Raw genomic sequence first — 109,204 nt, forward strand, 5'->3', positions numbered from 1 at the left:
ACCTCGAGGCTGTCGCCGCGAAGGCCTGCGCCCATGTCGAGCTTCGAGCTGGGCGATGGCGCGGCCTGCTCGGTCTTGTCGCCGCTCGCCGTGTAGAGGCCGAGCCCCAGCACGCCGATCGCACCGGCAACGCCAAGCTGCCTCAACCGCAGCTGCTGACGAGCCGTCAGCGTCTGCCACCGCGTCTTGAGATCGAGCAGCGCGGGGCCACGCGGAGTCTCGCCGGGACGAGGGCGGTCCGCCTGATAGCCGTCGAGGTCGAGTTCCTCCGCGCGATCGTCAGGACCGCGCCCGCGGGGACCGCGACTACCGCGAGAGTCTCCGCCGCTCATTGCCCGGCTCCCCGGCGAACGACGATCAGCCGCGCGGCTTCCCCGGCCTCGATATTGCCCCGGTCGAGCGTGATCGCGAAGATGTTGGCGCCGAGCGCGCCGTCGAGAAAGCCGCGTTCGTCGAGCTGCGCGCCGCCGGCGGCCGAGACCAGATATTCCGATGCCGAGAGCCCGGACCCGTCGATCTCGATGCGCCGCCGTTCCTCCAGCGTGGCGCCCGGCAGTGCCCGGAGCCGGATCGGCCCGGATCGGGGCGCGACGCTGGTGAAGCTCGCCGGGATCCGGTCCTGGAGCATCGAGAGCGTGATCGAGACCGCCCGTTCTTCTTCGACCAGAGGCCCCAGCAATTCCTCATTGGCGCGGGCGCGCTGGGGAGCGCCGGGCTGAAGCATTACCGTCTGCGCCGGAATATCCGACGGCTCGGCATAGAGCGCATAGACCGCGCCGTTGCAGGTGATGAAGAACTCGGACGGCACGGTGACGAAGCTGCGCGTAACCATCCCTGCATCGTCGATTTCGCGAACGAGGAACTTGATCCACGCGTCGGAACCGGCGCGCTCGACGGCGATCGCCTTTTCGGCCGAGAACCTGACGTCCTCGATCTCGCCGCCGGCACAGACGACATGGTTGATGTCGCGATTGGACAGGCGGATCGTGCTGGTCTGATCGGGCAGCGCGGTGACGGTCTGCGCGATTGAGGGCAATGGCGCGGCCAGGAGGGCGAGCGCCAACGCCCGCTTAACGGGGGTTCGCATCGAAATTTTCCTCGGTGAGGGCGGTCAGCCAGAAACGGCCATTGTCGATCACGTAGCGAATCCGCAGATTGCCCCGGAATTTGCGGATCACGCCGCCGATCACGCGGACCTTCTCGACCGGCACGAGTATCTCGGTCCGGGTCCAGGTCACGGGCTGATCGGGACGGATATAGGTCGCGATCGAGAGCGTGGGGTTGTTGGCCAACTCGTCGAGCAGCCGGTTGAGGCTGTCGCGCAGGCTGTTGTAGGTCGAGGGGTGCGTGATGCTGAGCAGTTCCTGGAACTGCCGGTCGGCAGAATAGGCCGAGTAGGTGCCCGAGAGCGACACGACATTGCGGGTCATCGAGCGCAGATAGGCCTCGGACGGCTCGCCGCCCGTGACATAGAGGTCGCCGCCCGCGCCGAAGGGGACGATGACCGTCCGGGTGTTCTGGTTGGAGGTGTAGATCACCATGCCCAGCACCGCCGTGATCCCGAACAGGCCGATGACGGCGAGCTTCAGCAGCCGGTTCTCCTCGAACAGGTTGCTCGCCCCCTGCAGGTAGCGGTGGATGCCATAGCTGCCGGGCCTGCCGATCAGCGGATCGCGTGGGGGTGTGCCGGGGGATTTGCGTCCGAACATGGCCCGCCTCATTCGTAGAACCGGGTCTGGGTCGGACCCGGATAGTTGGACCAGCGGACGAGGCCCCAGCGCCAGGCCATGTGCGGGATGAAGCCGCGCGGCTTGGTGCGGAGCCAGGGTACGAAAAGGAGAAGACCCGCGACGAGCGCCCAACCGAGCATCCCGCCCACGATCACGGCGACGAAGATCACCGTGATCACGAGCACGAACTCGTCCGATCCGAACCACAGGATCTGGACGGGTTTGTGCAGATATTGGGGTAGCCGCTCGTCCACGAGCCTTCTCCTCCTTGCGTCGTGACCTCCCTGCGAAGCTGGTTGAACTTCGGGGGGTGTCCCGCCAGCGCGCCTCATGCGCCCTGGCCCGTTGAGGTCCGCCGGCCGCGCCCAGGCGCGGCGGCGGACCAATCCGTCAGATGACCATTCCGAATGTCTGGAGGATCGAGTCCGCCTTGATCAGGCAGACGGCCGCCACGATGGTCGGGATGCCGATCATGATGTTCGAGAAGAGCCTGCTCACGCCGAACAGGAAGGCCGCGACGCCGCCGACGAAGCCGAGCGGGCCTTTGACCCCTTGATTGACCACGATATCGTAGATGTCGTAGCCGAGGTCGCCGGCAGCCGGCGCCGAGAAGGCGTGAGCCCCGCCGGCTCCGAGCAGCGCGAGGAGGGTAACGGGAATACCGACATTGGCGATGTCGGCGGTTTGTCTGCGAAGAGTCTTCAACATGCACTTGCTCCAGTGAAGATGGGCCGCTCCGGGGACTGCTTGCCGGCATCGATTGGGATCGCTGTCGGCCGACGGCGAGGCTGGACGGCCCGGTTCGGGTCCCGCCGCCGGCATTGGGATTTGCGCGGCGGCGCCGACCTGCCGGACGGCAGAAGCGATGCGCCGCGCGTTCGCGATGGTGGGGGTCAGGAGGCGATCAGCGGCCGGCATTCGCGAGCGCCTTCTTGCCGTCGAGGAACGCCTCGATCTCGGCCTGCCGGAACCCGGAAATCATCTGTCCGTCCGCGATCAGGGTCGGCGTGCCGGTGATGCCGGTCTTGCCGACGATTCCGGCATGCGCCTCGACCCTGGCCTTGCCCTCCGCGCATGTGCGCAGAGGTGTCGGCGCGGCTCCGGCGTAGATCGCCTTGAACGCCGCTTCCTTGTCCGGCGAGCAAAGGACATGCTCCGCCTTGGCGGCGGCCTCGGCGTGGATGCCGGAGACGAAGAAGATCAGGCGCCGTACCGGCTTGCCTTCAGCGGCCTTCGCGGCCCAGAAACGGTCGAGCGCGCGGCAGTAGGGGCAGTCGGGATCGGTGAATTCGACAACCGTGGGCGCGCCCGCCGGACCGATCGCTAGCGCCTTGTCAATGTCGATCCCGGCGAGTTTCTTCGCTGAAGCGGCGTTCTGCGCCAGCGCGGTAAGGTTCTGGCCGTTGCGGTCGTAGATCTCCGCGAACAGCAGATGCTCGCTGTCAGGCGCATAATAGATGATGCGGCCGCCTGCCGTCGCCTGGTAGATCGGGCCCTTGACGGGCGCCGGCCCGAAATCCTCGAATTGCAGATTGACGAAGGTCTGCCGCAATTCGTTTTCGGCATCGCGCGCCGTGGCCGTAAGCGGGTCGGCGGCTTGCGCGAACGCTGCGCCCTGGGCGGCCAGCAGCAGGGGCAGGGCGGGGACGCTCGCCCCGAGCGAGGCGGCGAACTTACGGATGCGCATGCGAAGTCTCCTGAAGAGTGCTGGCAGGGCGGGAGAGCAGGCGCGCATCGATATGCGTGCCCGAGCCCACCGGGATGTGATTGGCAGTGAAGGATGCGGGCGCCGGCTCCGTCCGGTTCGTCGCGGCGACGCGCAGAACGAACCCATCGACCGTCGCCACCACGATGCGCGGCCGTTCGGCGGTCGGCGTGATACTGGCCTGTCGGCCATGTCCGCCGGGTCCGGCACAGGCTGTCGTCGTGGCGATCAGTGTGCCCAGGGCAGCCGTCATCGCTTTGGCAATCGGCATCATGCACGACTCCATGTTGGCGCCCCGCGCCATGGTTGATGAATATTTACCAGTCCGAAGTATCAGGTCCGATTCGACTTGAATCCTCGGAACCCGATCTGAGTGATTTGAAACGAAGGGGATTGCAACAGGCCCCGGCAGCAGGGTGCCTGAAATGGCGATATTAGCCGTAAATATACGAACTTAGCCTTATAAGTTCGCTTTCGGGATCACATGGCCTGATCCGGTGCCGGTTCGGCAATAAAGTTCCTGAATGATCCGATATGGAGGAAAAGGAAAATTATCTGCCCATTACGCGCGTCAGAAAATAAATATGCACGCGCATCCGTTGCAAATGAGCAGAAATATTCCTCTAAAATCATCGGCATCTATTCTTGATGCCGACCGCTTCGCGATTCTACCTTCGCCGGATAACCCACAGAGCCCGACGGGCCGAACCGGGGAGGAAGGACATATGGCATCCGATGGAAAATTCGCCGACGTCGACCTGTCGATCTTCAAGGAACTCAAGAAGCTCTCCGGCGAAAAGATCAGGCAGGCGCGAAAGGCGCTCGGTTTCACGCAACTGGAGGTCGCCACCGAAATGGGCGGAAGCCTGCGCTGGTATCGCGCGATCGAGTCCGGCGATCCGGGGATAAGGCTGGAGGATCATCTGATCGCAATGCTCCGGCTCGGTGCATCGACCGCGCATATCGCGCTGCCCGTCCTCTATGCGGGCCAACGCATGCGGTTCCCGCGGCAACTGATCCACGGCGACCTCGCCTACATCGAGCGCAAGTGCATCGAGGCGATCTCGGACGCGGTGATCACCGGATTGAAACAGGACCTCTCGCCCGAATGGTCGCGGGACGACGGGAAGGACCAGTCATGAAAATTGACGGTCCGGTTCGGGCGTGACGCCGGGACAGGAGGAAAAGATGGCGATCTTTCATTTCCATGTGGATATCATCAGCCGCGGCGCCGGGCGCAGCATCGTCGCGGCCGCGGCATGGCAAAACAGCTGCCGCCTGTACGATGAGCGCTACGGCCGGTTTTCCAATTTCGCGAACAAGCGGGCGGTTGCCTGGTCGGCGCTGATACTGCCGTCCGGGGCCCCCGCGCAGTGGGAGGATCGCGAGTGTTTCTGGAACGCATTGGAAGCAGCCGAAATCCGCAAGGATGCGCAACTCGCCAAGCAGTTCGATGTCGCGCTGCCCGATGAACTGGACCTGCCGGCGTCGATCGAGGTTCTGCGGCGTTTCGCCAGCGAGATATTTTGCGTCGCGGACTTTGCCGCCGATCTGACGCTGATCGAGATGGGCGATACGCCCAGGGGCAAGCGCCATCATGGCTATCTGCTGATACCGACCCGTCCGATCGTCGACGGGCTGTTCGGCCAGAAACCGCGCGAATGGAACAGCCGCGGGAAGCTGCTCGAAATCCGTGCCGCCTGGGCGAGGGTCCTGAACGACACGTTTGCGGCGCCGGGATATGATGTCCGCGTCGATCATCGATCCAACGAAGAGCGCGGCATCGAAGCTGCGCCGGTCAAGCATATCGGCATGGCCCGCAAGCGTATCGCGGCGCGCGCCCGGCAAGCACCCTGACAACGCCTCTCGCTGATGAACATCGACCGCACCACCATGGCTTGGCCGATCGCCACTTCCAGGGCAGCACTCAATTCGTTTCAGTTGCCGTTTGCCGATGCGTTACCGACCGCCTTGTTGAGCGCGGCATAGCGGGTTCCGAGGCGCCCATTGCTGTCCGCCAGATCGCGCGACGCCTGCAGCATCGTGCGCTGGCTGTCGATCACATCAAGCCAGGTAATGACCCCGCCCCGATAGCGCGCCGAGGCGAGGTCGAACGCGGCCCGCGCGCACCACGCCATCGACCGGCGCGCGCAGCACGCCCTGGTCGATCCGGTGCTGGAGCAGCGCTACTTGCGCCTGCGCGGCCTTCACCTGCGCTTCGCCGCCCGCGACATCTTCGGCCCGCGGGCCACGCCGGGCGAGACGGAGCGCTTCGGCCTGCTCGCGCGCCCTGGCGCGCGCCGCCAGGGCCGTCTTGCTGGCATGATCGACATCCTGTGCGCTGACGCCGCGCCCCTGGGTCGAGGCGGCGATCCCGCGCAGACGCGTCAGGTCACCCTCGGCACGCGCTGCCTCGGCTTCCGCCGACGTCAGGCGCGCCTGGGCCTGGGCAATTTCCTCGGGCCGCGAGCCATTGCGCAGGCGCAACAGATTCTGCCGCTGCACCTCGCCCTGTGCTCTGGCTTCCTCTGCCTGCAGGTTGAGCGACACGGTATCGAGCGTGGCTAGGATGCTTCCCGCCTTCACGCTGTCCCCTTCCTCCGCCCGCACTTGCGCGACGCGGCCGCTGTCCTCGAACGCGAGCGAGACCTGCCGCACATCGACATTGCCCTGAAGGACAAGCTCGGTCTTGCCGGCATCTTTCCCGCCACACCCACTCAGCGCCAGTGCGGCCATGCCGAGGATACCAAGGGTGCGATTGTGCATGTGACGACTCCGGACGGTGAGGACTGCGGCGAAAAGAATCTTAGTCTAAATCAGATTTAATGTTCGACTTGTCCTACAATCCGATCCGGTTCAAGAGCAAATCATGAATGGCAAACCCCTCCGAGGCCCCCGGTCGGACGGTGCGGCGACCCGCGCGCGTATATTGGAAAGCGCTGGCACATTGTTCGCATCGCAAGGGCTGGCCTCGACCACGAGCAAGGCAATCGCCGCGAAGGCGGAAGTCGATCTTGCCTCGATCAACTATCATTTCGGCAACCGCGATGGCCTCTACCGGACCGTGCTGGTCGAGGCGCATCGACGGTTTGTACGGCTTGAGGAACTCGAGCAGATATCTGCAAGCCAGGCGATGCCCGAAGAAAAGCTTGGCACGCTGCTCGATGCCATCGTCGGCCGCCTCGCCGGGTCCTCGCATTGGAGTACTGCCGTGCTGGTTCGGGAACTTGCGGCGCCGTCCGCGCATTTTTCGGTCCTGCGCGACGAGGAAGCGCCGCCCAAGCTTCGGGTCGCGCTGCGGATATTGAGCGACGTGAGCGGGATACCCATCGGCGCGCCGGAACTGCTCTGCTGCCTGATCAGCGTGGCCGCACCATGCGCCATGCTGCTTGTCGCCGGGAACAATCTACCCGCGCCCGGCAGGGACATATTGCGGATCAATCGCCGGACGCTGGCGGACCATCTGCATCGCTTCGCGCTCGCTGGCCTGCACGCCGCCGGGCAGGACTATCGCGCACGCCATGAGGAAGATCATGCCCAATTGCCAGTCTGACGCGCGACAGCGCCAATCCGAGCGGACAATCACATCCCTGCGTAGCACTGTTGTCCTCTCCCTTGCGCCGCTGCTCCTCGCAGTGCCCGGCACGGCCATGGCTGCCGGCATGGAGGTCCTGCTGCGCGGAACCACGAGTAAGGAGGGGCAAGCTGACACCCTGGTGGAACTGCGCCTCCTAAATCCCGACGATACCGAGGACAGCATCACGCTTCCCGACCGAACCGAGGCACGAATCGATGGCTCCGAGGGCGAGAGAACGATCATCCTGATGCGATCCGCCGATACACCCGCGAACATCACAGTCGCCGCCCACGGATTTGCGGAGGCGCGCTATCGCATGCCGCCCGGCGAAGTCCGGGAAGACGCCTTGCTCTCTGTTCCGGCATGGTCGACGCAGGCCGTGCGTCTGACGCGGTCGGACACGGTTCGATTGGCCGACCAGGAAGCAACAGGCGTTCCATCCCCCGAAAGCCCGCCTGCAGCGCCGCCCACGGACAAGGCGGCCGGCAACGCCTTCCTCGCCAACCTGGCAGCCTACGAGCCCATCTATGCGGTGTATGGCCCCGGCACCAACAGCGACGCGCGCATCCAGATCAGCTTCAAATACAAGCTGTTCGGTTCCCGCGCAGCCGGCAGGGAGCCCGAGGGCCTGCACTTCGCCTATACCCAGAGAATGTTCTGGGATCTCGGTGGACGTTCCTCGCCGTTCCGCAATATCGATTTTCAGCCAGAAATCATCTACATCACGCCATCCACCAGGCTCGACAACGGGATCACGCTGGCAGCGCAGGTGGGCATTCGTCACGAGTCCAACGGGCGAGACGGCCTGGAATCGCGCAGCATCAATAGCCTCTATGTGGCGCCGATGGCGGCGGTGTCGCTTGGTGGCGGGTATCGGCTGAGCGTGGCGCCACGGCTCTCTGTCTATATCGGCGACAAGTCCGATAATCCTGATATCGTGCGCTATCGTGGACATACCGGGCTGTTCGTCGAACTCGGGAAGGATGACGGACTTCGGCTGTCCACGGCCACGCGGTTCAATCCCCGGTCGGGCAAGGCCGCGCTCAACGCTGATCTGTCCTATCCATTGCCGCGCCTGTGGAACGGCGGCCCGGATTTCTACCTCTTTGCGCAGTCCTTCGTCGGCTATGGCGAGAATCTGCTCGACTATGACCGCCATGCGACGCGTCTCAGGATCGGCGTGGCTTTAGTGCGGTAGTGTGCCGGTATTGGGCGCAACATCTCAGGAAAATTACTGCTGAAGGCATCAGGAAGACAGAAATTTGAATATCCGGCAAATCGATGCCTGAAAGTGCGATTTTGGCTCCTTTGGGTGCCGCCCCGGAAATGCTAGACTGACGTCGCGTCATGGCCTGCTTGCGCTGCCCAACGGGTCAGCGATCCATGCGCCATTTCTGTGAGAACTATCCAGACCCGCGTTCGCGAGCGCCTGCCGAGCTTGGTCGGCCGACTATGCGGTCATCGCAGATCGGCCGGAAGGGAAGGGAGGGGGAGGAGAGAGGAAGCAGCGGACGGTTAGCTGTCCGTGGCTTCCTCTCCTCAACCGCAGCACTGTCATGACGGGCACGCGCTATGTGCGCATCAAGCGCTTCGCCGAACTGACCGGCTACACCGAGAAGGCGGTCTATCGAAAGATCGCCGACGGCGTGTGGATACAGGGCCGCGAATATCGCCGCGCTCCCGATGGCAGCATCTGCATCGACCTCGAAGGCTTCCAAAAATGGGTAGAAAACGGCCAGGGACTGGCGTCGAGCCGCTGAAAAGCTGTATTCGCGTCCGCTTCCGCTGGAATGGGCGGCTCTATCGCGAAACGCTTCAGCTCCAGCCCACATCCGCAAATATCAAGGCGACCGAGCGCTTGATGGCCCGTGTCCATCAGGAAATCGATCTCGGCGTCTTCGATTATGAAAGCACGTTCCCCAAGGGTAATGCCAAACCTGACCGGAACAAATATGCGGGATTCAAGACTTACGCGAAAGAGTGGCTCGGAACGCTCGTAGTCGAGAAATCGACGATGTCCGACTATGTGTCGGCGATCAACAATGTCTGGTCCCCGGCCTTCGGTGATCGACAACTCAAGAGCATCAAGCCGAGCGAGATCAAGAAGATCATCGCCGATCGCGCGAAACATGTCAGCGGCAAGACGATCAACAACAACGTCATCCCGCTGCGCGGTATCTTCGAGATGGCGCTGGATGACGAATTGATCGACCGTTCGCCGCTGGAGCGGATCAAGAGCCAGAAGCATCAGAAACGCGAGCCGGACCCGTTCGACCGGGAAGAAACCGAACACATCCTCACCTATATGCACGAGCGTTACGACGAGCAGGTCTGGAACTGGTATGAGTTCGCTTTCGGGACCGGCATGCGCCCCAGCGAGCAGATTGTCGTCCAGTGGCGCGATGTCGACTGGAAACGCCAGTCTATCCGGGTCGAGCGCGCCCGCGTCCGGGCTGTGGAGAAATCGACCAAGACAAGGACCGTGCGCGACGTCGATCTCACTCCGCGAATGATGGCCGTGCTGCGACGCCAGAAGGCACACAGCTTCATGCGGGGCCTCGATTCGCCGATCTTCATCAACCCCGTCACAAACGCGCCGTGGCCGGATGTGCAGGATCAGCGAAAACTCTATTTCCATCCCGCGCTGCGTGCGCTTGGCATCCGCAGCCGCGATGCCTATCAAACGCGCCACACTTACGCGACGACAGCGCTGATGGGCGGGGTGAACCCGGCCTATATCGCCCGCCAGCTTGGCCACAAGAGTGCGGCGATGCTGTTCCGATACTACTCGAAATGGATCGATCACGCGGACTATGGCCGCGAAGCAGCCAAGCTCAATCAGATATACGGTTCCTGATGCGGACGTCTGGTTGGGCTGTGGGAAGGGTCTGCCTGTCGGTGGCGGCTGCCGCGACCGAATCCCTAGTCTGCTAGGCAGTTTTTAAGGTGATCGGAAAAGGGCCGGAAACGGGGGCTGGGCTGGCCCCGAAAAACGCCAAATGTGCCACAAAAGTGCCACGGGAACCGCATTCTCGCGATTCCGCCTAACAATTTCAACCACTTAGGTGGTGACCCCTACGGGAATCGAACCCGTGTTTCAGCCGTGAGAGGGCCGCGTCCTGACCGCTAGACGAAGGGGCCATGGCATGGCCGGGCGGGTCTCTACCCTGCTTCCGCGGCGCAGGCAAGAGCCGGTCGCTTTTCCGCCCGCTACGCAGACAGCCTTGTCGTTGCGGCGATCAGCGGCGCGGTGCGGGCGAGGTCGCCGCGGGGATTTCGATTTCCATTCCGGCCTTGACCCGGTCGAGCGCGATCAGGCTGCGGAAGCTCTTCACCGATTCGTTCTGAGCGAACAGCCGGCGCGTCGAGGCTTCGTAGGCGGCCATGTCGGGCACGACGATCACCAGCACCAGACTGATCCCGCCGGTCACATAATAGCATTGCTGCACTTCGGGCGCGGCGCGGAACAGTGCCTTGGCCCTGTCGACGGACGGCAGTTTCTCGTCGATCAGATGCACTTCGACGATCGCGGTGATCGCCATACGGACCGCGGCGGGATCGACGATCGCCACGTTCCGATCGATGATACCCGCATCCTCCATGGCGGCAATGCGGCGCTGCACCGCCGCCGTCGACAGGCCGACCGCCTCGGCGATCAATCGCTGCGGCTTCTTCGCGTCGCGCTGCACGATGCGCAGGATGGCGCGATCGAAATCGTCGAGTTCGCTGCGTCTGGTGGAGCGGGCCGGCATCACGAAGCGAGTTTTTGTTGCATTTCGCCCTCGAATCAAGAGCGCAATTCTCGTTTTGACGGTGATATTTTCCGGCAATTGTTACCGAGGACAGCGTCATGATCCCAGATACTGCCGGACTGCATGCGTCGCGCCGCACAATGCTGGGGATCGCGTGCGGAATGGGGGCGGGGGCGCTGTGGGGGCTGGTGTTCCTCGCGCCGGCACTCGCGCATGATTTCAGCCCGCTCCAGCTCACGATCGGCCGCTATGTCTTCTACGGCCTTTTTTCCGCGGCGATCATGGCGCCGCGCTGGCGCCGCACCATCGCGCAGGCGACGCGCAGCGACTGGCTGGCGCTCGGCTGGCTGGGGCTTTGCGGCAACATTTTCTATTATATCCTGCTGTCCGGCGCGGTGCAGCTTGGCGGGATCGCGATGACGTCGCTCGTCATCGGCTTCCTTCCGGTAGCAGTCACCCTAGTCGGAAGCCGCGATCATGGCGCGGTTCCGCTCGTCCGGCTATGGCCGTCGCTGTTGCTGTCGGTCGCCGGCGTGCTGTGCATCGGCTGGCAGGCGGTCGCGGCGCCCGCGGCGGGATCGGCCGGCCGACAGCTCATCGGGCTTGCATGCGCTGGCGGCGCGCTGCTCAGCTGGGTCGTGTTTGCGGTGGGGAACAGCCGCGCGCTGAACCGCCTGGACCATATCGGCGTGCACGACTGGAACCTGCTGATGGGGATCGTCACCGGTTCGCTGTCGCTGCTGCTGGTCCCTTGGTCGCTGGCATTCGATGGCGAACCGCATGCGATGCTCGACTGGGCGCGGCTCGCCGGCGTGTCGATGGGCGTCGCGCTGCTCGCGTCGATCCTCGGCAACCTGCTGTGGAACCGGATGAGCCGGCTGCTGCCGCTGACCCTCGTCGGGCAGATGATCCTCTTCGAGACGCTGTTCGCTCTCCTATACGGTTTCCTGTGGGAAGCACGCCTGCCGACCGGGCTTGAAGCGGCCGCTTTCGTGCTGGTCGTCGCCAGCGTGCTGTCGTGCATCGCCGCGCACAGGGGCCCGGCGGCGCCCGAAGCGATCCAGCCGGCCTGAGCGGAGCGGGCGGGGGTCTGCCCGCGCGCGCTGCGCCGCACCCTTGTCGAACGGACCGGGCGATTCTAACCTTGCCGTCGAGCCGCCGATTCAACGGCGCGCAGGATGATGGAGAGATGTCTCGTGGCGAATGATCCGACCGGCGAACCCGTGGTACCCCTCGACCCCAGCTGGCCGAAGATGTCGCTGGCCGATGCAACCGCGGCGCTGACCGCGCCGGGGGCGCCCTTCGAGATGGAAGTGGTGCCGGTCCGCGGCATTCCGACGCGGGTATGGAAGAATGCGCCGCACGATCTGGGCGAACTGCTCGACCTGTCGCGCACGCACGACGGGCGGCTGTTCACTATCCTCGACGACGAACGAATCAGCTATGCGGCGAACTGGCGTGCGACCGCGGCCTTCGCGCGGGCGCTGCAGGCAATGGGCGTCGGACCGGGCGACCGGGTCGCCTTCGCGATGCGCAACCTGCCCGAATGGCCGATGGTCTTTTTCGCCATCACCACGATCGGCGCGATCGCGGTGCCGCTCAACGCCTGGTGGACCGGCGCCGAACTGGCCTATGGCATTCGCGATTCGGGATCGAAGATCGTGATCGTCGATGGCGAGCGCTATGAGCGGCTGCGCGAGCATCGCGCGATGCTGCCCGACGTCGAACGATGGATCGTCGCGCGCGGCGCGGGGGCGGTCGCGGATACGACGGCGCTGGAGGAGATCGTCGGCGCGCCGGCAAGCTGGGCCGCGCTGCCCGGCGACGATCGCCCGCGCATCGCGATCGACAGCGACGATGCGGCGGCGATCTTCTATACCAGCGGCACGACGGGGCAGCCCAAAGGGGCGCTCGGCACGCATCGCAACATGATGACCAACATCCTCTCGGGCGGTTTTTCGGGAGCGCGCAGCTTCCTGCGCCGCGGAGAGCCGGTGCCGGAGCCCCAGCCGCGCACGATATTGACGGTGATCCCGATGTTCCACGTCACCGCCTGTTCGGCGATGCTGATGGGCGCGATGGCGGGGGGCAACACGACCATCTTCATGCGCAAATGGGACGCGGTGCGCGCGATGGAGATCATCGAGCGCGAGCAGGTCAACGTCACCGGCGGCGTCCCGACGATCGCCTGGCAGCTCATCGAGCATCCCGACCGCGCGAATTACGATCTCTCGTCGCTCGAGGCGATCGCCTATGGCGGCGCGCCGTCGGCGCCCGAGCTGGTGCGGCGCATCTATGAGGAGTTCGGCGCGCTGCCCGGCAACGGCTGGGGAATGACCGAGACGATGGCGACGGTGACCTCGCATTCGTCGGAGGATTATCTGAACCGCCCGACGAGTGCGGGGCCGCCGGTCGCGGTCGCCGACCTCGAAATCCGCGCCGAAGACGGCGTTACGGTGCTGCCGGTCGGCACGGTCGGCGAGCTGTGGGCGCGCGGGCCGATGATCGTGATGGGGTATTGGAACAAGCCCGAGGCAACCGCCGAGACCTTCGTCGACGGCTGGGTGCGCACCGGCGACCTCGCGCGGCTCGACGGGGAGGGCTTCCTCTATATCGTCGACCGCGCGAAGGACATGGTGCTGCGCGGCGGCGAGAATATCTATTCGTCGGAGGTCGAAAATGTGCTGTACGACCATCCGGCGGTGACCGACTGCGCGGTGATCGGCATTCCGCACCGTACGCTGGGCGAGGAGCCCGCAGCGATCGTGCATCTCGCGCCCGGCACGACGGCGACCGAGGTCGAACTGCAGGATTGGGTGCGTGCCCGGCTCGCGGCGTTCAAGGTGCCGGTCGCGATCCGCTTCGCCGCCGACACGCTGCCGCGCAACGCCAACGGCAAGATATTGAAGAAGGATCTGAAAGCGCTGTTCGCCGACCGCGAGAGCGCTGCTGCCTGAGCGGCCGTCGGTCCGGCGCTTCAGAACAATCCGGGCAGTTCGCGCTGCGCCGTGGTCGGCCGGGCTGGGGCGAGCATCCCGGTCGGTTCGCGCACCGCGGCAATGCTGCGCGTCGTCGATGCGCTGAGCCCGGCGATCGGCGCGCCGCAGCTTCGCCCGGCCAGGAAATCGATCGCTGCGCGGATCGACGCCTCGCGCGGGTCGCCGAGCGGCAGGTCGAGATCGTCCGTGGCCGCGCAGCTGTTCGCGATCCGGGGCGCCAGCCCGCCGAAATAATCGCCGGCCCCCGCCGCATTACCGGTCGCGAAGGCGATCACGCGCAAGCGGTCGTCGCACTCGGGGCGGTCGAGCGCGATCTGCCCGACCGGCTTGCCATAGGTGTTGCCGCCGACCAGCGTCATGTTGGTGCCGAGCCACGGCAGCATGCCGTTGATGACGAGCTCGCTCGCCGAGGCGGTCGACCCGGTGCCGATGAAGGCGACGCGCGTCGGCGCGATCGCCTGGGCCTGCGCGGTGAAGAAATGCCGTTCATCCTTCGATGCCTTTTCCGGCCGGAACCGCGTCTGCGAAAAAATCTCGCTCGCGTTGCGGCTGTGGCCCAGCAGGTCGCCGAACAGTTCGGCGGTCGAAACCAGCCCGCCGCCGTTGTAGCGCAGGTCGACGACGATGTCGGTCACGCCCCGGTCGCGGAAGGTCTGGAACGCGTCGCGGAGCTGCTGGTCGGCCGAGCGGATGAAGGTGCGCAGATTGACGTAGCCATAGCTGCGCCCGCCCTCGCTGATGACCTTGGCGCCATAGCGGTCGGACACCGGGTCGATGTCATATTCGGCCTTGGTCACGCGCACGTCGCGCGTGCCGGAGGCGTCGGTGACGCGCAGCACGCGCGTCACGCCGGCTTCGTCGGGACCGAGCGCGGCGATGATCGCATCGGTGCCGCCCGCGGCGGCGAGCGACGACAGCGTGCGCATCGAATCGGTGCTGGTGCCGATCGCCGATATGCGCGCGCCCCGGTCGATTCCCGCCGCCAGCGCCGGCGCACCTTCATAGGCTTCGGCGATGACGATCCGCTGCGCATAGGGATCATAGGCGAGCCGCAGCCCGAATCCCGCGCTCGCGCCGCGCGCATAGAAGGCCGTCTCCTCGGCGATCGAGGTAATGTAGGTGAAATAGCGATCCTTGCCGAGCGCGCGCGCCGGCGCGGTGAGCGCGTCGATATAGGATTGGACGTCGGCGTACCGCGCCGGATCGGCGTTGCGCGCCATGTCGCCGGGGAACAGATACCATTCGTCGAGCACCGCCTTCGCGAAACCCTGGCGCGCCGAAAGGGTGCAGCCCGCGGTTGGCGTCGGGGCGGGCGATGGCGTCGGCGTCACCGTGACCGGCGGCGCGCCGGTTCCGCCGCCACCTCCGCCGCCGCACGCGGCCAGCATCAGCGCCGCCAGCACGACCGAAGCCCCCGATGCCCCTGTCCGCTTCATGCCGTCCCTCCGCCTTCGTTCAAGGCATCTCGTCTTCGCTTGCCCCGTCGCCTTCCCGGCCCTTGAAGCCCTGTGCGACGACATAGAGCTCGGGCGATCCCTTGCGGCTGGCCGGCGGCTTGGCATGCTTCACCGTGGCGAAATTCCGTTTGAGGATGGTCAGCAGCTCGCGGTCGGCGCCGCCCGCGAACACTTTCGCGACGAAGGCGCCGCCGGGCCGCAGCGTCTGCACCGCGAAATCGGCCGCGGTCTCGGCGAGCGCGATCGTACGCAGATGATCGGTCTGAGGATGGCCGACGGTGTTCGCCGCCATGTCCGAGATGACGAGATCGGGGACGCTGCCCAGCGCCTCGATCAGTGCGTCGGGGGCGGTGTCGTCCATAAAATCCATCTCGAGGATCGCGACCCCCTCGATGGGCTCGCAGGCGAGCAAGTCGATCCCGACAACGTGTGCGCGCGGGTTGGTCTTGCGCACGACCTGCGACCAGCCGCCCGGCGTGATGCCGAGGTCGACGACCGCGCGTGCCTTTTTCAGGAAGCCGAATTTCTCGTCGAGCTCGATCAGCTTGTAGGCGGCGCGCGAGCGATAACCCTCCGCCTGCGCGCGGCGGACATAGGGGTCGTTGAGCTGGCGCTGCAGCCAGCGCGTCGACGATGCGGTGCGCCGCCGCGCGGTCTTCACCCGCTCGTGCAGGCCGCCGCGTCCGCTGCCGCCCCCGGCGCCCCCGCCTTTGCGATGCGGGCCGCTCACCGGCGATGCTCGCGGCGCGTCACCGGCACGTCGCGGCCCTGCACCGCCAGCGTGCGCAATATCCCCTCGCGGATGCCGCGGTCGGCGACGCCGACACGCGCGGCGGGCCACAGGTCGATGATGCTTTCGAGGATCGCGCAGCCCGCTACGACCAGGTCGGCGCGCTCGCGCCCGATGCAGGCGATCTCCGCCCGGTCGGCAAGGCTCGCCTCGGCGAGGCGGTGGCTGATGTCGCGCATCGATTTGGTGGGGACGATCAGCCCGTCGACCGCACGCCGGTCGTAGCGCGGCAGGTCGAGAAAGACGCTGGCGAGCGTCGTCACGGTGCCGCTGGTACCGAGCAGACGCAGCGGCTGGCCCGCGAATCGCTGCGCGCGATCGGCGAAGGCGGCGAAGGCGGCGCGCGTTACCTCGCGCATCTGCGCATAGCTTGCGCGCCGCGCCGACAGCTCGTCGGTCGTCGTCGCGGCATGCTCGGTCAGCGACACGACGCCCCACGGCACGCTCACCCAGTCGTGGATCGCGACGTCGTGACCGTTCACCTCGACCTGCATCAATTCGGTTGATCCGCCGCCGATGTCGAAGATCAGCGCCGGCCCGTCGCCGGGCTCCATCAGATTGTGGCAGCCGAGCACCGCGAGCCGCGCCTCTTCGGCGGCCGAGATCACGTCGAGCACGATGCCCGTCTCGCGCCGCACCCGGTCGACCAGTTCGCCGCAATTGGATGCGCGGCGGCAGGCTTCGGTCGCGACGGCGCGCGACAGCGCGACATGGCGGCGGCGCAGCTTGTCGGCGCAGACGGCGAGCGCCGCGACCGCGCGGTCGATCGCCGCCGCGCTGATCCGCCCGCTGCCGTGCAGGCCCTCGCCCAGCCGCACGATCCGTGAAAAGGCATCGATGACGACGAGTTCGCCGTCCTGCGGCCGTGCGATCAGCAGGCGGCAGTTGTTGGTGCCGAGGTCGATGGCGCCATAGCTTTTCGGTCGCGTGAATGCGAAGGGGCGGGGTAGGGAACCGCCCTTTCGTCTGTCCGTCGCCACCGCTGCTCCGGGCCGCGGCGGCTGCCCTGTTGGCGCTGCCATTTGCCGCATGGCTATGATTACCTGTCTCAATTCACGCGCCCGCAGGACCGCGGACGTGCACTTGGCGTCGAGACTAGGCGCGCCCTGCGGCGATGGCAAGCCGCATCGCCCCGCTTCCCCATCCCCATTCGGCGCAAGCAAAACCCCGCCCGGCGCAAACCGGACGGGGCAGGAGGGAAGAGCATTTTCGTTGGGGGTCGGGTCTGCCTTCTTAACGGCAGCCGTCATTCCCCTTGTCGATCGCGCGGCCCGCGATGGCGCCGACGGCGCCGCCGATGATCGCGCCGACGGTGCGGTCGCCGCGGCCGGCGATCTCGTGGCCGGCGAGGCCGCCAGCGATGGCGCCGATCACCGTGCCGCCGGTGCCGTTGTCGCACTGGCGATAATTGCGACGGTCATAGCGCTGGTTGTAATAGCGCCGGTCGTTCCGATAATCGCGGCGGTCCGAGCGATCGTAGCGCCGGTCGTAGCGGCGGTTATCGCGATGGCCCGCATAATAGGTCGAATAGCCGTCGCGGTCGTAATAGCCGGTCTGCGCCGCGGCCGGAGTCGCCAGGCCCAGGGTCGCAGTGGACATCAGGGCGGCGAGGGAGAGCGTCATCATCTTTTTCATCTCTTGTCTCCTTCTTTCGTCTTGGGCCCTTGCCGGGCGGTGGGTCGATGATGCGGTTTTGCCCGATTCGGTTTGAGCCAAGCCTGAACATGGCTGTCGGCTGGCGTTCAGCTTCGATGCGCGGCTTTCCTTTCCCGCGTCGCGGCCCTACGCCCGGCGGCGATGCGCCGCCGCCTGCTCTTCGTCCTGCTGATCTTCCTTGCCGTCGGCCCCGTTCCGGGGACGGCCTTTCGCTTTCCGGCCGATAACTTCACCCAAAGCGTCGTCGCGCGCCCGCTCGATGTCGCGCCGGGTCGGACCGGGGCGCTCCGCTTCGTGCGTGGCTGGCATCTGGTCAGCCCGAACAGCCGCTTCGGCGGCTTCTCCGCGCTCGCCCGGGTGGGGCCGGGCCGCTTCCAACTCGTCAGCGACGCCGGCGGCTGGACACGCCTGACGCTGCACCCTGACGGCCGCGTGACCAATGTGCGCATCGGTCTGTTGCCGACGCCGGAGGGCGGATCGGGGCGCAAGTCGCTGGTCGATGCCGAGGCGATGGCGATCGATCCGGCAAGCGGCGCGAGCTGGATCGCATTCGAGGGCATCAACGAGATCCGGCGATACGATCCGGCGCTGTCGCGGATCGAATCGCGCCGGACGCTGCCGCAGCCCGCCTGGCCGGGCAATGGCGGGCCGGAAGCGATGGCGCGGCTGGCCGACGGACGTACTATCGTCTTTTCGGAAGATGCCGACGATGATCCACGCGGCCGCGAGGCGCTGCTCTACGCCACCGATCCGGCGGCGCCGGGCCCGCCGCCGCTGCGCTTCTTCTACGATGCACAGGGCAAGGGATCGGTCAGTGATGCCGCGCCGCTTCCCGACGGGCGCATCCTGCTCGTCCATCGCAGGCTGGGCCTGCTCCCGATCTTCACGACGATCCTGGCCGTCGTCGATCCCGCCGACATCGGCCCCGATACGGTCGTCCGGTCGCGCGCCATCGACCGCGTTCCGCGCGCGCTCGCCGACAACTTCGAAGGCGCGGCGGTTTCGGTCGAGCGCGGGCGCACCTATGTCTGGCTGGTGTCCGACGACAATTTCACCAGCTGGCAGCGCAGCCTGTTGCTGCAATTCGAACTCGTCGAGCTGCCGCCGCGCGCTGCGGACAGCAAAAAGGCGGCGCCGTAACCGGGGCCGCCTGATTGCGTCGGCGATGGAAAGGCGGTCAGGCGGCCGTTTCGGCCAGCTTCTTCGCCACTTCCTTCTTCACCTTGCGGGCGTTGGCCGAAAGCTGGTCGTCGCCGGTCTTCATCAGCCAGTTGTCGAGGCCGCCATTGTGCTCGACCGAGCGCAGGCCGTGCGTCGAGACGCGCAGCTTGACGCCGCGACCCAGCGCTTCCGACAACAGCGTCACATTCTGCAGATTGGGCAGGAAGGTGCGCTTGGTCTTGTTGTTGGCGTGGCTGACATTGTGGCCCACCTGGCGGCCCTTGCCGGTCAGTTCGCAAATGCGCGACATCGTCTTCGTCCTCACAAAATCTGGGCGGCGCGCCGGTTGGCGCGACAAGCGCCAAGGAAACCGGATCGGCCGGGAAAGGCGCGCGCTTATCCGCTTGCCGGAGATTCGTCAAGCGATTAGCGGGAAAGTCATGGTCCGTTTCCCGCTTCCCGACCCGATGCGCCGCGCGCTCGATCTGGCGCGAATCGCCGCCGAATGGGGCGAGGTGCCGGTCGGCGCCGTCGTCGTCAAGGGCGGCGCGATCATCGCCGAAGGACACAACCGTCCGCGCGAATCGCACGATCCCACCGCGCATGCCGAAATCGTCGCGATTCGCGCCGCGGCGGCCAAGCTCGGCAACGAGCGGCTCGACGGCTGCGACCTCTATGTGACGCTGGAGCCCTGCGCGATGTGCGCAGGCGCGATCGCCCACGCGCGGATCGCGCGGCTCTATTACGGCGCCGACGATGCGAAGGGCGGCGCGGTCGCGCACGGTGCGCGCGTCTTTTCGCAGCCGACGGTCCATCACCGCCCCGAAATCTACGACGGCATCGGCGCGGGCGAGGCGGCGGCGCTGCTCCGCGATTTCTTCGCCGCGCGCCGCTGAAAGGCGCGCGGACGGCTCCGGCTCAGACCCCCAGCATCCGGTCGACCCATGTTGGCACCAGCCGCGTCGCCGGACCGTGCCGCGCCTCGGCGAACCAATGGCTGCCCTCGCTCGGCTCCATGTTGAGTTCGAGCGTGCGCGCGCCCGACTGGCGCGCTTCGCGGACGAAGCCGGCGGCGGGGTAGACCGCGCCCGAGGTGCCGATCGATACGAACAGGTCGGCCCGGTTCAGCGCGCGATAGATGTCGTCCATCCGATAGGGCATCTCGCCGAACCATACGACGTCGGGGCGCAGATGGCCGGCCACGCCGCATGCGGGGCAGGGGGGGCGGTCGATCAGCGGCCCCGTCCAGCGGCTGCGCGTGTCGCACGTGGTGCACCAGGCGTTCAGATGTTCGCCGTGCATGTGGACCAGCCGCCGGGCGCCGGCGCGTTCGTGCAGGTCGTCGACATTCTGGGTGACGATCAGCAGGTCGCCGGGCCAGTAGGCGTCGAGCCGTGCCAGCGCCTCGTGCGCCGCGTTCGGGACCCTGGTCTGGATCGCCTCGCGCCGCGCGTCGTAGAAGCGGTGGACGAGGTCGGGGTCGCGCGCGAAGGCCTCCGGCGTCGCGACGTCCTCGACCCGATGCTGCTCCCACAACCCGCCCGCGTCGCGGAAGGTGTCGATGCCGCTTTCGGCCGAAACCCCGGCGCCGGTCAGGACCACGATATTCTGGATGGGAGTCATGTTATCCTTGCTTCGTCCCCCCGAACGTGATTCGGGGTCCATTCTCGCTACGCGGGTGCGAATGGATGCTGAACCGGATTTCAGCATGACCGGGACGGGAAAGGCAAGTCATGACCAGCATCGGGATCGTCGGCAGCCAGGGGCGGATGGGCGTCGCGCTCGCCGCCGCAGCGGCGGAAGCGGGGCATGGACATTGCGGCATCGACAAGGGTGGCAATATCGCGAAGCTGGCGGCGAGCGCCGACGTGCTCGTCGATTTCTCCTCGCCCGCCGCGCTCGAAGCGACGCTCGATGCCTGCGTGGCGGCAAAGAAGCCGATCGTCATCGGCACGACGGGGCTCGAGGAGCGGCATCATTATCTGATCGATGACGCGGCGCGCGATATCGCGGTGCTCCAGACCGGCAATACGTCGCTCGGCGTCACCCTGCTCGCGCATCTGGTGCGCGAGGCGGCGGCACGACTCGACCCCGAATGGGATATCGAGATTCTCGAAATGCATCATCGGAACAAGGTCGACGCGCCGAGCGGTACCGCGCTGCTGCTCGGGCAAGCGGCGGCCGAGGGGCGTCGCATCGATCTCGTCCGCTGCTCGGAGCGCGGCCGCGACGGCGTCACCGGCGCGCGCGGGCACGGCAAGATCGGTTTCGCCAGCCTGCGCGGCGGCACCGTCGCCGGCGACCATGACGTCATCTTCGCGGGTCCCGAGGAGATGATCACCCTGTCGCACCGCGCCGAGAATCGCATGATCTTCGCGCGCGGCGCGGTGAAGGCGGCGCTGTGGCTGATCCACCAGAAGCCCGGGCGCTATACGATGCCGCAGGTGATCGGGCTGTCCTGATCCGCGATGACGAAAGCCGACATCTTCGAATTCTTCCGCCGCCTGGCCGAACTCAACCCCGACCCGCAGACCGAGTTGGCGTTCGGTAACACCTATCAGCTGCTCGTCGCCGTCGTGCTCTCGGCGCAGGCGACCGACGTCGGGGTGAACAAGGCGACGCGGGGGCTGTTCGAGACGGTGAAGACGCCGCAGCAGATGCTCGACCTCGGCGAAGACGGGCTGAAGCAGCATATCCGCACGATCGGGTTGTTCAATGCCAAGGCGAAGAATGTCATCGCCCTGTCCGAAATCCTCGTCCGCGACCATGGCGGCGAGGTGCCTGCCGACCGCGATGCGCTGGTCGCGCTTCCGGGAGTCGGGCGCAAGACCGCCAATGTCGTGATGAACTGCGCGTTCGGTGCGGAAACCTTCGCGGTCGACACGCACATCTTCCGCGTCGGCAACCGCACCGGGCTCGCGCCGGGCAAGACGGTGCTCGCGGTCGAAAAGCAGCTCGAACGCAAGGTGCCGGCGCCGTTCCGCGTCGGCGCACACCACTGGCTGATCCTGCACGGCCGCTATATCTGCAAGGCGCGGACGCCCGAATGCTGGCGCTGCCCGGTGGCGGACCTGTGCCGTTACAAGCCGAAGACGCCGGCGCCGAAAGCGAAGAAGGCCGCTTGACCCGAAAATTCCGCTCGTCATGAACTTGTCGAAGGCTCGTTCTTCCGTCAGCATGGCGGCCGGGACCGGGCTTTTACAGGCTGGGGCCGAACGAATCAGAATAACTCGCAAAAGGGGTCGATCACATGCGTTTTGCTTCCATCTTTCTGGCCTCCGCCGCCCTGCTGGCCGCGGCGCCCGTCCACGCCAGGCCCGCCGATCCCGCGGCGGCGAAGACGATCCTGAAGGACAGCATCGCGATTCCGACCGTCGCGGGACGCGGCAAGGTTCCCGAACTGGCGGCCTATTATGCCGGGGTGCTCAAGGCGGCGGGCTTTGCCGACGGCGATATCGTCATCACCCCGATGGGCGAGACCGCGACCTTCGCCGCGACGCTGAAGGGCACGACCGACGCGAAACCCATCCTGCTGCTCGGCCATATGGACGTCGTCGAGGCCGATCCCAAGGACTGGGTGCGCGACCCCTTCGTGCCGGTGGAGGAAGGCGGCTATATCTTCGGGCGCGGGTCGGAGGACAACAAGTTCGACGTTGCGATGATGGTCGCGACGCTCGCGCAGCTCAAGAAGGACGGGTTCCGGCCGAAGCGCTCGATCATCCTGCTGCTGTCGGGTGACGAGGAAACCGCGATGGACACGACGCGCGCGCTCGCCGCGGCCTACAAGGGGGCGGAGTTCGCGCTCAACGGCGACGCCGGCGGCGGGTTGATCGGAGAGGACGGCAAGGCCCGATATTACGGTCTGCAGGCGGGCGAGAAGACCTATGCCGACTATGTGCTCGAAGTGACCAATCCCGGCGGGCACAGCTCGCGCCCCGGCGCGGTCAACGCGATCGTCCAGTTGTCCGAAGCGCTGACGAAGATCGGCGCCTATCGCTTCGCGCCGCAGCAGAACGAACTGACGAAAGCGGGGATGCCGATCGTCGCCGACCAGGTCGGCGGCGCCATCGGTGCGGCGCTCAAGGCCTTCGCCGCCAACCCTGCCGATGCCGGGGCGGTCGCGGCGATCCGCGCCGACCCCGAATATGTCGGCCAGATCGGCACGACCTGCGTGCCGACCCTGATCAAGGGTGGCCACGCCGAGAATGCGCTGCCGCAAAGAGCGACGGCGAACGTCAATTGCCGCATCTTTCCGGGCGTGAGCATCGAGGCGGTGCGTGCCGAACTGGAAAAGGTCGTCGCCGATCCCGCGATCAAGGTGAACACCGACCCCGACGCCACCGCGAGCGACGCCTCGCAGCTGCGGCCCGAAGTCGTGGCGGCGGTGACGAAGGCGGTGCACGCGCGCTACCCCGGGCTGCCGATCATCCCGTCGATGAGCGCGGGCGCGACCGACAGCCTGCATTTCCGCGCGCAGGGCGTCCCGAGCTATGGCGTCGCGGGGCTGTTCAGCAAGGCGAGCGACAGCTTCGCGCACGGCCTTGACGAGCGCGCGCCGGTCGATGCAATCCCCGGCGCGCTGGCGCATTGGGATAGCCTGTTGCGCGATCTGTCGAAATAGAGCGTGATCACCTTGGATTGAAAATGCCGGATACTTCCGTACTGGCGGGAGCCCGGAGCGGGAAGAGCCGAGGTCGGCACCGGTCCGCTCTGGGTTCCGGCCTAGGGGCCGATCGGCAACTATCTCTTTCCGGCAAGGGCCGTTCCCCGGCGAAAGCCGGGGTCCAGATGGCGTAGCCTGCCCCGCGCGGACCCCGGCTTTCGCCGGGGAATGGGACCTTACCTGAGGAGCATATACGCTGGGGGCCCTTCGCTCGCCGTCGGGCGGGCGAAGAGCGGGTGGCAAATCTCCGTCGTCGGGTCCAATATGGGGCGAAGGGGCGGCAGCGGCTGGAGCGAAGATGGGCGAGAGGCTTTCCACCGTGATTGTCGGCGGCGGTCCGGCCGGCATGGTCGCCGGGCTGCTGCTCGCGCGCGCCGGCGTTCGCGTGACGGTGCTCGAAAAGCATCGGGATTTTCTGCGCGACTTCCGCGGCGACACGGTGCATCCGTCGACGCTCGACCTGTTCCGCCAGATCGGGCTGCTCGACGAGTTGCTTGCCCTGCCGCATGCGCGGTTCGACACCGCGACGCTCGACCTGCTCGGCCGCCGCTATACGATCGCGACCCTCCGGCATCTGCCGGTCGCGGCGCCCTATATCGCGATGATGCCGCAATGGGACCTGCTCGATTTCATCGCGCGGCAGGCGCGGCGTTATCCGACCTTCGACCTGCGGATGACCACCGAAGCGGTCGCGCCGGTGCTCGATTCCGCGGGCCGCGTCGCGGGGGTGACGCTGGCGAGCGGCGAGACGCTGCCTGCGCGGCTCGTCATCGCCGCCGACGGCCGCCGCTCGGTGCTGCGCGAGACAGCCGGCCTGCCGCGCGAAGACCTCGGCGCGCCGATGGACGTGCTCTGGTTCCGCGTCCCGATGCCCGAAGGCGGCGCATTCGCCGACGTTCCGCTCGGCTCGATCTGCCGGCGCGGCATGGTCGTCGCCATCCCGCGGACCGGCTATTGGCAATGCGCGCGGATCATCGAGAAGGACGGTTTTCCGGCAATCGCGGCGCGGGGGATCGACGCCTTCCGCGCCGACGTGGTCGCGCTTGCGCCGGGACTGGCCGCCGGAATCGAAGCCATCGCCGGCTTCGACGACGTCAAGCTGCTGTCGGTCGCGCTCGATCGCCTCACCCGCTGGTCGCGGCCGGGCCTGCTCGCGATCGGCGACGCCGCGCATGCGATGTCGCCGGTCGGCGGCGTCGGCATCAATCTCGCGGTACAGGATGCGGTCGCTGCGGCGAATGTCCTGGCCGCCCCGCTGGCACGTGGTGACGACCCCGACCCGCTGCTGCCGCGCGTGCAGGCGCGGCGCTGGACGCCGACCGTGCGGATGCAGGCGATCCAGCGTATCGCGCACGACCGCGTGATCCTGCCGGTGCTGCGCGGCGAGGTCGACCATGTGCCCTTTGCCGTGAAGCTGCTCGACCGCGTCCCGCTGCTGCGCCGCATTCCCGGCCGCATCCTCGGTCTCGGCTTCGGGCGCGAGCGTGTCGAATCGCCGCTGGCCGGGGCCGGGCGATGACGGCACCCTATGATGCGCTGATCATCGGCGCCGGGCACAACGGCCTCGTCTGCGCCTTCTATCTGGCGCGCGCAGGATTGAAGGTGCGGATCGTCGAGGCGCGCGACATCGTCGGCGGTGCCGCGGTGACGGAGGAATTCGCGCCGGGCTTCCGCAACTCGGTCGCGAGCTATACGGTCAGCCTGCTCCAGCCGAAGGTGATCGCCGACATGGCGCTGGTCGAGCACGGCTATCGCGTGATCGAGCGTCCGATCAGCAATTTTCTGCCGCAGCCGGACGGCGGCTATCTGAAGCTCGGCGGCGGGATCGAGCGCACGCAGGCCGAATTCCGCAAGTTCAGTTCGCGCGATGCCGACGCTCTGCCTGCCTATTATGCCGCGCTCGAACGGGTCGCCGACCTGCTCCGCGACCTTGCGCTGCGCGCGCCGCCCAATGTCGGCGAAGGGATGCGGACGTGGCTCGACGGGGTGCGGCAGGGGCGGCGTTTCGCTCGCCTCGACCTCGAAACGCAGCGCGACGTGCTCGACCTGTTCGCGCGGTCGGCGCGCACCGTCCTCGACGGCTGGTTCGAGAGCGAGGCGGTGAAGGCGGCCCTCGGCTTCGACGCGGTGGTCGGTAACTATGCCTCGCCTGACACGCCCGGCAGCGCCTATGTCCTGCTTCACCATGTCTTCGGCGAAGTGAACGGGCGGAAGGGGGCATGGGGCCACAGCGTCGGCGGCATGGGCGCGATCACGCAGATCATGGCTCAGGTCTGTCGCGCCGCGGGGGTCGAGATCAGCCTCGAAAGCCCGGTCGCGCGGGTGCTGGTCGACGGGGAGCGGGCGGTCGGGGTGCGGCTGGTGGGCGGCGAGGAGATTGCTGCCGACCGCGTCGTCGCCAATGTCGGGCCGAAGCTGCTCTACGATCGCCTGATCGACGCCGCCGACCTTCCAGCCGATTTCCGGCGGCGGATCAGGGCGTTCAAAGTAGGAAGCGGCACCTTCCGGATGAATGTTGCGCTGACCGGACTGCCGAAATTCACCTGTCTTCCCGAACCCGGCGAGCATCACCAGTCGGGAATTATTCTGGCCCCAACGCTCGATTACATGGACCGCGCCTTCCTCGATGCGAAGCGCTACGGCTGGTCGAAGGCGCCGATCGTCGAGATGCTGATTCCCTCGACCGTCGACGACGGCCTCGCGCCGCCGGGCTGCCATGTCGCTAGCCTGTTCTGCCAGCAGTTCGCGCCCGAACTGCCGGACGGACGCGACTGGGATGTAGAGGAAGGCGCGGCGGCCGACGCGATCCTCGACACAGTCGAGGCGCACGCTCCCGGCTTTCGCGCCAGCATCGTCGCCCAGACGCGGCTCAGCCCCAAGGGGCTCGAGCGCCGGTTCGGGCTGGTCGGCGGTGACATCATGCACGGCGCGATGAGCCTCGACCAGCTATGGGCGGCGCGGCCGGTGCTCGGTCACGGCGGCTATCGCGGGCCGGTGCGGGGACTCTATATGTGCGGTGCGGGCACCCACCCCGGCGGCGGCGTCACCGGCGCGCCGGGGCATAATGCCGCGCACGTCATCCTGCGCGACCGCGGTCTGTTCGCGCCGCGCTGGCGCTGAGCGGGCGCGTTCAGCCCTTCGCCCGCGCCTTGGCGATCGCCTGCTTGAGCGCGGCGAAGCCGACCTGCCCCTGGAACAACTGATCGCCGACGACCCAGGTCGGGGTGGCGTTGAGCTGGAGTTGGCTGGCGATGGCGAGGTTGCTGTCGAGTTCGCGCTGGAACAATGCCTCGTTCGCGGTCGCGTCGGCGCTGCCGTCGGTGACCACCCCCGCCCTGGACGCCGCCTCGGCGATCGCCGCAGGGGATAGCGAGGAGGCGGCGAACATCGCGTGGTGGAAGGCGTCGTAGCGCCCCTGCCGCGCCGCGGCGAGCGCCATCAGCGCGGCGTCGCGGCTCTGCGGCGCGATGATCGGCAGTTCGCGGAACACGACCTTCAGCCTCTTGTCCTCGCGGATCAGCCGGTCGACGTCTGGCACGCTCGCGCGGCAGAAGCCGCAGGCATAGTCGGTGAAGACGACCAGCGTGACGTCGCCGTCGGCGTGCCCCGCCCAGGCGCCGGCATAGGGCTTTTCGAGCGCGGGGCGGATCGCGTCGATCGCTTTGGCGATCTCCTTGTCACGCTGCGCCTCCAGCGCCTGCGGGATGATCTGGGGATTGGCGTGGATATAATCGGCGACGATCGTCTCAACCTCGCCCTTGCTGACGCCGCCGCCGAAGCGCCCGCCGAGCCAGAAAGCCGCGGCAAGCAGCACGATCGCGGCGATGCCGCCCGCCAGCCATGCCCGTGTCGATCCGCCGTTCATTCCCGCTCCCCCGATATGCGGCATCGGCCCGGCCGCTGGCGCGCGCGGGGGCGGCGGCGAACGGTCGTCCACCTCGGCGACCGCGCCGGATTTCGTCTTCTTCGGCGCCGGCGCGACCGCAGGCTCGCCGGCGAACAGCGGCAGGTCGGGTGCCGCCGGTTTCGCCTCGGCGGCCTCGCGTGCGAGGAGCTGTTCGAGCCCCGAAGGCGGCGGAGCAGGCTCCTCGGGCGGGGCGGGGCGCAATTTGGTCGCCGCCTCGCCGATCCCCTCCTTGCCTGCCTTTGCGACCGATTCGAGTCCGGCGCGCGTCCGGTCCGCGACCTCGCCGAGCCCGTGTCCGGCCTTGCTCGACAGCTTCGCGACCCTGTCGCCGAGCGCGAGGCCGGCCCAGGCCGCGCCGCCCGCCTTCGTGGCAGCGCGTCCGGCGCCCGCGGCTCCGCGGCCCACGGCGCGCGCCGCGCGGGCCGAGAGGGCGCCGCCCTGCCGCGCGAGCGTGCGGCTGCGGCGCGGAATCTCCATCGCCTCGACCTTCGCGGGAATGTCGGCGCGCTCGCCGACCGCGATCGTCCAGTCGGCAAAGGCCTCGGCGCCCGTACGCAGCCGTTGCCACGCGCCCTGCGCGCCCGCGCGTATCCGGTCGGGCTTCACCAGCGGCGCACGCGGCCGCTCCTCCGCCGCGGGATAGCGCGACAGGTCGATACCGACCGGCGGCGACTCCTTCGGCTTGGCGAGCCCGCCGTCGTCGAGTCCCCCGCCGGCGCGCGGTGCGCCTTGCGGACCCGGCACCGGCCCCGGATCACGAAGCCAGGGCTGGTAATAATCTTCCTTGTTGTCCGTCACTTGCTGCCCTTGTGCATCACAGGATCGCGATGCCGTCCCGTCGTTTGCGCGAATCTAGCGCCGTTTGCGCGTTCGTTCCACCTCGGCGCGGGCGACCAGCGAAATATCCTGCGCCCGTATCCAGTCGGGCGACCCTTGCGGCAGGCCCTGCATCGCAGTTTCGGCATTACGCAGCGCAAGCGATGCCTGTCCACCCTCGAGACTGTATCGCTCCGCCGAGGCGAGCGCGGCGCGCGCCTGATCGCCCTTGCTCGCATAGACGATGCCGAGCTGGTACCAGGCGAAGGGATTTTCATTGTCGAGCGCGACCGCGGTCTTCAGCACCTTTTCGGCCTCGGGGTAATTGGCCGAATCCTCGGTCGCGATCAGCGCATGGCCGAGCAGCGCGGCGATCAGCGGCTGCGACCGCGAATTGGCGACCGCCTTGCGCAGCGCCGGGATCGCGTCGCGCGGGCGCCCCGATTCGAGCAGGATCTGGCCTTCGAGTTCGAGGAAATAGGGATCCTCGGGATCGGCGGCGATCAGTCCCTCGACCTCGGCGAGCGCCTTTTGCGGATAGGCGCTCTTGTGCCAGGCATAGGCGCGGGCATAGCGCGCGGGGACGCTGGTGTTGCTTTCGGGATAGAGGCGCAGCGTCTTCGCCGGTTCCGCGACGAATCCCACCAGTTTCGCCTTCACCCGCTCGAAACGCCGTTCGATCTGCGGGTCCGACGGCTTGTCCCACGCCGGATCGACGACATAGACCTCGCGCAGCGCCTGGATGCGGTCGCCCGACAGCGGGTGGGTGCGGCCATAGGCCTGGTCGTCGTCCTGCTTGATCGCATAGCGGAATTCGATGTTCTGCAGCCGCTTGAAGAAGGCGAGGCTGCCCTTGCCGCTGATCCCCGCCTTCGACAGATACTGCGCGCCCGCGGCGTCGGCGGTCGCCTCCTGCACGCGGCTGAAGGCGAGGAATTTGCCGAGCGCCGCCTGCTGGCCCGCCATCAATATTCCCATGCCCGCCTCGCCGCCGCCCGCCGCGATCGCCGCGGCGCCGAGCAGCAAGCTGACCAACGAAATGCCGGTCGCGGCCTTGATGCCGTCGTTGGTGCGGATCGCGTGGCCGCCCATGACGTGGCCCAGTTCGTGCGCGAGCACGCCCTGCACCTCGTTGGCGCTGCCGGCCGCCTCGATCAGCCCGCTGAAGACATAGATGTCCTGGCTGCCCGCGACGAAGGCGTTGATGCTGAGATCGCCGAGCATGTGGACGCGCACCTGGCCCGGGCGCAATCCTGCCGCGACGAGCAGCGGGTCCATCATGTCCTTCAGCAACGCCTCGGTCTCGGCATCGCGCAGGATCGATTGCGCCATCGCCGGCCGCACCGCGACCGCGAGCATCGCCAGCAGCACCAGCAGGGCGCGCAGCAAGGAGCGCGGGCCGGTGGCCCGGTGCGTGGCGTGCGGCGGGGTCATCGCTGCCTTCGTGGCGCCTCGCGCCTGAACATCGACTGAAGCCATGCAGGACTTATTGGGGCGCGGCGTGCGGCGGCGCAAGATGCGCCGCGCCGATTCTGCGGCCGGGGCGGAATCTGCGTTGCGAGGAAGGCGGCGCCGATACCCCCGACGAAAGCTGGGTGCCGGACGAGGACGCGCCAGAGCATGATGACTTTGGTTCGACCCGCTTCGTCATTGCGACCCCGGACCTGATCGGCGTTTATACCTTGGAGACAGGGACGCTGGTGATCCCCGGCGAAAGCCGGGGTCCATGCGAGGCAGGCGCACGTAGCTGGACCCCGGCTTTCGCCGGGGAACGGTTGCCTGTCGAAAAGGGGTAATTGCCGGCGTGATCCGGGGGAAGCCATCCAGGGCGGTTTGCACTGCTCTGGATTGCCGCGCGGCTTCGCCGCTCGCAATGACGAGTCCATTCGACGTCATCGCGCTCTATGGTCTGTGAGGATTCGGCGTTCGGCGCGCTGCCTCATCCGTTCGTCATGCTGAACTCGTTTCAGCATCCATGGCCGGGCCTTCCCTTTTGTGCCGCCTGTCAGGCGAGGGCAGACCATGGACCCCCGGATCGGGTCCGGGGCAGGCTCTGAAAAAAGTTCAGGGTGACGAATGGGAGAAACGGTGCCGAAATCCAAATCCCCACAGACATAGAGCATCGTGCATTGAATGGACTCGCAATTGCGAACGGAGCGAAGCAATCCAGGGCGGTTTATGCCACTCCGGATTGCTTCCCCCGGATCAGGTCCGGGGTCGCAAGGACGAGTCCAGCCGATGTCATCACGCTTTTGGAACGGCCCCCGACTTTCGCCGGGGACCGCGCGGCGCCGCGCGGTCCGGCGTGGATCAGTTGCCGAAGGTACGCTGCCACCAGCCGCGACGCGGCTCGCCCGTGGCTTCGTCGAGCGCGCCTTCGTCGAGAGCGCCCTCGTCGGCGACGGTCGCCGGCTCGGCCTCGCGTTCGGGCGCCGCGACAGGAGCCTCGGCGGTTTCCGCAGGGGTGGCTTCGGCGGCGGCGACAGCCTTCTTGCTGCGGCTCGCGCGCTTTTTCGGCGCGGGCTTGGCTTCGGCTTCCACCGGCAGCGTCGCTTCGGGCGCGGCGGCGGGGGCTTCGGCGGCTTCGGTTTCGGCGGGGGCTTCGACCGGAGCAGCCTTGGGCTTGCGCGGCGCGCGCTTGCGCTTCGGCTTCTCTTCGGCGGCCGGCGCTTCGGCCTCGACCTCGGCTTCGACGGCGACGGGCTCGGGCGCTTCGGCTTCGGGAGCTTCCGCTTCGACCGGCGCGGCTTCGGTCACGCCCTCGTCGGCGGCCTCGGCCTTCTTGCGGCCGCGTCCGCCGCGGCGACGGCGCGGCTTGGCTTCCGCTTCGTCGGCCGGAGCCTCGGCAGGCGCTTCGGCTTCCGCCGGCTCGACGTCAGCCGATTCGGCCGCCGTTCCGATGTCCGCTTCCGCGTCGGTATCGGCATCGCCGGCGTCGCCATTCTCGCCGCTTTCGCCATTTTCGTCGTCGCGACGTCCGCGGCGCCCGCGGCGGCGGCGGCGGCGGCGCTTGCGGCCGTCGCCATCGCCTTCGTCGTGCGGACGATCGGCGCGTTCCTCCTCGTCCTCCTCGGCGGTCTCATCGTCGAAGCTCTCGTCTTCCTCTTCCTCGATCTCGACGATCGGGGCGAAGCTGCGCTGCTGCGTGGGCGGCGGACCGCCGACCTCGACCACCATCCGCGCGCCCTCGGTCTCGCCGTCGGGCAGGATTTCGACCGAGACGCCGTAGAGTTCCTCGATCTCGCGCAGTTCGCGGCGCTTTTCGTTGAGCAGGTAGAAGGTCGCTTCCTGGCTCGCGCGCAGCGTGATCCGGCTGCCCTTGCCGCGCGCTGCTTCCTCCTCGATCAGGCGCAGCGCCGATAGGCCGGCCGAGCTGGCGGTGCGGACGAGCCCGGTGCCCTCACAATGCGGGCAAGGGCGCGTCGAGGCTTCGAGCACGCCGGTGCGCAGGCGCTGGCGGCTCATCTCCATCAGCCCGAAGCCCGAGATGCGGCCGATCTGGATGCGGGCGCGGTCGTTCTTCAGCGCGTCCTTCATCGCACGCTCGACCTTGCGGACGTTCGAGCCGTGATCCATGTCGATGAAGTCGATGACGATCAGCCCCGCCATGTCGCGCAGGCGCAGCTGGCGCGCGATCTCGTGCGCGGCCTCCAGATTGGTGTTGAGCGCGGTCTGCTCGATATTATGCTCGCGCGTCGAACGGCCCGAGTTGATGTCGATCGACACCAGCGCCTCGGTTGGGTTGATGACCAGATAGCCGCCCGACTTGAGCTGGACGACGGGATTGAGCATCCCGGCGAGCTGATCCTCGACGCCGTAGCGCTGATAGAGCGACACCGGGTCGGCATATTGCTTCACGCGCCGCGCGTGGCTGGGCATCAGCAGCTTCATGAACTGCTTCGCGGCCTTGTAGCCCTCGTCGCCCTCGACGAGCACTTCCTCGATATCCTTGTGATAGATGTCGCGGATCGCGCGCTTGACCAGGTCGCTGTCCGAATGGACCAGTGCCGGGGCGCTCGACGCCAGCGTCTTTTCGCGAATCTCGTCCCACAGGCGGGCCAGATAGTCGAAGTCGCGCTTGATCTCGGTCTTGGTGCGGCTCATCCCCGCGGTCCGGACGATGCAGCCCATCGTCGGCGGCAGATTGAGATCGTCGATCATCGCCTTGAGCTTGCGACGGTCGGCGCCGTTCGAGATCTTGCGGCTGATGCCGCCGCCGTGCATCGTGTTCGGCATCAGCACGCAATAGCGGCCGGCGAGCGACAGATAGGTGGTCAGCGCGGCGCCCTTGTTGCCGCGCTCCTCCTTGACGACCTGAACCAGCATCACCTGGCGGCGGCGGATGACGTCCTGGATCTTGTAGCGGCGGCGCAGCGACATGCGGCTTTCGCCGTCGTCGTCGCCGTTCCGGCCGCGCCCGCGACCCTTGCGGCCACCGCGCGCCCGTCCGCGCCCGCGGCGCCCGCCGCGGTCGTCCTTCAATTCCTCGGCGTCGCCATTGTCCGCATCGGATTCGCCGTCGCCATCGCCGGCCTCGGCGTCCATGTCGTCGTCGCTGTCCTCGCCGACCGTCACCGGCGCCGGGGCGTCGCCATTCTCGTCGTCGTCATGTCCCTCGACCTCGGCGACGTCGCCTTCCAGCTCGTCGAGATCCTCTTCGGCGCGCATCGCCGCCTCGGCGGCATGCTCGGCCTCTTCGCGGAGCAGCGCTTCGCGGTCTTCCTTCGGAATCTGGTAATAATCGGGGTGGATTTCGCTGAAGGCCAGAAAGCCGTGACGGTTGCCGCCATATTCGACGAACGCCGCCTGCAGCGACGGTTCGACGCGGGTGACCTTGGCCAGATAGATATTGCCCTTGAGCTGCTTGTGCTCGGCGGACTCGAAATCAAACTCCTCGATGCGGTTTCCCTTGGTGACGGCGACCCGGGTTTCTTCCCGGTGCCGCGCGTCGATCAACATGCGCGTGGTCATTGTAAACACTCCAAGCGCGCCGCGGCGCGCCAACAGAAAATCCCGCGGACGCGCCCGATCGGCGGCCGCGGCGGATAAGGGTGAAACGGAAAAAGACGTTATTGCCGCGCGGGCCCCGCGTCCGATCGTGGACGCGCATGCGGTCTTCCGCCGCGACGACCGCGGGCGCGAAGACGCCTGCGTCGCGGGAAGAAGAGGGCATGGCAAGCCTCATGCGGCATCAACCTGGTTATCGGGGCGACCGGATCGGCTGGGCGACACCTGAAGGATCGCGTCGGCCGCCCGGTCATCCGGGTGGACTGGCGGCGGGTCGTCCTTCCCCGCGTGTCCGGCGCCGGGGCGGCCGCGATCCGCGATTCGCGCGGGTCGGGCCCTTCCCCTCGAAAGGCCGGACGGCGCCGGGAACGACACCGCCAGTGCGGGGGGTGCTAGCATCGGCATCGCCGGACGGCAACCTCCACCGCCCGATAAAGATGGGAAGGCGCCCGTGCGTTGCAAGATTGCCGCACCGGCGCGCACCGGCGAATCGTGCTGAATCGCCGGTTAACCCTGCCGGTTGACGCCCGTTTGAGGTGCGATGGCTAATGGACGGTTCACGACTTTCCGCCGCCGGGGGCCTCGATGTTCTGGAATAAGCGCTGGACCACTGCCTGTCAGGGACGGCATAATCGCCCGATGGGCCTGCTGTTCGTCCTCCTGACGCTGCTGTGGAATCCGCCGGCGGCGCTCGCGGGGCAGATCGGTGCGATCGAGATCGGCGATTCCGAAATCACCCTGCGCTTCGACGATCTCGTCGCGGGCGCCTCGACGCTGCTGCTCGCGGGGCCGGACCGCATCGCGCTCGACATCGCGGGGGCGCAGGCGGGGCGGTCGCCCGGCGGGGCGGGGATTGTCCGCGCGGTGCGCCAGGGGCAGCGCGACCCCGCGACCGCGCGCGTGGTGCTCGACCTCGCGCAGCCGGCGCTGGTCTCCGACGCGCGCTTCGCCGCCGACGGCCGCAGCCTCAGCCTGCGCCTGCGGCCGGTCTCGGCCGACGCGTTCGAACGCGCCGCGCGCGGACCGCGCCTCGAATTGCAGCCGCCCGCGCAATTCCGCGCCAAGCCGCCGCAGAAGCGCTACAGCGTCTCGGTGCCGATCGGCAAGCCGAAGCCCGCGCTGCCGCTGCCGCGGATCGAGGGGCCTGACAATCCGCGCCTGCCGCTCGTCGTCATCGACGCCGGGCATGGCGGGCACGATCCCGGCGCCATCTCTCCGCACAGCGGCAAGCGCGAGAAGGACATCACGCTGGCGATCGCCCGCGCGACGCGCGACGAGCTGCTCGCGTCGGGCCGGGTGCGCGTCGCGCTGACCCGCGCCGACGACCGCTATCTGGTGCTCGAGGAGCGCTACGGCATCGCCCGGCGCCTGAAGGCCGACCTGTTCATCTCGATCCACGCCGACGCGGCCGAGAATGAACAGGCGAACGGCGCGTCGGTCTATACGCTGTCCGAGGTCGCGTCGGACCGCGAGGCCGCGAAGCTCGCGGCGCGCGAGAACAAGGCGAACATCATCAACGGCGTCGACCTCGGCGCGCACAGCAGCGAGGTGTCGTCGATCCTGCTCGACCTGACCCAGCGCGAGACGATGAACGTCGCCTCCGACTTCGCGCGGCTGCTCCAGCGCGAGGCCGCCGACGCCGTGCATTTCCGCACCACCGCGCATCGCTTCGCCTCCTTCGTCGTGCTCAAGGCGCCCGACACGCCGTCGGTCCTGTTCGAAACCGGCTTCATCTCGAACAAGGAGGACGCCGATTTCCTGAGCTCGGCGACGGGGCAGAAGAAGGTCGCGCGCGGGGTTCGCGACGCGGTGCAGGTGCATTTCGCGCGGCAGATCGCGGCGCGCTGACGCTTCGCCTTGATTTCGGCGGCGCCCGGCGCCAGCCTCGGGCCCTTCTCCATTCGAGGCAAGAAGGCGACGCATGGCCGACGATCTCTCCCTCCACGCGCATCTCATCGGCCGTCAGGGCTCGCGCGCCGACCTCAACACCCCGGTGCTGGTGCTCGATGTGGACGCGCTCGACCGCAACATCGCGGCGATGGCGGCAACGGCCGCGCGGCACGGCGTCGCGCTGCGCCCGCATGCCAAGACGCACAAGAGCGTCGACATCGCGCGGCGCCAGATCGCCGCCGGGGCGGTCGGCGTCTGCTGCGCGAAGATCGGCGAGGCCGAGGCGCTGGCCGGGGGCGGCATCGCGGGCATTCTGATCACCTCGCCCGTCGCCGCGCCACGCGCGATCGAGCGGCTGGCGAAGCTGGCGGCGCACGCTGACGGGCTGATCGCGGTGGTCGACCACCCCGACGTCGCGGCGCGGATCGACGCCGCGCTCGCCGCGGAGGACGCGCGGCTCGACGTGCTGATCGACATCGACCCCGGCATCGCGCGCACCGGCGTCGCGTCGCCCGAGGCGGCGGTCGCGCTGGCGCGGACGATCGCCGCGCTGCCGCGCCTCGCCCTGCGCGGCGTGCAATTTTATTGCGGGTCGCAGCAGCATATCGCCGACCATGCCGAGCGTGCCGCCGCGATCGCGGAGCGCACCCGCTATCTGGAAAGCGTGATCGCGGCGCTGGCCGGCGCGGGCTTCGCGTCCGGCATCGTCAGCGGATCGGGGACGGGCACCCACCGCATCGACATGGACCTAGGCGTCTTCACCGAATATCAGGCGGGCAGCTATGTCTTCATGGACAAGCAGTATCTCGATTGCGACCTGACCGGCGACGGCGCCTGCCCCTTCGAGGTCGCGCTCGGCGTCGATGCGCGCGTGGTCAGCGCCAACCACGAGCGGCTGGTGACGATCGATGCGGGCTTCAAGGCGCTGTCGACCGACGGCGGGGTGGCGGTCGTGCGGCGCGGCGCGCCCGAAAGCGCGCAGTTCGCCTTCATGGGCGACGAGCATGCCGCGCTCGTCGCGCCGGGCATCGGGGCGATGCTCGCGCCCGGCGATCCGGTGACGCTGACCGTGCCGCATTGCGACCCGACGGTGAATCTCTACGACCATTATCATGTCGTGTCGGGCGACACGCTCGTCGCCATCTGGCCGGTCAGCGCGCGCGGCCGGGCGCGATAGCGCGCCTTCGCGGGCCCGGGCGGGCCGTGCGGTCCGCCGCAAGCCCGCTTCCCTTTCGACGATGCAGGCTTTAGAGGCTGTGCGCATATGGCTTCCGACACCGCGTCCCATTTTCGCCTGCGCCTGCGCCGCGACAGCAATGCCGTCATCGCCTGGCTGCGCGAGATGTGGGCACGCCGCTGGTTCCGCTGGCTCGGCTCGCTCGCGGTGGCCGGGCTGGTGGCGTTCCTGCTGGCCTGGGCGATCTTCGCGCGCGACCTGCCGTCGGTCGACCAGTTGCGCGATTACGAGCCGCCGCTGCCCACCCTGGTCCGCGACGGCGAGGGCAAACCGGTGCACGCCTATGCCCGCGAACGGCGCGTCCAGCTCGAATACAGCGAATATCCGCAGCTGCTGGTCCGCGCCTATCTGGCGGCGGAGGACCGCACCTTCTTCGAACATGGCGGCATCGACTATCCGGGCGTCGTCTCCGCGATCCTCACCAATCTGAAGAGCGACGGCCGCCCGGTCGGCGCCTCGACGATCACGCAGCAGGTCGCGAAGAACCTGCTCCTCTCCAACGAGGTCAGCTACACACGCAAGATTCGCGAGGCGATCCTCGCCAAGCGCATCGAGGCGGCGCTGAGCAAGGAGCAGATCCTCGAACTCTACCTCAACGAAATCCCGCTCGGCCGTCGCGCCTTCGGCGTGCAGGCGGCGGCGCGCGCCTATTTCGACAAGGACGTCGACCAGCTCGCGCTGCACGAGATGGCGTTCCTCGCCATCCTGCCCAAGGCGCCCGAAACCTATGGCCGCGCGCGCAACGCCGACAAGGCGCTGGCGCGGCGCAACTTCGTGCTCGGCCAGATGCAGCGCAACGGCTGGATCACCGCGGCGCAGCGCGACGCGGCGCAGGCGATGCCGCTCGGCCTGACCGACGCCGGCAACCGGGCGGTCGCGCAGGTCGGCGGCTATTATATGGAAGAGGTGCGGCGCCAGCTGATCGACGCGTTCGGCGAAACCGCCGAGGACGGACCGCACAGCGTCTATGCCGGCGGCCTGTGGGTGCGCACCGGCTATGATGGCGCGATGCAGACGGCGACGACCGCCGCGCTGCGCCGCGGCCTGATCCGCTACGACGCGGGCAAGGGCTGGTCGGGGCCGATCGCGACGATCGAGGCCGACGACCAATGGGCGAGCCGGCTCGCATCGAGCTTTATCGGCATCGATTACGACGGCTGGCGCGTCGCCGCGGTGCTGTCGAAATCGGCGGGCGAGGCGCGGATCGGTTTCGCCGACGGGTCGACCGGGCGGTTGCCGGCGGGCGCCGCGGGCATCGGCTATCGCAAGACCGGCGGCAGCGCCTTTTCGGCGCTGCGCCCCGGCTATCTGATCGCGGTCAAGGCGACCGCGCCCGGCGTCTACGCGCTGAAGAACATTCCCGAGGTGTCGGGGGGCATGGTGGTCGAAAGCCCGCATTCGGGCCGCATCTATGCGATGCAGGGCGGTTTCGACGTCCGCCTGTCGCCGTTCAACCGCGCAACGCAGGCCGAACGGCAGCCGGGATCGACGATCAAGCCCTTCGTCTATGCGACCGCGCTCGACAACGGCATGACCCCGGCGACGATGATCGTCGACGGACCCTTCTGCGTCTATCAGGGGGCGAATCTCGGCAACAAATGCTTCCGCAACTTCGGCGGCGGCGGCGGGTCGGGCGAGCACACGATGCGCTGGGGCCTTGAACAGTCGCGCAACCTGATGACGGTGCGCACCGCGAGCCAGATCGGCATGGAGCCGATCGTCGAAACGATCAAGACGATGGGCATCGGCCAGCACGAACCCTATCTGTCGACCGCGCTCGGCGCCGGGACGACGACGGTCGAGAAGCTGGTCAACGCCTATGCGATGCTCGCCAACCACGGTCGCGAACTCAAGCCGCGCGTCATCGACTATGTGCAGGACCGCCGCGGCAAGGTGATCCTGCCGAAGAACTGGAAGCCATGCGAGGGCTGCAACGCGTCCGACTGGAACGGCCGGCCGATGCCGCGCTTCGCGCCGTCGGGCAAGCAGCTGATGGACCCGATGACCGCCTATCAGACCGTCCACATGCTCGAAGGCGTCGTCCAGCGCGGCACCGCGGTGCGGCTGCGCGACCTGGGCGTGCCGCTGTTCGGCAAGACGGGGACAACCTCCGGGCCGAAGGACGTGTGGTTCGTGGGCGGCACCCCCGATGTGATCGCGGGTGTCTATATCGGCTTCGACCAGCCGCGGAACATGGGCGGCTATGCGCAGGGCGGCAGCCTCGCGGCGCCGATCTTCAAGGATTTCTTCCTCGCCGCGCTGACCGACGCGCCGCCGGTGCCCTTCACGGCGCCGAAGGGGGTCCGCATGGTCCGCATCGACCGCCAGTCGGGCCGCCGCGTCTATGGCAGCTGGCCGGGCAGCGATCCCAAGGCGTCGGTGATCTGGGAAGCCTTCAAGCCCGAAAGCGAGCCGCGGCGGACGATCCGCGAGGAAGAGATCAAGCCGTCGAAGCCCGCGGCGCGCCCCGACGCCCCGGTCCAGCAGGGGCCGAACCGCCGCAGCGACAGCGATTTCCTCGACGATCGCGGCGGGATTATCTGACGCGCGGCGGCTTTTCCTCCGGCGCGCGAGCCTCTATGGCCGGCCCGACTTGATTCAGGAGCAAGACCATGCGCGCCGAAGCGCAGGACCATATCGACACAATCAACGCCGCGCTCGCGCTGGTGCGCCGCTTTCTCGACTGGGACCGCGCGCTGCGCCGTCTCGACGAACTCAATGCGAAGGTCGAGGACCCGACGCTGTGGGACAATCCCAAGGCGGCACAGGAGGTGATGCGCGAGCGTCGCCGCCTCGACGAAGCGATCGGCGCGACGCGCGCGATCGAGACCGAGATGGCCGACACCGCCGAGCTGATCGAACTGGCCGAGGCGGAGGGCGACGACGCGCTGGTCGACGATGCGGTCGCCAGCCTCGCCGCGCTGGCCGTGCGCGCCGAGGAGGACAAGGTCCGGGCGCTGCTGGCGGGCGAAGCCGACGGCTATGACTGCTATATCGAGGTGCATGCGGGCGCCGGCGGCACCGAGAGCCAGGACTGGGCCGAGATGCTGCAGCGCATGTACATGCGCTGGGCCGAGAAGCGCGGCATGAAGGTCGAACTGATCGAATATCAGGCCGGCGAGCAGGCGGGCATCAAGTCGGCGACGATGCTGGTCAAGGGCGAGAACGCCTATGGCTATGCCAAGACCGAAAGCGGCGTCCACCGGCTCGTCCGCATCTCGCCCTACGACAGCTCGGCGCGGCGCCACACCAGCTTCTCCAGCGTCTGGGTCTATCCGGTGATCGACGACAATATCGAGATCGAGATCAAGGAAAGCGACCTCAAGATCGATACCTACCGCGCGAGCGGAGCGGGCGGCCAGCACGTCAACACGACCGATTCGGCGGTGCGCATCACCCACGTGCCGACCGGCATCATCGTCGCCTCGCAGATCGACCGGTCGCAGCACAAGAACCGCGCGACCGCGATGAACATGCTGAAGGCGCGCCTCTACGAAGCCGAGTTACAGAAGCGCGAGGCCGAGGCATCGGGCGAATATCAGGCGAAGACCGAGATCGGCTGGGGGCACCAGATCCGTTCCTATGTCCTTCAGCCCTATCAGCTGGTGAAGGACCTGCGCACCGGCGTCACCTCGACCGCGCCGCAGGACGTGCTCGACGGGGCGCTCGATCCGTTCATGGCGGCGGCGCTGTCGCAGAAGGTGACGGGCGAGACGGTCGAGGTGGAGGACATCGACTGATGGCCTTCGCGGGCGTCCGCCCGGCGGCCGCCGCGCTGGCGCTGCTCGCCGCGCCGCTGGCGCTCGCCGGCTGCGACGCGCCGTGGAGCGACGATAGCGACCGCGTCGAGACCGCGCGCGAATTTCCGCCCGCCGACCGCCCCGTCGCGCCGATCACCTCGACCAAATGGTCGACCGAGGAGGCGCGCGACCGCGTCAACGAGGCAGAGGACGTCATGGATTCGGCCGATGTCCGTCCCGGCATGACGGTCGCCGACATCGGCGCGGGCGACGGCTATTACACCGTCCGCCTCGCCCAGCGGGTCGGCCCCGGCGGCCGCGTCCTCGCGCAGGACATCCAGCCCGAGGTGATCGAGCGGCTCGCCGATCGCGTCGCGCGCGAACGGCTCGACAATGTCTCGCTGAAGCTCGGCGCGGTCGACGACCCACGGCTTCCCGCCGCCAGCTTCGACCGTGTCTTCATGGTGCACATGTATCACGAGATCGGCGAACCCTATGCCTTCCTCTGGCGGCTGCGCCCGGCGCTGCGCCGGAACGGGCAGGTGATCGTCGTCGACGGCGACCGGCCGATCGCGCAGCACGGCACCCCGTTCCGCCTGCTCGTCTGCGAATTCCAGGCGGTCGGCTACAAGCTGCTCTCCTACAACGACAAACAGCACGCCGGCGGCTATCTCGCGCGCTTCGTCCCCAGCGGCCAGCGTCCGCGCCCCGACGCGATCAGGGTGTGCAAGAATCCATAGGGTTCGGATTCGCGATCCCTAGAGCGTGATGACATCGAATGGCCTCGTCATCGCTTCTCGCGGATCGGGTCGCCAATTATCCCTTTTCGACAAATAACCGTTCCCCGGCGAAAGCCGGGGTCCAGATGGCACAGCAATGCCCCACGTGGACCCCGGCTTTCGCCGGGGAGCAGCGCCTTACTTGCCTGAAGACATATGTGCCGATCGGGTCCGGGGTGGTAATGACGAAGTGCGTCAGTAAACGATCAGCGAATCCCCCGGCCCCAGCCCGGCGAGGAAGCTGACGAGTCCGCCCGCCTGCGCTTGCGGCACCAGTTCGCCCGCGGCGGTGCCGGTCAGCGCCAGCCCCGACTGGCAGACGATCAGCGCGACGTCCATCGCGGCCGCTTCCTCGACCATCTGCGCGAGCGTCGGCTGGCCTGCGGCACGGCGCGGCGCGTCGCCGGCAAAGCGCACGGGCGCGCGCAGCAGGGCCGCCGCATCGCCCTGCAGGAACAGGCGTGCAGGCCGCCCGAGCGCCGCCGAAGCCATCGCCGTTTCGAGCGCGGCGTAGAGGCGCCGCGCGTCGTCGGCCGCCACGATGATGCTCAGCCCCGGCATGTCGGGCAATCCGGGTCCTTGGCGACTGCGACCTCGCGCCAGCGCCGATCGAGCATGTCAACGATCGCCAGCCGGCCGGTCAGCGGCCGTCCCCAGCCGGTCAGCGCGCGCACCGCCTCGAGCGCCGCCATCGTCCCGATCATGCCCGGCAGCGCGCCCATCACGCCCTGCTCGGCGCAGTTGATGCCGGGGCGGTCGGGGTCGTCGCCGACTAGGCAGGCGTAGCAGGGGCTGTCGGCGCGCCATCCTTCATAGAGCGCGACCTGCCCGTCGAACGCTCCGATCGCGGCGCTGAGCAAGGGGATGTGCCGCGCGACCGCGGTGCGGTTGACCGCGAGCCGGGTGGCGAAATTGTCGCAGCCGTCGAGGATCAGGCTCGCGCCCGCCAGCAGCGCGTCCGCATTGTCCGCGCCGAGCCGCTCGACCATCGGCACCGCCTCGACATGCGGGTTGATCCGCCGCGCGGCCCGGGCGGCGCACTCGGCCTTGGGGGCGCCGATGTCGGCGTTGGTGAACAGCGGCTGGCGGTGGAGGTTCGACAGTTCGACACGGTCATGGTCGATGATGGTCAATCGGCCCACGCCCGCCGCAGCCAGATAGGCGGCGGCGGGACAGCCGATCCCGCCCGCGCCGATCAGCGCGACGTGCGCATCCTTCAGCTTCGCCTGGCCCGCGCCGCCGAACTGCGGCACGATGATCTGGCGCGCGTAGCGGTCGAGTTCGGCGTCGGACAGCAAGCGATCAGTCGCCCGGGCGCCGCATCTTCATCGCGGACAGTGACCCGACGTCGCGCGGCTTCTGCTCGTCGCCCGCGCCGCCCGCGATGCCGGTCGACCCGAAGCCACCCGCGCCGCGCGCGGTCTCGTCGAGCGTCTCGACCTCGGCAAAGGCCGCGCGCTGGACGGGGGCGGGGACGAGCTGGGCGATGCGGTCGCCGCGCTTCACCTCGAACGGCTCGTCGGACAAGTTGGCGAGGATCACCTTCACCTCGCCGCGATAGTCGCTGTCGATCGTTCCGGGCGTGTTGAGGCAGGTGATGCCATGCTTGAGCGCGAGCCCCGAACGCGGACGCACCTGCACCTCGTATCCGGCGGGAATCGCCATCGCGAAGCCGGTCGCGACGGCGTGGCGGGTGCCGGGACGCAGCGTCAGCGTCTCGGCGGCGACGACGTCCATCCCCGCCGCGCCCGCGCTGGCATAGGCGGGCAGCGGCAGGCCGCCGCCATTGGGCAGGCGCTGGATGGCGATCTCAATCGTGGGGAAGGGGAATGCGGGTGTCGAGCTCATCGGCGATCTTTTCCATCAATTTGCGGGCGACGGCCTCCTTGGGCAATCTCTCCCAACTGTCCACGCCGTTCTTGCCGACGATGTGAACGCGGTTCGTCTCGCCGCCCATCGGGTCGGCGGCGACGTCGTTGGCGACGATCCAGTCGCAGCCCTTGCGGGCGAGCTTGGCCTCGGCGTGGGCGATCACGTCGTTGGTCTCCGCCGCGAAGCCGACCAGCAGCGGGGGGCGCCGCGGGCTCTTCGCGAGGCTGGCGAGGATGTCGGGATTCTCGGCCAGCGCGAGCGGCGGAACCCGGCCGCTGCCGTCCTTCTTGATCTTTTGCGCCGAGGTGTCGGCGGCGCGCCAGTCGGCGACCGCCGCGACCATGATCGCGGCGTCGGTGGGCAGGCCCGCCTCGACCTCGGCCGCCATCTCGCGCGCGGTCTCGACATCGACGCGAATCACCCCCGGCGGGGTGGGCAGCGGCACCGGCCCCGCGATCAGCAGCACCTCGGCCCCCGCCTCGGCGGCGGCGGCGGCGATCGCGAACCCCTGCTTGCCGCTCGACCGGTTGGCGATGTAGCGCACCGGGTCGATCGGCTCGTGCGTCGGTCCCGCGGTGATCAGGATACGGCGGCCGAACAATGGACGGTGGTTCGCGGGGGCGAAGTCGGGCTGGCCGTCGATGCCTCCCGTCCCGCTGGCGGGCGAGGAAAGAAGCGCCGCGTCGATGGCTTCCATGATCGCGGCCGGCTCGGGAAGCCGGCCCGGTCCATATTCGCCGCACGCCATCTCGCCCTCGTCGGGATCGAGGATCGTCACGCCGTCGCGGCGCAGCGTCGCGACGTTGCGCTGCGTCGCGGGGTGCAGCCACATGCGCACGTTCATCGCGGGCGCGGCGAGCACCGGCTTGTCGGTGGCGAGCAGCAGCGTCGTCGCCAGATCGTCGGCGAGGCCCGCCGCCATCCTGGCGAGCAGGTCGGCGGTCGCCGGGGCGACGACAACCAGGTCGGCCTGCCGACTGAGCTGGATATGCCCCATCTCGACCTCGTCCTTCAGGTCGAAGAGGCTGGTATAGACCTTGTCCTCGCTGAGCGCGGCGAGCGTCAGCGGGGTCACGAACTGCTCGCCGGCGCGGGTGAGGACGCAGCGCACGCCATGCCCCGCCTTCCGCAGCAGGCGCACGAGCTCAATGCTCTTGTAAGCGGCGATGCCGCCGCCGACGATCAGCAGGATGCGCTTCGCGGCCATCGTTCAATATCCTGTCAGAAGTACGTTGAGTGCGCCGACGATGGTAAAATGCTCGCTCTCCAGATTGGCCACCGGCCGCTGAAGCCGCTCGCGCGGTATGGCGAAGATCAACTGGGTCGCCATGACCAGTCGTGCGCCGTTTATGGCAAAGACGGGGTTGAGACGCGGCACCGGGTCGAATCCAGTGACAGGCATAAGCGGAACGACGACACGCGTGACCAGATCATCGAGCAGATCGCTTTGGCAATCGAGCAGGAAACCCAATCCCCGCGACCCCGGATAGATATCGTAGCGTGCCATCAAAACTGCCGATATTGATCATACGGCATGCCATTTTTGCGGATATAATCGTTCCAGCTTTCGATTGCGGCGCGATTCTCTTCCTTCCACGCGGCTTCGCGTGCCTTCTTCACCTCGGCGGCGAGTCCGGTCTGGCATGCTTCGCTGACATTGATTCCCAGCCGCCTGGCCTCTTCGACCAGCTCGGCGCTCAGCGACACGTTGGTGGCTTTCTTGGGACCTTCGAAGCGCGCGGGCCGATTCATCGCCATCTCCTTTGCGCATAAGATATGCGCATATATGACCTGCTTCAACCCAGCCAGTGCAGCGCGCCAGCGCCCACCGCCGCCCCCGCGAGCGCGGTCAGCGCGTAGCGCCAGCCGGTGCGCGTGCCGTTCCGCTCCCACATCAGCGGAATGTCGGGCAGCGGCGGGGCGGGCGGGGCGGCGCCCTTGCGCGGAAGCTGGTCGTCGAGACGGCGGATGATGTCGGGGATCAGCGCCAGCGTCCGGCCCTGTTCGCGGATGCCGTCGGCCAGCGCCGCCTCCGGCCCCAGCTCGTCGCGAATCCATTCCTTCACGAAGGGGCCGGAGACGTCCCACATGTTGATTTTGGGATCGAGCATCGTCGCGACGCCCTCGACCATCACCATCGTCTTTTGCAACAACAGCAGGTGCGGCTGCGTCTGCATGTCGAAATCGCGCGTGATCGCGAACAGCCCGTCGAGCATCTGCCCGACCGACAGCTCGCTCACCGGCTTGCCGCGCATCGGCTCGCCCACCGCGCGCAGGGCTGTCGCGAACTCCTCGACGCTGTGATAGGCGGGCACATATTGCGCCTCGAAATGGATTTCGGCGACGCGGCGGTAATTGCCCGTGGTCAGCCCATAGAGGATTTCGGCGAGCCAGTAGCGCGCCTGGCGGTTGATCCGCCCCATGATGCCGAAATCGACCGCGGCGATCGTCCCGTCCGCCTTCACGAACAAATTGCCCTGGTGCATGTCGGCGTGGAAGAAACCCTCGGCGATCGCCTGGCGCAGGAAGGCGTGGACGAGATTCGCAGCCAGCGCCTCCATATCGTGCCCGGCGGCGATCAGGGCGTCGCGGTGCGAAATCTTGATGCCGTCGATCCAGTCGAGCGTCATCACGCGCGTCGCCGTGCGGTCCCAGTCGATCGCCGGCACCTGATAGGTCGGCACCGCCGCCATCGCGTCGGCGAGTTCGGACGCCGACGCCGCCTCGCGCCGCAGGTCGAGTTCGCGCAGCGTCCAGCGGCGGAAATTGGCGATCACCTGCCGCGGGCGCAGCCGCGCCGCCTCGCCCCCGAATGCCTCGAGATGTGCGGCCGCCCATTCATAGGTCTCGATATCGCGCGCGAACTGCTTGTCGATGCCGGGGCGGCGGACCTTGACCGCGACCTGGCGTCCGTCGGTGGTCACCGCCCGGTGCACCTGCGCGATCGAGGCCGATCCGACCGGATCGGGATCGAATTCGGAATAAAGGCTGTCCAGCGGCGTCTCGAACGCCGTCTCGATTTCGCGGCGGATCGCGTCGAAGCCGACCGGCGCCAGCGCGTCCTGAAGCGTCAGCAGGTTGCGCGCCGCCTCGTCGCCGACGAGGTCGGGGCGTGTCGCGAGCGTCTGCCCCAGCTTGACCGCCGCAGGACCGATCGCCTGGAAGGCGGCGGCATAATCGGGGATTTTGGGTTGGATCGTGCCGAGCCGCGCGATGCGGCACAGCCGCTTGACGCCGGGCGGCGTCTGCGGCGCGCTCTCGATCCCGCGCAACGCCCCGTGGCGCGCGAGGATGCGGCCCCATTTGAGCAGGCGGAGGATGTGGGTGACGGGGCGGGTCATCGTGACTCCCCTCCCGCAAGCGGGAGGGGTTGGGGGTGGGCCAGCGACGGTGTGGCCGCCACCCCGCTGCGACTAGCGAACAGGTTCGCAAGTCTCGCTGCCCCTCCCGCAAGCGGAGGGGCAAAATAGATGTGCGACCCTCACGCCTTCCACCCGCTGTGGATCGCGACCAGTCCGCCCATGATCGGCTCCACCTTCACCGCGGTAAAGCCCGCATCGCGAATCATCTGCGCGAAGGCGGGCATCGGCGGAAAGCGGCGAATCGATTCGATCAGATAGCGATAGCTGTCTTCGTCGTCTGCGATCAGCTTGCCGAGCCGCGGCACCAGATGGTGCGAATAGGCGTCATAGGCCTGCGCGAAGCCCGGCCATTCGTTGGTCGAGAATTCGAGGCAGAAGAAGCGCCCGCCATAGCGCAGCACGCGGTGCGCCTCGGCGAGCGCGGCCGGAATGTCGGTGACGTTGCGGATGCCGAAGGCGATCGTATAGGCGTCGAAGAAGCGGTCGGGAAAGGACAGGCTTTCGGCGTTCTGCTCGCTCCATACGAGGCTGTCGATGCCGCGCGCCGCGGCGCGCTCCATGCCGACGGCCAGCATATCGGGATTGATGTCGGCGACGGTGATGCTGGCGCCCGACGGCTCCATGCGAAAGGCGATGTCGCCGGTCCCCCCCGCCATGTCGAGGATCGCCTCGCCGGCGCGCGGCTTGACGCGGCGCACGAAGCGGTCCTTCCACAACCGGTGGAGACCGCCCGACATCGCGTCGTTCATGATGTCGTATTTGCGCGCGACGCGGCTGAACACCTCGCCGACCATTGCGGTCTTCCGACCCGCTGGAACCTGTTCGTAACCGAAGCTGACGGTGTCGGGCGTAGCCATGGAGTCGCGCCTTTGCGGGATGGGGGAGAGAAGTCTGACCGGCCTTTAGCCGGGCCTTGCCGCCCGCGCAAATGCCAGTTACCGCGCGGAGGAAATGCCCGAACTTCCCGAAGTCGAAACCACCGTCCGCGGTCTGGCGCCCTTCCTCGAAGGGCAGCGGCTGGCGACGGTGACGACCTTTCGCCCCGACCTGCGCCGTCCCTTCCCGGCCGACCTCGCGCAGCGGCTGACCGGCGCGACGGTGACGGGCCTGTCGCGGCGCGCCAAATACGGCATCGTGTCGACCGATCGCGACGACCACATGATCTTCCATCTCGGCATGTCCGGACGCTGGCGCACCGAGGGCGGCGAGGCGGGCAAGCACGACCATCTGCTCCTCGAAACCGGTGCGGGGCAGCGGTTGTTCCTTCACGATCCGCGCCGGTTCGGTTCGGTCGACCTGGTGGCGGGCGACCCGCTGACGCGCTTTCCGGCCTTCGTCACGCTGGGCCCGGAACCGCTGTCCGACGCGTTCGACGCCGCCTGTCTCGCCAAGGCGCTCGCGGGACGCCGGGCGCCGATCAAGGCGATGCTGCTCGACCAGACGGTCGTTGCCGGCCTCGGCAACATCTATGTCTGCGAGGCGCTCAACATGGCGCGGATCGCGCCGACGCGCGCCGCGGCCGACGTGCCCGAGGCGAAGCTCGCCGCGCTCGTGCCCGCGATCAAGGCGGTGCTCCTCGCCGCCATCGCGGCGGGCGGCTCCACGCTGCGCGATTTCCTGAGCCCCGACGGCGATCTCGGTTATTTCGCGAAGGACTGGCGCGTCTATGGGCGCGAGGGCGAGCGATGCGAATGCGGCGGCACCATCGCGCGCATCGTGCAGAGCGGCCGGTCGACCTTTCATTGCCCGAAATGCCAGCGCTGATGCGGTCTTTTCCCGCGAAGAGCATTGACCGGGACGCCCTTCATGGCTATGGGCGCACCCTTCGAGCAGGGTCCGGTCTTCCGGAACCGGCCGCATCCGGACATTGATTCGCCGCACCCGCGCGATTCGGCTGCTCCGCTTTCGGCTGTGCTCCGACCGTTGAACCGATTGGAAGTTTGAGGAATTTATGGCCAATACGCCGCAGGCAAAGAAGCGCATCCGCCGGAACCAGGCGCGCGCCAGCGTCAACAAGAACCGCGTTTCGCGCATCCGCACGCTGGTGAAGAAGGTCGAAGCCGCCGTCGCCGCGGGCGACAAGGACGCGGCGCAGGCTGCGCTCAAGGTGGCGCAGCCCGAAATGGCGCGCGGCGTCGCCAAGGGCGTGCTGCACAAGAACACGGTCGCGCGCAAATATTCGCGCCTGACCAAGAGCGTGAACGCGATCGCCTGATCCGTCGTCCCGAAAGGGGACAAGAGGGCCCGCCGGATATCCTCCGGCGGGCTCTTTTTTGTGCCCGCGATCATGACGCATCGATGACCATGCTGTTGCATCGCGGTAAGTCGCGGATTTGCCGCGATTCGTTGCCGGCGCCCCGTTGGCGACTATCTATAATACTGAAAAATAAGAAAAAAACGGGCATTTGACGATTTTCCGAGGGGTCCGGTGAGTCAAGGTTTTTATTTCAGTATTTTTACAGGCCGCGCCCTTGATCGACTCGCCAGAGCCTGACTAGACAAGGGCGTCGCTGGCCATCGCCGACGGCCGTCACTCGACATGATTCGATTCCCCTTCGGGCCGTGCGCCCGGGGTCGGATGCATGCGCCCGGCTGGAAACGCCGGGTCGGGACGGACAGGCGCGGCGGCGGACGGGGGCGACCGGAACTCAAAGGGGGCGGGACGGCGTGACAGGGAGTGGCGATCGGCATGACGGCAATGCGGACCTTGGAGCGATGAGCGGCGATGCCGCGGCGCTCTGGCCGCGCGTTGCCGAAGGGCTGCGCCGCGATCTGGGCGCCCGCACTTTCGATCATTGGCTGAAGCCCGTGCGCTTCGCCGATTACTGCACCCTGTCGGCGGTCGTCACGCTCGAAACCGCGAGCCGCTTTTCGGCCAACTGGATCAACGACCGCTTCGGCGAGCGGCTGCTGCTGGCATGGCGCCAGTATCTGCCGGCGGTGCGCAGCGTCACCGTGCGCGGCGGCGCGGCGGCGAGCGATCGCGCCGCGACGCTGGCGACCGCCCCGCTTCCCGCCTTCGACGCGACACCGGTCCCGGCCGTGCAGACCGTGCCGTCGCCGTTCGACGCGCGGCTGTGCTTCGACCGCTTCGTGGTGGCGCGCAGCAATATCCTCGCCGCCAACGCCGCGCGGCGCATGGCGATGGCCGAGGCGCCGCAGTTCAACCCGCTCTATCTCTGCTCGGGCACTGGGCAGGGCAAGACGCATCTGCTGCACGCGATCGCGCAAGCCTATGCGGCGATCCGGCCGACCGCGAACATCATTCTGATGTCGGCGGAGAAATTCATGCTCGAATTCGTCGGCGCGATGCGCGGCGGCGACATGATGGCGTTCAAGGCGCGGCTGCGCGCCGCCGACCTGCTGCTGCTCGACGATCTGCAGTTCGTGATCGGCAAGAATTCGACGCAGGAAGAGCTGTTGCACACGATCGACGACCTGATGTGCTCGGGCAAGCGGCTCGTCGTCACTGCCGACCGCCCGCCGGCGATGCTCGACGGGGTCGAGGCGCGCCTGCTGTCGCGCCTGTCGGGCGGGCTGGTCGCCGACATCGAGGCGCCCGAGGACGACCTGCGCGAGCGGATCATCCGCCAGCGGCTCGCCGCGATGCCGATGGTCGCGGTGCCCGACGACGTCGTCGCCTATCTGGTCCGCCATTTCACGCGCAACATCCGCGAGCTCGAGGGCGCGCTCAACAAGCTGCTCGCCTATGCCGCGCTGACCGGCGTCGATGTCGACCTCGCGCTTGCCGAGGACCGGCTGGCGGAGAATGTGCGCAGCGCCCGCCCGCGAATCACGATCGACGAGATCCAGCGCGCGGTCTGCGCGCACTACCGGCTCGACAAGGCGGAGATGGCGTCGAAGCGCCGCGTGCGCGCGATCGCGCGTCCGCGCCAGGTCGCCATGTATCTGGCGAAGGAACTGACGCCCCGCTCCTATCCCGAGATCGGGCGCCGCTTCGGCGGGCGCGACCACTCCACGGTGATCCACGCGGTGCGCACGGTCGAGGCGCTGCGCGTCACCGACAGCGAACTCGACGCCGAGATCGCGGCGATCCGGCGCAGCCTCAACAATTAGGCTTTTCCCCTTCCGGCGCGGCGCGCGCCGGAGAAGGACGGGGGTCGCGTGCGCTTACCGCTTTTCGGGCGGGGCCACCGTGATGCGGACCCGCTCGCCCGAATTGCCGGGGAAGCCGGTGAACATCGCCTCGACGAGATTCGGCACCAGCTGCTGAAGATCGTTGCTGCGCGATTGCGCCTGCGCGTGACCCTCGAACAGGCGATGGCCGTCGGCCGCGCGGTCGATCTGCAGGTCGAGGCCGCTGGTATAGACGGTATAGCTCTGAACGTCGTTATAGCCCCAGCCGGGCCCGAAACCGCCCCAATACCAGGGATCGTACCAGCCGTGGACATAGCGCCGGCCGTTGGGGCCGCGTATCACCATCGGGCGATAGAAGCCGCGGTTGAACCCGTAGCCGCCATACCAGGGATCGCCGAAACCGGGGCTCGACACGACGCGTTCGCGGCCCTTGTCGATGCCATAGTCCATGCGCACGACGAGGTCGGCCTTCTCGCCCGGCGCGGCGGGGCGATAGCCGTAGCGGGTCAGTTCGCCGGCGACGAGGCTGGCGTACTGGCTGAACTCGATGCCGCCCTGCAGGGCCGGATTGGCCGCCTCGATGGCGAAGCTCTGCCCCTGCGGTGCCGGAAGCTGCGTTTGGAAGCGCGCGACGTCGGCGCGGAACGGGGTCGCGCAGCCGGCGAGCGCCAGCGCCGCCCCTGTCATGGCAGCGAGACCCAGCCGCCGGAGATTCGTCTTGCTCATTGTCATGCTCCGTATTCGGTGCGCGGATGACTCCACGCTTTACCCCATGACTATGCCGATGCGACTTAACCTTGGTTGAACCCGGCTCGCCGCGATTTCGTTCCGAAAAATCCCCGGACCTTACCGGCAAAGCCCCAGCACATGATATGTGGCGTCGAGCGTCGGCTTTGCAAGGGTGCGCGCCTTTGCCGCGCCGCGCTCGAGAATCGCGTCGAGCGCCGCGACATCGTCCCTGAGCGCGACGAAGCGCGCGTTGATCGGCGCGAGCTTTTCGACCAGCAGTTCGCCGAGCGCGGGCTTGAAGGCGCCGAAGCCCCGGCCGCCGAAATCGCGCAGCACGGCGTCGACGCCGACGTCGGCCAGCGTCGCATAGATGCCGACGAGGTTGCGGGCCTCCGCCCGCCCTTCCAGCCCCGCCGCCTCCGACGGCAGCGGCTCGGGATCGGTCCTCGCCTTCTTCACCTTCTGCATCATCGCGTCGGCATCGTCGGTCAGGTTGATCCGGCTCATGTCCGACGGGTCGGATTTCGACATCTTCGCGCTGCCGTCGCGCAGACTCATGATCCGCGCGGCATCGGCGGGGATGATCGGTTCGGGCAGGGTGAAGACCGGCGCCTCCTCGCTGGCATAATCATTGTTGAACTTCTGCGCGATGTCGCGCGCCAGTTCGAGATGCTGCTTCTGGTCCTCGCCGACCGGGACGTGCGTCGCCTGATAGAGCAGCACGTCGGCCGCCTGGAGCACCGGATAGGTGTAGAGCGCCGCCGAAGCGCTTTCGCGATTCTTGCCCGACTTGTCCTTGAACTGCGTCATCCGGTTGAGCCAGCCGAGCCGCGCGGTCCCGTTGAGCAGCCATTGGAGTTCGGCATGCGCGGGGACGCGCGCCTGGTTGAACAGGGTCGACCGATCGGGGTCGATCCCGCAGGCGACGAGCGCCGCGGTCATCGCGCGCGTGCTCGCGGTGAGTTCGGCGGGCACGTGCGGCATCGAGATCGCATGAAGGTCGGCGAGGAAGAAGAGGCAATCGCCGCCTTGCGCCGCCGCGTCGTCCTGCATCCGAACCCAGTTGCGGATCGCGCCCAGATAGTTGCCGAGGTGCAAGTTTCCGGTGGGCTGGATGCCCGAAACGATCCGCATGTCCTATTCCTTCGTGGTCGCCGCTCCAGTGCGGCGGCGCCGCGTCAACATGGCGAGCAGCTCCTTGTCAAGCGCGCCGACCAGGAAAGCGGCGGCGAAGAAGACCGCGCCGCCAGCGACGACGAGCGCGCTCAGCGACCAGACGCGCTCGAATGCGCTGCCCGCATAATGGGGCGCGAGGCGCGGCATCATCCACCACAGCAGCGCCGCCATCGCCGCGACCGCGACGATCTGGCGCGCGATCCGGCTCGCAAGCCGCGCGGTGAAATGGAACCAGCCGCGCCGGTGGAGAACGATGTAGAGGAGCAGGCAGTTGAGGCTGGCCGAAACCGCGGTCGCGCCCGCCAGCCCGACGATGCCGAAGCGGCGCACGACATAGAGGTTGATCGCGATGTTGACGATCAGCGAGGCGAGCGCGGTCCACACCGGCGTCCGCGTATCCTCGCGCGCGAAGAAGCCGGGGTTCAATATCTTGACGATGACATAGGCGGGCAGGCCGGCGACGAGCGCGACGACGATGTTCGCCATGATCGCCCCGTCGGCATCGGTGAACTTGCCGCCGACGAAAAAGGCGGCGGTGAAGGCGGGCGCGCAGATGGCGAGCGCGGCGGCGGCCGGCAGGGTGAGCAGCGTCGCCATCTCGAAGGCGTTGCTTTGCAGGCGCTGCGCCTCTGCCGCGTCGCCCGCGTGGATGTGGCGCGCGAGCATCGGCAGGATCGCGGTGCCGAGCGCGATGCCGACGATGCCGAGCGGCATCTGGTTGAGCCGATCGGCGAGCTTGAGCAGCGTGAGCGAACCCTGCGGGAGCGAGGTGGCGAAGAATGTGTCGACGAACTGGCTGATCTGATAGATGCCGGCGCCGAAGGTCGCGGGCAGGATCAGCATGCCGAGCCGCCGCACCTCGGGCGTCAGCTTCGGCAGCCGCAGATGCAGGCGCAGGCCGGCGCGGCGCACCGCCCACCACAGATAGGCGAATTGCGCGAGCCCCGCGACGCTGACCGAGATGGCGAGCGCGAGTGCTACGATGCGGTCGTCGCCGCTGTCGCCGCGCAGTTTCCAGCCGGCGACGATCCCGGCGATCAGCACGATGTTGAGCAGCACCGGCGCGAAGGCCCCCGGCGCAAAGCGCGCCCGCGCGTTGAGCACCCCCGACAGCATTGCGACGAGGCTGATGAAGCCGAGATAGGGGAAGGTGATGCGGCTCAGCAGCACCGCGAGCTCGAACTTTCCGGGCACGTCTTGATAGTCGCGCGCGAGAATCCAGACGATGGCCGGCATCGCGATCATCGCGACCGCCGAAAAGACCAGCAGCACCCACAGGAACACCGCGAGCACATCGTCGGCGAAGCGCGCCGCCGCCGCCTCTCCGCCGCCCTCGCTCTCGCTGCCGTGCAGCGCGCGGCTGTACATCGGCACGAAGGCGACCGAGAAGGCGCCCTCGGCGAACAGGCGGCGGAAGGTGTTGGGCAGAGTGAAGGCGAGCTGATAGGCATCGGCCGCGAGCCCGGCGCCGAGCACGCGCGCGAGCAGCATGTCGCGCACGAAGCCGAAGATACGGCTGACCAGCGTCAGTCCGCCGATCGTCCCGACGCTGCGGACGAGGCTGCTCATCCCGAAGCCCCCTCCCCTTCAGGGGCGGGAGAGGGGCGATTCACCGCGTCGCGCAAGGTCGAGGGGCCCACCCCGCTGCGCCCGTCCGGTCGGGTCAGGCCTGGCCGACCGGCGTGGGGATGTCGCCCTGGCCCTCGGCCTGCGCCTGGGCCTGTTGCAGGAACAGGCCGTGGAAATCGATCGGTTCGAGCAGCAGCGGCGGGAAACCGCCGTCGCGCACCGCATCGGCGACCACGCGGCGCGCGAAGGGGAAGAGGATGCGCGGCGCCTCGGCGAGGAAGAAGGGCTGGAGCTGGTCCTCGGGGACGTTGCGGACCCCGAACAGGCCGGCATATTTCAGCTCGATGACGAAGGCGGTTCCCTCGTCGGCCTTCGAGGTGACGTCGATCTTCAGCGTCACTTCGAACAGATTCTCGCCGACGCCGTCGGCGCCGATGTTGAACTGGACGTCGATCTGCGGCGCGGCCTGCCACTGATAGACGGCGGGCGCGTTCGGATTCTCGAACGACAGGTCCTTCACATATTGCGAGATCAGGCCGATCGCCGGGCTGGTGTCCTCGCCGTTGGACAGGGTTTCGGGGGTGAAGTCGCTGCTGGTCTCTTCGGCCATGTCCAAAATGCCTTCATTCTCTGGTCGGGAAGGGTCCGGTCCCCTGTCCCGAGGGGCAGGCGGCGGACGGTTGCCGGGCGCTTAGCAGCGGCGGGCGGCGAGCACAATGGGCGCCGGACCGGCTTTATCGTGGGTTCGAATCCCACCGCTTCCGCCATCCCCCTGTAGCAGCGCCCGCTCGAAGGCGCTGCCAGCGTCAACGGCTATTTCGCGCCCGTTGCCTGCTCGGACTGTTCCGCACCGTCATTCAACGTCAGGTTTTTCACGCGACCATCTGAGTTGATGATAAATCTCCCGCCACCATATCCGGTTGCGCCCGTCGTGGTGCCTACCTCATATACTACACCTCGCCGCAAAGGGCTGGCTTTGATGGCAGGCCATTCCGGTTGATGGCGACCTTTGAAACTCTCGCCATAAGGAATGGGAAATTTGTTGGCGCAGTCGTCGTCATAATCCACGCTTTCTCGCCAGACGCTTTCTCGTTCGTCCACAGCGGAAACTTCGATACGTCGAAGACAAGACGGCGAGCTTGATGATTTGGGATCGACGACGAAAACTATCCGCCCGTCACGAACGACGGCGATGACGTCATAGCTGTATGAACATCCACCGAGGAGCATGGCCAAGGGCGCAAGGATAGCGAGTCGTTGCTTCATTTCTTCATTCTCAACGCCAAATTTTAGACACGCAAGTTTCATTGCCAAACTGACGGTCCGGCTCGCGTCATGCTACCAGCGAGGCCGGGGCACGGTCACCACTCTGCATATGCCGCATTTGCGGCGGGCGAATCGTTGACCTGCCGCGCGGCTGCGGCCATGGAGATTTGAAACATGGCGGCGTATCGCCTATGTTGGAATCGAGACTTTCCCCACCGTCCGCATCGGATATCTGCCTGTGACCGCTTTTTCGATCGTCCTGCTCGCCATGATCGCCGCCTTTCTGGGCATGCGGCTCTATTCGGTCCTCGGCAAGCGCACGGGGCATGAACAGGAGCCGGTGCTGCCGCGTCGCGACGAGCGCACGGCGCGCGCGCCCGTGCGCCTCGACGAAAGCGACGCGCAGACCGCGCCGCAGCCGGGCGCGCCGGCGACCTCGGGCCTCGTCTACGAACCCGCGGCCGAAGCGGGGCTGCGCGCGCTGCTCGCCGCCGATCGGAATTTCGACGCCGGGCGCTTCATGGAGGGTGCCGAGGCGGCGTATCGCATGATCCTCGAGGCCTATTGGGCGGGCGACCGCGACACGCTGCGCGACCTGTGCGACGATGACAGTTACGAAGCCTTCGTCGCGGCGATCGATGCGCGTGCGGCGCGGGGCGAAACGCTGGAGAACCGCCTGATCGGCATCGATTCGGCGAAGATCACCGCGGTCGAGATGAACCGCAGCGAGGCGCGCATCACGGTGCGCTATCAGGCCGACATCAGCGCCGTCACGCGCGACGCCGACGGGCGGATGATCGCCGGTTCGATGAGCGACGCGGCGCAGACGAACGATCTGTGGACCTTCCGCCGCGCGATCGGCGCCAGCGATCCCAACTGGCTGCTCGACGAAGCCGAGGCGGCCTGACCCGCATGCCGCGCGACGGGCGGGGGGCAGGCGACGGGACGGCTGCCGTCCGGACCGCCGTGCGTGCGAAGCGTGGGAAAAGCCATCGACCGAGGGTATCGCGTATCGGCCGCTATGCGTTGCTCGCCGCGCTGCCGCTGCTGTCGGCCTGCGCGTCGGTGATTCCCGAGGCCGGCGGCGCACGCCCCGGCACCGCGCCGCCATCCGCTCCGCCGACAGCGCCACAGCCGCCGCCCGCGCCGAGCGGGCCGACGCGCCCCTATCAGCCGCGCCCGTCGACGCCCCCCGGCGCCGCCGCCAAGCCGATCCCCGCGACGCCGCGCCCGCCGCTCGCCGCGCTGGCGGTGCCGGCGACCGCGACAACCGCCGCCGAGGCGGGCGTCGTGCTGGGCCCCGAATATACCGAACTGGGCATCGCGCCCGACCAGGCGACCGCCGCGCTCAAGGCCTTCCGCCTGAGCTGCCCCTCGGTGCAGCGCCGTGCCGACGCGAGCGGCCTCACGCAGAATGGCGAATGGACCGAAAGCTGCCAGGCCGCCGCGGGCTGGCCCGACCGCGACGCCGGCAATTTCTTCAGCCGCTATTTCGGCACCGTGCAGATCGGCGCGGGCACCGCCTTCGTCACCGGCTATTTCGAGCCCGAGATCGCGGCATCGCGCGACCGGCGTCCGGGCTATGACGTGCCGATCTATCGCCGCCCGCCCGATCTGATCGACGTCGATCTCGGTCTCTTTTCCGACGCGCTGCAGGGAAGGAAGATCCGCGGCCGCGTCGACGGCAACGCCTTCGTTCCCTATTACGACCGCACGGCGATCGAGCGCGGCGCGCTGGGCGGACGCGGGCTCGAAATCGCCTGGGCGGCCGACGCCGCCGAATTCTTCTTCCTGCAGGTGCAGGGATCGGGGCGGCTGCGCCTGCCCGACGGGTCGATCATGCGCATCGGTTATGACAGCCAGAACGGGCGCGACTATGTCGGCATCGGCAAGCTGCTGCTCGACCGCGGCGAGCTTCAGCCGGGGCAGGCGTCGATGCAGGGCATCCTCGATTATCTGCGCGCCGATCCGGTGCGCGGCGCCGCGGTGATGAACGAGAATCCGAGCTGGGTCTTCTTTCGCGAACTGACCGGCCCCGGCCCGCTGGGCGCGCTCGGCGTGCCGGTGACGGGGCGCAGCAGCGTCGCCGCCGATCCCAAATATGTGCCGCTCGGTGCTCCCGTTATCCTGTCGCTCGACCGGGCCGAACCGAATGGGCTGTGGATCGCGCAGGACACCGGCGGCGCGATCAAGGGCGCCAACCGCTTCGACAGCTTCTGGGGCGCGGGCGATCAGGCGCGCGCGATCGCGGGCGGCATGGCGGCGCGCGGATCGGCGCTGATCCTGCTGCCGCGCGCCGCCGTGGCGCGGCTGACCGCGCGGCGCTGACCGCGATGCCGCGGCGGCTCGCCCCGGAGGAAAGCGCGCTCTGGAAAAAGGTCGCCGCGACGGTCGAACCGCTCCGCAAGTCGGTCCCTTCGCTCGAACCCAAGGCCCCGCCCGCCGTCCGGCCGCCGAAGCCGGCGCCGCGGAGCGCCGCGCCGCCGGCCGCGCGGGCTCCCTCGCCGTCGCCGTTGCCGCCGCTGCGCCGCACCCACGCCGCGGCGACGCTCGACAGCCATTGGGACCGGCGGTTGCGCAAGGGGCAGGTCCGCCCCGACAGCAGCATCGACCTCCACGGCCATAGCCTCGCCTCGGCGCAGGCGCTGCTCGACACGGCGATCGGCCACGCCCTGCAGCGCGGCGCGCGGGTGCTGCTCGTCGTTGCGGGGCGGATGCGGCCGGGCGCCGACCGCCTGCCGCAGATGCATGGCGGGCCGCGCCCGCGCGGCGCGATCCGCGCCTCGCTCGCCGACTGGCTCGCCGCCTCGCCGCACGCCGACCGGATCGTCGCGCTGCGCCCCGCGCACGTCAGCCACGGCGGGGCGGGCGCGGTGTATGTGATCCTGCGCCGGGGGCGCGAGGGATAGAGTCAGGCGCCGAACGCGCGCGTCAATATGCCGCGATAGATGGCGGCGAGCGTTTGCAGATCCGCGACCGCGACCGCTTCGTCGAGCTTGTGCATCGTCGCGTTGATAAGGCCGAATTCGACCACCGGGCAGAGCGTGTGGAGAAAGCGCGCGTCGGAGGTGCCGCCGGTGGTCGACAATTCTGGCGTCAGGCCCGTTTCGGCGTGGATCGCGTCGGAAACCAGCGCCGACAGCGCGCCCGGCGGGGTCAGGAAGGCCTCGCCCGAGATCTTGCCGACGACCTTGGCATTCGGTTCGACATCCTGCGCGATGCGTTCGACCATCTGGATCAACTCGGCGCCGCGCTGCTGGTCGTTGAAGCGGATCGACAGCCGCGCCCGCGCCGAGGCGGGAATGACGTTGGTCGCGCCGTTGCCGACCTCGATATCGGTGAATTCGATGTTCGAGCGCTGGAACCAGCGCGTGCCCTCGTCGAGCGTCACCGTGTCGATGGCGGCGAGGATGCGCACCAGTTTCGGGATCGGATTGTCGGCGAGGTGTGGATAGGCGACGTGCCCCTGCGTCCCCGGCACGTCGATCCAGATGTTGACCGAGCCGCGCCGCCCGATCTTCACCATGTCGCCGAGCCGCTGCATCGAGGTCGGCTCGCCGACGACGATCAGGTCGGGTTTCAGCGCGCGCGCGTCCATATGCTCGATCAGCGCGCGGGTGCCGAAGACCGCCGGGCCTTCTTCGTCGCCGGTGACGATCAGGCTGATCGTGCCCGCTTCGGGCGGGGTCGCCGCCGCCGCAGCGACGAAGGCGGCGATCGCCCCCTTCATGTCGACCGCGCCGCGGCCGTAGAGCAGGTCGCCGCGGACCTGCGGGTCGAAGGCGTCGCCGGTCCAGCCGATGCCGGGCGGCACGACGTCGAGATGCCCGGCAAAGCCGAAATGCCGCGGCCCCGCGCCCTTGCGGACGGCGAGCAGATTCTCGACCGGCCCGTCGGGCTCGATCCCGTCGATGAAGCGCTCGACCGTGAAGCCGAGCGGCGCGAGCGCCGCTTCGAGCACGTCGAACACGGCGCCGGTGGCGGGGGTCACGCTGGGCGCGGCGATCAGCGCTTTGGCGAGGTCGACGGGGTCGATGGTCATCATCGCCGGCTTTTAGCCGTTCGGGCGGAGCGAAGTCGAGACACCAATCGTCGGGCGCGCCTTGCCGGGGAGCATCTCGACTTCGCGCGGCGCGGGCGGCAAGAAGGGGGCAGGAGGACCGCCATGCCCAAGCTCGACCTCGACGCGATCCCGCAGACCAACGCGACCGGCTATCCCGCGCCCTACGATGCGCCCGTCCAGGGCCGCTGGTATCGCCGCCTCGCGCCGCCCACGGGGCTCACCGATTTCGTCGCGAGCCACGTCGTGCTGAAACCCGGCGCCTGGTCGTCGCAGCGCCACTGGCACGACGGCGAGGACGAGATGCTGGTGATGATCGCCGGCGAGGCGGTGCTCGTCGAGGACGACGGCCGCTGGCCGATGCGGCCGGGCGATATCGCCGTGTGGCCCAAGGGCAGCACCAACGGCCACCATCTGATCAACGAATCGGACGCCGACTGCGTGTTCGTCGCGCTGGGCGGCGGCAAGCGGTGCGACACCGGCGGCGGCTATTCAGACATCGACATGCTGTTTACGCCCGACGGCTATTTCCACAAGGACGGGACGCCCTATCCGACGAAGCGCATCCCCTGATTCGCCGGGGGACCGCGACGGGCGTCAGCCCTCCGCCGGCCCCTCGAACTGTTCGATCACCCAATCCTCGGCCTGCGCGCCGCCGATCCATTCCTGCATGTGCGGGTGGCTGACCACCGCCTGGCAATAGGGAACGGCGAAGCGCGGTAGCGGGATCGAATAGGTGATGAGGCGCGTCACCACCGGCGCGAACATCATGTCGGCCGCCGACCATTCGCCGAACAGATAATCGCCCTCGCCGCCGAAGCGCGCGCGGGCCTCGGCCCAAATCTGCATGATGCGCACGACGTCGGCCTGCACCTCGGGCAGCAGGTCGGCGGAGGGGTAGATGCGGCGGATGTTCATGCTGTGATGGCGGCGCAGCGCCGCGAAGCCCGAGTGCATTTCGGCCGCCATCGACCGCGCCATCGCGCGCGCCGCCCAATCCTCCGGCCAATAGCCGCGCGCGCCATCGGTCTTTTCATTGAGATAGTCGATGATCGCCAGACTGTCCCAGACGACGATGTCCGCGCCGTCCCACAGGATCGGCACCTTGCCGCCCGACGGCGCAAACTCGTCGCCCTCGCGGCGGTTCGACCAATCCTCGTCATAGAGCGGGACGTTGACTTCCTCGAATGCGAGGCCGCTCTGCCGCACCGCCAGCCAGCCGCGCAGGCTCCAGCTCGAATAGGCCTTGTTGCCGATGACCAGTTTCATGCGTCACTCTCATTCCCGGCCCGCTTGCGGGAGGGGTTAGGGATGGGGCGAGCCGCAGGCGAGCGGCGGCGGTTGCAGCCTTCATGCCCACCCCCGACCCCTCCCGCAAGCGGGAGGGGGGAATTTATGACTCCACCGCCTCCAGCACCGCGGTGCGCAGGTCGGCGATTCCCATGCCCTTTTCGCTGCTCGTCACGATTACCTCCGGATGCGCGGCGGGGTGTTTGCGCGCCTCGGCCTCGGTCGCGGCGTGGACGGCGGCAAGGTCGCTCGCCTTCACCTTGTCGGCCTTGGTGAGGACGAGGCGATAGCTGACCGCCGCGACGTCGAGCATCGCCAGCACCTCGCGGTCGACGTCCTTGATGCCGTGGCGGCTGTCGATCAGCACCAGTGTGCGCTTGAGCACCGCGCGACCGCGCAGATAGTCGTTGACCAGGAAGCGCCATTTCCGGACCACGTCCTTAGGCGCCTTGGCGAAACCGTAACCGGGCATGTCGACGAGGCGGAAGGCCAGCGGGCTGCCGACGTCGAAATAGTTGAGTTCCTGCGTCCGCCCTGGCGTCACCGAGGTGCGTGCAAGGCCGTTCCGTCCCGTCAGCGCGTTGAGCAGCGACGACTTGCCGACGTTCGAGCGGCCCGCAAAGGCGATCTCGGGCACGCCCGGCGCCGGCAGATGCTGGAGCGCGGGCGCCGATTTCAGGAAGGCGATCGGACCCGCGAACAGCTTGCGCGCGCGTTCGCTCCTGTCGTCGGCACCATCCGTCACTTCGCCACCGCGGTCCTGAGCTGCGGGAACTTGCGATACATCCACTGCTGCTGCGCGATCGACAGCACGTTGTTGGTGATCCAGTAGAGCAGCAGCCCCGCCGCGAAAGGCGCCATGATGAACATGAACAGCCACGGCATGATCTTGAACACCTGCTGCTGCACCGGGTCGGTCGCCTGCGGGTTCAGGCGGAACTGCAGGAACATGGTGATGCCCAGCATCAGCGCGAGCGGCCCGAGCGCCAGCAGCGACGGCGGGGTGAAGGGCAGCAGGCCGAACAGGTTCAGGAAATGCAGCGGGTCGGGCGCCGACAGATCCTTGATCCACAGCGCGAAGGGCTGGTGCCGCATCTCGATCGTCAGCATCAGCACCTTGTAGAGCGCATAGAAGATCGGAATCTGGATGACGATCGGCAGGCAGCCGGCGAGCGGATTGATCTTCTCGTCCTTGTAGAGCTTCATCAGCTCCTGCTGCATCTTCGGCTTGTCGTCCTTGAAGCGCTCCTGCAGCGCCTTCATCTTCGGCTGGACGAGGCGCATCTGCGCCATCGAGTGGAACTGGCGCTGAGCGATCGGGAACATCGCGCCGCGGATGATCAGGGTCAGCACCATGATCGCGACGCCGAAATTGCCGATCTGGCGGAACAGCCAGTCGAGCAGCTTGAAGATCGGCACCGCGAAGAATTCGAACCAGCCCCAGTCGATCGCGTTCGACAGGCGGGTGATGCCCTGGTCGTCCTGATAGGCCGACAGCGTCCGCACCTCTTTCGCGCCGGCGAAGATACGGCTGGTCGTCGTGACCTGGGTGCCGGGGGCGATCTGGCGGAAATCGCGTGCGAACAGGGTCTGGTAATTGTCGGGCGCGGGGGCGCTCATCGACGCGGTGACGCGCTCGCCCTTTGCCGGGATGATCGCGGCGAGCCAATATTTGTCGGTGAAGCCGAGCCACGCCGCCGAATCATATTTGACCGCGCCGTCCTTATCGAGGTCCTTGTAGTCGACGTCGAACACCGACTTGCCGCCCAGATAGCCGGTCGGGCCGACGTGGATCGTCCAGCTATCCTGTTCGTGCGGGTCGGTCGGCTTGCCGAGGCGGTCGATCAGCGCATAGCTGCTGACCGTCACCGGCGCGGCGCCGGTGTTGGCGATCGTCTGTTTCGCGGTGATCAGATAATTGGCGTCGATGCTGTATTCGATGCGGAAGGTTTGGCCGGTCGGGTTCGCCCAGTTCAGCGTCACCGGCGTTGTCGGGGTCAGCTTCGCGCCCGACGCGGTCCACACGCTTGCGGGGCCGGGAACCTCGATCCCCTGCGCCGACCAGCCGACGCTCGCGAAATAGGCAGCCTTGGTGTTCGCCGGCGCGAACAGGCGCACCGGCGGCGCATTCTTCTCGATCGTCTGGCGGTAGCGGGTCAGCGTGATGTCGTCGATGCGCGCGCCGACGAGGTTGATCGAACCCGACAGTGCCGGGGTCTCGATCGCCACGCGGTTGTCCGCGGCGAGCGCCGCCTCGACCGGGACGGTCGCCTTGGCGGTGGGCGCGACCTGCGCCGGGGGCGTGGGCAGGCCGCTTGGCTGACCCTGCGGCGTCGCGGCGGGCGCGCCGTTCGCGTCGGTCCCGGCGACCGTGGTGGTCACGTCGGGTTTGGCGGGGGTCGGGAAGAATTTCTCCGCGACGAAGTTCCAGCCCAGCAGGATGGCGACCGACAGTAAAATCGCCGCGATCAGGTTCCGCTTGTCATCCACGCTTTTCGGTCTCTCTTCATCTCAACAAATGTCGGGAAATGCCTGTCTCATGGCACCGGGTCGTAACCGTGTCCGCCCCAAGGGTGGCAGCGCAATAGCCGCTTTGTCGCCAGCCAGCCACCCTTGATCGCACCGTGACGCTTCAGCGCGATGATCGCATATTCGCTGCACGACGGCGCATAGCGGCACGTCGGCGGCAGGATGCGCGACGGACCGAGCTGCCAGCCGCGCGCGATCAGGATCAGCAGCCGGGCGATCATGCGGAACGCCCCGGAAACCGCCGAACTTCACGCGCGATTCGCATGTTCGATACGGGCAGGGCCATGCTCATGCCGAAATATTATGCCAGCGAAGCAATGCAGGACAGCCTCTCATTGCGCCAGCTTCTTCGCGGCGCGCTTCAGCGCCGAATCGAGGTGTCCGGCCAGCTCGGCGAAGGCGATGGCGTTGCCGCCGGGGCGACCGATCAGCACATGGTCGGCGCCCGCGATCCCCGATTCGGGCAGGGCGGCGCGGGCGAGGGCGCGCAGGCGGCGCTTCATCCGGTTGCGCACGACCGCGTTGCCGACCTTCTTGCTGACCGTGAAGCCGATACCCGGCGCGTCGTCGCCGTCGCCGCGCGGGCGGACGAGCAGGACGAAGCCGGGCATGGGAAAGCGAAGGCCGCGATTCGCGGCCAGAAACTCGCTGCGTCTGGAGAGCGTTCGCACCAGCCCAGATCCTTCCAGGCTCGGCGGCGAAGCGACGGCGCTTAGGCCGACAGCTTCTTGCGGCCGCGGGCGCGGCGGGCGGCGAGGACCTTGCGGCCGCCGACGGTGGCCTTGCGGGCGCGGAAGCCGTGGCGGCGCTTGCGCACGAGGCGGCTCGGTTGATAGGTGCGCTTCATCGCGAAATCCCCAAAATCTCTTCAATCGTTGCAACGAAAAAGGGCCGCCAAACGCGGGCGGCCGCCAGTGGGGGCGCGGATAGGCGAGAGTCGGCGCAAAGTCAATCGCCATCGAGCCGGTCGAGCGCGGCGCGCGCGCGCCGCCGCGCCGCGCTGACCCGCCGCATCAGCCGGTCGGCCCAGTCGCCGTAGCGCGGGTGGCGCATCTTGAACCGGACATAGCGGCGCTTTGCCCACAGGCTGTTCTGCAGCGCGAGCATCAGCCCGATCGGGAAGAGGATGACGAAGCCGGGACCGGGCAGCGGCCCGATCAGCGCCGCGACGATCATCAGCAGCACGCCGGTCACGAACAGCGCGTAGCGCACCTGCGCATTCGCCCGCAACCGCTGGTAGAGATTCGGCTTCGCCATGCCCGGCGATGTGGGAAGGCGGGCGGCGTGTTGCAAGGATAGGGCACGTCGGCCGGGTGCGCCGACACGACGGCTCGCTATGCGGCGGCGGGGTCAGTCGAGCGCGACGAAGCGGGCCATGTCGGCGCGCGTCAGGGTGCGGACGGTGTCGAACGGCGTGCTGTTGGTCAGCGCATAGAAGGCGCGCGCCCTGGCATCGTCCATCCCCAGTTCGCGATAGAGCCCCAGATATTCGGCGTGGACGGGATCGTCGGCGGGATAGTCGTTCGCCTCGCGCCCTTCTTCGTCGATCCAGCTGTGGACGCCGAATTCGGCGTCGGGCGCGGCGCGGCGGACGGCGCCGGCGAGCCACAGTTCGACCGCGCCCGAGCGCACCGATCCGCCGCTCGGCACGACGGTTTCCAGCCCCGCGCGACGGATCGCGCGGGCGAGGATCAGGTTCGCCTCTTCGTCGAGGCTGCCGGGGCAGTCGATCATCTCGATTCGCCGCAGCGCCGGAAAGGCCGCGAGCATCGCCGCGAACTGGCGCGGCGTCGCCGCGGTGACGTCGCCCGCCATGCGCGCGGTGCCGGCGTCGACCACCGCGAAGGGACCGAAGCGCGCCTTCGCGGGACCGAGGGTCGCGAGCGTCGCGGCGGGCGCATAACGCCGCGTCGCGCCGAGGTCGGTCGCATCGGCGAGCGCCGCATCGTCGAGCAGCGCCGCGTCTTCGTCGAGGGCGGTCCGGTCGAGAATGGCGGCCGGACCGTCCACCTCTTCATAGGTCCAGTCGATCGTGGTGGTGATGGTCACCACCGTCTGCGCCTGCGCGGGGGCGAAGGCGAGCGCCGCCGCCAGCAGGGCGACGATCGCGGAACGCAGCAGCGCGGGCGGCAAGGCGGGCGGGCGGATCATAACGCCGCTCTCGCGCGCGGGCGCCTACCAGAGCGTCAAGCCATGCGGTCAGCGCGGCGTTAACCGCGTTTCGGGACGTTCCGTCAGGCGGCTTCGCACAGCGCCTTGAGCTGTTCGGCGACGACGGTCCAGCCAGCGGTGAAGCCCATGTCCTGATGCTGCTGGCGCGCCTCATCGCTCCAGTGGCGCGCCCAGCCGGTGAAGCGGGTGCCGGCGCCGTCGGGCGCGATCTCCCAGCCGCCGATCATGAACGGATCGCGCGGCGCGATGCGGCCGTCGGCGCCGCGCACCACCGCATCGGTGGTCACGAAGCGCACCCCCGGCACGACCTCGAGGAACAGGCCGTCGGTCGGCTGCACTTCGCCGTCGGGGCCGCGCATCGTCATCGCGCAGCGTCCGCCGGGGCGCAGGTCGACGTCGTCGAGCGTGACGGTCCACGGCTTCGGACACCACCATTCGGCCATCCGCTCGGTCATCACCCGCCAGACCGCGTCGGGCGGCGCGGCGATGCGGATCGAGATCGACAGTTCGCGGGGATCGTCGGACATGCTGTTTCTCCTTTGCGGGTCAGTCGCGATCGGGGGCGCCGAGCGGGAAGAAGGGGCGATAGGGCCGCGCATCCTCGACGCAGCGGCGGACCGACGGATGCGCGAGCAGCCGCGCGCGATAGGCGCGCAGATTGGCGTAGGCGGGCGCGATTTCGTGCACCCAGTCGGCATAGAAGAGCGAGGGCGCCGCCGCGCAATCGGCGAGGGTGAAGCCGTAGGGGGTCGCCCAGCCGCCGCCGGCCAACTCGGTATCGAGCCAGCGGTAGACGGTCTCGAGCGACTCCTTCGCCTTGTCGACGATGATCTGGAGATGATGTTCCGGCCCGCGCAGCGCGTCGGCCACCACCTCCTGCATCGGGGTCATCACATGATTGTCGAACACCCGGTCGAGCAGCCGGACGCGCAGCGCCGCGTCGCGGTCCGCCGGGATCAGGCGCGGCTCGGGGGCGAGCGCGTCGAGATGCTCGATGATGATGGAAGCCTCGAACAGTGCGGTGTCGCCGTCGACGAGCAGCGGGAACTTGCCGACCGGCCAGCGCGCGCGCAACTCGTCGCCATGCTGCGGCGTGTCGGGGCCGATCACGCGGTAATCGAAGGGAAGCTCCTTCTCGTAGAGCGCGATCAGCGCCTTCCACGTGTAGGAGGAGAAGGGGTGGCCGTAATAGATCAGCATCAGCGGGCCTCCGGACGCGCGAACAGCCATGCGAGCGGCAGTCCGACGAAAAAGATGTGGGGGAAGAGCGCGACCGCGCCCTTGAACAGGTCGGCGGGTGGAAAGGGCGTGCCGAAGCGCAGCGGCAGCACGATGCCGTTCATCACGCCATAGAGGATCAGGCCATAGACAAGGCCGACCCATCCCCACGGCCAGCGGCGCAGCCCCGCCCAATGGCGCGCGAGCAGGACGAAGGCCGCGACCATCGCGCCCATGATCGCATAGTGGGTGACGAGGCCGAGCAGCGCGCCGCCGAGACCCCAGTCGCCCGCGGCGTCGCCGAACGGCCCCTTGGCGACCCCGCGCAGCATGCCGCCGACGGTGCCGCCCGCCGACAGGCTCCAGAGCGCGGCATAGACGATATCGAGCGTGCCGCAGAGCAGCCAGGCGGACAGGGGCGAGGGGGAGAGGCGGCGGCGCGTCACCCCGGCTCCCCCCGCACCGCGGTCTCAATCGCCGCGACGTCGATCTTCTTCATCGTCATCATCGCCTCGAACGCGCGTTTCGCCGCCGCCTTGTCGTCGCCCATCACGGCATCGGTCAGGGCGCGCGGGGTGATCTGCCAGTTGAGGCCCCATTTGTCCTTGCACCAGCCGCACATGCTTTCCTGGCCGCCGTTGCCGACGATCGCGTTCCAGTAGCGGTCGGTTTCCTCCTGCGTCCCGGTATGGATCTGGAAGGAAAAAGCCTCGCTGTGCGGAAAGGCGGGGCCGCCGTTGAGGCCGACGCACGGGATGCCGAGCACGGTGAAATCGACGGTCAGCACGTCGCCCTCTCTGCCGCTCGGGTTGTCGCCGGGGGCGCGGTGGACCGCGCCGACGCGGCTGTCGGGGAAGGTGGCGGCATAGAAAGCCGCGGCCTCCTCGGCATCCTTATCGTACCACAGGCACAGCGTGACGGGATCGCGGGTCATCCTTCCTCTCCTTGCAGCGGGGTGCCGAGCGACCAGAGGTGGCCGAACGGGTCGCGCACCTGCGCATAGCGGTCGCCCCAGAACATGTTTTCGGGCGCCATCACGCTTTCGGCGCCGGCGGCAACGGCGCGGTCGTACCAGATGTCGGTGTCGTCGACCTGCAGGTGCAGCACGACGCTGGCCGGCGCGGGTGCCGGACCGCCCGTATATTCGGGGAAATCGTCGTGGATCATCAGCGAGGCGCCGTTGAGATGCAGGTGTGCGTGCATCAGCCGCACGCCGTCGTCGGCGGGGACGCGCACGACCTCGCTCGCGCCGAAGGCGGCGGTGTAGAAGGTGATCGCTTCGACCGCGCGCCTGTCGCGGATCGTCAGGTGCGGGGTCAGGCCGCCGGTCGGCGCCTGGTTGGCGGGGATGGTCATGGTTTCTCTCCTCTTCCAACGCCCCTCCCCTTCGGGGGAGGGACTTGTCTGTCAGCGCCGCGGCCCCACCAGCCCGAAGGCGGCGCCCTGCGGGTCGATGCCGTTCATCGCATATTCGCCGCCGGGGATTTCCATCGGGCCGTTGGTCACCGTGCCGCCGGCCGCCGCGACCGCCGCCGCGGCGCGGTCGATGTCGTCGACCCCGATGTAGAAGGTCCAGGCCGGCGCCGGGGTTTCGGGCATCAGCGGCATTACCGCGCCGATGCCGACGTCGCCGACCTGGAGGAAGCGGTAGGCGTCCAGCGCGCCCATATCCATCGCACCTTCCTGACCCCAGCCGAAATGCCTGCGGTAGAAGGCGATCGCGGCGTCGGGATCGCTCGTCATCAGTTCGTTCCAGCGGACATGCTGCGCCTCGGTGACCGAGAAGGCGTCGCTGTCCATGTCCTCCTGCCCCGCGGGCGGGATCGGGTTCATGACGTAGAAGGGCGCGCCCTGCGGGTCCGCCAGCATCGCGATGCGCCCGACGGGCAGGTCGGTCGGCGGCATGTGGACGCTGCCGCCGTCGGCCCCGATCGCCGCGACCGTGGCGTCGACATCGGGGGTATAGAGATAGCCGAGCCACGCCGGCCGCGCGCCGCCCGCCAGCATGTCGGCGTTCAGCGCCAGCACGCCGCCGGCCTGGCCGCCGTCGCTGCGGCCGATCATGCGATAATCGACGCCGCCGGCCGCGGGGTCGCCGTGCGCCGCGATCGTCCAGCCGACCACAGCGCCATAAAAGCGCGCTGCGCCGTCGGGGTCGCTCGTCATCAGCTCGTACCAGATGAAGCTGCCCTTGGGATTCGTCATCGTCCTTCTCCTTGTGCGTCCCGGCGGTGGGGATGTCAGGCGTCGACGATCGGGACGAAGCCGCCATAGATCATGCGCGCGCCGTCGAAGCTCTGATCGTTCGGATCGTGCCGCATCCGCTCGTCGGCCATGACCTTTTCCCAGCCTGCGACGCGCGCCGCCTTGTCGGGCCATTCGATCCAGCTGAAGGCGGGGGTCTCGCCGGGCTTTGCATGCGTCGCGCGCCGATAGTCGGTGACCTTGCCGTCGGGCACGTCGTCGCCCCAGCATTCGAGGACGCGCGTCGCGCCATGATCGAGGAAGACGAGCGAAGCCCGGGCGGCGAGCGCGCGATAGGCCTCCTTATTGGCGTCGGGCACCGCGAATACGAAGCCGTCGGTATAACCCATCGATCCGCCGAGCCCTTCCTCGACGATCGGCGCGAAGCCGCCGACGATCATGCGCTGGCCGTCGCCTGGCATGTCGGTGCCCATCTCCGCCATGCGCGGATCGGTGCGAATCTTCTCGTTCGCGGCGTCGCGCGTCGCGCGGTCGGGATATTCGAACCAGCTGAAGACGACCGTCTCCCCGTCCTTCGCCTGCACCGCGGTGCGGAAGTCGTTGAGCTTGCCGACGGGGATGTCGTCGCCCCAGCATTCGACGTGGCGACGCACGCCGAACTCCTTGAAAAGCGGCACCGATCGGGCGGCAAGGTCGCGATATTTGTCCTGCTCGGCGGTCGGGACCGCGAGCACGAAGCCTTCGACATAGGTCATCATCTCTCTCCTGCTCTGTCTTCCCCCTCTTTGTGAAGAGGAGGGGCTTATGCTTATCTTTCCGCCGGTCCCGCCTCTTCGCGGAAGGCGGCGAACTGCGCCTTGAGCGCGCGGTCGAAGGCGGGGCGTTCGAGGCAGCGGGCAAGATAGGCCTCGAGCCGCGGATGCTCGGCGACCGCGCCCGATTCGATACCCTCGCGCAGCACCGTCGCCATCGCGATGTCGGCGACACTGAAATCGCCCGCGAGATACGGCCGGTCGCCCAGCGCCTCGGCGAGCCTGCCGAAGCGGGTATGGATGAAGTCCATCAGGCTGGGCCGGCGCAGCTTCGCCCACGGCTCGCCCGCCGCGAACAGGTCGACGGTCGACAGTTCGAACATCGCCGGTTCGATGCTGTTGTAGGCGGCGAACAACCAGCTCGTCACGGTCGCGCGGCCTTGCGGGTCGCGCGGCAGCAGCCGCTCGTCCTTTTCCGCCAGATGCAGCAGGATGGCGCCGCTTTCGAACAGATGCACGTCGCCATCGCGCAGCACCGGCACCTGCCCCCATGGCTGGTCGCGGAAATATTCGGGCGGGCGGTCGACCGCGCTGATCAGCCGCTCGGCATAGTCGAGCCCGATCTCCTCGCACGCCCAGCGCGGGCGCAGGTCGCGGACGAAACCGCGCGCGAAATCGGGCACCCAGTCGAAGGCGGCGATCTCGATCGTGGCGGCGGGGTTCACGGGCATGATGCCGCTCCTTTCGTCGCCTCAGGCGGCGGGAGGGGGCGCGTCGCCGTTCGCGACCGCCGGGTCCATCCAGAATGGTTCCCAGACATGGCCGTCGGGATCCAGAATGTCGCGGCCGTACATGAAGCCATGTTCCTGCACCGGGTTGACGTCGATGGTGCCGCCGTGGGCGGCGGCGGCCGCGACCATCGCATCGACCGCCTCGCGGCTGTCGAGGGCCAGCGCGAGCATCGCCTCGCTCGATGTCGTCGGCGGGATCGGCCTATCGGTGAAGCTGCGCCACTTGTCGTGCGTCAGGATCATCACGAAGATCGCGTCGGACCAGACCATGCAGGCGGCGGTCTCGTCGGTGAAGCGCGGCTCGTTGGCGAAGCCAAGCGCCTTGTAGAAGGCGATCGACCGGTCGAGGTCGCGGACCGGCAGGTTGACGAAGATCATCCTGGGGGTGGGCATCGGAAATTCCTCTCTCGTCGGAAGGCTTCAGGGGAAGGCGTCAGGGGATGGTTTCGCGGCGGTCACGTCCGTCCGAACAGCATGCGGACATAACGCGTCAGATGGGCGACGCTTTCCCGGGCAATCGCCGGATCGTTGGTGGTTTTCGCCAGAACGAAGCCGCCTTGCAGCACCGACTGGATATGGCGCGCGAGATCGATCGCGGTCATCCCGTCGGGCGCGCCATATTGCGCCATCGTCGCCTCGATGTCGGGGGAGAGCGCTTCGCAATAGGCGGCGATGCTCGCTTCGCAGGCGAGGCGGATCGGCTCGCTGGTCGCATAGGCGTCCTGCACCATCGTGCCGATGAAGCAGGTGAAGCCGTCGACCGGGCCGTGCAGCAGCGAAAAGCGGAAATCGATATGGCCGAGCAGCCGGTCGAGCGGGTCCTCCAGCTTCGTGTGCGGCAGCATGTCGAACATCGGCCGCGCCCGCTCGGTCCACGCTTCGGCGGCGGCGACCGCCAGCGCCTCCTTCGATTCGAAATGGTGGAAGAAGGCGCCCTTGGTCACCCCGGCGGCGGCGCAGATCTGGTCGACCGTGGTCGCGGCATAGCCGTGCCGCCGCACCTCCTGATGCGCGGCGGCGATCAGCTTCGCGCGCGCGCTGCCCCGCGGTGCGCGGCGGGGCGGCGTCGGAGGGGGGGAGGGGTGAGTCGGCGTCATGGAGATTTACATACCAACTGGTTGGTATGATGTCAAATTGGACGGCGATGACGGTCTTGGGACAGGATTTCGCGCAGAGGCGCAGAGATCGCAAAGAAAAGGGGAAGGCGGCAAAGCCGCCATTTTCTTCTTTCTTCTCCGCGCTTCCGCGTCTCCGCGCGAACAAAAATCTCTGCGGACTCTGCGCCTCTGCGCGAAATTCCTCCCTTTTTGTCTCCGTCATTCCCGCGCGATTCCTGTCCCCGACAAAAAGGGACTCGACGCCCGGCCTCTCCCGCCTATGAAGGATGGGGAACAAATGGGGGCCGGCTGCAAGGGGGTATCATTGGTCGCGATCGTTTCGACCGTCGCCTATCTCGGGCTCGAGGCGCGCGGGGTCGAGGTGCAGTGCCAGATCGCGCCCGGGGTGCCCGCCTTCGCGGTCGTCGGCCTGCCCGACAAGGCGGTCGCCGAAAGCCGCGAGCGGGTGCGCGCGGCGCTGTCGGCGATCGGCCTTGCGCTGCCGCCGAAGCGGATCACGGTCAACCTGTCGCCCGCCGATCTGCCCAAGGAGGGCTCGCACTACGACCTGCCGATCGCGCTCGCTCTGCTCGGCGCGATGGGGGTCGTCGATCCCGAAACGCTCGCCGCCTATGTCGTCGTCGGCGAGCTCGGCCTCGACGGGCGCGTCGCGGCGTCGCCGGGCGTGCTGCTCGCTGCGCTGCACGCGGGCAGCGTCGAGCGCGGGCTCGTCTGCCCCGCCGTGCAGGGGCCGGAGGCGGCATGGACGGGGCATGTCGAGGTGCTCGCGGCGCCCGACCTCCTGTCGCTGCTCGGGCATTTCAAGGGCGCCGCATTGCTGCCCGCGCCGGTGCCGGGCGAGGTCGCGGCGCCGGTGCGCACCGCCGACCTGGCGCAGGTGAAGGGGCAGGAGACGGCGAAGCGCGCGCTCGAAATCGCGGCGGCGGGCGGCCACAACCTGCTGATGGTCGGGCCGCCGGGGGCGGGCAAGTCGCTGATGGCCGCCTGCCTGCCTGGCATCCTGCCCGAACTGACCCCCGCAGAAGCGCTGGAGGTGTCGATGATCGCCTCGGTCGCGGGCGGGCTGGAAGGCGGGCGGCTGGTCCGCGCGCGGCCATTCCGCAGCCCGCATCATTCGGCGTCGATGCCGGCGCTGATCGGCGGCGGGCTGCGTGTGCGCCCCGGCGAGGTTAGTCTCGCGCATCTGGGCGTGCTGTTCCTCGACGAGCTGCCCGAATTCCAGCGCGGGGTGCTCGACAGCCTGCGCCAGCCGCTGGAGACGGGCGAGGTCAGCGTCGCACGCGCCAATGCGCACGTCACCTTTCCGGCGCGCGTGCAGCTGATCGCCGCGATGAATCCGTGCCGTTGCGGCCATTTGGGCGATCCGGCGCTGGCGTGCAGCCGCGCGCCGCGCTGCGCCGCCGACTATCAGGCGAAGCTGTCGGGGCCGCTGCTCGACCGTATCGACCTGCATGTCGAGGTGCGCGCGGTGAGCGCCGCCGACCTCGTCCTGCCGCCGCCCGCCGAGGGCAGCGCCGAGGTCGCGGCGCGCGTCGCCGCGGCGCGTGCGGTCCAGACGGCGCGCTATGCCAGGCACAAGGCGCGCACCAATGCCGAGATCAACGGCGAGCTGCTCGAAGCCATCGCCACCCCCGACGAGCCGGGGCGCCATCTGCTCGCGCAGGCGGCCGAGGCGATGCGGCTGTCGGCGCGCGGCTATACGCGGATGCTGCGCGTGGCGCGGACGATCGCGGACCTTGCCGGGGCAGAGACGATCGGCCGCATCCATATCGCCGAGGCGCTGAGCTATCGCCGGCAGGCACCGCGGAACTGAGGGCGGGTTCCGACCGTCGATTTCCGGTCCGTGCCGGTGTCCCGGCGGATTTCGGCTCGCCGCTGGTGCCGGGCCGACGGCGGTACCCCGATGGAACGGCCGGGCGCAGCGGCGCGTAGGGACGAAGCAGGAGAAAGGCCATGCTCGACATGATCGACAGCGCGGACGATGTGATCGCGCTCAAGGTATCGGACCGGATCAGCGGCAGCGAACTCGACGCGATCATGGACCGCCTCGATGGCGCGATGGCGTGTCATGACAAGGTCCACGTCTTCGTCGAGACGCAGGCGATCGACAGCATCGAGATCGCGGGACTGGGCGCCTATATGAAGCGCGCGCTGCCGCTGTTCGGCAAGCTGGATCGCTTCGGTCGCGTCGCGGTGGTTGCCGATCAGGGCTGGATTCGCGCGGCGACGAAGATCGAGAGCTCGTTGCTGCCGCGCATCAGTTACCGCGTCTTCGAGCCCGGCGCGCGCAACGAAGCGCTGGCGTGGGTCGTCGGCGGCGCGTGAGCGCGCGCGCCGCTACGCGGTGCGGGTCTCGACGATTTCCAGCGGCGGCGGCGCCTTGGCCGCGCCCGGCGCCGCGGCGCCGTGGCGGCGGTGCGACAGCTTGCCGTCGACCCGGCCGCCATTCTCGATCGTGATCGTTTCGTAGGTCACGTCGCCGGTGATCCGCGCGGTCGCGTGGACGATCAGCGTCTTCGCCTCGATCGAGCCGTCGACCAGCCCGGCGATCTTCGCCGTTTCGGCGGCCACGGCGCCCTTGATCTCACTTGCCTCGCCCTGGACGAGGTTGGCACATTTCAGGTCGCCCTCGATCTTGCCGTCGACGTGCAGGTCGACGCTGGCCGACACGTTGCCGGTGACGACGACATCCGATCCGAGGATCGAGAAGGTCGTATGGCGCGCGCCGGTCGCCATCCTAGCGGGTGCCCCGGCCGGTGGCGGCGGAAGCGAGGGCGCCGACTCGCTGTCGCGCGTCGTCTTTGACTTCAAGAACATCGGCTTTGGCCTCCAGGAACCGGCGCGGGTTGACCGCGACGCCGTTCAGACGGACTTCGAAATGCAGGTGGCTGCCGGTCGAACGCCCGGTCGAGCCCATCTTGGCGATCTGCTGCCCGGCGGCGACCTGCGCTCCCGCCCGCGTCGTGAAACCCGACAGGTGGGCATAGCGGGTCATGATCCCCTGGCCGTGATCGACCTCGATGACATTGCCATAGCCCGCGCGCTGGCCAACGTACAACACCTTGCCCGGCGCCGCGGCGAGGATCGGGGTGCCGAGCGGACCGGGGAAATCGAGCCCCGAATGCATCGCGCTTGCGCCGGTGAAGGGATCGCTGCGATAGCCGTAGCTCGACGAGAGCATCAGCACATGCGCGGGCTGGCCCGAAGGGATGGCAACGAGCGTGCGTTCGAGCACCTCCATGCGGAACAGCGCGCCTTCGAGCGCCGCGAAACTCTTGCCCAGCGCGCCTGCGGCGCCGATGCGGCCGCGGAAGGGAATGAAGGGACCGCCGCGGCCGGCCGCGGCGTTGCGGACCAGCGACGCGGGGTCGAGCCCCAGCTTCGCCACCGCGCCCTCGGCCTTTGCGGCGCGCGCGCCGACCGCGGCGAGCAGCCGCGCCGAAAAGGCCTCCTGCCGCGCCTCGATGCGTGCGAGCGCCTGCGCCTCGGGTGGCAGGCGCGGATCGACCGCGCTCGTCTCGACCGGCTTGTCCGCGGCGGCCCCGGTCTTGTCGTCATCGGCGGCGGCGGGCAGCGCCTCGGCGCCGAAATAGGTCTTCTGCCACTCCTCGAGCTGCGCCTGGCGCTCGTCGAGGTCGGCGGCGATTTCGCCGACGCGGTCGCGATACTGGGCGATGCGCGCCTCTGCGGCGGTCGCGGCGGCCTGCTTGCGCGCGACCTCGGCCCGTTCGTCGGCGGAAAGAAGCTGGTTGACAAAAATCGCGACGGTGACCGCCGCCCAGGCGAGCAGTACCGCCGCGGCGATCAGGGCGACACGCTTTTGCCAGACCGCGCTGACCCGCACGAACCGGACATGGCCGTGGGTGCGGATGAAGATTTCATGGTCCTGAAACAGCGCATTCCAGCGCTGGCGCCATGGGCGCAGGCCCGTCGATTGGGAAGACAAGTCACGACCCCGTCTTGTTGTTCTGCTTGGAGCCCTCCGCCCCCGACTGGAACGGCGCCTTACCAGCGACTCCCCGCCAGCGCGAATCCGCACGCCGCGAGTCGGGCTGAATCGAACCGATGGCACGATGAACGGTGGAAAACGGCCAAAATGGTTGTTTTCTGGCGTGGCGAGGGCGCGCGACTCGCCCGCATCGTTGACGGCTTGCTTACCATTTCGGACTAGGGGAAAAGCGTGACCGCCATGTCCGATCTTCCGCTCTCCCCCGCGAACGGCGCCGCAGCCGACGACGCGCCCGCCGCCGATTCGCGGCCGCGTTCGGCGGTCAGCGCCGGGGTCGGCATCGTCGGTATCGCCGGACTCTTCTCCTACCTGCTGATCGCGCGCCACGCGCCGCAGATCGCGGCCGCGTTCGGCATCGACTGGGGGGCGCGCGGCCCGATGGACGGTCCCAATTCGGCGATCGCCAGCGTGCTCGCCTGCGGCATCCCGATGGTGCTGTGGTCGCTGTTCGTCGACAAGGTGCATCGCAACCCCTCGACCGGCATCGACTGGTCGCAGCGCCGGCCGTGGCGCGAAACGGTCGACATCAGCCTGACCAAGATCGCCGGCCTGTGGGCGACCTGGGGGCTGATCGCGCTCTTCTATGCGACGATGCGCTATTATTGGGAGGGCAATTATGCCTTCGCGATGGACCTGCTGGAGCGGGTGGTGCCGTGGCTGCTGCTCGTCTCCGTGCCCTATATGCTGTGGCTCGACCGCCGCATGGTCGAACCGCACGACGGCTGCTACCAGTTCGGCCGCTGGCTGATTGCTCCCGGCCAACCCGTCGACGGCCGCGCGATCGGCCATCATTTCCGCGCCTGGGCGGTGAAAGGCTTCTTTACCGCCTTCATGCTGTCGATCGTGCCGGGCAATTTCGCGGCGCTGGTCACCGTGCCGATGAGCGAGGCGCTCGCCAATCCCTACATGATCGCGCTGTGGACGATCAATCTGCTCTATCTGGTCGACGTCCATGTCGCGACGGTCGGCTATATCCTGACGCTGAAGCCGCTCGACTCGCACATCCGCACCGCCAACCCCTATGGTATGGCGTGGGTCGCGGCGCTCGTCTGCTACCCACCCTTCATCCTGATGAACGGCGGGCCGCTCGACTATACGGTGAACGGGTCCGACTGGGGCTATTGGCTGGAGGGGCACGAGACGTTGATGATGCTGTGGGGCGTCGTGCTCGTCGCGCTGGTCGCGGTCTATGCCTGGGCGACGATGGCGTTCGGCATCCGCTTCTCGAACCTCACGCATCGCGGCGTCATCACCCACGGTCCCTATGCGCTGACCCGCCACCCCGCCTATGTGTCCAAGAATCTGAGCTGGTGGGTCGGCTCGCTGCCATTTCTGGTCACTGCCGGCGGCTGGGTCGAAGGCGCGCGCAACATGGTCATCCTCGGGCTGGTCAGCGGTGTCTATTACTGGCGCGCCAAGACAGAGGAAAAGCATCTGCTCGCCGATCCCGCCTATGTCGCCTATTGGAACTGGGCCCAGCGGCACGCGCTGGTGCCGCGCCTGTTCACGCGGCTGACGGGTCGGGCGCGCCCGCTGATCCGCCTGGAGCCCGACCCGCGGGTGGGGCCGGTGGCGTAACAGCATTTTCGGTCGAGAGCCGACATTTCCATCGCCGTCATCCCGGATCAAGGCCGGGGTGACGAAGGGAAGCGAATGGCGATTCCGCTATCCCGAATGCGTGTCTTTCAGAAGCTAAGTTCGTCGTAGATGTGCGACAGGTCGCGGCCCCATGCGCCTTCGTAGCGGTCGAGCAGGTCGTGCGCGGGCGACTTGCCGCTCTTGGCGATCTGCCGCAGCGGTTCGAGGAAACCGACCTCGTTGTCGCCCATCGAATTGACCTCGTCGCGCGCCGCCAGCCCCTGCGCCGCGATGTCGAGAACGCGGTGCGCGAGGTCGCCGACGGTGCCGCCGCCCGGCGCCGCGGCGTACAGCCCCTCGCGCGGCACCGCGTCGCGCAGCGCCTGCTGGTCGGCGATGCTCCAGTCCTTGACGAGGTCCCACGCCGCGTCGAGCGCGCCCTGGTCGTAGAGCAGCCCGACCCACAGCGCGGGCAGCGCGCAGATGCGGTTCCATGGTCCCCCGTCGGCGCCGCGCATTTCGAGGAAGCTCTTGAGCCGCACCTCGGGAAAGGCTGTCGACAGATGGTCAGTCCAGTCGGAAAGGCGCGGGAGCTCGCCGGGCAGCGCCGGAAGCCGGCCCTTCAGGAAATCGCGGAAGCTCTGTCCCGCCGCGTCGATGTAGCGTCCATCGCGGAACACGAAATACATCGGCACGTCGAGCATATAGTCAACATAGCGGTCGTAGCCGAAGCCGTCCTCGAACACGAAGGGCAGCATGCCGGTACGCGCGGGGTCGGTGTCGGTCCAGATGTGGCTGCGATAGGACAGATAGCCGTTGGGCCGGCCGTTGGTGAAGGGCGACGCCGCGAACAGCGCGGTCGCCAGCGGCTGGAGCGCGAGCGAGACGCGGAATTTCTGCACCATGTCGGCCTCGCTCGCATAGTCGAGGTTGGTCTGGATGGTGCAGGTGCGCAGCATCATGTCGAGCCCCATGCCGCCGACGCGCGGCATGTGGTCGAGCATGATCGCATAGCGTCCCTTCGGCATGCGCGGCAGTTCGTCGCGCGTCTTGTCGGGCCACATGCCGAGGCCGAGGAAACCGAGGCCGAGTTCGGCGCCGACCTCCTTCACCTGCTTCAGGTGGCGGCCGGTTTCGGCGCAGGTCTGGTGGAGATTCTCGAGCGGCGCGCCCGACAGTTCGAGTTGCCCCGCCGGTTCGAGACTGATCGCGCCGTCGCTGCCCGACAGGGCGATGACGTTCCCCCCCTCCTCGACCGGTTCCCAGCCATAGCGGGTCAGCGCGGTCAGCAGGTCGCGGATGCCGCCCGGCTCGTCATAGGAGGGCGCGCGATGATCGGCGGTGCGATAGACGAATTTCTCGTGCTCGGTGCCGATTCGCCAGCGGTCCTTCGGCTTCTCGCCCTTGATCATGGGCGCCGCGAGCTGGTCGCGGCTCTCGATGATGGGATCGTTTCGATCTGAAACCGTACGCGTGCTCATCGCGCCGCTTTAGGCAGGCGCCGCGGCTTGCACCAGCAAAAAGGAAGGGCCCCGCGCAGGGGTCGAAGGAGGGGACAGGTTGACCGCGAATTAACCTTTCGCTGCCACAAGCGCGGGCATGACTAGGGACCAGATTGCGTCGCGGGCCGGTGGGTGGCGGACCGCGAGCCCACCGCCGTGCGCCTCGTCGATGCGAGCCTGCGCGCGGCGCGTCTTTCGCCCGCTGCTGGCCTGTTTTGCGCTGCTGATGGCGTTGCTGCTCGCCGCCGCGCCGGCGCATGCCCAAAGCTGCGCCCCCGCGACGAGCCAGGGGACCGCGCCCGCGGGGTGGGAGACCTATTGCTGGCTCGACCTCAGCCAATATAGCGACGCGACCGCGCGCAGCGCGGCGGGCCAGAATATGAGCTTCACGCTGACCGACGGTTCGGTCCTGCGCTTCAACCTGCGCGTGACGCCGACATCGGGCAGCGCCTTCTCCGCCGTCGCCGCGCCGTCGTGGACCGGCGCCGCGGTCGGCAACTCGGCCTTCCTCGGGATACCGGGCCGCCCGGTGCTCTATTCGACGGCATCGGGAACGCGCACCGTCACGATCGGCGGCATCGCGATCACCCCGCCCGCAGGGGCGGCCGCCTCCGCCTATTCCTTCGTCGTCGCCGACGCCGAATCGTCGAACGAGACGGAATCGCTGGTGTTCACGACCAACGGCGGCGCGTGGCAACTGCTCGACCAGGTGCCGCCGACCAGCGGAACGACCTATCCGGCCCGATCGGGCATCGGCACCTCGACCGTCACCGTCACCGGCACCGCCGGCACGGTCGGCGCCTATATCGTCGGGTCGAACAGCCCGACGACCGTCACCGCCCAGATCACCTCGGGCGGGTTGCAGGGCATCATGCTTGCGGTGCGCTTCGCCTCGGTCCGGCTGTCGAAGCAGATCGCGGGGGCGCGGATCGACGCCAGCGACCAGTTCCTCTTCCGCATCCGCGCGGCGAGCGGCGGCGCACTGCTGGGACAGGGGGCGACGAGCGGCAGCGGCAACGGCCCGTTCAACGCGATGCCGGTCAGCCTCGCCTCCAGCCTGTCGGTGACGCTGAGCGAGGACATGGCGGCGGGCAGCGCCAGCGCGCTCTCCGCCTATCGCTCGACGATCAGCTGCACCAACGGCAACAGCGGATCGGCGACGCCGCTGCCCGTCGGGGTGGTCGCGACATCGTTCACCCTGCCGCCGCTGCAATTCGGCGATGCGATCGCCTGCACCTTCACCAACACCCCCTATCCGCACCTGCGCCTCCGCAAGGCGCTGGGCAGCGGGGGGCGGCGCTACAGCGGCGACCAGTTCACCGTCCGCATTCTCGATGGCGCGGTGGCGGTGGCGAGCGCGACCACCAGCGGCACCGGCGCCACGGTCGGCGGCGGCGACACCGGCATGGTGCGGCTGACCCCCGGCACAGCCTATACGCTCGACGAGATCGCGGCGGGGACCGCCGACCTCGCGCGCTACGATGCGGTGCTTGGCTGCACCAACGCCGCCGCCGGCTCCTCGACCGTGCTGCCGGGTGTGGCGCCGGGGACGATCACGCCGCAGCTCGGCGACGTCGTCACCTGCATCGTCACCAACACGCGCGCGACCGGCGGCGTGCTGATCATCGCGAAAAGCTCGACGCCGATTTCGGACCCCGTCAACGGCACGACCAATCCCAAGCTGATCCCCGGCGCGATCGTCGAATATGCGATCACCGTGACCAGCATCGGGACCGGAAGCAACAGCAACCGGGCGAATGCGATCGTGCTCGTCGATCCGCTGCCGCCGGGCGTCACCTTCCAGGCCGGCTCGGTCAGTTTCAGCAACGGATCGCCGGCGAGCGGGCTGGGATTCAGCGCGTCGAACGTCGGCTATTCGAACCAGCCGGGCGGCGGCGCACCCTACAGCTACACGCCGATGGGGACCTATGACCCGGCGGTGCGGGGGCTGCGGATCGCGCCGTCGGGCAATATGAGCCACGCGACCAGCGCGACGAGCCGCCCCAGCTTCACCATCCGCTTCCGCGCCCGCGTCGACTGATCGTCACGCTTCAGGGGAGACCTTTCCGGCTGCTGTCCCCCAGTCGCCGTGCTGCGCCATCCACAGGGCGGTCGCGGCGACGGCGGCGGTCTCGGCACGCAGGATGCGCGGGCCGAGCGCGATACGGCGGACGGCGGGGCAGGCGAGCAGCGCGGCGCGCTCGCGCTCGGTGAAGCCGCCCTCGGGGCCGGTCAGGATTGCGGCGGGCGCGGGCGCATCGACCGTTCCGAACGGCGCACCCCCCGCTTCGTCGGCGAACAGCAGCGCGCGGTCCTCCGGCCAGTCGCGCAGCAGCGCGGGCAGCTTCACCGGCTCGGCCAGCGCCGGCAGCGCGGTGCGGCCGCATTGCTCGCATGCCTCGACGATCTGCGCCTCCAGCCGCTCGCGCTTGACGCGCTCGACGATCGTGCGCTCGGTGATGACCGGCTGCAGCCGCGCGACGCCCAGTTCGGTCGCCTTCTCGATGATCCAGTCGAGCCGCGCCTTCTTGACCGGCGCGAAGCACAGCCAGAGGTCGGGCACCGCCTCGATCGCGCGCATCCGGCGCTCGATGCGGACGGTCAGCGCGCGCTTGCCCGCATCGGCGACCGTGGCGAGCCACTCGCCGCTGCGATTGTCGAACAGCAGCAACGGGTCGCCAGACTTCAGCCGCATGACGTGCAGCAGATAATGCGCCGCCGCGCCGTCGACGACCGGTGCGGCGTCGGGGCCGAGCGGCGTGTCGACGAACAGGCGGGGCGTGCTGGCGGGCGGCCAGGCGGGAGTCGCGGGCATCGCGGGGCCATAGCATGGGCGGCGGCGGCGCGCACCCGCGCGCATCCCTGCGCGCGGACTGTCCCGTTGCGGGGCAGGAGGCGCGGTTTTCCGGGCCATGCGGGCGATGCGGCTTAGCATTTTGGTAAGCAGTTTTCCGATAGAGGCAGGATACCCGCCGCGCATCTGTGGGGCGTACGCGGGGCGATCGAGGGGTTTGAGACCATGGGTGGGACCGACATCCGACATATCGGGCGCCGTCTTGGGTGCCGCCTCCGGCAGGGCGCCGGACGCCTGATCCGCGACCAGCGCGGCAACGCGCTGATGCTGACCGCGGCCGCGATCGTGCCGGTGATCGGCATCGTCGGGTCGGCGGTCGACATCGGCCGCGCCTATATGACGCAGCTTCGCCTGCAACAGGCGTGCGACGCCGGCGTGCTAGCGGGGCGGCGCGCGATGGCGGCGGGCGTCTATGGCGACGACCACAAGGCCGAGGCGAACAAGATGTTCGCCTTCAACTTTCCGAACGGTATCTATGGCAGCGAGGCGGTGAACTTTTCCTCGCAGTCGACCAGCGCCGCCGATGTCGTCGGCACCGCCAGCGTCAAGCTGCCGACGGCGATCATGTACATTTTCGGCAAGGACAAGTTCGACCTCGGCGTGAACTGCACCGCCAAGCTCGAAATCTCGAACGTCGACGTGATGCTGGTGCTCGACGTCACCGGGTCGATGGCGCGCAAGGCCTCCTCTTCGGACGACGACACCAAGATCGAGGCGCTGCGCAAGGCGGCGGTCGATTTCTTCGACACGCTGACCAACGCCGACATCGGCGACGGACGGCTGCGCTTCGGCGTCGTTCCCTACAGCTCGTCGGTCAATGTCGGCCAGATTCTGGTGGCGAAGAATCCCGATTGGATAGCCGACACCGTATGGCTTCCTTCGCGCGAGCCGGTGACCAAGGAAGTCTGGGGCGACGCGCGGACGGTCGTGTCGGAGGACTATACTGCGACCAATCCTGTTGCCAACACGAACTGGCAAGGGGCCGAAAAATGGGAGGATGCGGGGAAGGCGGACAAGGCCCAGGCGGATTGTACGACCTGGGACGATAGCGATTTGCCCAGGATGGTCAGCGAATCGTTGAATCCCTCGAATCCGGTTGTTGACGGCAGCACGCGTATCACCGTTTCCGACTCGAAACGGACCTACGAATATTATTCCTACAAGGGGACGTGGAAGGCGGCCACCTGGAGCAAGCCAGCGAGTTGCGAGGCCAAAAAGCTGCGCTGGACGTTCACGCGCACCTATCAGGTGACGAAGACTGAAACGCTGACCAAGGTCTTCGACGGTAAATATAACTATAAGGACCGCGGTTTCGACACGCGTCCCCTGAAAACCGGGTCGACGATCGAAGAAGACACCGGCTATCAGGGTGAACGGGTCACGATCGACTGGGCAGGCTGCATCATCGAGCGGGCGACGACGCAATTCGCATCGAACGCGTCCGCGCCGTCGAACGCCTATGACATGGACATCGACATGGTCCCGTCGGCGACCGATTCCGATACGCAGTGGAAGACATTCCTGCCCGCCCTTACCTACGATCGCGAACGTGTATCCGAACGCAAGGGTGTGACGACCAATTACCAGAATTTCGTCGACAAGGGCGGCGATTATGCCGCCTGCCCGGTCGCGGCGATGAACCTGACGACGATGACCAAGGCGGATCACGACGACTTCGATAAATATATCAAGACGCTGCAACCCAAGGGCTATACCTATCACGACGCCGGCATGGCGTGGGGTGCGCGCCTGATCTCGCCGACCGGTCTGTTCGCGGCCGACAACGGACCCTATAACGGACGGCCGGTCAGCCGCCATATCGTCTTCATGACCGACGGCGACATGATGACGCCGCGCGCCAACCTGTCGCACCAGGGACAGGAGCGGTCGATGCCGCGCATCGGCGCGACCAGCGACAATGATGCGATCGACCGGCACAACAACCGTTTCCGGCAGCTGTGCGAAAGCGCGAAGCGCAAGGGTCTGACGATCTGGGTGATCTCGTTCGGCGTCGGCAGTAACAGCAACCTCAACAGCTGTGCCTCAACGGGGCAGGCGTTCGAGGCCGACAATGCGGCGCAGCTCAACGCGCAGTTCCAGGCGATCGCCCGCCAGATCTCGAAGCTCAGGCTGTCGCAATGAGCCGTCGTCGCGCCCTGATCCGCCGGCTTCGCAGCGACCGTCGCGGCGTCGCGCTGGTCGAATTCGCTCTCACCGCGCCGCTGTTCCTGCTGATCCTGATGGGAATCTTCGATTTCTGCTGGCAGATGTACGCGCAGCAGGTCCTGCAAGGCGCCGTCGCCAAGGCGGGACGCGATTCGACGCTGGAGCTTTATTCCAGCGACCAATCGGCGCTCGACGCCCGCGTCAAGGAGCAGGTCCAGCAGGTGTTCGCGGGCGCCGATGTGAAATTCACGCGGCGCGCCTATGACGAGTTCAGCAAGCTCAACGTCCCCCGGCGCTATTATGATACGAACAAGAACGGCTATCTGGATGCCGAGGATTGTTTCGAGGATGGCGGCAAGGCCGGCAACGGCGGCGCCGACGACGTCGTCCTCTATACGGTGACGATGCGCTTCGACCGCGTGCTGCCGGTGTGGAAGATGCTGGGGCAGTCCCCCTATTCGACGCTGTCGGCGGTAACGATCCTGCGCAACCAGCCCTTTGCGAACGGTAGCGACATTACACCGGATAGCTGCCTGAAATGATGCTTCTTTCCCGCCCTCGCCGCCGCCTGGCGATCACCGCGCGGCGCCTGGCGCGCAACATTCGCGCCACGGTGCTGATCGAGATGGCTTTCGCCATTCCCTTTCTGGTGCTGGTGGGATTCGCCGGACTGGAGATCGCGAACCTCGCGCTGACTCACACGCGGATCAGCCAGATCGGCCTCAACACCGCCGACAATGCCTCGCGCATCGCGGCGGGCAGCAATCTGTCGCTGCCGCCGATCCGCGAGATCGATATCAACGAGTTGTTCATCGGGGCGGAAAAGCAGGCCGACGCGCTCGATTTCAAGCGGCACGGGCGGATCATCCTGTCGAGCCTCGAACGCAACAAGGATGGCGGCCAGTGGATTCACTGGCAGCGCTGCTATGGCGATCTCGCGGTGTCCTCGGCCTATGGCGCGCAGGGCACCGGCAAGACCGGAACCAGTTTTCCGGGCATGGGGCTGAAAGGCAAGGAGGTCACGGCCGCGGCGGGGACGGCGGTGATGTTCGTCGAGATCAGCTATGACTATCAGCCGCTGCTCTACGGCAAATGGCTGGGGCCGAGGCGGATCTCCACGACGGCGGCCTTCAACATCCGCGAGCCGCGCGATCTGGATGGGCCGAAGGACGGCGACGGCGTCTACAACCCCTCTCCGGCGGCCACCAAGTCCGCCTGCTGATCGGCGCACGCCGCGCCTGGTCCGGCATTTATCTCGTCGGCGCGCTCTGCTATCGCCCCGGTACGCATGACCACCGCCCCTCCCCCCGACAGCCAGCTTCGCGGCTTCCTGGCGTTCCTGCCCGCGGGGTTGCGCCCCTATGCGCTGCTCGCACGGTTCGACCGGCCGATCGGCTGGTGGCTGCTTTATTGGCCCTGCGCGTGGGGGATCGCGCTGGCGGGCGGCGCGCGCGATCACTGGCCGCTGTTCTTGTGGATGCTCGCCGGCGCGGTCGCGATGCGCGGCGCCGGCTGCGTCTATAACGACATCGTCGACCGCGACCTCGACGCGAAGGTCGCGCGCACCGCGTCGCGCCCTGTCGCCAGCGGCGCGGTTTCGGTGCGCGGCGCGGCGCTGTGGATGCTCGCGCTGTCGCTCGTCGGGCTGGTCGTGCTGGTGCAACTGCCGCTGCGCGCGCAGGTCGTCGCGGTCGCGAGCCTGCTGCTCGTCGCCGCCTATCCGTTCATGAAGCGCATCACCTGGTGGCCGCAGGCGTGGCTGGGGCTGGTCTTTTCGTGGGGCGCGCTCGTCGGCTGGATCGCGGCCGGGGGCAGCGACGGCCTCGCGCTGCCGCTGCTCTATGCCGGATGCATCGCCTGGGTGATCGGTTACGACACCATCTATGCGCTTCAGGACATCGAGGACGATGCACTGGTCGGCGTCAAGTCGAGCGCGCGCGCGCTGGGCGACCAGGTGCGCGGCGGCGTCGGCCTGTGCTATGCGACCGCGCTCGCGCTGTGGGCGGGGGCGCTGTGGATCGTGCGGCCCGACCCGCTGGTCTTCGTTGCGCTGGTGCCGGTGGCGGTGCATCTGGCGGGGCAGGTGGCGACGCTCGAGCCCGCGAACGGCGCCGACGCGCTCGCCAAGTTCCGCAGTAACCGCTTCGCCGGACTGCTCGTCTTCGCCGCGATGCTGGTGGTGGGCAGCGCGCCCTGACCGATCGACCTATTCGGCCGCGAGCAGTTCCTCGGCGCCGCCGAGGTCGACCGAGACGAGGCGGCTGACCCCGCGTTCGATCATCGTCACCCCGAACAGGCGGTGCATGCGCGCCATGGTCACCGCATTGTGGGTGACGATCAGGTAGCGCGTGTCGGTCTCGCGGCTCATCCGGTCGAGCAGGTCGCAGAAGCGCTCGATATTCGCGTCGTCGAGTGGCGCGTCGACCTCGTCGAGAACGCAGATCGGCGCCGGGTTGGTGAGAAAAAGGCCGAAGATCAGCGCCACGGCGGTCAGCGCCTGCTCGCCCCCCGACAGCAGGGTCAGCGTGCCGAGCCGCTTGCCCGGCGGCTGCGCCATGATCTCGAGCCCCGCTTCGAGCGGATCGTCCGAATCGACGAGTTCGAGATGCGCCTGGCCGCCGTTGAACAGGGTCGTGAACAGGCGCTGGAAATGCGCGTTCACCGCCTCGAACGCCGCGAGCAGGCGGACGCGGCCCTCGCGGTTGAGGTTGCCGATCGAGCCGCGCAGCCGGTTCACCGCCTGCTGCAGTTCCTCGATCTCGGCGACGCTCCGCTCGCGCTCGGCGTCGAGCTCGGCGAGCTCGTCGGCGGCGACGAGGTTGACCGGTCCCAGTCGCTCGCGGTCGGCGATCAGCCGGTCGTGCGCCGCCGACTCGGCGGCCGCGTCGCCGACCGCAGCGCTGTCGAAACCGGCCTTTTGCGGCAGCAGCGGCGGCGGGCATTCGAAACGCTCGCCCGACAGGCGGCCCATCTCGACGCGGCGCAGCTCGGCGTTTTCGGAGCGCGCGACCGCGCCGGCGCGCGTTTCACGCGCCGCGGCGACGCGCTCGCGGATCGTCGTCAGCGCCGCCTCGGCCTCGCGCAGCGCTGCTTCGGCCGCCCGCTCGCGCGTCTCGGCCTCGGTGAGTTTCTCGCGCAGCTCGGCCTGCCGCGCCTCGGCGACGGCGCGGTCGGCGGCGAGCCGTTCGGGCAGGTCGGCGAGCTTCGCGGCTTCGGCGGCGAGCGCATCGGCGCGCTTGTCCATGTCGGTGACGCGCCGCGCGGCCTCGCCCGCTCGCGCCTTCCAACTCCGAATCTCGGCGCTGACCACCGCCTGCCGCTCGCTCAGCGCGGCGAGAGTGCGCTCATGCGCGGCGAGCGTGCCCTGCGCGTCGGTCGCGGCAGCGCGGGCGCGGTCAGCGGCCTGCTCCCCGGCGTCGAGCGCCGCGCGCGCCAGCCGCTCGTCGGGCAGCGCCGCGAGCGCGTCTTCCTGTGCTGCGAGCTGTTCGGCGGCGTCCTTCGCCGCACCGGCGATCTCGGCGCGCCGGCGTTCGAATAGCGCGGCGGTGGCGTGGTGGCGGTCGAGCGCACCCTGCGCCTGGTCGGCGGTGCGCAAGGCAGCGCGGCGCGCCTCATCGGCGTCGGCGAGCCGCTTGCGCGCGGCGGCGGCCGCCTCGGTCCGCGCGACGAGCGTCGCCGCCGCGGCCTCGCGGCGGTCGCGCAATTCCTGCACCCCCAACTCGACCTGCGGGCGCTGCGCGGCGAGCGCGTCGAGGCGATTCTGGCGCATCAGCCGCTCGCTCGCGGTCGCGCCGTCGCCGCGCGTCACGAAACCGTCCCAGCGGCGCATCACCCCGCCCATCGTCACCAGCCGCTGCCCGACCGCGAGCGGCTGGCCCGCATCGTCGTCGGCGACCGCGACCTGAGCGAGACGGCGCGACAGCGCGGCGGGCGCCTCGACGAGATCGGCGAGCGCGCGGGTGCCGGCGGGAAGCGCGGGATCGTCGGCGCGTGCGTCGGCGCCGCGCCAGCTTCGCGCCGCGTCGTCGTCGGTGCCGGCGTCGAGATCGTCGCCGAGCGCCGCGGCGAGCGCGGCCTCGTAGCCCGGCGCGACCCTGATGCGGTCGAGGATGCGCATCGCATCGCTGCGCGCAGCGGCGAGCGCGCGTTCGAGCGTTGCCGCCTCGCCTTCGAGTGCTGCGAGCGCTGCGCGCGCCTCGGCGAGCGCGGCATCGACCGCCGCGAGGTCGGCCGTCGCCGCCTCGCGGTCGGCTTCGGCGTCGCCGATCGCGGCTTCGGTCGCGGCGATCGCGGCCTCCGCCCGCTCGGCGGCCGCCGCGCTCTCCTCGACCGTCCGGGCCAGCGCTGCGCTGTCGCCGAGCGCGGCAACCTCGGCTTCGAGACGTTGCTGTTCGCCCGCGATGCGGCGCACCGCGGTTTCGGCGCCGTCGCGCGCGCTGAGCGCGATGCGGCGGTCAGCGGCTTCGCTTGCGGCGCGCGCGCGCGCCTGTGCCAGCGCCACCTCGGCATCGCGCAGCCGTGCCTGCGCCGCCTGATTCGCCTCGACGAGCGCCGCCTTGCCATTGTCATGCGCGCCGACCTGCTGCGCGAGTTGCTTCGCCTCGGTGTCGAGCGCGGTCAGCGCGGTATGGGCATCGCGTGCCAGATCGCCCTCGCGCGCGCGATCCTCGGCGAGCCGCGCCTGCTGCGCGCCCAGGTCGTCGAGGCGTTGGCGTGCCGCGCGCTCCTCGCCGGCAAGGCGGACCTGCGTTGCGGTCGCCTCGGCCAGCGCGTCGCGCTGCGCCTGCGCGTCGCCGCGTGCATCGGCGACGCGCGCGGCGACCTCTGTCTGCGCGTTCGACACGGTTTCGAGTTTGTCCTGCGCCGCCTTCACCGCGGTTTCGGCCGCGTCGGCGTCGCGGCGCGCCTGATCGGCGGCGGCGGCGGCGTCGCGCCAGCGGGCATAGATCAGCCGCGCCTCGGCAACGCGGATCTCTTCGCTCAGCCGCTGGTATTTCTCCGCCGCGCGCGCCTGTCGGCGCAGCGCGTTGGCGCGCACCTCCATGTCGGCGACGATCTCCGACAGGCGGGTCAGGTTGGTTTCGGTCGCGCGCAGCTTCTGTTCGGCATCCTTGCGGCGGACGTGAAGGCCGGCGATGCCCGCCGCCTCCTCCAGCATCGCGCGGCGGTCGGTAGGCTTGGCGGCAATGACGTTCGCGATCTTGCCCTGGCTGACCAGCGCCGGGCTGTGCGCCCCGGTCGCGGCATCGGCGAAGATCAGCGCGACGTCCTTGGCGCGTACGTCGCGGCCGTTGGCGCGATAGGCGCTTCCCGCGCCGCGCTCGATGCGGCGGATCACCTCCAGTTCGTGCCCGTCGGTCGCGTCGGAAAGCCCGGCGACCACCGCGCCGCCCGTATCGCAATGGATCGCGACCTCGGCGAAATCGCGCGGCGGGCGCGACGCGGTGCCGGCGAAGATGACGTCCTCCATCCCGCCGCCGCGCATCGACTTGGGGCTCGATTCGCCCATCACCCAGCGGATCGCCTCGAGCAGGTTCGACTTGCCGCAGCCGTTCGGACCGACGACGCCGGTCAGCCCCGGCTCGATGCGCAGCTCGGTTGGTTCGACGAAGCTCTTGAAACCGGTCAGGCGCAGCCGCTTTATCTGCACGGGCGGTCCCCGTGCAGTCGGTCGAATCGCAGGCTGTGCAACGCTTGGGTCACATATCCCCCTTGCCCGCCGTCATGCCGCGTGGGCGGGGGAGTCGCAAGGGGGACGATTCCGCCCGCGCCGCCGCTCGCGGGGCGGGAAGCGCGACGGTCAGCGCACGCCCATCGTGCGCAGCCGGTCGCGCAGCGGGCCCCAGGCCGCGATGCCCTCGGCCAGCTGGCCGTTGATGATGAAGCTGGGGGTACCCGAGATTCGATAGGTCTCCATCGCGGCATTGGTGCTCTGTTCGAGCTTTTCGATGTTGGGAAGGTTCGACAGGCAGGCGTTGACCTGGTCGGCGGTCATGCCGCGCGACTGGAAGAAGGTGTCGAGCTTCCACGCCTTGGCGAGCGCCGGGAAACGCTGCGCGGGGGGCAGCGACATCGCCTTTTCGCCGCCGTCGGGATTGGCCTGCGCGCCCGCGAACAGATCGGCCTGCGAGGCGAAGACGTTCGCCATCAGCGGGAAATAGCGCTCGGTCGGCGCGCAGCGGATGATCGCCGCGGCCGATGCGTCGAGCGGATCGCGGATGAAGTTGCGCAGTTCCAGGCTGACGCGGCCGGTGTCGATGAAGTCGCGCTTCAGTTCCTCGTGGCTTTCCTCCGAGAAATCGGCGCAGTGCGAGCAGGTGAGCGAGGCGAATTCGATGACCTTCACCGGCGCGTCGGGATTGCCCATCAGATAGCCGCCGTCGGGAGTGACGGTGACGGTGTCGGACCAGCTCTTGCCCGCGGGCGCGGCGACCTTCGCGATCACCGCCTGCTCCTGATTCTGGTCGGTCTTGCTTTCGCCGCAGCCGGCGAGCGCGAGCGCGCCGAGCGAACAGAGCAGGGCTATGCGCAGCGGGGGAAGGGTCATCCTTTGGTCTCCGAAAAATCGTGTCGAGGCGTTCTTAAGCGCCCTTGAGCGCGAGGTCGAGGCGCGTTTTGAGCTTCGGCCAATCACTGACCTCCGCATTCTTGCCGTTGATGAAAAAGCTTGGGGTCGCGGCGACACGGTCGGCGTTCTGGCCGATATTGGTCATCCCCAATATCTCGGCCGACGCGACGTCGCTGTCGAGGCAGGCGTCGACCTGTGCCTTGGTGTAACCGCGGCCGCGCATCAGCGTGTCGAGCCCGGTATCGGCGGCGATGCGCCGGGTGCGTTCGCCTTCGCTGCCCTGATACCAGGGCGCGAGCTGCTCCTTGGTCATCTTCGCCGCCTTGCCGAGCCAGGTGGGCTGCGCGAGCATGATCGCCTGATGATTGCCGACGAACGCCCTGGCGCCGCCGCACCGTGCGAGCAGCGCGGCGGTCAGGTCGAGCGGATCGCGCACCAGATTGCGATATTCGAACTGCACCAGTCCGGTGTCGATGTAGAGCGTCTTCAGCGGCACCGCCGACTGTTTCGCGAAGTCGGCGCAATGGCTGCACGTATAGCTGAAATATTCGACCAGCTTCACCTTGGCGCCCGGCTTGCCGACCAGATGCGCGCCGATCGGGCTAGTCGAGATGGTCGCCGACCAGCGCTCAGCGGCCGGTTTCGCGGGCGCCGCCGCGACCAGCGCGGTCAGGGCGACGCCGGCGAGCGTTCCGATCGCGAGGCGGCGGGTCGGCAGGGACGGGATATGTCTGGGCATGGGCGGCCGGTCCTTCGTTCAACTGATGCGGGGAAGCTTCGGCGGCGCGGCCAGCCCTGCAGCCATGCGTTCGAGCACGGTGCGCAGTTCCGGGTCGCCGATGTCGCGCAGGCTGTCCCCCAGTTCGGCGGGTACGGGCTTCAGCATGGCTGGCGGCTGAACGGGCGGCGCGGCGGGCGCGACCTGCCCGTGCGTCATCCGCACCTGCGCGATCGCGGCGTAGCCGAAGAAGCGGTTGACCGCGCCGATGATGTCGGGCGCGACATGCTGGAGCATCGGGGCGTGCGCGCCGTTGATCGTCAGATGCAGCGTGCCCCCCGCCTTCTGCCCGGCGGGGAAGCGGATCATCGCGGGCTGGGTGACGTCGGCGAGGCGGTCGCCGACGATCTCGCGCCAGCGGCTGACGACCGACGACTGGATGAAACCGAACTTGCGGAAGGCGGTGCGGCCGATTTCGGGGACGAGGTCGGCGATCGCGCGCGCTTCCCCGCCCCGCGGACGCTCGTAGCTGCGGGCAGGCGTCTTCTTCGCCTTTGCGTCCTTCGCCTTTCGGGCGGGCGTCTCTCCGCTCTGTGCTTTCGCCATGCGCGCCGCCATGCCATAGGCGGGGGGTGAGCGTCCAGACTTCCGACAGAACCGATCGCGACAAGACTGAAGCCGCGCCCGTCGATTTCGCCGCGCGCCTGCTCGGCTGGTACGACCGCTCGGCGAGGGTGCTGCCGTGGCGCGTGCCGCCAGGAAGCGGCGCGGTGCCCGATCCCTATCGCGTCTGGCTCGCCGAGGTCATGCTCCAGCAGACGACGGTCGCGGCGGTGACGGGCTATTTCGAGCGCTTCACCACGCGCTGGCCGACGGTCGCCGATCTGGCCGCCGCCGCCGATGCCGACGTCATGGCGGCGTGGGCGGGGCTCGGCTATTATGCGCGGGCGCGCAACCTGCTCGCCTGCGCGCGCGCGGTGGTCGCCGAGCACGGCGGGCGATTTCCCGACTGCGAAGCCGACCTGCGCGCGCTCCCCGGCATCGGCGACTATACGGCGGCGTCGGTCGCGGCGATCGCCTTCGGGCGGCGGGCGGTGGTGATCGATGCCAATATCGAGCGGGTGATCGCGCGCCATCGGCTGATCGAGATTCCGCTGCCCGCCGCCAAGCGTGCCATCCGCACCGCGCTCGAACCGCTGGTGCCTGCCGAACGGCCGGGCGATTTCGCGCAGGCGCTGATGGACCTGGGCGCGGGCATCTGCACGCCGCGCGGCCCCGCCTGCGCGATCTGCCCGCTGATGGCCGATTGCCGCGCGCGCGGCCGCGCCGACATCGAGCGGCTGCCGGTCAAGCCCGCGAAGAAGGCGAAGCCGCAGCGCTACGGTCTCGCGCGCTGGATCGAGCAGGGCGGGCGCGTCTGGCTCGTCCGGCGCCCCGAAAAGGGCATGCTCGGCGGCATGCGCGCGCTGCCCGGCGGCGAATGGAGCGCGATACCGCCCGCCGAGTCGGGGGTCGCCGAGGTCGACCATGGCTTCACCCATTTCGATCTGCGGCTGACGCTGGTGCGCGACGAAGCCCCGCTTGCCGCAGCGGAAGGCGAATGGTGGCCGCTTTCGGCGCTTGACGAGGCCGGGCTGCCGACGCTCTATCGCAAGCTCGTCGACCAGATGCGGGAGAAGGACGGATGAACATGATGGTGTCGCGCCGGGCGCTGCTCGGCGGCCTGGCGTTCGGCGGCGCGGCGACGCTGCTGCCGCGCAGCGCCTTCGCGTGGAAGGCCGACGGCGCGGCGCTCTATCCCGCGACCGATGCCTTCGTCACGGGCTTCGTCGAGCGCGGCCAGCTCGCCGGCACGCTCGCCTGCATAGGCAAGGGGCAGGCGGCGGCGGTCAGCTTCGGCGCCGGGCGGCAGGCGATGGATTCGAGCAAGGCGGTCGGTCCCGACACGCTGTGGCGCCTCTATTCGATGACCAAGCCGGTCACCGCGATGGCGGCGATGCTGCTGATCGAGGAAGGCCGGCTCGGCCTCGACCAGCCGATCGCCGACGTGCTGCCCGCCTTCGCGAACATGACGGTGCAGAACACGCCCGACGGCTCGATCACCGACGTGCGCCCGGCCAAGGGGCCGATCACGGTGCGCCAGCTGCTCACCCACACCGCCGGGCTGGGCTACAACATCATCCAGAAGGGGCCGCTGCGCGACGCCTATAACGAGGCCGGACTGGTCGGCGGACAGGTCAGCCGCCTGACGATCCCCGGTTTTCCGGAGATCACGCCCGTGCCCAGCCTCGCGGCCTTCGCCGACCGGCTCGCGAAGCTGCCGCTCGTCTACGAACCCGGCACGCGCTGGAGCTATTCGGTCGGGCTCGACCTGATGGGGCGGGTGATCGAGGTGGCGGCGGGCCAGCCCTTCGACGCCTTTCTGAAGGCGCGGCTGTTCGACCCGCTGGGGATGACCAGCACCTTTTTCCAGGTGCCGGCGAGCGAGGTCGGGCGGCTGTCGACCAATTATTTCCCGATGGGTCCGGTGCTGCTGCCGGTCGACCCGGCGACCAGCTCGATCTACCTCGATCCGCCGCCGATGCCCTATGGCGGCGGTGGCCTGGTTTCGAGCGCACGCGATTACGACCGCTTCCTCGCCATGCTGCTCGGCGAGGGCGAGACCGGCGGGGTGCGGATCATGAAGCCCGAAACCGCGCGGCTGGCGATGTCGAACCTGCTGACCGACTCGGTCGACCGCAAGGGCACGTTCATCGAGGGCGAAGGCTTCGGCGCGGGCGGGCGCGTCTCGCTCGCCGATTCGCCGACCGGCGAGGGCGTCTATGGCTGGGGCGGCGCGGCGGGGACGATCGGCTTCGTCGACCGCGCCCGCGGCTACCGCGTCGGCGGCTACACCCAATATATGCCGGCCGAGGCGCTGCCCTTTCAGGCGAAGTTCGGCGAGGCTTTCTACAAGGACGCGCTGCGCTGATGCCGGCGCCGCTCGGCTTCACCGGGGCGTGGCTCGACCGCGCCGACCAGCTTCGCACCGACCCGGAGGCCTTCGCGACCGCGACCGCCGACCCGCGCGCGCGCTGCCTGACGCTCGACGGCATCGATTTCGTGCCCGGCGACGACGGCACCGGCCTGCGCTGGGAACTGCTCGACCCCGCCGACGCGCGCGCGCCGATGCTGCTGGGGCGCGACGAGCGCGGCATTCCCTATTTCGTCCGCGAACCGCACCCGGCGCAGCGCATCGACGCGCGCTCACGCACCGTGATGCGGCTGCTGCCGCTGCTCAGCGCGCAGGACCTCGCGCTTTACGGCGGCGCGCGCAGCCTCGTCGACTGGCACGCGCGGCACCGCTTCTGCGCCACCTGCGGGTCGCCGACCGAGCTGTTCCGTGCCGGCTGGGGGCGCCGCTGCGGCCAGTGCCGCGCCGAGCATTTCCCGCGCGTCGACCCGGTGGTGATTATGCTCGCCGAATATGACGGGCGCGTGCTCGTCGGGCGCCAGCGGCAGTTCGCGCCGGGGATGTTCTCGGCACTCGCGGGATTCGTCGAGCCGGGCGAGTCGCTCGAGGAGGCGGTGGCGCGCGAATTGTTCGAGGAAGCGGGAATCCGCGTGTCGGACGTCACCTATGTGGCGAGCCAGCCCTGGCCTTTCCCTTCGTCGCTGATGATCGGATGCCGCGCGCGCGCCGAGGGCAGCGCGCTGACGCTCGACGAGACGGAGATAGAGGCGGCGATCTGGGTCGATCGCGACGAGGTGCGCGCGGCGCTGGCGGGCGACATGGATGCGCCCTTCCTCGCGCCGCCGCCGCTGGCGATCGCGCGCCACCTGCTGGAGGATTGGGCGGCGTAGGAAGCGCGCGTCGGGGCTAGACTCTGATGACTTTAGATTGACCCACTTCGTCATTGCGAGCAGAGCGAAGCAATCCAGAGCGGTTTGCGCCAACTCTGGATTGCCGCGTCGCTTCGCTCCTCGCAATGACAATTCCAACGCATGGCATCGTGCTCCAGGTCGTAGTTTCACCGCGTTTTCCGGGTCGTCATGCGGTTCCGCCCGACTTGAAAACGCTCTATGCGCCCGGTGCCCAGCCGCTCGCGGCGAGGAAGGCGTCGGGGTCGCGCATCTCGATGATCTCGCGCAGCGCCTGCGTCTTGTCGGGCGCGCGGTCGTAATAGGCCCGGACGATGCGGTAGCCCGCCCAATAGCCGAGGTCGCCGGGCCAGTCGCCATCGCCCTGCTGGTTGTAGAGCCAGCGCGAACCGAGCGCCTTTTCGTCCTTTTTCGGCGAGGAAGGCGGTTTCGAGCTCCGCCGTTCGCTCTGCCGCCCATTGGTGGAGCAGCGGATAGGCGACCGATCCGGTCATCCGCTCGGTGACGAATTCGGCGGCACCCTCGACCAGCGCGGCGTGGAGGACCGTGGCGTTCTCGTCATCGACCTGCGCGAGCGGCTGCTGTACGTGCGCATATTCGTGCGCGATGACGTGCACCATGCGATCCTCGTCGTCGGCCTCGATGAATTTCGCCGCGCACAGCATTTCGAGGCCGATATAGAGCCCTTTCGCATTCGCGGTTCCCGCGCTCGACGCGCGGCCGATGGCGATGGTGATCGGCGGGAAGACCGCCTTCGGATAGAGCGCCGCGAGCCGGTCGGTCGCCGCGACCAGACGGCCGCGAACCTTGTCCAGCTTCGCCGCGCAACCGCGCGCGTCGCGATAGACGGCTGGCTTTGCGCGCAGCGCCGCCGCCAGCCGGTCGGGCGTGATCCGGCGCAGCGCCATGAATTCAACGAGACCGGGCGAAGGCGTGGCGAGGTAGCGCGCGGCGAGCGCATCGGGGTCCGCCGCCAGCGCCGGGTCGTCATAAAGCGCGAAGAAGCGGTCGACGTCGCTCGTCACGATGGCGACGCGCGAGCTGTCCTGCACTCCCTGCGCCATCGCGCCACCGCCGGCCGCGGCGAATATAGCCGCGGCCAGCAGGGCGAGGCGGCGCATCACGCCTTCGTCTCCGCGATGTATTCGTCGACATTCTGCGCGAGCACGTCGAGCGGGACATTGCCGCCTTCGAGCACGACATTGTCGAAGTCGCGCAGGTCATAGCGCGCGCCGAGCGCCGCCTGCGCGCGCTCGCGCTGGCGGTTGATCTCGCTGTGCCCGACCTTGTAGCCGCACGCCTGCCCGACCCAGCTGCAATAACGATCGACCTCGCTCGCGACCTCGAGCGGGTTCGACCCGTTACGCTCGACGAAGAACTGCACCCCCTGCTCGCGCGTCCAGCGCTTGGTGTGGATGCCGGTATCGACGACGAGGCGGCAGGCGCGGAAAGCGATCGACTGGAGATAGCCGAGGCGCCCGACCGGGAAATCGTCGTAGAGGCCGAGTTCGTCGGCGAGCTGTTCGGCATAGAGGCCCCAGCCTTCCGAATAGGCGTTGAAGGCTAGCATCGAGCGGATCAGCGGCATCTGGTTCGCATACTCGCCCTGCCACGCATGGCCGGGAATCGCCTCGTGCATCGCGAGGTCGGGCAGCGAATATTTGCTGTGCAGGTCGGTCGTGCGCAGGTTGATCCACATCCGCCCCGGCGTCGCACCGTCGATCGACCCCGCGCCGCCATAGGCGGCGGGCGCGCCGGGCTCTTCCTCGGGCGGGAGGCGCTTTACCTCGACATTGCCCTTGGCGAGGGTGCGGAAGGCGCGCGGCAGTTCGGCGCGAATCCGGTCGAGCCACGTCTGGATATAGGCGACGACCTCGGCGCGGCCCTGATCATTGTCGGGGAATTTATACGCCGGGTCTTTGGCGAGTGCGTTCATCCGGTCGCCGACCGAGCTCTGCGTATAGCCGAGCTGCTTGAGAATGGGGTCCATCCGCCCGTGCAGCTCGGCGAGCTGCTCGACCCCCATGCGGTGAATTTCCTCGGGCGTCATCCGCGTCGTCGTCGAGGCGCGCAGTGCCCAGGCGTAGAATTCGTCGCCGCCGGGACGTGCCCAGATGCCGGCGTCCATTGTCGCCTTCGTGCGCTGCGCCTGCAATTCGGCAAGCTGGCGTTCGAGCGCGGCGACGACCGGCCCGGTAGCGATGGCCCCGGCGCGCCGGCCCCAGTCGCCCGCGATCTTCGCCTCCGCGGTGCGGCGGACGAGGCTGTCGACCAGCCCGCCGCCGCCGCGCGCACCGGCGAGGCTCGCCTCCATCTGCCTGATCGCCTTGTCGAGCAGGAAGGCGGGGGCGATCACGCCTTGCGCGCCCGTGGCCTTCAGCCGCTCGGTCTCTGCATCGAGGGTCGCGGGATAGGCGTTGAGGCGCGCCAGATAGGCCTCTGCGTCGGCGGCGTTCTTCACCGGATGATCGCTGTCGAGGAATTTCGGGATGTCGAGATAGGCGCCGACATTCTGGATCACGACATAGGGGGTGTTGCGCCAGCCGCCGACCGACACGTCGCCATAGGGCAGCGCGAAGCCGTCGAGCGCGACGCCATAGGCGCTTTCGATCACCGCCAGGCTGGTGCGCGTGCCATGGTCGAGCTTGCTCCGATCCACGGCGCGGACGCGCGCGAGATCGGCCTTGAGCGTGTCGGCGAGCGCCTGTTGTCCCGCCGCCGAGCGATCGGCGAGCTGCGCGCGCAGCGCGGCGCGCGCGCCGGTATCGATGCCGAGGCTCGTCGCGCTTTCGGGCGACCGGGCGAGCAGATTGTCGGCGATCGAGTCGAGCAGCGCCTGCGCGCCGTCCTGCTGCGGAGCGGCTGCCGCCAGCGCGGGCGAGCGCGCAGCCAGCGCGAGGCTCGCGGTTCCGGCGCCGAGCGCTGCGAGCGTCCGGCGGCGGCTGATCGAAGTGGACAGTCTGTCGTGCACGTGCGGGCTCCCCGTTTGTTTCCTGTGAAACCTGTCTGGAGCCGCGACGCGCGGGGGTCAATGAAAAGGGGCCGGAAACGGCGCTGCGTCCCGGCCCTCGTCGAAGAATATCGACCGTCCGTCAGTCGGTCAGGTCGGCGGGCACCTTGCCGCCGTTCGCGGCGAGCTCGCGCATAACCGCCTTGTGCAGCCAGATGTTCATCTCGGCGCTGCCGTTGAGTTCGCCGGTATAGCCGAGTTCCTGCGCGAGCGCCTTGCGGTTGTCGAGACTCGAATCGATGCCGAGCAGTTTCATCAGGTCGACGATCGAGGTGCGCCAGTTGAGCGGCTGGCCCGCCTTCGCGGCCTCGGCCGACAGGATCGCCTCGACATCAACCTCGCTGACGGCGGTCGACGCGGCGGCCATGGCGCTCGACGCGGCTTCGATCGCCGCGCCGATCGGAAGCGCCGACGGGGTGGCGGGAGCGGGCTCGGCCGCCTCCGCCTTCTTGCCAAAAATCGCGTCCTTGATGCTGCTGAAAATACCCATTTTTCAATGCTCCCACTCGTTGAGGCGGCCGAACCACGCGGCCGGGACAGTCGCAGGGCCGCAGGATAGGATTAGGCACGGCGAAATGACAGCAGAATGAACGGCTCGCCCCACGCCGGTGCGCTGCTATAAGAACCCGCATCGGCGCTTTTCGATCCGCGCCTTGTGGGAGATTGACGACATGAACCTCAGCGACATCCTCGGCCAGGCCGGCGGCATCGAATCGATGGCGAAGGAACTGGGCGTTTCGCCCGCGATCGCGCAGCAGGGCGCCGAAGCGCTGCTGCCCGCGATCCTCGGCGGCTTCCAGAAGCAGGCGCAGGGCGGCGGCGAGGGGCTGGGCGGGTTGATCGCCGGGCTGGGCGGCGGCGGCCTGCTCGACGCGGTGCTCGGGTCACAGCCGACCCCGGTCGGGCAGGGCAACGACATTTTGGGCCAGATCTTCGGGTCGAAGGACGTCAGCCGCACCGTCGCCGGGCACGCAGCCGGGCAGACCGGGATCGATGCCGGGCTGCTCAAGAAGATGCTGCCGCTGCTCGCGATGCTGGTCGCCGGCGCGATGGCGAAGCAGGGCGGCGCCAAGGGCGGCGGCGGAGTCGTCGGCGGTGGTCTGGGCGACCTGATCGGCGGTGGCGGTGGATCGGGCGCTTTGGGCAGCCTCGGCAAGCTGATCGACCGCAACGGCGACGGCAACCCGCTCGACGACATCCTCGGCATGGCCGGCAAGCTGAAGGGGTAGCGCCGGGCCGCCCGTCTCTCGTCGGGCGCGATCATCTTTGGATGAACCATGCCCCGTGTCCCCGCGAAGGCGGGGACCCGGAGTCATGCGACGCTGACCTCGGCTAGAGAATGAGATGACATTGGACTGACCCAATTTGTCATTGCGAGCGGAGCGAAGCAATCCAGAGCGGTTTGCGCACGCTCTGGATTGCCGCGTCGCTTCGCTCCTCGCAATGACGATTCCAACTCATACCATCATGCTATAGCCGCTCCGGGTTCCCGCCTGCGCAGGAGCACTCGGCTTTGGAGGTCAGATGATCGACGCTCCGGAAGAGGGAGCTTGATTTAGAACAAGGCGGATTTCTGGATATTTCCGCCCGGTTTCAACCCCATTCGACTCGATGAAATGCCTCTATCGCGGTCCGGGCGAGGGCAGCGGCTCTTCGTTCGGATCGTCCGGGGTCGGTGCTGCGGGCGTGAGGGCAACGCCGCTGGCCTGGCGTTCGAGCTCCTCGGCGGCGCGCTGGCGTTCCTCGAGCGCCTTTTCCTCGGCGACGACCGCCGCCTCGACCTCGTCCGCCGCGGCGTCGATGCCGGCGATGCGCTTGGCGCGTTCGTCGGCGATCATCGTCTGCCAGTCGGTCTTGTCGGCGGCGCGGCGCTCGGCCTTGGCGCCGGCGACGAGTTGCTGGGTGCAGCCGGTGAAGCCGCCGAGGCCGGTGGGCGAGCAGCTGTCGGTACCGAAACGGCCGACGCGTTCGAGCGCGACCACCTTGTTCGCCCACGCCTCGTTGCGCGGGTCGAGCGGGCTGCCGCCGCGGAAAATCTGCGGGACGCGATAGCGCTCGGTTTCGGGCAGGCGGCTGCACACGACGATCTCGTCGGGGCTGCTCTGCTCGCACTTGTCGTCGCCATAGACGATGACCTGGTTGATCTTTTCGCCGTCGACGACGGTTTCCTGCGCCTGCGCGGGCGCCGCGGCCGCGCCGGCGGCAAGGATCAGCGCGAAGAGGGGGAGGCGGGTCATCGGTTTTCCTTCATCTGTCCGGACGGACTGCCATGGATAGCCTGCATGCGGCCTGAACGCCACCGCCGGGCACCGCGTCAGATGCGCTTCGCCAGCGCGATGGCGGCGCGGCAGCCGGCGCGGATCGCGAAGCTGAGCAGCGGATAGCCCGGCGCGCTTTCGGCGCCCGCGGCCAGCGCGGCGTCGCGGTGCTCCAGCTCCTCGGCACGGAACTCGGCGACCGCGTCGCCCAGTTCGGGGTCGCTGTCGCCCAGCTCGGCGATCTGTTCGCGATAGTGGCGGTCGATCTCGGTCTCCACCGCCGCGGTGCACGCCATCGCCGCGCGGGGCCCCATCGCGGCGGTCGCGGCGCCCAGCGCGAAGCCCGCGACGTTCCACAGCGGCTGAAGCGCGGTCGGCCGCACGCCGCGGCGCGCGATCAGTCCGTCGAAGAAAGCGCGGTGCCGCTCCTCCTGCTCGGCCATGTGCGCGATCTCGCGCGCCATCGGATGCCGGTCGCCCATCACCGCGAGCTGGCCGGCGTAGATGCGCGTCGCACCATATTCGCCCGCCTGGTCGACCCGGATCATCGACGCCGTCTTTCGGTCCGCCTTCATCATGCCGCCGATGTGGGCCGGCGGCGCAGCAAGGTCAAGACGAGCGCGGCGGCGGCGAAGGAGAAGATCGCGTTGAACCCCGCGAGCGAGACGCCGAACAGCGTCCATTGCGGCACGTCGCAGCGGGTGATCGGCGCCGCCAGGATGCTGTCGAGCGAGACCGGGCCGGTCGCCGCGGTGCTGCACGTCGTCAGCCCTTCCCACAGGCCGTATTCGACCCCGGCGTGGAAGACGCCGATCGCGCCGCTGACCGCGATGGCGACGGCGGAAAGCAGCGTCAGCGCGCGCATCACGGCGTCGCTGCGGCGCAGCAGCAGCGCGAGCGCCGCCAGCACCATCGCCACCTGGTGCGGCCAGCGCTGCCAATAGCACATCTCGCACGGGTGGAGGCCGAAGCCATATTGCGACACCAGCGCGCCGCCATAGAGGAGCAGCGGCGCGATCAGCGCGAGGAGCGGCGCGGCGTAGCGGTTGTTCGGCATGGCTGGCCCCCCGACTGCGGATCAGTTGCGCCGCGCCGGCCGGGCGGCGGGCGCCTTGCCCTGCGCCATCTGCGGCGTCGCCGGGCCGATGCGGCCGATCGTCTGCAGCGCATAGTGGAGCTGATAATCCTCAATGCCCTTCGCCTTCAGCTCCTCGGCGGTCGCGGCGAAGCGCGGATCGTCCTTTTCGTCCTTTTCGAGCAGGCCGTCGTCGACCTTCTTCTCGTTGATCAGGTGGCGGCGCAGGTCGCTTTCGCGGAAGCGCGGGCGGTTCTTGTAATCGGGGTCCGAAAGCTGCGGCACGCGGATGTCGGGCTCGATGCCGCCTTCCTGCACGCTGCGCCCCGACGGCGTGTAATAGCGCGCGGTGGTCAGGCGCAGCGCGGTCGTGTCGGTCAGCGGCAGCACCGTCTGCACCGATCCCTTGCCGAAGCTGCGCTCGCCCATGACGAGCGCGCGGTGCTGGTCCTGCAGCGCGCCCGCGACGATCTCCGACGCCGAGGCCGACCCCGCGTCGATCAGCACGATCACCGGCGCGCCCTGCGCGAGGTCGCCCGGCTCGGCGAAATAGCGTTCGATGTCGCTCTTCTTGCGGCCGCGCTGCGACACGATCTCGCCGCGTTCGAGGAAGATGTCGCTGATCCCGACCGCCTCGTCGAGCAGCCCGCCGGGGTTCGAGCGCAGGTCGAGCACCCAGCCGCGCGGCTTGCGGCCCAAGGATTTCTCGACCGCGAGCATCGCCGCCTTGAGGTCGCGGGTCGCATCGGCCGAGAAGTTGGTGACGGTCAGCACCCCGACGTCGTCCTTCACCTCCCACTTCACGGGTTTCAGGTCGATGATCTCGCGCGTCAGCGTCAGCTCCATCGGCTTGTCCTGCCCCTCGCGCACCACGGTGATCTCGATCTGGGTGCCGGGGCGGCCGCGCATCTGTTCGACCGCCTCGTCGAGCGTCAGGCCGAAGATCAGTTCCTTGTTGATGTGCGTGATATAGTCGCCGGCCTTGATCCCGGCACGCGCGGCGGGCGTATCGGCGGTCGGCGCGATCACCTTCACCACGCCGTCCTCCATCGTCACCGACAGACCGAGGCCGCCATATTCGCCATCGGTCTGGGTGCGAAGGTTGGAGAAGCCGCGCGCATCGAGATAGCCCGAGTGCGGATCGAGGCTGGCGAGCATGCCGTTGATCGCGCCCTCGATCAGCTTGTCGTCGCTGACCGGTTCGACATAGTTGGATTTCACTTCGAGGAAGACGTCCATGAAGCGGGCAATCTCTTCCTGCGTCGAGGCGTCGACGCTCGCCATCGCGCCGGTAGCGAGCGGGACGAGCGCCAGCGTGCTGAGCGCGGCCGCCCCCTGCCACAGGGCGAAGCGGCGCCGGGAGGAGGGAGAAGGCTTGGTCGATTCGGTCATGGTCGTCTTTCAATCGCGCAGGCGTGACTTTGCCTTATAATGGCCGCGGCGCCATCCGCCTATGCCTTTCTGGAGGCGATGCGCGGTCACCCGATCATCGCGACGATGTCCACCGGGCGCCCGGCGCGGCGCAGCTCCACGGTGATGCGGGCGTCGTCGGACCCGGCGCGGCCGACCGGTGCCCCGGCGCCCAGCGTATCGCCGACGCCGACCGACAGCGCGATCATCCCCGTGATCAGCGAGGTCCAGCCGCCGCCGTGATCGATGATGACGATCTTGCCATAGCCCTTGTAGTCGCCGGCGAAGCCGACATGCCCCGCGGCGGGCGCGACGACCTGTCCGCCGGGCTGCGCCGCGATGGTCAGCCCGCGCGAGCGGACGCCGCTGTCATTGACCTCGCCCAGCCCTGCGACGATGCGGCCGACGACGGGCAGGCGATAGGCGCCGTCGCTCAGCGAGGCATCGCTGGCAGGCGGCGATGCGGCGGCCGGAGCGGCGCTTGCCGGGTCGCGCGGACGCGGCAGGGGGCCGGCCAACTGCGCCAGCTCGGCGCGCACCAGCCCGTCGGCTTCGAGCGCGTCCATCAGTTCGACGATGTCGCGTGCCTTCTCGCCCAGCCCGAGCGCGCGGTCGGCCTCCAGCCGTGCGCTGCTCATCAGGTCGCGCGCGTGGAGCCGGCCCTCGTTCTCGAGCCGGGTCAGTTCGTCGCGGCGCGTCGCGAGCTGCGCCCGGCTTTCGGAGAGCGTGTCAAGCGCGATGCGCTGCTGGCGCCGCGTCGTCTGAAGCTCCGCCAGTTCGTGTCGCACCCCGGCGGTGCGACGGCGGATCACCGGCATCACCGCGTCGAGCACCGCGCGTGCGTGGACCATGTCGGTCAGCGATCCGGGCTGGGCGAGGACGCTCACCGGCGGCTGGCGCGAAAGCTGCTGCAAGGTGGCGGTCAGTTCGAGCAGCGGCTGCTGCTGTTCGGCGAGCCGGGCCTGTCGCTCCGCGAGGCGGCGGCCGACAAGCGCGACGCGCGCTTCGCCGGCGCTGATGTCGGCCTCTGCCGACTGGATGCGCGCGGCGAGCGCCGCGCTGCGCTTCTTCAGGCGGTCGGCCTCGCTCCGCGCAGCGCGTGCCTGCGCCTCGAGCGCGTTGCTGCGCGCCATCGCGTCGGCCGATTGCTGCTTCGCGGTCACGAGCTGCTGCCGTTCGTGCGCGACGAGCGCCTGCGGATCGAAGACATCGCCCTGCGCGAGAGCCAGCGCGCCTCCCGCGAGCGCGGCGCAGCCTGCGGCCAGCGCGATCGTCCGCCTCATTGCCGGCCCTCGCGATGATAGGGGTGGCCCGCGACGATGCTGGTCGCGCGCCACAATTGCTCGGCGAGCATCGCGCGCGCCATCAGGTGCGGCCAGGTCGCGCGGCCGAAGGCGATCACCCTGTCGGCGCCCTGCCGCTCCGCGGGCGTGAAGCCGTCGGCGGCGCCGAGGCAGAAGCGCGCCTCGCGCACCCCGCCGTCGCGCCATGTTTCGAGCAGCCGGGCGAATTCGAGCGACGCCATCTGTTCGCCGCCCTCGTCGAGCAGCACGATGCGGCTGCCCGCGGCGGCGGCGGGCATGCGGCCGCCGGTGTCTGGCAGTTCCGAAATCCGGTGCGGCCAGGTCAGGCGCTTCATGTAACGCTCGACCAGTTCGGCCTCGGGCCCGCGCCCGATGCGCCCGCGCGCGATGATGTGCAGCAGCATGGCGTTATCGTTCACCTTCGGTGAAAGCGGCACCAGCCCGCTCCCCTCCCGGCCTCCCTGACGATCAAGGCCCATGGGAGGCCGGGAGGGGGAGCGGGCTGGTGCCGCCCCCGTTCGGACTTTAGGCCGAACGGAACAAAAGGGTCAATTCGCGGCGGCGGCGGGTGGGGCGTCGCCGAACGACCACATGCGTTCGAGGTTGTAGAAGCTCCGCACCTCCGGCCGGAACAGGTGGACGATCACGTCGCCGGCGTCGATCAGCACCCAGTCGGCGTTGGGCAGCCCCTCGACGCGGACGGTGCGGCCCGCTTCCTGCTTGATGCGCTGCGCCAGCTTGTCGGCGATCGCCGAGACGTGGCGCGTCGAACGGCCGCTGGCGATCACCATACGGTCGGCGATGCTGCTCTTACCGGCAAGCGGGATGGAGATGGTGTCCTGGGCCTGATCCTCTTCGAGCTGGTGGAGGATCAGGGCGTGGAGTGCGTCCACGCTGTCGCCCGAAGGCTGGGGAGCGGGTGCGGCGCCGGGCGCGGCATCCTTGCTGGCGGCTATCAAGCGGTTCCTTTCCTTTCGGAGGCCCCGAGGCGCGAACGGGTGATCGGGTCGCGCGGGGCGCGGCCTTCATGACGTTCGAACCAGCGGGGGTCGGCCTGCCGTATCGCAGTTGCGGATCGCACATCGGGCGAAAATCGCAGGAACACGAGGGCAGGCGGTCTCCAGTCCGTCCAATGAAGCTTCTGGCCTGCGGGCCGGACGAAGCGCCGCAGCCAGCCCATCGCCTGCGCGGCGTGGGTGCGACCATTATAGCCCGGGCGCGCGACCACCGCAATCGGCATCAGTCGCGCGATGTCGCGCCAGTCGCGCCAGCGGGGCAACTGGGCCAGATTGTCGGCCCCCATGATCCAGATGAAGCGCCGGTTCGGATAGCGGCGGACGAGCTTTCGGAGCGTGTCGACGGTGTAGCGCGTGCCAAGTTCGGCCTCGAGTCCGGTGGCGCGGATCGGCGAGCGGCGGGCCATGCGCTGCGCCGAGGCGAGACGGGCCGGAAGCGGCGCCATGCCTTTCGCATCCTTCAGCGGATTGCCGGGCGACACCAGCCACCACAGGTCGTCAAGCCCGAGCGCGTCGATCGCGTTCAGGCTGATCGCGCGATGCCCGCCGTGCGCGGGATTGAAGCTGCCGCCGAGGAGGCCGGTGCGGATCATGCCAGCGACTGCCAGTCGCTGCGATTGTGGACGATGCGAAGCAGCAGGATCGCGTCTTCGCGAACCATGTAAAGGATCAGGCAGGGCGTGCCGGCGATCGGCCATTTGCGGATGCGGCTGCTGTCGATGGCGGGGCCGACCCGGGGATGCGCCTGCAATTGTTCGGTTGCGGCGACGGCGCCGCGCAGCAGGGCGGTTTCGGAGCCGGGATCGCCGGTCGATTCGGCCAGCCGGAAAAGGTCTTCGCGGGCGTGCGGCGTCCAGTGAAGGCGCATCAGGCCGCTTTGCGCGCGGCCAGTCTGGCCTTGATGTCGGCCATCACCTCTTCATGGGGAATCAAGCGACCGGCGGCCACATCCTCGAGCGCCGGTTCGACCAGTTCGACATACTCCAGCTCGTGCGCCACCGCTTGCTGCAGCAGGCGCGCAATCACCCAGGCCCGGCTGCGGTCGTGAAATGCCGCGATCCGGTCGAGGTCATCCAGCATTGCCTCGTCGACGCGTGCGGAAATGACAGTCTGCTTGGTCATTGCAGCAATGTATCATTTGTATACAAATGATTCAAGGGCGCGTCTGGCCGCTCCCTCGCACCAGCCATTTATAGGTGGTGAGGCCTTCGAGCGCCACCGGGCCCCTTGCGTGCAGCCGCCCCGTCGCGATGCCGATTTCGGCGCCGAGGCCGAATTCGCCGCCGTCGGCGAACTGGGTCGAGGCATTGTGCATGACGATCGCGCTGTCGACTGCGGACAGGAAGCGCTCGGCGGTTGCCGCGTCCTCGGTGACGATCGCGTCGGTGTGATGGCTCGAATGCGCGTCGATATGCGCGAGCGCGCCGTCGAGGCCGTCGACCGTCGCGATCGAGACGATCGCGTCGAGATATTCGCAGTCCCAGTCGCCGGCCTCCGCGCGCGCGATATGCGGGCTGAGCGCCGCGATGCGGGCGTCGCCGCGCACCTCGCAGCCCGCGCGGACCAGCGCGTCGACGATGGCGAGCGGCGCCGGATAGGCGCGGTCGATCAGGATCGTCTCGGTCGCGCCGCAGATGCCGGTGCGGCGCATCTTGGCATTGACCGCCAGCTCGACCGCCTGCGCCGGATCGGCGGCGGCGTCGATGTAGAGATGGTTGATCCCGTCGAGGTGGGCGAGGACCGGGACGCGCGCCTCGTCCTGCACGCGGGCGACGAGCCCCTTGCCGCCGCGCGGGATGATGATGTCGATCAACCCCTGCGCGCGCAACAGCGCGCCGACCGCCGCACGGTCCTGTGTCGGGACGAGTTGCACCGCGTCTTCGGGCAGGCCGCTTTCGGAAAGGCCAGCGGCGAGCGCCGCATGAATTGCGCGGTTCGAATGTGCCGCCTCGCTGCCGCCGCGCAGGATCACGGCATTGCCCGCCATCAGGCCGAGCGCGGCGGCGTCGGCGGTGACGTTGGGGCGGCTTTCATAGATGATGCCGACGACTCCCAGCGGTACGCGCACCCGGCTGAGCACCAGCCCATTGGGTCGTTCGGTGCGGTCGATCTCGGCCCCGACCGGGTCGGGCAGCGCGGCCACCGCCTCGACCGCGTCGGCGATTGCGCCGAGCCGCGTGGCATCGAGCCGCAGCCGGTCGAGCATTGCCGGGCCGAGACCGCCCGCCGCGCCCGCCGCCATGTCGCGCGCATTGGCGTCGAGGATCGCGGGCGCCTGCGCGCGCAATTGCCGCGCGGCGGCGCGCAGCGCGGCGGCCTTGGCGCCGGTCGTCGCGGCGGCGAGCCGCTTCGCCGCAGCGCGCGCGCGCGTGCCCAAGGCGACGACCAGCGCGTCGGCATCGGCGAAGGGCGGGGATTTCGGGGCTTCGGCGGTCATCGCGCGGCTCCTATCACGCTTTGGCGCGGCGGTGAAAGCCCCGTTGCGCCGCCCGCCTGCGCTGCTACGAAGGCGCGATGAGCGGGGATATCGAAGGCATCGGGGCGGCGGTGACGGCGGGGCTGGCGAGCCGCGCGGTCGAGCCGCGGCACGGCGGCGCAGGCGGCGGTCACGAAGGCACGCGCTGCCTCAATTGCGGCACGACGCTCGTCGGGTCGCATTGCCATCGCTGCGGGCAGAAGGCCGACGTCCACCGCAGCTTCGGCGCGATCGGACACGATCTCGTCCACGCCATCTTTCATTTCGAGGGCAAGCTGTGGAACACGCTGCCTTTGCTCGCCTGGCAGCCGGGTGACCTGACGCGCCGCTATATCCACGGCGAGCGCGCGCGCTTCATCTCGCCGCTCGCGCTGTTCCTGTTCGCGGTCTTCCTGACCTATGCGGTGCTGTCGATGGTCGGCGCGGGCGGCGGCGTCGGTGAGGAGATCGCGCGCGCGGCCGCCGAACAGACGCGCTCCAACGCGATCCGGTCGAGCTTGCAGGACGAGGTCGAACGGGTCGAGACGCGCCTCGCGGACAAGAGCCTGCCCGCCGCCGAACGGCGGAAGCTGGAGAGCGAACGCGACACGCTCCAGAAAAGCGCCGACTATCTGGGCGTGGCGCGCAGCCTGACCCGCGAGGAGCGCGCGGCCGGCCCGCCCGTCCTCGCCGATCCGGTGCAGCAGGTCGCGACCAGCGCAAGTTTCGCGACGCGTACGAAAGCCGATACCGGGATTCCTGCCATCGATCACGGCCTGGATAAGGCGATCGCGAACCCTGGGCTGCTCTTCTACAAATTGCAGGCTAATGCCTACAAGTTCGCCTGGGCGCTAATCCCGCTGTCGCTGCCCTTCATGTGGACGCTGTTCCCGTTCAGTCGCCGCTTCCACATGTACGATCATTTCGTCTTCGTGACCTATTCGATCAGCTTCGTGCTGCTGCTGTTCGTTGTCGTGCGGCTGCTCAACCTGACGCTGATCGGCGAGGTCGCGACGCTCGGCGCGATGCTCTATCTGCCCTTCCACATGTATCGGCAGCTTCGCGGCGCCTATCGCCTGCCGACCGCCGGCGCGCTCCTGCGCACGGCGCTGCTGCTCTTCTTCAGCCTGTTCGCGGCGATCAACTTCATTTTCCTGCTGCTCGCGCTCGGGCTGATGGGCTAGGATCGGGGCATGGAGAATGAGGACAGCAGCGCGTCGGATCTGATCGACGCCCGGATCGCCGCCCTCGGCGGCTGGCGCGGCGCGACGTTGGCGCGCATGCGCACCCTGATTGCCGAAGCAGAGCCCGAGGTGATCGAAACGGTGAAATGGCGCAAGCCGTCGAACCCGCTCGGCGTGCCGGTGTGGGAGCGCGGCGGCATCCTGTGCACCGGCGAAGTCTATAAGGACAAGGTCAAGCTGACCTTCGCGAAGGGGGCATCGCTCGACGATCCGGCGCGGCTGTTCAACGCCAGCCTCGACGGGAATACGCGCCGCGCGATCGACCTGTTCGAGGGCGATTCGATCGACGCGGCGGCGTTCAGGGCGCTGGTGCGCGAGGCCGTGGCCGCCAATGCGGTGAAGAAACCGCGGGGGTAATAGTCGACCGGTGGGCAAGGCCCGGACTTCGATGGCTTTGGATTGACCGGTTCGTCATTGCGAGCAGGGCGGCTCCCGCTCACTCTGGATTGCCGCGCGGCGCGCCGCTTGCAATGACGAGGCCTTCCAACCGCATCTAGCTATACGGCGGCGCGTCCTCGAACTCGGCGAACCACGGATAGTCGTTCGCGACACTGGCGGTGAAGTTCGGCGGGCGCTTTTCGAGGAAGCTGGTCACGCCTTCGGCCGCGTCGGGGCTGCGGCCGCGCGCGAAGATGGCGCGGCTGTCCCAGCGGTGCGCGCTCATCGGGTGCGGCGCGCCGAGCATGCGCCACAGCATGTGACGGGTCAGCGCAACCGATACCGGCGCACTGTCGGCGGTCATCTCGCGGGCCTTGGCGATCGCGGCGTCGATCAGGTCGCCGGGCGCGTGGACCGACTGGACCAGCCCCTTCTCCCGCGCCTCTGCGGCATCGATCAGCCGGCCCGAAAAGCACCAGTCGACCGCGGTCTGGATGCCGACGAGGCGCGGCAGAAACCAGCTCGATGCGGCTTCGGGCACAATGCCGCGCCGCGCGAAAACGAAGCCGTAGCGCGCCGTCTCGCTGGCGAGGCGCGCATCCATCGCCAGCGTCATCGTCGCGCCGATGCCGACCGCGGCGCCGTTGATCGCGCCGAGCACCGGCTTCCTGCTGTCGAAGATGCGCATCGACACGCGCCCGCCCGAATCGCGGATCAGCGGGTGC

The 109,204-nt window shown here is 68.5% G+C and carries 114 protein-coding genes, 1 tRNA gene and 1 pseudogene (2 of these 116 only partly in view); 41 read left to right on the forward strand and 75 right to left on the reverse strand.

The window, feature by feature from the left end; translation table 11 throughout:
• The 7 genes from SGRAN_RS03420 to SGRAN_RS03450 form a co-directional block, all read right to left on the reverse strand.
• On the reverse strand, positions 1 to 332 hold the beginning of the coding sequence (locus tag SGRAN_RS03420) for a TraB/VirB10 family protein (RefSeq protein ID WP_062066053.1). It extends 982 nt beyond the left edge of the window; 332 of the gene's 1,314 nt are visible here — the first part of the coding sequence; it begins with the start codon at positions 330 to 332; the stop codon falls past the left edge of the window.
• The gene (locus tag SGRAN_RS03425; protein ID WP_062066050.1) at positions 329 to 1,087 is read right to left on the reverse strand and encodes a type-F conjugative transfer system secretin TraK; all 759 of its coding nucleotides are present in this window, start codon (positions 1,085 to 1,087) and stop codon (positions 329 to 331) included. The genes SGRAN_RS03420 and SGRAN_RS03425 overlap by 4 nt, the downstream gene beginning before the upstream one ends.
• Positions 1,071 to 1,709: a TraE/TraK family type IV conjugative transfer system protein gene (locus SGRAN_RS03430; RefSeq protein WP_148650787.1), complete on the reverse strand. Its 639-nt coding sequence runs from the start codon at positions 1,707 to 1,709 to the stop codon at positions 1,071 to 1,073. The genes SGRAN_RS03425 and SGRAN_RS03430 overlap by 17 nt, the downstream gene beginning before the upstream one ends.
• Positions 1,710 to 1,717: 8 nt before the next feature.
• Entirely contained in the window at positions 1,718 to 1,984 is a 267-nt protein-coding gene (locus SGRAN_RS03435) for a type IV conjugative transfer system protein TraL (protein WP_013846819.1), read from the reverse strand.
• 136 nt (positions 1,985 to 2,120) lie between these two features.
• Positions 2,121 to 2,438, reverse strand: coding sequence for a hypothetical protein (locus SGRAN_RS22775; RefSeq protein ID WP_188073445.1), 318 nt, complete (start codon positions 2,436 to 2,438; stop codon positions 2,121 to 2,123).
• Positions 2,439 to 2,634: 196 nt separating this feature from the next.
• Positions 2,635 to 3,417: a DsbC family protein gene (locus SGRAN_RS03445; protein WP_062066044.1), complete on the reverse strand. Its 783-nt coding sequence runs from the start codon at positions 3,415 to 3,417 to the stop codon at positions 2,635 to 2,637.
• Positions 3,404 to 3,709: a hypothetical protein gene (locus SGRAN_RS03450; protein ID WP_062066041.1), complete on the reverse strand. Its 306-nt coding sequence runs from the start codon at positions 3,707 to 3,709 to the stop codon at positions 3,404 to 3,406. The genes SGRAN_RS03445 and SGRAN_RS03450 overlap by 14 nt, the downstream gene beginning before the upstream one ends.
• Positions 3,710 to 3,959: 250 nt before the next feature.
• Between SGRAN_RS03450 and SGRAN_RS03455 the strand changes: the two genes are divergently transcribed.
• Positions 3,960 to 4,577 (forward strand): helix-turn-helix domain-containing protein, encoded by a 618-nt coding sequence (locus SGRAN_RS03455; RefSeq protein WP_237233735.1) that lies wholly within the window; start codon positions 3,960 to 3,962, stop codon positions 4,575 to 4,577.
• Positions 4,578 to 4,623: 46 nt separating this feature from the next.
• Complete coding sequence (locus tag SGRAN_RS03460; protein ID WP_062066036.1) at positions 4,624 to 5,292, forward strand: MobA/MobL family protein; 669 nt, start codon at positions 4,624 to 4,626, stop codon at positions 5,290 to 5,292.
• 80 nt (positions 5,293 to 5,372) lie between these two features.
• On the opposite strand, the gene SGRAN_RS23115 is transcribed toward SGRAN_RS03460, so the two are convergent.
• Complete coding sequence (locus SGRAN_RS23115) at positions 5,373 to 5,498, reverse strand: hypothetical protein (RefSeq protein ID WP_257720647.1); 126 nt, start codon at positions 5,496 to 5,498, stop codon at positions 5,373 to 5,375.
• Between the two features lies 1 nt (position 5,499).
• Positions 5,500 to 6,201, reverse strand: a complete 702-nt coding sequence (locus tag SGRAN_RS03465; protein ID WP_231746290.1) for an HlyD family secretion protein — start codon at positions 6,199 to 6,201, stop codon at positions 5,500 to 5,502.
• 103 nt (positions 6,202 to 6,304) lie between these two features.
• On the opposite strand from SGRAN_RS03465, the gene SGRAN_RS03470 reads away from it, so the two are divergent.
• The 4 genes from SGRAN_RS03470 (at position 6,305) to SGRAN_RS03485 (ending at position 9,869) form a co-directional block, all read left to right on the forward strand.
• On the forward strand, positions 6,305 to 6,988 hold the full coding sequence (locus tag SGRAN_RS03470; protein WP_062066034.1) for a TetR/AcrR family transcriptional regulator: 684 nt from the start codon (positions 6,305 to 6,307) through the stop codon (positions 6,986 to 6,988).
• On the forward strand, positions 6,957 to 8,210 hold the full coding sequence (locus SGRAN_RS03475; RefSeq protein WP_231746289.1) for a phospholipase A: 1,254 nt from the start codon (positions 6,957 to 6,959) through the stop codon (positions 8,208 to 8,210). The genes SGRAN_RS03470 and SGRAN_RS03475 overlap by 32 nt, the downstream gene beginning before the upstream one ends.
• A gap of 358 nt (positions 8,211 to 8,568) precedes the next feature.
• Positions 8,569 to 8,772, forward strand: a complete 204-nt coding sequence (locus SGRAN_RS22895) for a hypothetical protein (RefSeq protein ID WP_062066025.1) — start codon at positions 8,569 to 8,571, stop codon at positions 8,770 to 8,772.
• Positions 8,733 to 9,869, forward strand: a complete 1,137-nt coding sequence (locus SGRAN_RS03485; RefSeq protein WP_062066023.1) for an Arm DNA-binding domain-containing protein — start codon at positions 8,733 to 8,735, stop codon at positions 9,867 to 9,869. The genes SGRAN_RS22895 and SGRAN_RS03485 overlap by 40 nt, the downstream gene beginning before the upstream one ends.
• A gap of 209 nt (positions 9,870 to 10,078) precedes the next feature.
• Here the strand turns inward: SGRAN_RS03485 and SGRAN_RS03490 are convergent.
• Positions 10,079 to 10,153 (reverse strand) — tRNA-Glu (locus tag SGRAN_RS03490).
• A 98-nt stretch (positions 10,154 to 10,251) separates the two neighbouring features.
• Positions 10,252 to 10,764 (reverse strand): Lrp/AsnC family transcriptional regulator, encoded by a 513-nt coding sequence (locus SGRAN_RS03495; protein ID WP_067180545.1) that lies wholly within the window; start codon positions 10,762 to 10,764, stop codon positions 10,252 to 10,254.
• Between the two features lie 98 nt (positions 10,765 to 10,862).
• On the opposite strand from SGRAN_RS03495, the gene SGRAN_RS03500 reads away from it, so the two are divergent.
• Both SGRAN_RS03500 and SGRAN_RS03505 read left to right on the forward strand, forming a co-directional pair.
• Positions 10,863 to 11,837, forward strand: a complete 975-nt coding sequence (locus tag SGRAN_RS03500; RefSeq protein ID WP_067180548.1) for a DMT family transporter — start codon at positions 10,863 to 10,865, stop codon at positions 11,835 to 11,837.
• Between the two features lie 180 nt (positions 11,838 to 12,017).
• Positions 12,018 to 13,721 carry a class I adenylate-forming enzyme family protein gene (locus SGRAN_RS03505; RefSeq protein ID WP_404950432.1) on the forward strand — a complete coding sequence of 568 codons (1,704 nt, stop codon included), beginning with the start codon at positions 12,018 to 12,020 and terminating at the stop codon, positions 13,719 to 13,721.
• A gap of 20 nt (positions 13,722 to 13,741) precedes the next feature.
• On the opposite strand, the gene SGRAN_RS03510 is transcribed toward SGRAN_RS03505, so the two are convergent.
• The 4 genes from SGRAN_RS03510 to SGRAN_RS03525 form a co-directional block, all read right to left on the reverse strand.
• Complete coding sequence (locus tag SGRAN_RS03510) at positions 13,742 to 15,199, reverse strand: S41 family peptidase (RefSeq protein WP_082737056.1); 1,458 nt, start codon at positions 15,197 to 15,199, stop codon at positions 13,742 to 13,744.
• A 19-nt stretch (positions 15,200 to 15,218) separates the two neighbouring features.
• On the reverse strand, positions 15,219 to 15,950 hold the full coding sequence (locus tag SGRAN_RS03515) for an RlmE family RNA methyltransferase (RefSeq protein WP_067180551.1): 732 nt from the start codon (positions 15,948 to 15,950) through the stop codon (positions 15,219 to 15,221).
• Positions 15,947 to 17,041: a Ppx/GppA phosphatase family protein gene (locus tag SGRAN_RS03520; protein ID WP_067180553.1), complete on the reverse strand. Its 1,095-nt coding sequence runs from the start codon at positions 17,039 to 17,041 to the stop codon at positions 15,947 to 15,949. Before SGRAN_RS03520 ends, SGRAN_RS03515 begins: the two co-directional genes overlap by 4 nt.
• Positions 17,042 to 17,243: 202 nt before the next feature.
• Positions 17,244 to 17,645, reverse strand: a complete 402-nt coding sequence (locus tag SGRAN_RS03525) for a glycine zipper 2TM domain-containing protein (protein WP_067180555.1) — start codon at positions 17,643 to 17,645, stop codon at positions 17,244 to 17,246.
• 162 nt (positions 17,646 to 17,807) lie between these two features.
• Here SGRAN_RS03525 and SGRAN_RS03530 point away from each other — a divergent pair, with 162 nt between their 5' ends.
• On the forward strand, positions 17,808 to 18,806 hold the full coding sequence (locus SGRAN_RS03530; RefSeq protein ID WP_067180556.1) for an esterase-like activity of phytase family protein: 999 nt from the start codon (positions 17,808 to 17,810) through the stop codon (positions 18,804 to 18,806).
• A gap of 37 nt (positions 18,807 to 18,843) precedes the next feature.
• Here the strand turns inward: SGRAN_RS03530 and rpmB are convergent, their stop codons facing one another.
• Positions 18,844 to 19,137, reverse strand: a complete 294-nt coding sequence (gene rpmB, locus SGRAN_RS03535; protein WP_067111535.1) for a 50S ribosomal protein L28 — start codon at positions 19,135 to 19,137, stop codon at positions 18,844 to 18,846.
• Between the two features lie 130 nt (positions 19,138 to 19,267).
• Between rpmB and tadA the strand changes: the two genes are divergently transcribed.
• Positions 19,268 to 19,723, forward strand: coding sequence for a tRNA adenosine(34) deaminase TadA (gene tadA / locus SGRAN_RS03540; RefSeq protein WP_067180563.1), 456 nt, complete (start codon positions 19,268 to 19,270; stop codon positions 19,721 to 19,723).
• A gap of 22 nt (positions 19,724 to 19,745) precedes the next feature.
• On the opposite strand, the gene SGRAN_RS03545 is transcribed toward tadA, so the two are convergent.
• On the reverse strand, positions 19,746 to 20,450 hold the full coding sequence (locus SGRAN_RS03545; protein ID WP_067180565.1) for an NAD-dependent deacylase: 705 nt from the start codon (positions 20,448 to 20,450) through the stop codon (positions 19,746 to 19,748).
• A gap of 110 nt (positions 20,451 to 20,560) precedes the next feature.
• On the opposite strand from SGRAN_RS03545, the gene dapB reads away from it, so the two are divergent.
• The 5 genes from dapB to SGRAN_RS03570 all read left to right on the forward strand — a co-directional run bounded on the left by dapB (position 20,561) and on the right by SGRAN_RS03570 (position 26,610).
• Positions 20,561 to 21,289 (forward strand): 4-hydroxy-tetrahydrodipicolinate reductase, encoded by a 729-nt coding sequence (gene dapB / locus SGRAN_RS03550; protein WP_067180568.1) that lies wholly within the window; start codon positions 20,561 to 20,563, stop codon positions 21,287 to 21,289.
• Between the two features lie 6 nt (positions 21,290 to 21,295).
• Complete coding sequence (nth, locus tag SGRAN_RS03555) at positions 21,296 to 21,952, forward strand: endonuclease III (RefSeq protein WP_067180569.1); 657 nt, start codon at positions 21,296 to 21,298, stop codon at positions 21,950 to 21,952.
• A gap of 125 nt (positions 21,953 to 22,077) precedes the next feature.
• Positions 22,078 to 23,448, forward strand: coding sequence for a M20/M25/M40 family metallo-hydrolase (locus SGRAN_RS03560; protein WP_067180571.1), 1,371 nt, complete (start codon positions 22,078 to 22,080; stop codon positions 23,446 to 23,448).
• A 340-nt stretch (positions 23,449 to 23,788) separates the two neighbouring features.
• Positions 23,789 to 25,009 (forward strand): FAD-dependent oxidoreductase, encoded by a 1,221-nt coding sequence (locus SGRAN_RS03565; protein ID WP_067180573.1) that lies wholly within the window; start codon positions 23,789 to 23,791, stop codon positions 25,007 to 25,009.
• On the forward strand, positions 25,006 to 26,610 hold the full coding sequence (locus SGRAN_RS03570) for a phytoene desaturase family protein (protein WP_067180576.1): 1,605 nt from the start codon (positions 25,006 to 25,008) through the stop codon (positions 26,608 to 26,610). Before SGRAN_RS03565 ends, SGRAN_RS03570 begins: the two co-directional genes overlap by 4 nt.
• 10 nt (positions 26,611 to 26,620) lie before the next feature.
• Here SGRAN_RS03570 and SGRAN_RS03575 read toward each other — a convergent pair whose 3' ends face one another.
• The 3 genes from SGRAN_RS03575 to SGRAN_RS03585 form a co-directional block, all read right to left on the reverse strand.
• Complete coding sequence (locus SGRAN_RS03575; protein ID WP_067180578.1) at positions 26,621 to 28,195, reverse strand: DsbA family protein; 1,575 nt, start codon at positions 28,193 to 28,195, stop codon at positions 26,621 to 26,623.
• 54 nt (positions 28,196 to 28,249) lie between these two features.
• A complete protein-coding gene (locus SGRAN_RS03580; protein ID WP_082737057.1) occupies positions 28,250 to 29,647 on the reverse strand; it encodes a M48 family metalloprotease in 1,398 nt (465 codons plus the stop codon).
• Between the two features lie 876 nt (positions 29,648 to 30,523).
• Entirely contained in the window at positions 30,524 to 33,184 is a 2,661-nt protein-coding gene (locus SGRAN_RS03585) for an Rne/Rng family ribonuclease (protein ID WP_067180581.1), read from the reverse strand.
• A gap of 621 nt (positions 33,185 to 33,805) precedes the next feature.
• On the opposite strand from SGRAN_RS03585, the gene SGRAN_RS03590 reads away from it, so the two are divergent.
• The 5 genes from SGRAN_RS03590 to SGRAN_RS03610 all read left to right on the forward strand — a co-directional run bounded on the left by SGRAN_RS03590 (position 33,806) and on the right by SGRAN_RS03610 (position 40,827).
• Positions 33,806 to 35,068, forward strand: coding sequence for an N-acetylmuramoyl-L-alanine amidase (locus SGRAN_RS03590; protein WP_082737058.1), 1,263 nt, complete (start codon positions 33,806 to 33,808; stop codon positions 35,066 to 35,068).
• A gap of 73 nt (positions 35,069 to 35,141) precedes the next feature.
• Positions 35,142 to 36,287: a DSD1 family PLP-dependent enzyme gene (locus SGRAN_RS03595; RefSeq protein WP_067180595.1), complete on the forward strand. Its 1,146-nt coding sequence runs from the start codon at positions 35,142 to 35,144 to the stop codon at positions 36,285 to 36,287.
• A gap of 87 nt (positions 36,288 to 36,374) precedes the next feature.
• Positions 36,375 to 38,891 carry a penicillin-binding protein 1A gene (locus SGRAN_RS03600; protein WP_067180598.1) on the forward strand — a complete coding sequence of 839 codons (2,517 nt, stop codon included), beginning with the start codon at positions 36,375 to 36,377 and terminating at the stop codon, positions 38,889 to 38,891.
• Between the two features lie 68 nt (positions 38,892 to 38,959).
• Positions 38,960 to 40,087, forward strand: a complete 1,128-nt coding sequence (prfB, locus tag SGRAN_RS03605) for a peptide chain release factor 2 (RefSeq protein ID WP_067180605.1) — start codon at positions 38,960 to 38,962, stop codon at positions 40,085 to 40,087.
• Entirely contained in the window at positions 40,087 to 40,827 is a 741-nt protein-coding gene (locus SGRAN_RS03610; RefSeq protein ID WP_067112064.1) for a class I SAM-dependent methyltransferase, read from the forward strand. The genes prfB and SGRAN_RS03610 overlap by 1 nt, the downstream gene beginning before the upstream one ends.
• A gap of 234 nt (positions 40,828 to 41,061) precedes the next feature.
• On the opposite strand, the gene SGRAN_RS03615 is transcribed toward SGRAN_RS03610, so the two are convergent.
• From SGRAN_RS03615 to SGRAN_RS03650, 8 genes and pseudogenes are all read right to left on the reverse strand, one after another.
• Positions 41,062 to 41,427 (reverse strand): DsrE family protein, encoded by a 366-nt coding sequence (locus SGRAN_RS03615; protein WP_067180607.1) that lies wholly within the window; start codon positions 41,425 to 41,427, stop codon positions 41,062 to 41,064.
• A complete protein-coding gene (locus SGRAN_RS03620) occupies positions 41,415 to 42,164 on the reverse strand; it encodes a HesA/MoeB/ThiF family protein (RefSeq protein ID WP_067180609.1) in 750 nt (249 codons plus the stop codon). Before SGRAN_RS03620 ends, SGRAN_RS03615 begins: the two co-directional genes overlap by 13 nt.
• Positions 42,165 to 42,252: 88 nt before the next feature.
• Positions 42,253 to 42,714: pseudogene (gene dut, locus SGRAN_RS03625) on the reverse strand (dUTP diphosphatase); the annotation flags it as partial.
• Positions 42,677 to 43,945, reverse strand: a complete 1,269-nt coding sequence (coaBC, locus tag SGRAN_RS03630; protein ID WP_067180613.1) for a bifunctional phosphopantothenoylcysteine decarboxylase/phosphopantothenate--cysteine ligase CoaBC — start codon at positions 43,943 to 43,945, stop codon at positions 42,677 to 42,679. The pseudogene dut and the gene coaBC, both read right to left, overlap by 38 nt.
• A 3-nt stretch (positions 43,946 to 43,948) precedes the next feature.
• On the reverse strand, positions 43,949 to 44,245 hold the full coding sequence (locus SGRAN_RS03635) for a CcdB family protein (protein ID WP_067180615.1): 297 nt from the start codon (positions 44,243 to 44,245) through the stop codon (positions 43,949 to 43,951).
• Entirely contained in the window at positions 44,245 to 44,490 is a 246-nt protein-coding gene (locus tag SGRAN_RS03640; protein WP_067112084.1) for a type II toxin-antitoxin system CcdA family antitoxin, read from the reverse strand. The genes SGRAN_RS03635 and SGRAN_RS03640 overlap by 1 nt, the downstream gene beginning before the upstream one ends.
• Positions 44,491 to 44,534: 44 nt before the next feature.
• The gene (gene ubiB / locus SGRAN_RS03645; protein WP_067180617.1) at positions 44,535 to 46,079 is read right to left on the reverse strand and encodes a 2-polyprenylphenol 6-hydroxylase; all 1,545 of its coding nucleotides are present in this window, start codon (positions 46,077 to 46,079) and stop codon (positions 44,535 to 44,537) included.
• 140 nt (positions 46,080 to 46,219) lie between these two features.
• A complete protein-coding gene (locus SGRAN_RS03650) occupies positions 46,220 to 46,957 on the reverse strand; it encodes a class I SAM-dependent methyltransferase (protein ID WP_067180620.1) in 738 nt (245 codons plus the stop codon).
• Between the two features lie 94 nt (positions 46,958 to 47,051).
• On the opposite strand from SGRAN_RS03650, the gene mutM reads away from it, so the two are divergent.
• From mutM to dnaA, 3 genes are all read left to right on the forward strand, one after another.
• Complete coding sequence (gene mutM, locus SGRAN_RS03655; RefSeq protein ID WP_067180633.1) at positions 47,052 to 47,864, forward strand: bifunctional DNA-formamidopyrimidine glycosylase/DNA-(apurinic or apyrimidinic site) lyase; 813 nt, start codon at positions 47,052 to 47,054, stop codon at positions 47,862 to 47,864.
• Between the two features lie 187 nt (positions 47,865 to 48,051).
• Positions 48,052 to 48,315, forward strand: coding sequence for a 30S ribosomal protein S20 (gene rpsT / locus SGRAN_RS03660; RefSeq protein ID WP_067112560.1), 264 nt, complete (start codon positions 48,052 to 48,054; stop codon positions 48,313 to 48,315).
• Positions 48,316 to 48,815: 500 nt separating this feature from the next.
• Entirely contained in the window at positions 48,816 to 50,177 is a 1,362-nt protein-coding gene (gene dnaA / locus SGRAN_RS03665; protein ID WP_082737059.1) for a chromosomal replication initiator protein DnaA, read from the forward strand.
• Positions 50,178 to 50,231: 54 nt separating this feature from the next.
• Here the strand turns inward: dnaA and SGRAN_RS03670 are convergent, their stop codons facing one another.
• The 5 genes from SGRAN_RS03670 to SGRAN_RS22095 all read right to left on the reverse strand — a co-directional run bounded on the left by SGRAN_RS03670 (position 50,232) and on the right by SGRAN_RS22095 (position 54,986).
• Positions 50,232 to 50,924: a DUF4136 domain-containing protein gene (locus tag SGRAN_RS03670; protein WP_404950394.1), complete on the reverse strand. Its 693-nt coding sequence runs from the start codon at positions 50,922 to 50,924 to the stop codon at positions 50,232 to 50,234.
• A gap of 120 nt (positions 50,925 to 51,044) precedes the next feature.
• A complete protein-coding gene (gene trpS / locus SGRAN_RS03675; RefSeq protein ID WP_067180644.1) occupies positions 51,045 to 52,061 on the reverse strand; it encodes a tryptophan--tRNA ligase in 1,017 nt (338 codons plus the stop codon).
• A gap of 3 nt (positions 52,062 to 52,064) precedes the next feature.
• Entirely contained in the window at positions 52,065 to 53,672 is a 1,608-nt protein-coding gene (murJ, locus tag SGRAN_RS03680) for a murein biosynthesis integral membrane protein MurJ (RefSeq protein WP_067180647.1), read from the reverse strand.
• 94 nt (positions 53,673 to 53,766) lie between these two features.
• Positions 53,767 to 54,282, reverse strand: coding sequence for a protein-export chaperone SecB (gene secB, locus SGRAN_RS03685; RefSeq protein ID WP_067180650.1), 516 nt, complete (start codon positions 54,280 to 54,282; stop codon positions 53,767 to 53,769).
• Between the two features lie 203 nt (positions 54,283 to 54,485).
• Positions 54,486 to 54,986 carry a hypothetical protein gene (locus SGRAN_RS22095; protein WP_210434194.1) on the reverse strand — a complete coding sequence of 167 codons (501 nt, stop codon included), beginning with the start codon at positions 54,984 to 54,986 and terminating at the stop codon, positions 54,486 to 54,488.
• A gap of 190 nt (positions 54,987 to 55,176) precedes the next feature.
• Here SGRAN_RS22095 and SGRAN_RS03690 point away from each other — a divergent pair, with 190 nt between their 5' ends.
• The 3 genes from SGRAN_RS03690 to SGRAN_RS03700 are packed head-to-tail and all read left to right on the forward strand — an operon-like array spanning position 55,177 to position 57,847.
• Entirely contained in the window at positions 55,177 to 55,845 is a 669-nt protein-coding gene (locus SGRAN_RS03690; protein ID WP_082737060.1) for a Tim44/TimA family putative adaptor protein, read from the forward strand.
• A 59-nt stretch (positions 55,846 to 55,904) separates the two neighbouring features.
• Positions 55,905 to 57,266, forward strand: coding sequence for a murein transglycosylase A (gene mltA / locus SGRAN_RS03695; RefSeq protein ID WP_311880615.1), 1,362 nt, complete (start codon positions 55,905 to 55,907; stop codon positions 57,264 to 57,266).
• Between the two features lie 5 nt (positions 57,267 to 57,271).
• Positions 57,272 to 57,847 (forward strand): Smr/MutS family protein, encoded by a 576-nt coding sequence (locus SGRAN_RS03700; RefSeq protein ID WP_067180653.1) that lies wholly within the window; start codon positions 57,272 to 57,274, stop codon positions 57,845 to 57,847.
• A 2-nt stretch (positions 57,848 to 57,849) separates the two neighbouring features.
• On the opposite strand, the gene dapE is transcribed toward SGRAN_RS03700, so the two are convergent.
• Positions 57,850 to 58,983, reverse strand: coding sequence for a succinyl-diaminopimelate desuccinylase (dapE, locus tag SGRAN_RS03705; protein ID WP_404950396.1), 1,134 nt, complete (start codon positions 58,981 to 58,983; stop codon positions 57,850 to 57,852).
• A gap of 120 nt (positions 58,984 to 59,103) precedes the next feature.
• Between dapE and SGRAN_RS03710 the strand changes: the two genes are divergently transcribed.
• Complete coding sequence (locus SGRAN_RS03710; protein ID WP_067180656.1) at positions 59,104 to 59,571, forward strand: cupin domain-containing protein; 468 nt, start codon at positions 59,104 to 59,106, stop codon at positions 59,569 to 59,571.
• A 24-nt stretch (positions 59,572 to 59,595) separates the two neighbouring features.
• Here the strand turns inward: SGRAN_RS03710 and SGRAN_RS03715 are convergent, their stop codons facing one another.
• The 18 genes from SGRAN_RS03715 to SGRAN_RS03800 all read right to left on the reverse strand — a co-directional run bounded on the left by SGRAN_RS03715 (position 59,596) and on the right by SGRAN_RS03800 (position 71,052).
• Complete coding sequence (locus tag SGRAN_RS03715; protein ID WP_067180659.1) at positions 59,596 to 60,267, reverse strand: glutathione S-transferase family protein; 672 nt, start codon at positions 60,265 to 60,267, stop codon at positions 59,596 to 59,598.
• Between the two features lie 124 nt (positions 60,268 to 60,391).
• On the reverse strand, positions 60,392 to 61,033 hold the full coding sequence (gene yihA, locus SGRAN_RS03720; RefSeq protein WP_067180662.1) for a ribosome biogenesis GTP-binding protein YihA/YsxC: 642 nt from the start codon (positions 61,031 to 61,033) through the stop codon (positions 60,392 to 60,394).
• Complete coding sequence (yidC, locus tag SGRAN_RS03725; protein ID WP_067180665.1) at positions 61,030 to 62,778, reverse strand: membrane protein insertase YidC; 1,749 nt, start codon at positions 62,776 to 62,778, stop codon at positions 61,030 to 61,032. The genes yihA and yidC overlap by 4 nt, the downstream gene beginning before the upstream one ends.
• A gap of 47 nt (positions 62,779 to 62,825) precedes the next feature.
• Positions 62,826 to 63,038 (reverse strand): membrane protein insertion efficiency factor YidD, encoded by a 213-nt coding sequence (gene yidD, locus SGRAN_RS03730; RefSeq protein ID WP_067180668.1) that lies wholly within the window; start codon positions 63,036 to 63,038, stop codon positions 62,826 to 62,828.
• Between the two features lie 111 nt (positions 63,039 to 63,149).
• Positions 63,150 to 63,488, reverse strand: coding sequence for a ribonuclease P protein component (gene rnpA / locus SGRAN_RS03735; RefSeq protein ID WP_067180671.1), 339 nt, complete (start codon positions 63,486 to 63,488; stop codon positions 63,150 to 63,152).
• Between the two features lie 41 nt (positions 63,489 to 63,529).
• Entirely contained in the window at positions 63,530 to 63,664 is a 135-nt protein-coding gene (gene rpmH / locus SGRAN_RS03740) for a 50S ribosomal protein L34 (protein ID WP_003046693.1), read from the reverse strand.
• A 101-nt stretch (positions 63,665 to 63,765) separates the two neighbouring features.
• On the reverse strand, positions 63,766 to 64,074 hold the full coding sequence (locus SGRAN_RS03745) for a hypothetical protein (protein ID WP_067110582.1): 309 nt from the start codon (positions 64,072 to 64,074) through the stop codon (positions 63,766 to 63,768).
• A gap of 93 nt (positions 64,075 to 64,167) precedes the next feature.
• Entirely contained in the window at positions 64,168 to 64,968 is an 801-nt protein-coding gene (locus SGRAN_RS03750) for an alpha/beta hydrolase (protein WP_067180674.1), read from the reverse strand.
• A gap of 83 nt (positions 64,969 to 65,051) precedes the next feature.
• Positions 65,052 to 65,516: an SRPBCC domain-containing protein gene (locus SGRAN_RS03755; RefSeq protein ID WP_067110577.1), complete on the reverse strand. Its 465-nt coding sequence runs from the start codon at positions 65,514 to 65,516 to the stop codon at positions 65,052 to 65,054.
• Positions 65,517 to 65,535: 19 nt separating this feature from the next.
• The gene (locus tag SGRAN_RS03760; protein WP_210434195.1) at positions 65,536 to 66,189 is read right to left on the reverse strand and encodes a glutathione S-transferase family protein; all 654 of its coding nucleotides are present in this window, start codon (positions 66,187 to 66,189) and stop codon (positions 65,536 to 65,538) included.
• Positions 66,189 to 66,653: a hypothetical protein gene (locus SGRAN_RS03765; protein ID WP_067180677.1), complete on the reverse strand. Its 465-nt coding sequence runs from the start codon at positions 66,651 to 66,653 to the stop codon at positions 66,189 to 66,191. The genes SGRAN_RS03760 and SGRAN_RS03765 overlap by 1 nt, the downstream gene beginning before the upstream one ends.
• Positions 66,650 to 67,141, reverse strand: a complete 492-nt coding sequence (locus tag SGRAN_RS03770; RefSeq protein ID WP_067180680.1) for a VOC family protein — start codon at positions 67,139 to 67,141, stop codon at positions 66,650 to 66,652. Before SGRAN_RS03770 ends, SGRAN_RS03765 begins: the two co-directional genes overlap by 4 nt.
• Complete coding sequence (locus SGRAN_RS03775; RefSeq protein ID WP_067180683.1) at positions 67,138 to 67,563, reverse strand: VOC family protein; 426 nt, start codon at positions 67,561 to 67,563, stop codon at positions 67,138 to 67,140. Before SGRAN_RS03775 ends, SGRAN_RS03770 begins: the two co-directional genes overlap by 4 nt.
• A gap of 51 nt (positions 67,564 to 67,614) precedes the next feature.
• On the reverse strand, positions 67,615 to 68,412 hold the full coding sequence (locus SGRAN_RS03780; protein ID WP_067180686.1) for a VOC family protein: 798 nt from the start codon (positions 68,410 to 68,412) through the stop codon (positions 67,615 to 67,617).
• A gap of 35 nt (positions 68,413 to 68,447) precedes the next feature.
• Positions 68,448 to 69,167 (reverse strand): DUF1428 domain-containing protein, encoded by a 720-nt coding sequence (locus tag SGRAN_RS23285; RefSeq protein ID WP_067186861.1) that lies wholly within the window; start codon positions 69,165 to 69,167, stop codon positions 68,448 to 68,450.
• Between the two features lie 53 nt (positions 69,168 to 69,220).
• On the reverse strand, positions 69,221 to 69,895 hold the full coding sequence (locus tag SGRAN_RS03790; RefSeq protein ID WP_067180689.1) for a glutathione S-transferase family protein: 675 nt from the start codon (positions 69,893 to 69,895) through the stop codon (positions 69,221 to 69,223).
• 21 nt (positions 69,896 to 69,916) lie between these two features.
• Complete coding sequence (locus SGRAN_RS03795) at positions 69,917 to 70,348, reverse strand: VOC family protein (protein ID WP_210434196.1); 432 nt, start codon at positions 70,346 to 70,348, stop codon at positions 69,917 to 69,919.
• Positions 70,349 to 70,410: 62 nt separating this feature from the next.
• The gene (locus SGRAN_RS03800) at positions 70,411 to 71,052 is read right to left on the reverse strand and encodes a TetR/AcrR family transcriptional regulator (RefSeq protein ID WP_067180695.1); all 642 of its coding nucleotides are present in this window, start codon (positions 71,050 to 71,052) and stop codon (positions 70,411 to 70,413) included.
• A gap of 325 nt (positions 71,053 to 71,377) precedes the next feature.
• Here SGRAN_RS03800 and SGRAN_RS03805 point away from each other — a divergent pair, with 325 nt between their 5' ends.
• Together SGRAN_RS03805 and SGRAN_RS03810 are read left to right on the forward strand one after the other, a co-directional pair.
• Positions 71,378 to 72,886: a YifB family Mg chelatase-like AAA ATPase gene (locus SGRAN_RS03805; RefSeq protein WP_067186863.1), complete on the forward strand. Its 1,509-nt coding sequence runs from the start codon at positions 71,378 to 71,380 to the stop codon at positions 72,884 to 72,886.
• Between the two features lie 140 nt (positions 72,887 to 73,026).
• A complete protein-coding gene (locus SGRAN_RS03810) occupies positions 73,027 to 73,398 on the forward strand; it encodes a SpoIIAA family protein (protein ID WP_067180699.1) in 372 nt (123 codons plus the stop codon).
• 12 nt (positions 73,399 to 73,410) lie between these two features.
• Here SGRAN_RS03810 and SGRAN_RS03815 read toward each other — a convergent pair whose 3' ends face one another.
• Together SGRAN_RS03815 and SGRAN_RS03820 are read right to left on the reverse strand one after the other, a co-directional pair.
• Positions 73,411 to 73,809 (reverse strand): bactofilin family protein, encoded by a 399-nt coding sequence (locus SGRAN_RS03815; RefSeq protein ID WP_067180702.1) that lies wholly within the window; start codon positions 73,807 to 73,809, stop codon positions 73,411 to 73,413.
• 1 nt (position 73,810) lies between these two features.
• Positions 73,811 to 75,019 (reverse strand): M23 family metallopeptidase, encoded by a 1,209-nt coding sequence (locus SGRAN_RS03820; protein ID WP_067180705.1) that lies wholly within the window; start codon positions 75,017 to 75,019, stop codon positions 73,811 to 73,813.
• Positions 75,020 to 75,262: 243 nt separating this feature from the next.
• Between SGRAN_RS03820 and SGRAN_RS03825 the strand changes: the two genes are divergently transcribed.
• Positions 75,263 to 76,660, forward strand: coding sequence for a methyltransferase family protein (locus SGRAN_RS03825; protein WP_067180707.1), 1,398 nt, complete (start codon positions 75,263 to 75,265; stop codon positions 76,658 to 76,660).
• A 107-nt stretch (positions 76,661 to 76,767) separates the two neighbouring features.
• Here SGRAN_RS03825 and SGRAN_RS03830 read toward each other — a convergent pair whose 3' ends face one another.
• On the reverse strand, positions 76,768 to 78,141 hold the full coding sequence (locus tag SGRAN_RS03830) for a glutamate--cysteine ligase (protein WP_067180709.1): 1,374 nt from the start codon (positions 78,139 to 78,141) through the stop codon (positions 76,768 to 76,770).
• A 118-nt stretch (positions 78,142 to 78,259) separates the two neighbouring features.
• Between SGRAN_RS03830 and SGRAN_RS03835 the strand changes: the two genes are divergently transcribed.
• Positions 78,260 to 80,203, forward strand: coding sequence for a CshA/CshB family fibrillar adhesin-related protein (locus SGRAN_RS03835; RefSeq protein ID WP_237233737.1), 1,944 nt, complete (start codon positions 78,260 to 78,262; stop codon positions 80,201 to 80,203).
• Between the two features lie 3 nt (positions 80,204 to 80,206).
• Here the strand turns inward: SGRAN_RS03835 and SGRAN_RS03840 are convergent, their stop codons facing one another.
• Positions 80,207 to 80,977: a 16S rRNA (uracil(1498)-N(3))-methyltransferase gene (locus SGRAN_RS03840; protein ID WP_067186865.1), complete on the reverse strand. Its 771-nt coding sequence runs from the start codon at positions 80,975 to 80,977 to the stop codon at positions 80,207 to 80,209.
• Positions 80,978 to 81,181: 204 nt separating this feature from the next.
• Between SGRAN_RS03840 and SGRAN_RS03845 the strand changes: the two genes are divergently transcribed.
• From SGRAN_RS03845 to ubiA, 4 genes are all read left to right on the forward strand, one after another.
• Entirely contained in the window at positions 81,182 to 83,158 is a 1,977-nt protein-coding gene (locus SGRAN_RS03845) for a TadE/TadG family type IV pilus assembly protein (RefSeq protein WP_082737061.1), read from the forward strand.
• The gene (locus SGRAN_RS03850) at positions 83,155 to 83,724 is read left to right on the forward strand and encodes a TadE/TadG family type IV pilus assembly protein (RefSeq protein WP_067180713.1); all 570 of its coding nucleotides are present in this window, start codon (positions 83,155 to 83,157) and stop codon (positions 83,722 to 83,724) included. The genes SGRAN_RS03845 and SGRAN_RS03850 overlap by 4 nt, the downstream gene beginning before the upstream one ends.
• The gene (locus SGRAN_RS03855) at positions 83,721 to 84,404 is read left to right on the forward strand and encodes a TadE/TadG family type IV pilus assembly protein (RefSeq protein WP_067180716.1); all 684 of its coding nucleotides are present in this window, start codon (positions 83,721 to 83,723) and stop codon (positions 84,402 to 84,404) included. Before SGRAN_RS03850 ends, SGRAN_RS03855 begins: the two co-directional genes overlap by 4 nt.
• 66 nt (positions 84,405 to 84,470) lie before the next feature.
• Positions 84,471 to 85,379: a 4-hydroxybenzoate octaprenyltransferase gene (gene ubiA, locus SGRAN_RS03860; RefSeq protein WP_067180719.1), complete on the forward strand. Its 909-nt coding sequence runs from the start codon at positions 84,471 to 84,473 to the stop codon at positions 85,377 to 85,379.
• 9 nt (positions 85,380 to 85,388) lie between these two features.
• Here the strand turns inward: ubiA and smc are convergent, their stop codons facing one another.
• The 4 genes from smc to SGRAN_RS03880 all read right to left on the reverse strand — a co-directional run bounded on the left by smc (position 85,389) and on the right by SGRAN_RS03880 (position 91,074).
• Positions 85,389 to 88,832: a chromosome segregation protein SMC gene (gene smc / locus SGRAN_RS03865; RefSeq protein ID WP_067180722.1), complete on the reverse strand. Its 3,444-nt coding sequence runs from the start codon at positions 88,830 to 88,832 to the stop codon at positions 85,389 to 85,391.
• 150 nt (positions 88,833 to 88,982) lie between these two features.
• Complete coding sequence (locus SGRAN_RS03870; protein ID WP_067113556.1) at positions 88,983 to 89,729, reverse strand: thioredoxin domain-containing protein; 747 nt, start codon at positions 89,727 to 89,729, stop codon at positions 88,983 to 88,985.
• Positions 89,730 to 89,763: 34 nt separating this feature from the next.
• Entirely contained in the window at positions 89,764 to 90,489 is a 726-nt protein-coding gene (locus SGRAN_RS03875) for a DsbA family protein (protein WP_067180725.1), read from the reverse strand.
• A gap of 18 nt (positions 90,490 to 90,507) precedes the next feature.
• The gene (locus SGRAN_RS03880; protein ID WP_067113561.1) at positions 90,508 to 91,074 is read right to left on the reverse strand and encodes a DUF721 domain-containing protein; all 567 of its coding nucleotides are present in this window, start codon (positions 91,072 to 91,074) and stop codon (positions 90,508 to 90,510) included.
• 26 nt (positions 91,075 to 91,100) lie between these two features.
• On the opposite strand from SGRAN_RS03880, the gene SGRAN_RS03885 reads away from it, so the two are divergent.
• From SGRAN_RS03885 to nudC, 3 genes are read left to right on the forward strand one after another with little or no spacing between them, the layout of a single operon-like run.
• Positions 91,101 to 92,156, forward strand: coding sequence for an A/G-specific adenine glycosylase (locus SGRAN_RS03885; RefSeq protein ID WP_404950397.1), 1,056 nt, complete (start codon positions 91,101 to 91,103; stop codon positions 92,154 to 92,156).
• Positions 92,153 to 93,439, forward strand: a complete 1,287-nt coding sequence (locus SGRAN_RS03890) for a serine hydrolase domain-containing protein (protein WP_067180727.1) — start codon at positions 92,153 to 92,155, stop codon at positions 93,437 to 93,439. Before SGRAN_RS03885 ends, SGRAN_RS03890 begins: the two co-directional genes overlap by 4 nt.
• A complete protein-coding gene (nudC, locus tag SGRAN_RS03895; RefSeq protein WP_067180730.1) occupies positions 93,439 to 94,311 on the forward strand; it encodes an NAD(+) diphosphatase in 873 nt (290 codons plus the stop codon). Before SGRAN_RS03890 ends, nudC begins: the two co-directional genes overlap by 1 nt.
• A 167-nt stretch (positions 94,312 to 94,478) precedes the next feature.
• Here nudC and SGRAN_RS22780 read toward each other — a convergent pair whose 3' ends face one another.
• The 3 genes from SGRAN_RS22780 to SGRAN_RS03910 all read right to left on the reverse strand — a co-directional run bounded on the left by SGRAN_RS22780 (position 94,479) and on the right by SGRAN_RS03910 (position 97,829).
• Positions 94,479 to 95,450 (reverse strand): hypothetical protein, encoded by a 972-nt coding sequence (locus tag SGRAN_RS22780; RefSeq protein WP_067180733.1) that lies wholly within the window; start codon positions 95,448 to 95,450, stop codon positions 94,479 to 94,481.
• Positions 95,450 to 97,300, reverse strand: coding sequence for a DUF885 domain-containing protein (locus SGRAN_RS03905; RefSeq protein ID WP_067180735.1), 1,851 nt, complete (start codon positions 97,298 to 97,300; stop codon positions 95,450 to 95,452). The genes SGRAN_RS22780 and SGRAN_RS03905 overlap by 1 nt, the downstream gene beginning before the upstream one ends.
• A gap of 121 nt (positions 97,301 to 97,421) precedes the next feature.
• On the reverse strand, positions 97,422 to 97,829 hold the full coding sequence (locus tag SGRAN_RS03910) for a DUF3597 domain-containing protein (protein ID WP_067180738.1): 408 nt from the start codon (positions 97,827 to 97,829) through the stop codon (positions 97,422 to 97,424).
• 181 nt (positions 97,830 to 98,010) lie between these two features.
• Between SGRAN_RS03910 and SGRAN_RS03915 the strand changes: the two genes are divergently transcribed.
• A complete protein-coding gene (locus SGRAN_RS03915; RefSeq protein ID WP_067186871.1) occupies positions 98,011 to 98,568 on the forward strand; it encodes a DUF937 domain-containing protein in 558 nt (185 codons plus the stop codon).
• A gap of 393 nt (positions 98,569 to 98,961) precedes the next feature.
• Here the strand turns inward: SGRAN_RS03915 and SGRAN_RS03920 are convergent, their stop codons facing one another.
• The 11 genes from SGRAN_RS03920 to SGRAN_RS03970 all read right to left on the reverse strand — a co-directional run bounded on the left by SGRAN_RS03920 (position 98,962) and on the right by SGRAN_RS03970 (position 106,839).
• Positions 98,962 to 99,576, reverse strand: coding sequence for a hypothetical protein (locus tag SGRAN_RS03920; RefSeq protein WP_067180741.1), 615 nt, complete (start codon positions 99,574 to 99,576; stop codon positions 98,962 to 98,964).
• A gap of 77 nt (positions 99,577 to 99,653) precedes the next feature.
• The gene (locus tag SGRAN_RS03925) at positions 99,654 to 100,145 is read right to left on the reverse strand and encodes a demethoxyubiquinone hydroxylase family protein (RefSeq protein ID WP_210434197.1); all 492 of its coding nucleotides are present in this window, start codon (positions 100,143 to 100,145) and stop codon (positions 99,654 to 99,656) included.
• 26 nt (positions 100,146 to 100,171) lie between these two features.
• Positions 100,172 to 100,654, reverse strand: a complete 483-nt coding sequence (locus SGRAN_RS03930; RefSeq protein WP_067180747.1) for a disulfide bond formation protein B — start codon at positions 100,652 to 100,654, stop codon at positions 100,172 to 100,174.
• A 21-nt stretch (positions 100,655 to 100,675) separates the two neighbouring features.
• Positions 100,676 to 102,064 (reverse strand): S41 family peptidase, encoded by a 1,389-nt coding sequence (locus SGRAN_RS03935; RefSeq protein WP_067180751.1) that lies wholly within the window; start codon positions 102,062 to 102,064, stop codon positions 100,676 to 100,678.
• 86 nt (positions 102,065 to 102,150) lie between these two features.
• Complete coding sequence (locus tag SGRAN_RS03940; RefSeq protein ID WP_067180754.1) at positions 102,151 to 103,365, reverse strand: murein hydrolase activator EnvC family protein; 1,215 nt, start codon at positions 103,363 to 103,365, stop codon at positions 102,151 to 102,153.
• Positions 103,362 to 103,790 (reverse strand): 23S rRNA (pseudouridine(1915)-N(3))-methyltransferase RlmH, encoded by a 429-nt coding sequence (locus SGRAN_RS03945; RefSeq protein ID WP_067180758.1) that lies wholly within the window; start codon positions 103,788 to 103,790, stop codon positions 103,362 to 103,364. Before SGRAN_RS03945 ends, SGRAN_RS03940 begins: the two co-directional genes overlap by 4 nt.
• A 144-nt stretch (positions 103,791 to 103,934) precedes the next feature.
• Complete coding sequence (gene rsfS, locus SGRAN_RS03950; RefSeq protein WP_148650791.1) at positions 103,935 to 104,345, reverse strand: ribosome silencing factor; 411 nt, start codon at positions 104,343 to 104,345, stop codon at positions 103,935 to 103,937.
• On the reverse strand, positions 104,342 to 104,995 hold the full coding sequence (locus SGRAN_RS03955; protein ID WP_067180761.1) for a nicotinate-nucleotide adenylyltransferase: 654 nt from the start codon (positions 104,993 to 104,995) through the stop codon (positions 104,342 to 104,344). The genes rsfS and SGRAN_RS03955 overlap by 4 nt, the downstream gene beginning before the upstream one ends.
• The gene (locus SGRAN_RS03960; RefSeq protein WP_067180764.1) at positions 104,992 to 105,270 is read right to left on the reverse strand and encodes a type II toxin-antitoxin system RelE/ParE family toxin; all 279 of its coding nucleotides are present in this window, start codon (positions 105,268 to 105,270) and stop codon (positions 104,992 to 104,994) included. The genes SGRAN_RS03955 and SGRAN_RS03960 overlap by 4 nt, the downstream gene beginning before the upstream one ends.
• On the reverse strand, positions 105,270 to 105,524 hold the full coding sequence (locus SGRAN_RS03965; RefSeq protein ID WP_067180767.1) for a CopG family ribbon-helix-helix protein: 255 nt from the start codon (positions 105,522 to 105,524) through the stop codon (positions 105,270 to 105,272). The genes SGRAN_RS03960 and SGRAN_RS03965 overlap by 1 nt, the downstream gene beginning before the upstream one ends.
• Before the next feature lie 31 nt (positions 105,525 to 105,555).
• Positions 105,556 to 106,839: a glutamate-5-semialdehyde dehydrogenase gene (locus SGRAN_RS03970; RefSeq protein ID WP_067180770.1), complete on the reverse strand. Its 1,284-nt coding sequence runs from the start codon at positions 106,837 to 106,839 to the stop codon at positions 105,556 to 105,558.
• Between the two features lie 77 nt (positions 106,840 to 106,916).
• Between SGRAN_RS03970 and SGRAN_RS03975 the strand changes: the two genes are divergently transcribed.
• Both SGRAN_RS03975 and SGRAN_RS03980 read left to right on the forward strand, forming a co-directional pair.
• The gene (locus SGRAN_RS03975) at positions 106,917 to 108,041 is read left to right on the forward strand and encodes a DUF3667 domain-containing protein (RefSeq protein WP_067180772.1); all 1,125 of its coding nucleotides are present in this window, start codon (positions 106,917 to 106,919) and stop codon (positions 108,039 to 108,041) included.
• Between the two features lie 9 nt (positions 108,042 to 108,050).
• Positions 108,051 to 108,458 carry a DUF1801 domain-containing protein gene (locus tag SGRAN_RS03980; RefSeq protein ID WP_067180775.1) on the forward strand — a complete coding sequence of 136 codons (408 nt, stop codon included), beginning with the start codon at positions 108,051 to 108,053 and terminating at the stop codon, positions 108,456 to 108,458.
• Between the two features lie 136 nt (positions 108,459 to 108,594).
• Here SGRAN_RS03980 and SGRAN_RS03985 read toward each other — a convergent pair whose 3' ends face one another.
• Positions 108,595 to 109,204, reverse strand: partial view of a crotonase/enoyl-CoA hydratase family protein gene (locus SGRAN_RS03985; protein WP_067180778.1) — the 3' portion only. The gene runs 314 nt beyond the window's last position; the window shows 610 of its 924 coding nt (coding positions 315-924); its start codon lies off the right edge, out of view; its stop codon occupies positions 108,595 to 108,597.

This window comes from Sphingopyxis granuli (assembly GCF_001559015.1).
GTDB classification, from domain to species: Bacteria; Pseudomonadota; Alphaproteobacteria; order Sphingomonadales; family Sphingomonadaceae; genus Sphingopyxis; species Sphingopyxis granuli.

Bases quoted from the DNA above. Each gene is read 5' to 3' on its own strand.
- SGRAN_RS03965 (WP_067180767.1), bottom strand. From the start codon at position 105,524: ATGACCAAGCAGACTGTCATTTCCGCACGCGTCGACGAGGCAATGCTG.
- SGRAN_RS03925 (WP_210434197.1), bottom strand. From the start codon at position 100,145: ATGATCCGGGTCGACCAGGCGGGCGAATATGGTGCGACGCGCATCTAC.
- SGRAN_RS03830 (WP_067180709.1), bottom strand. From the start codon at position 78,141: ATGAGCACGCGTACGGTTTCAGATCGAAACGATCCCATCATCGAGAGC.
- SGRAN_RS03465 (WP_231746290.1), bottom strand. From the start codon at position 6,201: ATGCACAATCGCACCCTTGGTATCCTCGGCATGGCCGCACTGGCGCTG.
- SGRAN_RS03755 (WP_067110577.1), bottom strand. From the start codon at position 65,516: ATGTCCGACGATCCCCGCGAACTGTCGATCTCGATCCGCATCGCCGCG.
- SGRAN_RS03980 (WP_067180775.1), top strand. From the start codon at position 108,051: ATGGAGAATGAGGACAGCAGCGCGTCGGATCTGATCGACGCCCGGATC.
- SGRAN_RS03615 (WP_067180607.1), bottom strand. From the start codon at position 41,427: ATGCCGGGGCTGAGCATCATCGTGGCGGCCGACGACGCGCGGCGCCTC.
- prfB (WP_067180605.1), top strand. From the start codon at position 38,960: ATGCGCGCCGAAGCGCAGGACCATATCGACACAATCAACGCCGCGCTC.
- ubiB (WP_067180617.1), bottom strand. From the start codon at position 46,079: ATGACCCGCCCCGTCACCCACATCCTCCGCCTGCTCAAATGGGGCCGC.
- SGRAN_RS03835 (WP_237233737.1), top strand. From the start codon at position 78,260: ATGACTAGGGACCAGATTGCGTCGCGGGCCGGTGGGTGGCGGACCGCG.
- SGRAN_RS03565 (WP_067180573.1), top strand. From the start codon at position 23,789: ATGGGCGAGAGGCTTTCCACCGTGATTGTCGGCGGCGGTCCGGCCGGC.
- SGRAN_RS03825 (WP_067180707.1), top strand. From the start codon at position 75,263: ATGTCCGATCTTCCGCTCTCCCCCGCGAACGGCGCCGCAGCCGACGAC.
- SGRAN_RS03590 (WP_082737058.1), top strand. From the start codon at position 33,806: ATGTTCTGGAATAAGCGCTGGACCACTGCCTGTCAGGGACGGCATAAT.
- SGRAN_RS22775 (WP_188073445.1), bottom strand. From the start codon at position 2,438: ATGTTGAAGACTCTTCGCAGACAAACCGCCGACATCGCCAATGTCGGT.
- SGRAN_RS03485 (WP_062066023.1), top strand. From the start codon at position 8,733: ATGGGTAGAAAACGGCCAGGGACTGGCGTCGAGCCGCTGAAAAGCTGT.
- SGRAN_RS03425 (WP_062066050.1), bottom strand. From the start codon at position 1,087: ATGCGAACCCCCGTTAAGCGGGCGTTGGCGCTCGCCCTCCTGGCCGCG.
- SGRAN_RS03910 (WP_067180738.1), bottom strand. From the start codon at position 97,829: ATGGGTATTTTCAGCAGCATCAAGGACGCGATTTTTGGCAAGAAGGCG.
- SGRAN_RS03945 (WP_067180758.1), bottom strand. From the start codon at position 103,790: ATGCTGCTGCACATCATCGCGCGCGGGCGCATCGGGCGCGGGCCCGAG.
- SGRAN_RS22780 (WP_067180733.1), bottom strand. From the start codon at position 95,450: ATGCGCCGCCTCGCCCTGCTGGCCGCGGCTATATTCGCCGCGGCCGGC.
- trpS (WP_067180644.1), bottom strand. From the start codon at position 52,061: ATGCGGATCGTTTCGGGCATCCAGCCCACCGGAAACTTGCACCTCGGC.
- rpmH (WP_003046693.1), bottom strand. From the start codon at position 63,664: ATGAAGCGCACCTATCAACCGAGCCGCCTCGTGCGCAAGCGCCGCCAC.
- SGRAN_RS03445 (WP_062066044.1), bottom strand. From the start codon at position 3,417: ATGCGCATCCGTAAGTTCGCCGCCTCGCTCGGGGCGAGCGTCCCCGCC.
- rpmB (WP_067111535.1), bottom strand. From the start codon at position 19,137: ATGTCGCGCATTTGCGAACTGACCGGCAAGGGCCGCCAGGTGGGCCAC.
- SGRAN_RS03940 (WP_067180754.1), bottom strand. From the start codon at position 103,365: ATGAGGCGGACGATCGCGCTGGCCGCAGGCTGCGCCGCGCTCGCGGGA.
- SGRAN_RS03955 (WP_067180761.1), bottom strand. From the start codon at position 104,995: ATGATCCGCACCGGCCTCCTCGGCGGCAGCTTCAATCCCGCGCACGGC.
- SGRAN_RS03975 (WP_067180772.1), top strand. From the start codon at position 106,917: ATGAGCGGGGATATCGAAGGCATCGGGGCGGCGGTGACGGCGGGGCTG.
- dnaA (WP_082737059.1), top strand. From the start codon at position 48,816: ATGAGCGGCGATGCCGCGGCGCTCTGGCCGCGCGTTGCCGAAGGGCTG.
- SGRAN_RS03460 (WP_062066036.1), top strand. From the start codon at position 4,624: ATGGCGATCTTTCATTTCCATGTGGATATCATCAGCCGCGGCGCCGGG.
- SGRAN_RS03640 (WP_067112084.1), bottom strand. From the start codon at position 44,490: ATGAATCGGCCCGCGCGCTTCGAAGGTCCCAAGAAAGCCACCAACGTG.
- SGRAN_RS03710 (WP_067180656.1), top strand. From the start codon at position 59,104: ATGCCCAAGCTCGACCTCGACGCGATCCCGCAGACCAACGCGACCGGC.
- SGRAN_RS03715 (WP_067180659.1), bottom strand. From the start codon at position 60,267: ATGAAACTGGTCATCGGCAACAAGGCCTATTCGAGCTGGAGCCTGCGC.
- SGRAN_RS03855 (WP_067180716.1), top strand. From the start codon at position 83,721: ATGATGCTTCTTTCCCGCCCTCGCCGCCGCCTGGCGATCACCGCGCGG.
- SGRAN_RS03700 (WP_067180653.1), top strand. From the start codon at position 57,272: ATGCCGCGGCGGCTCGCCCCGGAGGAAAGCGCGCTCTGGAAAAAGGTC.
- SGRAN_RS03920 (WP_067180741.1), bottom strand. From the start codon at position 99,576: ATGACCCGCCTCCCCCTCTTCGCGCTGATCCTTGCCGCCGGCGCGGCC.
- SGRAN_RS03845 (WP_082737061.1), top strand. From the start codon at position 81,182: ATGGGTGGGACCGACATCCGACATATCGGGCGCCGTCTTGGGTGCCGC.
- ubiA (WP_067180719.1), top strand. From the start codon at position 84,471: ATGACCACCGCCCCTCCCCCCGACAGCCAGCTTCGCGGCTTCCTGGCG.
- SGRAN_RS03880 (WP_067113561.1), bottom strand. From the start codon at position 91,074: ATGGCGAAAGCACAGAGCGGAGAGACGCCCGCCCGAAAGGCGAAGGAC.
- SGRAN_RS03545 (WP_067180565.1), bottom strand. From the start codon at position 20,450: ATGACTCCCATCCAGAATATCGTGGTCCTGACCGGCGCCGGGGTTTCG.
- SGRAN_RS03475 (WP_231746289.1), top strand. From the start codon at position 6,957: ATGAGGAAGATCATGCCCAATTGCCAGTCTGACGCGCGACAGCGCCAA.
- SGRAN_RS03520 (WP_067180553.1), bottom strand. From the start codon at position 17,041: ATGCGGCAAATGGCAGCGCCAACAGGGCAGCCGCCGCGGCCCGGAGCA.
- SGRAN_RS03635 (WP_067180615.1), bottom strand. From the start codon at position 44,245: ATGGCACGCTACGATATCTATCCGGGGTCGCGGGGATTGGGTTTCCTG.
- yidD (WP_067180668.1), bottom strand. From the start codon at position 63,038: ATGATCGCCCGGCTGCTGATCCTGATCGCGCGCGGCTGGCAGCTCGGT.
- SGRAN_RS03780 (WP_067180686.1), bottom strand. From the start codon at position 68,412: ATGACGAATCCCAAGGGCAGCTTCATCTGGTACGAGCTGATGACGAGC.
- SGRAN_RS03670 (WP_404950394.1), bottom strand. From the start codon at position 50,924: ATGAGCAAGACGAATCTCCGGCGGCTGGGTCTCGCTGCCATGACAGGG.
- murJ (WP_067180647.1), bottom strand. From the start codon at position 53,672: ATGAGCAGCCTCGTCCGCAGCGTCGGGACGATCGGCGGACTGACGCTG.
- SGRAN_RS03610 (WP_067112064.1), top strand. From the start codon at position 40,087: ATGGCCTTCGCGGGCGTCCGCCCGGCGGCCGCCGCGCTGGCGCTGCTC.
- dapB (WP_067180568.1), top strand. From the start codon at position 20,561: ATGACCAGCATCGGGATCGTCGGCAGCCAGGGGCGGATGGGCGTCGCG.
- SGRAN_RS03505 (WP_404950432.1), top strand. From the start codon at position 12,018: ATGTCGCTGGCCGATGCAACCGCGGCGCTGACCGCGCCGGGGGCGCCC.
- SGRAN_RS03470 (WP_062066034.1), top strand. From the start codon at position 6,305: ATGAATGGCAAACCCCTCCGAGGCCCCCGGTCGGACGGTGCGGCGACC.
- SGRAN_RS03930 (WP_067180747.1), bottom strand. From the start codon at position 100,654: ATGCCGAACAACCGCTACGCCGCGCCGCTCCTCGCGCTGATCGCGCCG.
- nudC (WP_067180730.1), top strand. From the start codon at position 93,439: ATGCCGGCGCCGCTCGGCTTCACCGGGGCGTGGCTCGACCGCGCCGAC.
- SGRAN_RS03760 (WP_210434195.1), bottom strand. From the start codon at position 66,189: ATGCTGATCTATTACGGCCACCCCTTCTCCTCCTACACGTGGAAGGCG.
- SGRAN_RS03560 (WP_067180571.1), top strand. From the start codon at position 22,078: ATGCGTTTTGCTTCCATCTTTCTGGCCTCCGCCGCCCTGCTGGCCGCG.
- SGRAN_RS03750 (WP_067180674.1), bottom strand. From the start codon at position 64,968: ATGATCCGCCCGCCCGCCTTGCCGCCCGCGCTGCTGCGTTCCGCGATC.
- SGRAN_RS03850 (WP_067180713.1), top strand. From the start codon at position 83,155: ATGAGCCGTCGTCGCGCCCTGATCCGCCGGCTTCGCAGCGACCGTCGC.
- SGRAN_RS03430 (WP_148650787.1), bottom strand. From the start codon at position 1,709: ATGTTCGGACGCAAATCCCCCGGCACACCCCCACGCGATCCGCTGATC.
- mutM (WP_067180633.1), top strand. From the start codon at position 47,052: ATGCCCGAACTTCCCGAAGTCGAAACCACCGTCCGCGGTCTGGCGCCC.
- SGRAN_RS03585 (WP_067180581.1), bottom strand. From the start codon at position 33,184: ATGACCACGCGCATGTTGATCGACGCGCGGCACCGGGAAGAAACCCGG.
- SGRAN_RS03770 (WP_067180680.1), bottom strand. From the start codon at position 67,141: ATGACCCGCGATCCCGTCACGCTGTGCCTGTGGTACGATAAGGATGCC.
- secB (WP_067180650.1), bottom strand. From the start codon at position 54,282: ATGGCCGAAGAGACCAGCAGCGACTTCACCCCCGAAACCCTGTCCAAC.
- SGRAN_RS03960 (WP_067180764.1), bottom strand. From the start codon at position 105,270: ATGCGCCTTCACTGGACGCCGCACGCCCGCGAAGACCTTTTCCGGCTG.
- SGRAN_RS22895 (WP_062066025.1), top strand. From the start codon at position 8,569: ATGACGGGCACGCGCTATGTGCGCATCAAGCGCTTCGCCGAACTGACC.
- SGRAN_RS03650 (WP_067180620.1), bottom strand. From the start codon at position 46,957: ATGGCTACGCCCGACACCGTCAGCTTCGGTTACGAACAGGTTCCAGCG.
- SGRAN_RS03890 (WP_067180727.1), top strand. From the start codon at position 92,153: ATGAACATGATGGTGTCGCGCCGGGCGCTGCTCGGCGGCCTGGCGTTC.
- dapE (WP_404950396.1), bottom strand. From the start codon at position 58,983: ATGATGACCATCGACCCCGTCGACCTCGCCAAAGCGCTGATCGCCGCG.
- SGRAN_RS03600 (WP_067180598.1), top strand. From the start codon at position 36,375: ATGGCTTCCGACACCGCGTCCCATTTTCGCCTGCGCCTGCGCCGCGAC.
- SGRAN_RS03800 (WP_067180695.1), bottom strand. From the start codon at position 71,052: ATGACGCCGACTCACCCCTCCCCCCCTCCGACGCCGCCCCGCCGCGCA.
- SGRAN_RS03455 (WP_237233735.1), top strand. From the start codon at position 3,960: ATGATCCGATATGGAGGAAAAGGAAAATTATCTGCCCATTACGCGCGT.
- SGRAN_RS03875 (WP_067180725.1), bottom strand. From the start codon at position 90,489: ATGCCCAGACATATCCCGTCCCTGCCGACCCGCCGCCTCGCGATCGGA.
- nth (WP_067180569.1), top strand. From the start codon at position 21,296: ATGACGAAAGCCGACATCTTCGAATTCTTCCGCCGCCTGGCCGAACTC.
- SGRAN_RS03790 (WP_067180689.1), bottom strand. From the start codon at position 69,895: ATGCCCGTGAACCCCGCCGCCACGATCGAGATCGCCGCCTTCGACTGG.
- SGRAN_RS03450 (WP_062066041.1), bottom strand. From the start codon at position 3,709: ATGATGCCGATTGCCAAAGCGATGACGGCTGCCCTGGGCACACTGATC.
- SGRAN_RS03810 (WP_067180699.1), top strand. From the start codon at position 73,027: ATGCTCGACATGATCGACAGCGCGGACGATGTGATCGCGCTCAAGGTA.
- SGRAN_RS03775 (WP_067180683.1), bottom strand. From the start codon at position 67,563: ATGACCATCCCCGCCAACCAGGCGCCGACCGGCGGCCTGACCCCGCAC.
- SGRAN_RS03840 (WP_067186865.1), bottom strand. From the start codon at position 80,977: ATGCCCGCGACTCCCGCCTGGCCGCCCGCCAGCACGCCCCGCCTGTTC.
- SGRAN_RS03530 (WP_067180556.1), top strand. From the start codon at position 17,808: ATGCGCCGCCGCCTGCTCTTCGTCCTGCTGATCTTCCTTGCCGTCGGC.
- SGRAN_RS03495 (WP_067180545.1), bottom strand. From the start codon at position 10,764: ATGCCGGCCCGCTCCACCAGACGCAGCGAACTCGACGATTTCGATCGC.
- SGRAN_RS03570 (WP_067180576.1), top strand. From the start codon at position 25,006: ATGACGGCACCCTATGATGCGCTGATCATCGGCGCCGGGCACAACGGC.
- SGRAN_RS03595 (WP_067180595.1), top strand. From the start codon at position 35,142: ATGGCCGACGATCTCTCCCTCCACGCGCATCTCATCGGCCGTCAGGGC.
- SGRAN_RS03525 (WP_067180555.1), bottom strand. From the start codon at position 17,645: ATGAAAAAGATGATGACGCTCTCCCTCGCCGCCCTGATGTCCACTGCG.
- tadA (WP_067180563.1), top strand. From the start codon at position 19,268: ATGGTCCGTTTCCCGCTTCCCGACCCGATGCGCCGCGCGCTCGATCTG.
- SGRAN_RS03870 (WP_067113556.1), bottom strand. From the start codon at position 89,729: ATGACCCTTCCCCCGCTGCGCATAGCCCTGCTCTGTTCGCTCGGCGCG.
- SGRAN_RS03970 (WP_067180770.1), bottom strand. From the start codon at position 106,839: ATGACCGCCGAAGCCCCGAAATCCCCGCCCTTCGCCGATGCCGACGCG.
- rpsT (WP_067112560.1), top strand. From the start codon at position 48,052: ATGGCCAATACGCCGCAGGCAAAGAAGCGCATCCGCCGGAACCAGGCG.
- SGRAN_RS03510 (WP_082737056.1), bottom strand. From the start codon at position 15,199: ATGAAGCGGACAGGGGCATCGGGGGCTTCGGTCGTGCTGGCGGCGCTG.
- SGRAN_RS03915 (WP_067186871.1), top strand. From the start codon at position 98,011: ATGAACCTCAGCGACATCCTCGGCCAGGCCGGCGGCATCGAATCGATG.
- SGRAN_RS03815 (WP_067180702.1), bottom strand. From the start codon at position 73,809: ATGGCGACCGGCGCGCGCCATACGACCTTCTCGATCCTCGGATCGGAT.
- SGRAN_RS23285 (WP_067186861.1), bottom strand. From the start codon at position 69,167: ATGACCTATGTCGAAGGCTTCGTGCTCGCGGTCCCGACCGCCGAGCAG.
- SGRAN_RS03935 (WP_067180751.1), bottom strand. From the start codon at position 102,064: ATGACCGAATCGACCAAGCCTTCTCCCTCCTCCCGGCGCCGCTTCGCC.
- SGRAN_RS03745 (WP_067110582.1), bottom strand. From the start codon at position 64,074: ATGGCGAAGCCGAATCTCTACCAGCGGTTGCGGGCGAATGCGCAGGTG.
- SGRAN_RS03580 (WP_082737057.1), bottom strand. From the start codon at position 29,647: ATGACCCCGCCGCACGCCACGCACCGGGCCACCGGCCCGCGCTCCTTG.
- SGRAN_RS03500 (WP_067180548.1), top strand. From the start codon at position 10,863: ATGATCCCAGATACTGCCGGACTGCATGCGTCGCGCCGCACAATGCTG.
- coaBC (WP_067180613.1), bottom strand. From the start codon at position 43,945: ATGGCCGCGAAGCGCATCCTGCTGATCGTCGGCGGCGGCATCGCCGCT.
- SGRAN_RS03795 (WP_210434196.1), bottom strand. From the start codon at position 70,348: ATGCCCACCCCCAGGATGATCTTCGTCAACCTGCCGGTCCGCGACCTC.